The organism is Catenulispora sp. EB89 (assembly GCF_041261445.1).
Lineage (GTDB): Bacteria > Actinomycetota > Actinomycetes > Streptomycetales > Catenulisporaceae > Catenulispora.
In genome coordinates this window covers 1-115343 of record NZ_JBGCCU010000007.1, presented here as the reverse complement: position 1 = coordinate 115343, position 115343 = coordinate 1, and the positions used below count along the sequence as shown (strand labels likewise).

99 protein-coding genes and 1 pseudogene (1 of these 100 running past the window's edge) are annotated in these 115343 nt (G+C 71.2%); 51 read left to right on the top strand and 49 right to left on the bottom strand.

All coding sequences use genetic code 11. The features are described from left to right. The 3 genes from ABH920_RS17110 to ABH920_RS17100 all read right to left on the bottom strand — a co-directional run. Nucleotides 1–1575, bottom strand: the start of a protein-coding gene (locus tag ABH920_RS17110; protein ID WP_370349987.1) for an error-prone DNA polymerase. 1788 nt of this gene lie to the left of the window's left edge; the window shows 1575 of its 3363 coding nt (coding positions 1–1575); its start codon is at nt 1573–1575; the stop codon falls past the left edge of the window. Between the two features lie 33 nt (nt 1576–1608). Beyond that, a complete protein-coding gene (locus ABH920_RS17105) occupies nt 1609–3201 on the bottom strand; it encodes a DNA polymerase Y family protein (RefSeq protein ID WP_370349986.1) in 1593 nt (530 codons plus the stop codon). A 204-nt stretch (nt 3202–3405) separates the two neighbouring features. Continuing rightward, nucleotides 3406–4257: a hypothetical protein gene (locus ABH920_RS17100; RefSeq protein WP_370349985.1), complete on the bottom strand. Its 852-nt coding sequence runs from the start codon at nt 4255–4257 to the stop codon at nt 3406–3408. A 235-nt stretch (nt 4258–4492) separates the two neighbouring features. Between ABH920_RS17100 and ABH920_RS17095 the strand changes: the two genes are divergently transcribed. The 3 genes from ABH920_RS17095 to ABH920_RS17085 are packed head-to-tail and all read left to right on the top strand — an operon-like array spanning nt 4493 to nt 5372. Then, nucleotides 4493–4792, top strand: coding sequence for a hypothetical protein (locus tag ABH920_RS17095; RefSeq protein WP_370349984.1), 300 nt, complete (start codon nt 4493–4495; stop codon nt 4790–4792). Between the two features lie 5 nt (nt 4793–4797). After that, nucleotides 4798–5130 carry a DUF4259 domain-containing protein gene (locus ABH920_RS17090; protein ID WP_370349983.1) on the top strand — a complete coding sequence of 111 codons (333 nt, stop codon included), beginning with the start codon at nt 4798–4800 and terminating at the stop codon, nt 5128–5130. Between the two features lie 14 nt (nt 5131–5144). Next, a complete protein-coding gene (locus tag ABH920_RS17085; RefSeq protein WP_370349982.1) occupies nt 5145–5372 on the top strand; it encodes an Imm1 family immunity protein in 228 nt (75 codons plus the stop codon). A gap of 16 nt (nt 5373–5388) precedes the next feature. On the opposite strand, the gene ABH920_RS17080 is transcribed toward ABH920_RS17085, so the two are convergent. After that, nucleotides 5389–6726 (bottom strand): PE-PGRS family protein, encoded by a 1338-nt coding sequence (locus ABH920_RS17080; RefSeq protein WP_370349981.1) that lies wholly within the window; start codon nt 6724–6726, stop codon nt 5389–5391. 283 nt (nt 6727–7009) lie between these two features. Here ABH920_RS17080 and ABH920_RS17075 point away from each other — a divergent pair, with 283 nt between their 5' ends. The 4 genes from ABH920_RS17075 to ABH920_RS17060 all read left to right on the top strand — a co-directional run bounded on the left by ABH920_RS17075 (nt 7010) and on the right by ABH920_RS17060 (nt 10745). Beyond that, nucleotides 7010–7720: a fibronectin type III domain-containing protein gene (locus tag ABH920_RS17075; protein ID WP_370349980.1), complete on the top strand. Its 711-nt coding sequence runs from the start codon at nt 7010–7012 to the stop codon at nt 7718–7720. Continuing rightward, the gene (locus ABH920_RS17070) at nt 7720–8586 is read left to right on the top strand and encodes a metallophosphoesterase (protein WP_370349979.1); all 867 of its coding nucleotides are present in this window, start codon (nt 7720–7722) and stop codon (nt 8584–8586) included. Before ABH920_RS17075 ends, ABH920_RS17070 begins: the two co-directional genes overlap by 1 nt. Nucleotides 8587–8668: 82 nt before the next feature. Beyond that, a complete protein-coding gene (locus ABH920_RS17065) occupies nt 8669–9625 on the top strand; it encodes an NADPH:quinone oxidoreductase family protein (protein ID WP_370350283.1) in 957 nt (318 codons plus the stop codon). A 109-nt stretch (nt 9626–9734) separates the two neighbouring features. Continuing rightward, nucleotides 9735–10745, top strand: a complete 1011-nt coding sequence (locus ABH920_RS17060) for a GNAT family N-acetyltransferase (RefSeq protein ID WP_370349978.1) — start codon at nt 9735–9737, stop codon at nt 10743–10745. 24 nt (nt 10746–10769) lie between these two features. Here the strand turns inward: ABH920_RS17060 and ABH920_RS17055 are convergent, their stop codons facing one another. Further along, the gene (locus ABH920_RS17055; protein ID WP_370349977.1) at nt 10770–11795 is read right to left on the bottom strand and encodes a Ku protein; all 1026 of its coding nucleotides are present in this window, start codon (nt 11793–11795) and stop codon (nt 10770–10772) included. A gap of 64 nt (nt 11796–11859) precedes the next feature. On the opposite strand from ABH920_RS17055, the gene ligD (ABH920_RS17050) reads away from it, so the two are divergent. Genes ligD (ABH920_RS17050) through ABH920_RS17040 form a run of 3 tightly spaced genes read left to right on the top strand, consistent with a single transcriptional unit; the run spans nt 11860 to nt 14898 of the window. Next, nucleotides 11860–13326 (top strand): non-homologous end-joining DNA ligase, encoded by a 1467-nt coding sequence (ligD, locus tag ABH920_RS17050; RefSeq protein WP_370349976.1) that lies wholly within the window; start codon nt 11860–11862, stop codon nt 13324–13326. Next, nucleotides 13316–14194 (top strand): non-homologous end-joining DNA ligase, encoded by an 879-nt coding sequence (ligD, locus tag ABH920_RS17045; RefSeq protein WP_370349975.1) that lies wholly within the window; start codon nt 13316–13318, stop codon nt 14192–14194. Before ligD (ABH920_RS17050) ends, ligD (ABH920_RS17045) begins: the two co-directional genes overlap by 11 nt. Then, nucleotides 14191–14898, top strand: coding sequence for an HAD family hydrolase (locus ABH920_RS17040; RefSeq protein ID WP_370349974.1), 708 nt, complete (start codon nt 14191–14193; stop codon nt 14896–14898). The genes ligD (ABH920_RS17045) and ABH920_RS17040 overlap by 4 nt, the downstream gene beginning before the upstream one ends. Before the next feature lie 145 nt (nt 14899–15043). Here ABH920_RS17040 and ABH920_RS17035 read toward each other — a convergent pair whose 3' ends face one another. Both ABH920_RS17035 and ABH920_RS17030 read right to left on the bottom strand, forming a co-directional pair. Further along, nucleotides 15044–15508, bottom strand: a complete 465-nt coding sequence (locus ABH920_RS17035) for a DUF2690 domain-containing protein (protein ID WP_370349973.1) — start codon at nt 15506–15508, stop codon at nt 15044–15046. Nucleotides 15509–16559: 1051 nt separating this feature from the next. After that, entirely contained in the window at nt 16560–17774 is a 1215-nt protein-coding gene (locus ABH920_RS17030; protein WP_370349972.1) for an NADH:flavin oxidoreductase, read from the bottom strand. Nucleotides 17775–17850: 76 nt separating this feature from the next. Between ABH920_RS17030 and ABH920_RS17025 the strand changes: the two genes are divergently transcribed. The 6 genes from ABH920_RS17025 to ABH920_RS17000 all read left to right on the top strand — a co-directional run bounded on the left by ABH920_RS17025 (nt 17851) and on the right by ABH920_RS17000 (nt 24260). Then, nucleotides 17851–18657, top strand: coding sequence for an SDR family oxidoreductase (locus tag ABH920_RS17025; RefSeq protein WP_370349971.1), 807 nt, complete (start codon nt 17851–17853; stop codon nt 18655–18657). Nucleotides 18658–18699: 42 nt separating this feature from the next. Next, nucleotides 18700–19560 carry a hypothetical protein gene (locus tag ABH920_RS17020; RefSeq protein ID WP_370349970.1) on the top strand — a complete coding sequence of 287 codons (861 nt, stop codon included), beginning with the start codon at nt 18700–18702 and terminating at the stop codon, nt 19558–19560. Nucleotides 19561–19638: 78 nt separating this feature from the next. Continuing rightward, entirely contained in the window at nt 19639–20796 is a 1158-nt protein-coding gene (locus ABH920_RS17015; protein WP_370349969.1) for a hypothetical protein, read from the top strand. A gap of 9 nt (nt 20797–20805) precedes the next feature. Further along, nucleotides 20806–22155, top strand: coding sequence for a KamA family radical SAM protein (locus ABH920_RS17010; RefSeq protein ID WP_370349968.1), 1350 nt, complete (start codon nt 20806–20808; stop codon nt 22153–22155). Nucleotides 22156–22200: 45 nt separating this feature from the next. Beyond that, entirely contained in the window at nt 22201–23403 is a 1203-nt protein-coding gene (locus ABH920_RS17005; protein ID WP_370349967.1) for an ROK family protein, read from the top strand. A 428-nt stretch (nt 23404–23831) separates the two neighbouring features. Continuing rightward, nucleotides 23832–24260: a GtrA family protein gene (locus tag ABH920_RS17000; protein WP_370350282.1), complete on the top strand. Its 429-nt coding sequence runs from the start codon at nt 23832–23834 to the stop codon at nt 24258–24260. 40 nt (nt 24261–24300) lie between these two features. On the opposite strand, the gene ABH920_RS16995 is transcribed toward ABH920_RS17000, so the two are convergent. Next, nucleotides 24301–26280, bottom strand: a complete 1980-nt coding sequence (locus ABH920_RS16995) for a glycoside hydrolase family 9 protein (protein WP_370349966.1) — start codon at nt 26278–26280, stop codon at nt 24301–24303. A gap of 157 nt (nt 26281–26437) precedes the next feature. Between ABH920_RS16995 and ABH920_RS16990 the strand changes: the two genes are divergently transcribed. The 3 genes from ABH920_RS16990 to ABH920_RS16980 all read left to right on the top strand — a co-directional run bounded on the left by ABH920_RS16990 (nt 26438) and on the right by ABH920_RS16980 (nt 28695). Further along, the gene (locus ABH920_RS16990; RefSeq protein WP_370349965.1) at nt 26438–26932 is read left to right on the top strand and encodes a hypothetical protein; all 495 of its coding nucleotides are present in this window, start codon (nt 26438–26440) and stop codon (nt 26930–26932) included. A 2-nt stretch (nt 26933–26934) separates the two neighbouring features. Beyond that, nucleotides 26935–28098, top strand: coding sequence for an epoxide hydrolase family protein (locus tag ABH920_RS16985; protein WP_370349964.1), 1164 nt, complete (start codon nt 26935–26937; stop codon nt 28096–28098). Nucleotides 28099–28161: 63 nt separating this feature from the next. Next, nucleotides 28162–28695, top strand: a complete 534-nt coding sequence (locus tag ABH920_RS16980) for a hypothetical protein (protein WP_370349963.1) — start codon at nt 28162–28164, stop codon at nt 28693–28695. A gap of 45 nt (nt 28696–28740) precedes the next feature. Here the strand turns inward: ABH920_RS16980 and ABH920_RS16975 are convergent, their stop codons facing one another. The 15 genes from ABH920_RS16975 to ABH920_RS16905 all read right to left on the bottom strand — a co-directional run bounded on the left by ABH920_RS16975 (nt 28741) and on the right by ABH920_RS16905 (nt 44970). Further along, complete coding sequence (locus ABH920_RS16975) at nt 28741–29628, bottom strand: DsbA family protein (RefSeq protein ID WP_370349962.1); 888 nt, start codon at nt 29626–29628, stop codon at nt 28741–28743. 75 nt (nt 29629–29703) lie between these two features. Continuing rightward, nucleotides 29704–30225: a Clp protease N-terminal domain-containing protein gene (locus tag ABH920_RS16970; RefSeq protein ID WP_370349961.1), complete on the bottom strand. Its 522-nt coding sequence runs from the start codon at nt 30223–30225 to the stop codon at nt 29704–29706. Nucleotides 30226–30351: 126 nt separating this feature from the next. Further along, a complete protein-coding gene (locus ABH920_RS16965) occupies nt 30352–32505 on the bottom strand; it encodes a 3-hydroxyacyl-CoA dehydrogenase NAD-binding domain-containing protein (protein ID WP_370349960.1) in 2154 nt (717 codons plus the stop codon). Nucleotides 32506–32522: 17 nt separating this feature from the next. Continuing rightward, on the bottom strand, nt 32523–33743 hold the full coding sequence (locus tag ABH920_RS16960) for an acetyl-CoA C-acetyltransferase (protein WP_370349959.1): 1221 nt from the start codon (nt 33741–33743) through the stop codon (nt 32523–32525). Between the two features lie 39 nt (nt 33744–33782). Continuing rightward, nucleotides 33783–34937 (bottom strand): acyl-CoA dehydrogenase family protein, encoded by a 1155-nt coding sequence (locus tag ABH920_RS16955; RefSeq protein WP_370349958.1) that lies wholly within the window; start codon nt 34935–34937, stop codon nt 33783–33785. A 31-nt stretch (nt 34938–34968) separates the two neighbouring features. Beyond that, on the bottom strand, nt 34969–36267 hold the full coding sequence (locus ABH920_RS16950) for a TetR/AcrR family transcriptional regulator (RefSeq protein ID WP_370349957.1): 1299 nt from the start codon (nt 36265–36267) through the stop codon (nt 34969–34971). A 106-nt stretch (nt 36268–36373) separates the two neighbouring features. Next, nucleotides 36374–38017: an APC family permease gene (locus ABH920_RS16945; protein ID WP_370349956.1), complete on the bottom strand. Its 1644-nt coding sequence runs from the start codon at nt 38015–38017 to the stop codon at nt 36374–36376. Between the two features lie 87 nt (nt 38018–38104). Beyond that, nucleotides 38105–39859: a phosphoenolpyruvate--protein phosphotransferase gene (gene ptsP / locus ABH920_RS16940; RefSeq protein WP_370349955.1), complete on the bottom strand. Its 1755-nt coding sequence runs from the start codon at nt 39857–39859 to the stop codon at nt 38105–38107. Beyond that, entirely contained in the window at nt 39852–40139 is a 288-nt protein-coding gene (locus ABH920_RS16935) for an HPr family phosphocarrier protein (RefSeq protein WP_370349954.1), read from the bottom strand. The genes ptsP and ABH920_RS16935 overlap by 8 nt, the downstream gene beginning before the upstream one ends. A gap of 32 nt (nt 40140–40171) precedes the next feature. Continuing rightward, the gene (locus ABH920_RS16930; protein WP_370349953.1) at nt 40172–41212 is read right to left on the bottom strand and encodes a zinc-dependent dehydrogenase; all 1041 of its coding nucleotides are present in this window, start codon (nt 41210–41212) and stop codon (nt 40172–40174) included. After that, nucleotides 41209–41670 carry a PTS sugar transporter subunit IIA gene (locus tag ABH920_RS16925; RefSeq protein ID WP_370349952.1) on the bottom strand — a complete coding sequence of 154 codons (462 nt, stop codon included), beginning with the start codon at nt 41668–41670 and terminating at the stop codon, nt 41209–41211. The genes ABH920_RS16930 and ABH920_RS16925 overlap by 4 nt, the downstream gene beginning before the upstream one ends. Then, nucleotides 41663–41971 carry a PTS lactose transporter subunit IIB gene (locus tag ABH920_RS16920; protein ID WP_370349951.1) on the bottom strand — a complete coding sequence of 103 codons (309 nt, stop codon included), beginning with the start codon at nt 41969–41971 and terminating at the stop codon, nt 41663–41665. Before ABH920_RS16920 ends, ABH920_RS16925 begins: the two co-directional genes overlap by 8 nt. Next, entirely contained in the window at nt 41968–43131 is a 1164-nt protein-coding gene (gene mtlA / locus ABH920_RS16915; protein WP_370349950.1) for a mannitol-specific PTS transporter subunit IIC, read from the bottom strand. Before mtlA ends, ABH920_RS16920 begins: the two co-directional genes overlap by 4 nt. 103 nt (nt 43132–43234) lie before the next feature. After that, entirely contained in the window at nt 43235–44212 is a 978-nt protein-coding gene (pfkB, locus tag ABH920_RS16910) for a 1-phosphofructokinase (RefSeq protein ID WP_370349949.1), read from the bottom strand. Then, the gene (locus ABH920_RS16905) at nt 44209–44970 is read right to left on the bottom strand and encodes a DeoR/GlpR family DNA-binding transcription regulator (protein ID WP_370349948.1); all 762 of its coding nucleotides are present in this window, start codon (nt 44968–44970) and stop codon (nt 44209–44211) included. The genes pfkB and ABH920_RS16905 overlap by 4 nt, the downstream gene beginning before the upstream one ends. 271 nt (nt 44971–45241) lie before the next feature. On the opposite strand from ABH920_RS16905, the gene ABH920_RS16900 reads away from it, so the two are divergent. The 6 genes from ABH920_RS16900 (at nt 45242) to ABH920_RS16875 (ending at nt 54302) form a co-directional block, all read left to right on the top strand. After that, entirely contained in the window at nt 45242–47977 is a 2736-nt protein-coding gene (locus tag ABH920_RS16900; RefSeq protein WP_370349947.1) for a trehalase family glycosidase, read from the top strand. A 341-nt stretch (nt 47978–48318) separates the two neighbouring features. Next, nucleotides 48319–49857, top strand: coding sequence for a sugar ABC transporter ATP-binding protein (locus ABH920_RS16895; RefSeq protein WP_370349946.1), 1539 nt, complete (start codon nt 48319–48321; stop codon nt 49855–49857). Beyond that, complete coding sequence (locus tag ABH920_RS16890; protein WP_370349945.1) at nt 49854–50906, top strand: ABC transporter permease; 1053 nt, start codon at nt 49854–49856, stop codon at nt 50904–50906. The genes ABH920_RS16895 and ABH920_RS16890 overlap by 4 nt, the downstream gene beginning before the upstream one ends. Next, nucleotides 50899–51942, top strand: a complete 1044-nt coding sequence (locus ABH920_RS16885; protein WP_370349944.1) for an ABC transporter permease — start codon at nt 50899–50901, stop codon at nt 51940–51942. Before ABH920_RS16890 ends, ABH920_RS16885 begins: the two co-directional genes overlap by 8 nt. Beyond that, nucleotides 51939–53060, top strand: coding sequence for a rhamnose ABC transporter substrate-binding protein (gene rhaS / locus ABH920_RS16880; RefSeq protein WP_370349943.1), 1122 nt, complete (start codon nt 51939–51941; stop codon nt 53058–53060). The genes ABH920_RS16885 and rhaS overlap by 4 nt, the downstream gene beginning before the upstream one ends. Nucleotides 53061–53147: 87 nt before the next feature. After that, entirely contained in the window at nt 53148–54302 is a 1155-nt protein-coding gene (locus ABH920_RS16875) for a LacI family DNA-binding transcriptional regulator (protein ID WP_370349942.1), read from the top strand. Nucleotides 54303–54315: 13 nt separating this feature from the next. Here the strand turns inward: ABH920_RS16875 and ABH920_RS16870 are convergent, their stop codons facing one another. Then, entirely contained in the window at nt 54316–56343 is a 2028-nt protein-coding gene (locus ABH920_RS16870) for a BTAD domain-containing putative transcriptional regulator (RefSeq protein WP_370349941.1), read from the bottom strand. 571 nt (nt 56344–56914) lie between these two features. On the opposite strand from ABH920_RS16870, the gene ABH920_RS16865 reads away from it, so the two are divergent. Then, a complete protein-coding gene (locus tag ABH920_RS16865) occupies nt 56915–59830 on the top strand; it encodes a cell wall-binding repeat-containing protein (RefSeq protein ID WP_370349940.1) in 2916 nt (971 codons plus the stop codon). Between the two features lie 165 nt (nt 59831–59995). Continuing rightward, a complete protein-coding gene (locus tag ABH920_RS16860) occupies nt 59996–61309 on the top strand; it encodes a cytochrome P450 (RefSeq protein ID WP_370349939.1) in 1314 nt (437 codons plus the stop codon). 169 nt (nt 61310–61478) lie between these two features. On the opposite strand, the pseudogene ABH920_RS16855 reads toward ABH920_RS16860, so the two are convergent. The 3 genes and pseudogenes from ABH920_RS16855 to ABH920_RS16845 all read right to left on the bottom strand — a co-directional run. Next, nucleotides 61479–61568: pseudogene (locus tag ABH920_RS16855) on the bottom strand (IS5/IS1182 family transposase); the annotation flags it as partial. A 29-nt stretch (nt 61569–61597) separates the two neighbouring features. Next, entirely contained in the window at nt 61598–62581 is a 984-nt protein-coding gene (locus ABH920_RS16850) for a LacI family DNA-binding transcriptional regulator (RefSeq protein WP_370349938.1), read from the bottom strand. Between the two features lie 105 nt (nt 62582–62686). Further along, complete coding sequence (locus ABH920_RS16845) at nt 62687–62947, bottom strand: hypothetical protein (RefSeq protein WP_370349937.1); 261 nt, start codon at nt 62945–62947, stop codon at nt 62687–62689. 65 nt (nt 62948–63012) lie between these two features. Between ABH920_RS16845 and ABH920_RS16840 the strand changes: the two genes are divergently transcribed. Continuing rightward, nucleotides 63013–63636, top strand: coding sequence for an Ig-like domain repeat protein (locus ABH920_RS16840; RefSeq protein ID WP_370349936.1), 624 nt, complete (start codon nt 63013–63015; stop codon nt 63634–63636). A 1-nt stretch (nt 63637) separates the two neighbouring features. Here ABH920_RS16840 and ABH920_RS16835 read toward each other — a convergent pair whose 3' ends face one another. Both ABH920_RS16835 and ABH920_RS16830 read right to left on the bottom strand, forming a co-directional pair. Beyond that, nucleotides 63638–64888 (bottom strand): NAD(P)-binding domain-containing protein, encoded by a 1251-nt coding sequence (locus ABH920_RS16835; RefSeq protein WP_370350281.1) that lies wholly within the window; start codon nt 64886–64888, stop codon nt 63638–63640. Between the two features lie 30 nt (nt 64889–64918). Then, nucleotides 64919–65467 (bottom strand): OsmC family protein, encoded by a 549-nt coding sequence (locus tag ABH920_RS16830; RefSeq protein WP_370349935.1) that lies wholly within the window; start codon nt 65465–65467, stop codon nt 64919–64921. A gap of 95 nt (nt 65468–65562) precedes the next feature. Between ABH920_RS16830 and ABH920_RS16825 the strand changes: the two genes are divergently transcribed. From ABH920_RS16825 to ABH920_RS16810, 4 genes are all read left to right on the top strand, one after another. Further along, nucleotides 65563–66837 carry a homoserine O-acetyltransferase gene (locus ABH920_RS16825; protein ID WP_370349934.1) on the top strand — a complete coding sequence of 425 codons (1275 nt, stop codon included), beginning with the start codon at nt 65563–65565 and terminating at the stop codon, nt 66835–66837. Then, nucleotides 66834–68186: an O-acetylhomoserine aminocarboxypropyltransferase/cysteine synthase family protein gene (locus tag ABH920_RS16820; protein WP_370349933.1), complete on the top strand. Its 1353-nt coding sequence runs from the start codon at nt 66834–66836 to the stop codon at nt 68184–68186. Before ABH920_RS16825 ends, ABH920_RS16820 begins: the two co-directional genes overlap by 4 nt. Then, on the top strand, nt 68183–68665 hold the full coding sequence (locus tag ABH920_RS16815) for a CoA-binding protein (protein WP_370349932.1): 483 nt from the start codon (nt 68183–68185) through the stop codon (nt 68663–68665). Before ABH920_RS16820 ends, ABH920_RS16815 begins: the two co-directional genes overlap by 4 nt. A 631-nt stretch (nt 68666–69296) precedes the next feature. Further along, on the top strand, nt 69297–69890 hold the full coding sequence (locus tag ABH920_RS16810; protein WP_370349931.1) for an STAS domain-containing protein: 594 nt from the start codon (nt 69297–69299) through the stop codon (nt 69888–69890). On the opposite strand, the gene ABH920_RS16805 is transcribed toward ABH920_RS16810, so the two are convergent. After that, nucleotides 69865–70518, bottom strand: a complete 654-nt coding sequence (locus ABH920_RS16805; RefSeq protein ID WP_370349930.1) for a polysaccharide lyase family 7 protein — start codon at nt 70516–70518, stop codon at nt 69865–69867. The genes ABH920_RS16810 and ABH920_RS16805 overlap by 26 nt on opposite strands. A gap of 905 nt (nt 70519–71423) precedes the next feature. On the opposite strand from ABH920_RS16805, the gene ABH920_RS16800 reads away from it, so the two are divergent. Then, nucleotides 71424–71870 carry a hemerythrin domain-containing protein gene (locus ABH920_RS16800; protein ID WP_370349929.1) on the top strand — a complete coding sequence of 149 codons (447 nt, stop codon included), beginning with the start codon at nt 71424–71426 and terminating at the stop codon, nt 71868–71870. Between the two features lie 277 nt (nt 71871–72147). Here ABH920_RS16800 and ABH920_RS16795 read toward each other — a convergent pair whose 3' ends face one another. Continuing rightward, nucleotides 72148–72702 carry a TetR/AcrR family transcriptional regulator gene (locus ABH920_RS16795; protein WP_370349928.1) on the bottom strand — a complete coding sequence of 185 codons (555 nt, stop codon included), beginning with the start codon at nt 72700–72702 and terminating at the stop codon, nt 72148–72150. 134 nt (nt 72703–72836) lie between these two features. Here ABH920_RS16795 and ABH920_RS16790 point away from each other — a divergent pair, with 134 nt between their 5' ends. Then, complete coding sequence (locus tag ABH920_RS16790) at nt 72837–73259, top strand: hypothetical protein (RefSeq protein WP_370349927.1); 423 nt, start codon at nt 72837–72839, stop codon at nt 73257–73259. 93 nt (nt 73260–73352) lie between these two features. Here the strand turns inward: ABH920_RS16790 and ABH920_RS16785 are convergent, their stop codons facing one another. The 5 genes from ABH920_RS16785 to ABH920_RS16765 form a co-directional block, all read right to left on the bottom strand. Further along, on the bottom strand, nt 73353–74702 hold the full coding sequence (locus ABH920_RS16785) for an endonuclease (protein ID WP_370349926.1): 1350 nt from the start codon (nt 74700–74702) through the stop codon (nt 73353–73355). Nucleotides 74703–74722: 20 nt separating this feature from the next. Further along, nucleotides 74723–76585 carry a phosphatase PAP2 family protein gene (locus ABH920_RS16780; RefSeq protein WP_370349925.1) on the bottom strand — a complete coding sequence of 621 codons (1863 nt, stop codon included), beginning with the start codon at nt 76583–76585 and terminating at the stop codon, nt 74723–74725. 197 nt (nt 76586–76782) lie between these two features. Then, the gene (locus tag ABH920_RS16775; RefSeq protein ID WP_370349924.1) at nt 76783–79833 is read right to left on the bottom strand and encodes a hypothetical protein; all 3051 of its coding nucleotides are present in this window, start codon (nt 79831–79833) and stop codon (nt 76783–76785) included. Nucleotides 79834–79948: 115 nt separating this feature from the next. Next, nucleotides 79949–81112, bottom strand: a complete 1164-nt coding sequence (locus tag ABH920_RS16770; protein ID WP_370349923.1) for an acyl-CoA dehydrogenase family protein — start codon at nt 81110–81112, stop codon at nt 79949–79951. A gap of 49 nt (nt 81113–81161) precedes the next feature. After that, nucleotides 81162–82238, bottom strand: coding sequence for an aldehyde dehydrogenase family protein (locus tag ABH920_RS16765; protein WP_370349922.1), 1077 nt, complete (start codon nt 82236–82238; stop codon nt 81162–81164). Nucleotides 82239–82446: 208 nt separating this feature from the next. On the opposite strand from ABH920_RS16765, the gene ABH920_RS16760 reads away from it, so the two are divergent. Next, a complete protein-coding gene (locus ABH920_RS16760; RefSeq protein WP_370349921.1) occupies nt 82447–83658 on the top strand; it encodes an oxygenase MpaB family protein in 1212 nt (403 codons plus the stop codon). Between the two features lie 13 nt (nt 83659–83671). On the opposite strand, the gene ABH920_RS16755 is transcribed toward ABH920_RS16760, so the two are convergent. Together ABH920_RS16755 and ABH920_RS16750 are read right to left on the bottom strand one after the other, a co-directional pair. Further along, nucleotides 83672–84859, bottom strand: a complete 1188-nt coding sequence (locus ABH920_RS16755) for a TetR/AcrR family transcriptional regulator (RefSeq protein WP_370349920.1) — start codon at nt 84857–84859, stop codon at nt 83672–83674. 46 nt (nt 84860–84905) lie between these two features. Further along, entirely contained in the window at nt 84906–86276 is a 1371-nt protein-coding gene (locus tag ABH920_RS16750) for a TetR/AcrR family transcriptional regulator (RefSeq protein WP_370349919.1), read from the bottom strand. A 152-nt stretch (nt 86277–86428) separates the two neighbouring features. Here ABH920_RS16750 and ABH920_RS16745 point away from each other — a divergent pair, with 152 nt between their 5' ends. The 4 genes from ABH920_RS16745 to ABH920_RS16730 all read left to right on the top strand — a co-directional run bounded on the left by ABH920_RS16745 (nt 86429) and on the right by ABH920_RS16730 (nt 90749). Continuing rightward, nucleotides 86429–88210 carry a long-chain fatty acid--CoA ligase gene (locus ABH920_RS16745; protein ID WP_370349918.1) on the top strand — a complete coding sequence of 594 codons (1782 nt, stop codon included), beginning with the start codon at nt 86429–86431 and terminating at the stop codon, nt 88208–88210. Nucleotides 88211–88213: 3 nt separating this feature from the next. After that, a complete protein-coding gene (locus ABH920_RS16740; protein ID WP_370349917.1) occupies nt 88214–89050 on the top strand; it encodes an SDR family oxidoreductase in 837 nt (278 codons plus the stop codon). Nucleotides 89051–89141: 91 nt separating this feature from the next. Then, nucleotides 89142–89738: a TetR/AcrR family transcriptional regulator gene (locus ABH920_RS16735; protein ID WP_370350280.1), complete on the top strand. Its 597-nt coding sequence runs from the start codon at nt 89142–89144 to the stop codon at nt 89736–89738. 555 nt (nt 89739–90293) lie between these two features. Next, complete coding sequence (locus ABH920_RS16730) at nt 90294–90749, top strand: enoyl-CoA hydratase-related protein (RefSeq protein WP_370349916.1); 456 nt, start codon at nt 90294–90296, stop codon at nt 90747–90749. 168 nt (nt 90750–90917) lie between these two features. Here the strand turns inward: ABH920_RS16730 and ABH920_RS16725 are convergent, their stop codons facing one another. The 7 genes from ABH920_RS16725 to ABH920_RS16695 form a co-directional block, all read right to left on the bottom strand. Then, nucleotides 90918–91616, bottom strand: coding sequence for an alpha/beta hydrolase (locus tag ABH920_RS16725; protein WP_370349915.1), 699 nt, complete (start codon nt 91614–91616; stop codon nt 90918–90920). Nucleotides 91617–91707: 91 nt separating this feature from the next. Then, nucleotides 91708–92649, bottom strand: a complete 942-nt coding sequence (locus ABH920_RS16720; RefSeq protein ID WP_370350279.1) for a D-2-hydroxyacid dehydrogenase family protein — start codon at nt 92647–92649, stop codon at nt 91708–91710. Between the two features lie 59 nt (nt 92650–92708). Then, nucleotides 92709–92840 carry a hypothetical protein gene (locus ABH920_RS16715; RefSeq protein ID WP_370349914.1) on the bottom strand — a complete coding sequence of 44 codons (132 nt, stop codon included), beginning with the start codon at nt 92838–92840 and terminating at the stop codon, nt 92709–92711. A 93-nt stretch (nt 92841–92933) separates the two neighbouring features. Beyond that, nucleotides 92934–93608 (bottom strand): response regulator, encoded by a 675-nt coding sequence (locus ABH920_RS16710; protein ID WP_370349913.1) that lies wholly within the window; start codon nt 93606–93608, stop codon nt 92934–92936. Beyond that, nucleotides 93605–94651 carry a sensor histidine kinase gene (locus tag ABH920_RS16705; RefSeq protein WP_370349912.1) on the bottom strand — a complete coding sequence of 349 codons (1047 nt, stop codon included), beginning with the start codon at nt 94649–94651 and terminating at the stop codon, nt 93605–93607. The genes ABH920_RS16710 and ABH920_RS16705 overlap by 4 nt, the downstream gene beginning before the upstream one ends. 401 nt (nt 94652–95052) lie before the next feature. Further along, nucleotides 95053–95883: an ABC transporter permease gene (locus ABH920_RS16700; protein ID WP_370349911.1), complete on the bottom strand. Its 831-nt coding sequence runs from the start codon at nt 95881–95883 to the stop codon at nt 95053–95055. Beyond that, nucleotides 95883–96881: an ABC transporter ATP-binding protein gene (locus ABH920_RS16695; RefSeq protein ID WP_370350278.1), complete on the bottom strand. Its 999-nt coding sequence runs from the start codon at nt 96879–96881 to the stop codon at nt 95883–95885. The genes ABH920_RS16700 and ABH920_RS16695 overlap by 1 nt, the downstream gene beginning before the upstream one ends. 156 nt (nt 96882–97037) lie before the next feature. On the opposite strand from ABH920_RS16695, the gene ABH920_RS16690 reads away from it, so the two are divergent. From ABH920_RS16690 to ABH920_RS16665, 6 genes are all read left to right on the top strand, one after another. Further along, nucleotides 97038–97211 (top strand): hypothetical protein, encoded by a 174-nt coding sequence (locus ABH920_RS16690; protein WP_370349910.1) that lies wholly within the window; start codon nt 97038–97040, stop codon nt 97209–97211. 122 nt (nt 97212–97333) lie between these two features. After that, a complete protein-coding gene (locus ABH920_RS16685; protein ID WP_370349909.1) occupies nt 97334–97735 on the top strand; it encodes an SHOCT domain-containing protein in 402 nt (133 codons plus the stop codon). A gap of 32 nt (nt 97736–97767) precedes the next feature. Continuing rightward, the gene (locus ABH920_RS16680) at nt 97768–97929 is read left to right on the top strand and encodes a hypothetical protein (protein ID WP_370349908.1); all 162 of its coding nucleotides are present in this window, start codon (nt 97768–97770) and stop codon (nt 97927–97929) included. An 11-nt stretch (nt 97930–97940) separates the two neighbouring features. Continuing rightward, on the top strand, nt 97941–98876 hold the full coding sequence (locus ABH920_RS16675; RefSeq protein WP_370349907.1) for a YhjD/YihY/BrkB family envelope integrity protein: 936 nt from the start codon (nt 97941–97943) through the stop codon (nt 98874–98876). Nucleotides 98877–98941: 65 nt separating this feature from the next. Continuing rightward, nucleotides 98942–99319, top strand: a complete 378-nt coding sequence (locus ABH920_RS16670) for a phage holin family protein (RefSeq protein WP_370349906.1) — start codon at nt 98942–98944, stop codon at nt 99317–99319. Between the two features lie 73 nt (nt 99320–99392). Continuing rightward, entirely contained in the window at nt 99393–100553 is a 1161-nt protein-coding gene (locus ABH920_RS16665) for an AI-2E family transporter (RefSeq protein WP_370349905.1), read from the top strand. A gap of 30 nt (nt 100554–100583) precedes the next feature. On the opposite strand, the gene ABH920_RS16660 is transcribed toward ABH920_RS16665, so the two are convergent. Beyond that, nucleotides 100584–101468 (bottom strand): NAD-dependent epimerase/dehydratase family protein, encoded by an 885-nt coding sequence (locus ABH920_RS16660; protein ID WP_370349904.1) that lies wholly within the window; start codon nt 101466–101468, stop codon nt 100584–100586. 270 nt (nt 101469–101738) lie between these two features. On the opposite strand from ABH920_RS16660, the gene ABH920_RS16655 reads away from it, so the two are divergent. Continuing rightward, entirely contained in the window at nt 101739–102464 is a 726-nt protein-coding gene (locus ABH920_RS16655) for a helix-turn-helix transcriptional regulator (protein WP_370350277.1), read from the top strand. A gap of 81 nt (nt 102465–102545) precedes the next feature. Here ABH920_RS16655 and ABH920_RS16650 read toward each other — a convergent pair whose 3' ends face one another. From ABH920_RS16650 to ABH920_RS16640, 3 genes are all read right to left on the bottom strand, one after another. Continuing rightward, nucleotides 102546–103022: a peroxiredoxin family protein gene (locus ABH920_RS16650; protein ID WP_370349903.1), complete on the bottom strand. Its 477-nt coding sequence runs from the start codon at nt 103020–103022 to the stop codon at nt 102546–102548. 88 nt (nt 103023–103110) lie between these two features. Then, on the bottom strand, nt 103111–103347 hold the full coding sequence (locus ABH920_RS16645) for a hypothetical protein (RefSeq protein WP_370349902.1): 237 nt from the start codon (nt 103345–103347) through the stop codon (nt 103111–103113). Next, a complete protein-coding gene (locus ABH920_RS16640) occupies nt 103344–104006 on the bottom strand; it encodes a sigma-70 family RNA polymerase sigma factor (protein ID WP_370349901.1) in 663 nt (220 codons plus the stop codon). The genes ABH920_RS16645 and ABH920_RS16640 overlap by 4 nt, the downstream gene beginning before the upstream one ends. 188 nt (nt 104007–104194) lie before the next feature. Between ABH920_RS16640 and ABH920_RS16635 the strand changes: the two genes are divergently transcribed. The 5 genes from ABH920_RS16635 to ABH920_RS16615 all read left to right on the top strand — a co-directional run bounded on the left by ABH920_RS16635 (nt 104195) and on the right by ABH920_RS16615 (nt 115174). After that, on the top strand, nt 104195–104809 hold the full coding sequence (locus ABH920_RS16635; RefSeq protein ID WP_370349900.1) for a hypothetical protein: 615 nt from the start codon (nt 104195–104197) through the stop codon (nt 104807–104809). A 1-nt stretch (nt 104810) separates the two neighbouring features. After that, on the top strand, nt 104811–107783 hold the full coding sequence (locus tag ABH920_RS16630) for a CHAT domain-containing protein (protein WP_370349899.1): 2973 nt from the start codon (nt 104811–104813) through the stop codon (nt 107781–107783). 388 nt (nt 107784–108171) lie between these two features. Further along, entirely contained in the window at nt 108172–110304 is a 2133-nt protein-coding gene (locus ABH920_RS16625) for a tetratricopeptide repeat protein (protein WP_370349898.1), read from the top strand. Between the two features lie 211 nt (nt 110305–110515). Further along, nucleotides 110516–111016, top strand: a complete 501-nt coding sequence (locus tag ABH920_RS16620; RefSeq protein WP_370349897.1) for a MarR family transcriptional regulator — start codon at nt 110516–110518, stop codon at nt 111014–111016. Nucleotides 111017–111148: 132 nt separating this feature from the next. Continuing rightward, the gene (locus ABH920_RS16615; RefSeq protein ID WP_370349896.1) at nt 111149–115174 is read left to right on the top strand and encodes an ABC transporter ATP-binding protein; all 4026 of its coding nucleotides are present in this window, start codon (nt 111149–111151) and stop codon (nt 115172–115174) included. Nucleotides 115175–115343: the final 169 nt, after the last annotated feature.

Below are 115343 nucleotides of genomic sequence, written 5' to 3'. Positions count from 1 at the left end.
GCCGTCCGGGACGCCCTCGTGCGGCCCGATGCTGCCGGCCCAGGCGTCGACGGTGCCCGGCGAGTAGCCCAGGACGCGCGCCGAGTCGCGCAGCGCCAGCCGGGCGCGGTAGGTGATGACGTTGCAGACCATGGCCGCGCGGTCGCGTCCGTACTTGGCGTAGACGTGCTGGATCACGTCCTCCCGCCGCCCGGCCTCGATGTCGACGTCGATGTCCGGCGGCCCGTCGCGCACCGGGGACAGGAAGCGCTCGAAGACCAGGCCGTGCCGGACGGAGTCGACGCTGGTGATGCCCAGGGCGAAGCAGACCGCGCTGTTGGCGGCCGAGCCGCGGCCCTGGGCCAGGATGCCGTGGGTGCGGCAGAACTCTGCGATGTCGTAGACGATGAGGAAGTAGCCGGGGAACTTCAGCTCCTCGATGACGTCGAGCTCGTAGGCGATCTGCTGATAGGCCTTGGGATTCCCGCTCTCCGGGCCGTAGCGCTCGGTCGCGCCGAGGTATGTCAGGTGCCTGAGCCAGCTGGCCTCGGTGTGGCCGTCGGGGACCGGGTAGTCGGGCAGCTGCGGCTCGATGGTCTTGAAGTCGAAGGCGTGGTCGGCGGCCAGCTCGGCGCTGCGGACCACGGCCTGGCCGAACTCGTGCACGGGGAATCGCGCGAGCATTTCGACGCCGCTGCGCAGGTAGGCAGTGGGCGCTCCGGGCAGCCAGCCGTCCATCTCGGCCAGGGTGCGGCGGGCGCGGAGTGCGGACATCGCGGTGTGCAGGCGATAGTCGGCGGGGCGGGCGTAGTGGACGTTGCCGGTGGCCACGGTCGGCAGCGCGTGGCGAGCGGCCAGGCGGGCCAGCAGGCGGTTGCGGGCGTCGTCCAGGGGCTGGTCATGGTCGGTAAGCTCGACCACGACGCGGTCGGAGCCGAACAAGTCCATCAGCTTCCTGAGTTGCGCATCGGCCGCCTCGAAGCCGGCCTCGTTCAAGCCGTGGCGCTCCAGAGCCTGGCGGACAGTGCCCTTGCGGCAGCCGGTCAGGATGGTCCAGTCCCCCTCACCCGCCGCCTCGGCCAGATCGTCGACGACGTAGACCGGCTTGCCCTTCTCCTTCCCCGCCAACTGCGCCTTGCCGATGGCCGCCGACAACCGCCGGTAGCCCTCAGCCCCACGCGCCAGCACCAGCAGATGGCTGCCCGCCGGATCCGTGACGCCGGTGCGCGCCGCGGTCAGCTCCAGCGACAGCTCGGCGCCGAAGACCGTGGCCAGGTCGGCGTCCTCGGCGGCCTGTTTGTACTGCATGGCGCCGGCGAAGCCGTCGTGGTCGGTGACGGCCAGGCCGTGCAGGCCCAGCCGGGCGGCCTCGGCGACCAGTTCGGCGGGGCTGGAGGCGCCGTCGAGGAAGGAGAAGTGGGAGTGTGCGTGGAGTTCGGCGTAGGGCGGGTCGAGCTTGGCGGTGCGGCGGGGCCCCGGGGCCGTCGCGGCGTCCGCTTCCGGCTCCGAAGCCGCCGGCACGGCCTCGCCGTAGCGGCCCCAGGCCAGGCGCTTCTCCAGCTCGCGCCAGGTGATGACCGGGTTGAAGGTGCCCATCAGTCGTACACCGCCATCAGTCGTCCACTGCCATCAGTCGTACACCGCCTCGACGAACCAGCGGCCGTCCTGCACGATCAGCAGCCAGGCGCGGCCGTCGGCGGTGACGGCCTGGAACCGGGCCCGCCGCACCGCCGCGTCCGGCTCCCACCACCGCTCGGCCAGCGGCCAGGGCCCGGCCCACGACAGGATCCTGAGACGCTCGCCGGTCCCGGACAGCGTCAGCAGCACCGGCCGGGCGGAGATCCGCAGGCGTCCGGAGACGCCGACCGGGCCGCCGGCGGCGTCGGCGACCTCGGCCGGACGCGGCTCGCGCGGGACGTCGGCGGGCGCCGGCGCCGGGAGCGCGGCCGGCCAGGGCGCGGGCTCCGGGCCCGGATCGGGCGGCGGCAGGTCCCCGTAGGGGGTGCGGACGCCCTGGTCGGACGGGCTGCGGCCACCGCCGTCGGCGGGCAGGGTGACGGCGTTCGGGCCGTACATGGCCTGCAGGCGCTCGGCGGCGCGGGCGATGCGGTCCGGGGCCTCGTCCGCGCCCCACAGGCCGGGCTGGACGCCGCGGGCCGGGACGAGGTGGTCGGGGATGAGGCGCAGGCGGGTGATGCCCTGGTCGGCGGCAAACGTATGAGAGACCTGATCGTCTGCCTGGAGCTTCGTCTGCCATCCGGACAGCTGCCAGCGCACCCGCTCGGCGACCGCCGTGCTCGACAGCAGCCCTTCGTGCCGCCACAACCGGTAGGAGACCTCCGGCTCGGCACCGGGACCGGCGCTGCCGTGGATCTCCACCGCCACCCGCACCCCCGCCACCCCGGCCTGCGCGAGCACCGCGTGCAGCTCGTCGGCGAGCGCCTTGGCGGCGAACACGATCCGCTCCGAGCCGTCGGCCGGCGGGTCGAAGACCGCCTCCACGGACAGGTCAGGGCCCTGACGCAGCGGCGCAGGCGGCCGCGCGTCCAGCCCGCGGGCCAGCCGGTGCGCCGCCACGCCGTCCGCGCCGAAGCGGCCGGCCATCGCGTCCGCCGACAGCTCGGCCAGCCGGCCCAGGGTCTGCACGCCGAGCCGGTGCAGCGGGTCGACCAGCTCTGGCAGGTCCAGCACGGTGGTCGGGAACGACGCCAGGAACTCCGCGGTGCGCCCCGGCACCACGCGGGTGTCGGTACGCGCGGCCAGCGCCGCGGCGAACACCCCGTCGGCGACCCCCACCCCGGCCCCGATCCCCGCCTCCCCGACCCGGTCCCGGATCGCCCGCACCACCAGGTCCTCACCCCCGAAGTAGCGCGCCGGACCGTCCAACGGCAGCGCCGCCAAACCCGGCCGGACCACCTCGAAGCGCGGGGTGAAGTCGGCCAGCACGGCCAGCACCGGCTCGAAGGCCCGGGCCTCGGCGGCCTCGTCGCGCGGGTGGAGAATCAGCGCCGGCGCCAGGCGCTGCGCGTCCCGCGTACGCTGCCCGCGCCGGACCCCCTCGGCGCGCGCCGCCGAGGAGCTGGCCACGATCAGGCCCTTGACGACGACGGCCGCCGCGGTGTCGGGGTCGGCGCCGACCGCCACCACCGGCCAGTCCGGGCACCACACCGCCAGGGCGCGGTCGGGGACGGCGGGGTGGGCGTAGGCGGGGTAGGCGGACACGGGTGGCTCCTTTCTTGGACGGTGGGTGGGTTCGGGTCTGGTTCGGTTCGGATTCGGGCCTGGTCAGATATACCTCGACGCCGAGGTATATCGACCGCGAGGTATATCGATGGCGAGACATATCGGTTCGAGCCGGGTTCGGCCTGGATACGGGTTCGGTTCGGATTCGATTTCAGATTCGGGCTCGGATGCGCAGGTCGGCCCCTACGCGCTCCACAGCCGCACGACCTCACCCCCGTCCCGGATCTCCGCCGACACCCCGAACCGCTGCTCGGCCCGGTCCCCCGGCGCCCCCGGCGCCCCTGGCAAGCCCGGCGCGTCCGCCCCCGCCACCCACTCGCGCACCGCCCCGTCGGCCGCCGGCAGCCACAGCCGCGCCGTGCGCTCCCGCCCGGCGGCACCGCGTCCGGCGGCGGTGACCGTGACCCGGCGCCCGGTCAGGTGCCCGGTCCCGTCGCCGAGCCCGGACCACGCCGACTCCGTCAGCCGCAGCCGCAGATCCGCGCCGGGCCACTCGCCGGCCACCACCAGCGCCGCGCCGCGCTGGCGCACCGTACGCCGCAGACGCGCGCCGATGCGCCGCACCTGCTCACCGCCGGGCCGGCGCGGCGGCCGCACCAGCACCAGGTCCACGGCGCCGGCCAGCACCGCCACCGCCTCAGCCCAGCGCTCCCCGGGCTCGTCCAGCATCAGGAAGCGCCGCAGGTCGGCGCCCATCCCGGAAGCCGCCGCGATCCCAAACGCCGGCAACCCCACCACCCCGCACCACGCCCCGCCGGCCGAAGCCCCGGCCGCCAGCGCCAACGCCAGATAGCTCGGCGCGTCACCCCACGGCCGCACCCGGTCCTCCACCGCCAGCACCCCGCCGCGCCGCAATGCCCCGCCGGGCACCAGCGCACGCAGCGCCGCCAACACCGGCACATCCGCAACACCGGCCCCCTGGACCCCTCCAGCCCCACCCGTCCCCGCCGCGCCCCCGCCGACCAGCACCCGCAACCGCGCCACGGCCGCGGCGTGCTCCGCGTCGCCCTCGAACGTATGCGCGATCAGTGCCACCCGGCCATATTCGAAGTTCTGTTCGAGAGTGTCAACTGGTGAGCGCTTTAGTGCCGGATCGCAGCGCTTGTGACTACCAGCAGTAGTTGGCGAGCCCCAGTTTTAGTTGGTCCGGTTACGACCAGGGCTGTGGGTCCACAACGGATCCCTTCAGGAGCTGATGACCATCCTGATCGACTACTCGGTGGCGTTGGTGCCGAAGCTGTCGAGCCACCATGCCGGATAGGTTGCGCGGATGAGCGAGATGGATCCCTTGGTGCCAGTGCTTGCCGGGCTGGTCGTGGACATTGTGTGGTGGCTCGACAGCTGCGGCGACGAGGAGGTCGCCCCGGACTCCGCGGTGAAGATGATGGAGAACGTCGCCTGGATCATGGGTGAGCTTCCGGCAGATCAGCAGCAGCGCCTGACCGAGGCCCTGGGCGAGTTGGCTGACGCCGAGCAGGACCCCGCACGGACCACGCAACTGCGGTCGTTCCCCTTCGCCTGCGGACTCGTCGAGGACGATCCGAGCACGAACGATGTCGAGGAACGGTAGTCGCCATGGGAACTTGGGACATCGGGCACTTCGACAACGACACCGCTGCCGACTTCGCAATCGATCTGGACAAGGCCGCCAGTGGCGAACGCGAGGCCCTGATCCGCGGCATGCTGCTGCGGACCGCGGATGCCACCGGCTATCTGTCCGAGGCGCAGCAGGCCGTCGCAGCCGCCGCGCTGATCGCGGCGCAGTGCCCCGGCGGCAAGGCGATCGAAGACGGCGAGGGGCCCGAGGAACCCATGTCCGTCTTCTCCGAAGATCTTCGCGCCTTGGCGGTCGAGGCGCTGGACCGCGTCATCAGCGATGAGTTCGGCCTGCTGGAGAACTGCTGGTAGGTGTCGACCCGGCGTTGAACGTCGGTGCGCTGGAGTTCTATGACCACCGGGGGAACCTGGTGACGGTCGGCCCGCCCGACAGCCGGGCCGAGGTCGGATACTGCATCATCGGCCACTTGACGGAGTTCCCGCCGCACTGCGAGGTCTCCGTCAATCTTGTCCGCGCAGCGGTCAAGGAATTCTGCTCATCCGGCGGGATGCTTCCCACCTGCGTCGCCTGGGAGGCGCCGGAAATCTGGTGAGCATCCCGGCACAATGTTACGAATCAGCCGGTAGACGGCCGATACGCCGGACCATCTTGCGCATGAGTTCTGCGGACAGCGCTGGGTTCCGGGCGGCGTTGCGGGCCGTTTGTTCATTGTGCAGCAGCGTCATGAGAAGGTGCGGAGGCAGGCCTGGATTCGCTGCGACGGTGTCGCGCCGCTCGGGCTCGCTGAGCAGCCGTTCCGCGGTTCGGGCTGAGATGCGTGGATCGGAGGTTGCGCGATACCGGACGTTCTCGTCGGGATCGTCGATGAAGCGTTCCACGAGATCGGCGGTGGAGTCCGGATCGTCCAGGGCGAGGCGGCGCAGATTCGGGTTCGGATCGTCGGCGAAGCGCAGGAGGCCACGTTTTGGGAAGTTCGGGTGGCGGCGCGGGACATCGGGCGCGGACAGGCTCCCGGTCCACCACTCCGCGACGCGCAGGAGCATGTCCGCCGGCGCGTCGTCACAGGACTCGGCTAGGAACAACTGCACGACGCGGTCCGGATCGTTCGCCAAGCGTTCGATGACGTCCGGCGGCAGGTGCTTGGCGCGGGCAACACTGCGGCGGATGAGGAACACCTTCGATGCGGCGAGCCGGCGCATCGCGACGGGATCGTCGTGCAGGGCGGTGATCCATGCGAGGTCGGGCCAGTGCAGGCCCGGGTCGACGTCGATGTCGATCGCCTCGCGCTGCTCGTCGGTGAGCTCGGGTCGGCAGGCGGTACCGAACCGAACCTGGGGATCCGGATCGGCCGCCAACCGGGCGAGCTGCGACGGGGCGCGGCTCTGAGCCTGGGCCCGCGCCTCGAGATCGGCACGCTCGGCTTCGGTGCGAACCGTGTCGTCGAGGTCGGCCATCAGGTGGGCGCGTTGACTGTCGGTCAACGATGACCAGCTGGTCGCGCAGACACAGCCGCGGACACGCGGATCCATGTCTTCGGTCAGAGATGCCAGGCATTCATCGGGGATGGGATGCCACAGGGTGTCCGCTCTGATCCGGGGATCGGGGTCTCGGACCAACAGGCCCCAGTCAGCGGCCTTCAGGTCGAGGCGGACAAAGGCTCGCAGCAGTCGGGAGCGGCGATCAGGATCGGCCTCGCCGAAGATGATGGCGCGCCACTGGCTCGGGGTGAAGTCACGGTACTCCGCCCAACTCCCGAGAAGGCGCCGTTCGAGTGCTGCGTCCACGACTGACGACGGCAGGTCGGGACGCCACAAGAACGAAGCTCCGCGGTGAAGCAGCGCGATGAGCACGTCGTCCGGAGCGGCAGGGTTCATGCCGAGGCCATCACGCCACGCGGTAAGCAAATCCTTGGACGGCTCCAGAGCCTCGAACAGTTCATCCCCCATGTCTCCGGCAACCTACTGGGCCCCCGGATCGATCCGCCACCAGATGCACCGGGTTTGGCGAACAGCGGTTGGCACTGGCGGGCCCGGGGCGATTCACGATGGCATCTCCCGGTGGCTCCGAACGCCCCGGAGCCCATCACGACCGAAGGATCGTCGAGGTTCAGCTCTGTCAGCCTGCTCGTCCCCGAGCCCGCCCCAAACCCCGGCCCGCCGCCGGAAGTCTTCCGAGAGTGTTCGCCGAGGGTCCCCGGCCCATTAACAGGGCTCTGCCATGCTGACCGCCATGACCGATCCGGCTGTCCAGGACTGCTGTGGCTTCACCCGTCGCGACCTCGTCCGGCTCGCCGCCGCCGGGGCCGGGGCGGGGTTGGTTCTGCCGGGGCTGCTGCCCGCGCCGGCTGCCGCCGCGGCCGGGCAGGGTGTGTTCCCGCAGGATCTGGAGCTGGTGACGGTCACCGACACCGGTTTCGTGCTGACCTGGTACACCGCCGCCGGGCCGACGCCGGCGATTCCGTACCAGCCCGGGCAGGAGCCGGCGCCGGTGGCGTGCGACGGGGTCGTGCGGTACGGCACGCGGCCGGACCGGCTGGACCGGGTCGCGGTGCAGCGGCACGGGGACAGCGCGTACCACCAGGTGGAGGTTGAGGGGCTGCGGCCTGGGACGACCTACTACTACCAGGCGCTGTCCGCGAGGGTGCCTGCGACGGCGCGGATGCTGCCGCAGCTGACGTTCCCGGCGGGCGGGCTGGTCATCCCGCCCGATCCCACCAACGGCCAGCTGCTGGCGATCCTCGCGCAGCTGCTGTCCTCCGGGATCGTGCACTCCGCGGCGCCGGGGCAGGTCACGACCCTGGTGCCGCCGCGCGGACGGCACCTGTTCTCGCTCGCGCTGGCCAACGACCTGCACGTCGGGGAGACGGTGAGCGGGCTGGCCACGGCGAGCTTCCCGCCCGGGTTCAGCCAGGTGCCGGGCCTGCGCCGTATCCGGAGGTGATGGCGGAGTCGATGATCGCCGACGCCGGCCGGCACGGCGCCGACGTGCTGCTCGTCGCCGGCGACCTGAGCTCCGCCGCGCTGCCGGCCGAGCTGGCGGGTTCCAAGCGGCTGCTGGACCGGTTCGGGCGCCTGACGCTGGACGGCCGGCTGGACGCCGGCCGGTACGTCGTGGCCCGCGGCAACCACGACCAGCCGAAGACCGGCGCCGGGTACCAGATGTGCCCGGCGGTCGGCGACACCGGCTACAACGACTGCGTGCCGACCGTCTACGACCTGCCGCAGGGCCGGCTCACCAGCACGCGCCTGGCGGGCCTGCGCATCATCGGCCTGGACACCACGACGCTGAACACCCCCGGCGGCGCGCTCGACGACGCGCAGTTCGCGGAGCTGGCCGGGATCCTGGCCGACGACCCGCACCGCCCCACGCTGGTGTTCGGCCACCACCCCGTCACCGACGCCTCGGCGGTGTCCACGATCGCCGGCCCGGCCTTCGATCTGGCGCGCCCCGACGCGGCCCGGCTGGAGGCGCTCTACGCCAGGACGCCCGGGGTGTTCCTGCACCACGCCGGGCACACGCACCGCAACCTGCGCACCACCTCCCCGGTGGCCTCCGGCGTGGACTTCCTGGAGGTCGCCGCGACCAAGGAGTACCCGGGCGGGTTCGCCCTGCTGAAGGTGTACGAGGGCGGATACATGGCCAACTTCCACAAGTCCTCCAGCGCCCTGGCCCGGCAGTGGAGCCAGACCACGAGCGGTGAGTACCTGGGCCTGTACCCGGCCTACACGCTGGGCTCGGCCGCCGACCGGAACCACGTCGCGAGCCGCGACTTCGGGCAGCTGTCGGCGGTGCACCGGCACTGGTGATCGTCCGCGTGGAGTGAGAGCATCGGCCGAAGTGACCGGGCGCGCAGCGGCGCGCCCGAGGACGGTCGAGGAGGCCACCGCGTTGAGAGCCTGGCAGGTCAGCACCCACGGCGAACCCGGCGACGTGCTGCGGGCGGCCGAGATCCCGACGCCCGAGCCCGGCCCCGGCCAGGTGCTGGTACGGGTCCGGGCCGCGGCGCTGAACTTCCCCGACGTCCTGATGTGCCGCGGCCAGTACCAGGTGCAGCCGCCGCTGCCCTACACCCCGGGCGTGGAGCTGTGCGGCGAGGTGGTGGGCACCGGGGCGCGGGTCGTGGGCACGCCGGTGCTGCCGACCGGGGCGCTGGCCGAGTACGCCGTCATGGAATCAGACTCCGCATATCCGGCCCCTGAATCCCTCGACGACGCCGAGGCCTCCGGCTTCCTGCTCGCCTACCAGACCGGCTGGTTCGGCCTGCACCGCCGCGCCAAACTGCAGCCCGGCGAGACGCTGCTGGTGCACGCCGCGGCCGGCGGTGTCGGCAGCGCCGCGGTCCAGCTCGGCAAGGCGGCCGGGGCCACGGTGATCGCCGTGACCGGCGGCGCGGCCAAGGCCGAGGCGGCCCGCGCGCTCGGCGCCGACGTCGTGGTGGACCGGCTGGAGCGCAACTTCGTCGCGGCGGTCAAGGAGGCCACCGACGGCCGCGGCGCGGACGTGGTCTACGACCCGGTCGGCGGCGACGCCTATCAGGGCTCGATCAAATGCGTCGCCTTCGAGGGCCGCATCGTCGTGGTCGGATTCGCCGGCGGCACCATCCCGGCCCCGCCGCTGAACCACGCCCTGGTCAAGAACTACTCGATCCTCGGCCTGCACTGGGGCCTGTACCGCACCAAGGACCCCGAGGCCGTGGCCGCCTGCCACCGCGAGCTGACCCGCCTGGCCGACGCCGGCACCATCAGGACCCTGATCGGCGCGCGCCTGCCCTTCGACGACGCCCCGGCCGGCCTGACCCGGCTGGCGGCCGGGGAGAACCTCGGGCGGTTGGTGGTCGTGCCGTAGCGCACTGCCGGCCACCGCACGGGAGTGCGCGAGATAATCGCTGGACACCCCCGGCAGCCCGAATAGCATCCTGGTCAAGATCCCTTTCTTCGACCAGTGAGGCAACGGCGTGCAGTTCACCCCCTTCGATCCGAGCACGGCCTCCGGCGCGGACTACGAGGCCATCACCGAGATGCGGGCCCGCATCCAGGCCTTCGACCGGCCTGGAACTCCGCCCTTCCCGCTGGCGGCGACCATCGAGCTGCTGAGCGGGCAGGACGCCGTGTCCTTCGGCCCCCGGACCTTCTGGACCGCGCGCGACGCCGAGGGCCTGACCGGGTTCGCGGTGGTGTCGCTGCCGGACCGCGAGAACACGGACATGGCGCTGGTGTTCATCGAAGTCGACGTCGACCGGCGCCGTCAGGGCATCGGTACCGCGTTCCTGCGTGCGCTGCTGCCGTCGGTGCAGGCCTCGGGACGGCCGCGGGTGCTGGCGCTGAACGTCGTCGGCGGGTCGGCCGGCGAGCCGTTCGCCGAGGCGATGGGGCTGGCCTGCACGATCCGCGGGGTGTCGCAGACCTTGGAGACGACGTCGGTCGATCGGACGTTGTGGGACGTCCCCACGCCGGACGGCTATCGCCTGCACGCCTGGGACGAGGCCGCCCCCGAAGAGCTCATCGCCTCCTACGCCGAGGCCCGCAAAGCCATCGACGACTCCCCCACCCAGGACCTGGTCTGGGAGGGGACGGCCTGGACGCCGCAGCGCATCCGCGACGACGAAGCCGCCGTCATCGCGGCCGGGCAGTACGTGCCGGTCGTCGTCGCCGTCCACGAGGCCACCAGCGAGGTCGCCGGAATCACCGAGCTCATCATCCGGCCCGGCGATCTCGACCAGGCGCGCCAGATGGACACCGCGGTACGCGAGGAACACCGGGGCCACGGGCTCGGGCGGGCGATCAAGGCCGAGATGATGCGCCGGCTGATGGCGTCCCGGCCCGAGGTGGCGCGGGTGACGACGCAGACCGCGTCGGACAACACGTACATGATCGGCGTCAACCACTCGCTCGGGTACACCGATGTTCGAACCCTGGCGCACTATGAGATCGCGACCGAGGCCCTGGCGGCGCGGCTCGGCGGCTGAGCGACCCCAAGCGCCTCAAGCGCCTCAGGCGCTGCGGCGCGTGGAAGTCGACTTCGTCGCCGGCTTCTTCCGCGCGGGCTTGTGCAGGTCCGTGGCCTTCGCCGCGCCCCGTGCGCCCTTCGCCGCCCGTGCGGGCGTAGCAGTACTCTTCGATGCCGACGCCGCCGTCTTCTTCGCCGCCGCGGTCTTCTTGGCCGCGGCCTTCTTCGCCGGCGCCGCAGACTCCTGCGAAGCCTTCGAGCTCCCCGACGACGCCGGGGCACCCGCGCCCCCGCGCGTCTTCTTCGCCGCCTCCACGCTCGCCTTCAGTGCCGCCATCAGGTCGATCACCTGCGCTCCGCCCTCGGCCGGGGCGGGCGGGGTGACGACCTCGCGGCCGGCCACCTTGTTCTCGATGACCTCCTCCAGCGCCTCGCGGTAGTTGTCGTGGTAGTCCGCGGGGTCGAAGTCGGTGCTCAGCGAGTCGATCAGGAGTTCGGCCATCTTCAGCTCGGCGGCCTTGGGCTCGACCTTGGACTCCAGGAAGTCGAAGTCGGGCTTGCGGACCTCATCGGCCCACAGCATGGTCTCCAGCGTGAGCACGTCGTCGCGTACCCGCAGCGCGGCCAGGCTCTCCCGCTCGCGCATCGCGAACCGCACCACCGCCACCCGGCCCGAGGCGGCCATGGCGTCGCGCAGCAGCGCGTAGGGCCGGACGCCCAGCTTGTCCGGCGCCAGGTAGTACGACTTCGAATACATGATCGGGTCGATCTGCTCCTCCGGGACGAACGCCTCGACCGAGATGGTCTTCGCGATCGCCTCCGGCAGCCCGTCGAAGTCCTTCGTGGTGAGCACCACGACGTCGCCGTCGGGCAGCTGGTACCCCTTGGCCACGTCGGACAGCGCCACCTCCTCGCCGTCGAGCTCGCAGACCCGCTTCTGCCGCACCCGGCCGCCGTCGGCGACGTGCACCTGATGGAACGCGACCCGCTTCTCCTCGGTCGCGCCGAACATCTTCACCGGCACCGTCACCATGCCGAAGGAGATGACGCCGCTCCAGATCGCCCGCATGCCCCGACGCTAATTCGGATCATCCGGACTCGCACCCCGGCCGGGCCCGGGATGTCATGGAGCGGTGGAACCCGACCGGCTGCACGAGTACCGCGCCAAGCGGGACGCCGCGCGCACGCCGGAGCCGGTTCCCGGGACGCCGCCGAGGAAGCGGCGGGGCAGGCAGCCGATCTTCGTGGTGCAGGAACACCACGCCAGCGCGCTGCACTGGGACTTCCGCCTGGAACACGACGGCGTCCTGGTCTCCTGGGCCCTGCCGAAAGGCGTCCCCACCGATCCCAGAGGCAACCACCGTGCCGTGCGCACCGAGGACCATCCGGTGGAGTACGCCGACTTCACCGGCCGCATCCCGGCCGGCGAGTACGGCGCGGGCACCGTCGCCACCTACGACCGAGGCACCTACCTGCCGGAGAAATGGACCGAGGACGAGATCAAAGTCGAACTGACTGGCGAACGCCTTTCGGGCCACTACACCCTGTTCCGCACCGGCGGCGCCGACAGCTCCGACTGGATGATCCACCGCGAGAAGGGTCAGGACCCTGACCTCGCCGCGCCGCCGGACGACCTGCGCCCGATGCTCGCGATCCCCGGCACCGCCCCGGCCGGCACCGGCTGGGCCGCCGAGTTCAAGTGGGACGGCATCAGGGCCCTGTGCCGCATCGAGGGCGGCCGGGCCCGGCTGCGCTCCCGCAACGGCAACGACCTCACCGACACCTACCCGGAGCTCAAGGCCCTGGCCAAGACCGTCAGCAGCGCCCAGCTCCTGCTCGACGGCGAGATCATCGCCCTGGACGACGACGGCAAGGTCAGCTTCGGCGCCCTGCAGCCCCGCTTCGGCACCAGCGGATCGGAAGCGACGCGGCTGTCCCGGACGAATCCGGCCTCTTACTTGATCTTCGACCTGCTGCACCTGGACGGCCGCTCCACCCTGGAACTCCCCTACAAGGACCGCCGCGGACTGCTGGAGTCCCTGGAGCTGTCCGGACCACACTGGCAGACGTCGCCTTCGTTCCCTGACACACCGGTCGCCGACGTGCTGAAAGCGGCGCGTCAGGCCGGCCTGGAAGGCATCGTGGCCAAGCGCCTGGACTCGACCTACCAACCGGGGACGCGGTCTCCGGCGTGGCGCAAGGTCAAGCTGACCGCCACCCAGGACGCGGTCATCGGCGGCTTCACCCCGCTGAAGGGCCACGGCGCCGTCCCCGGACGCCCGCCTCGCGAAGTCGGCGCGCTGCTGCTCGGCATCCCGGACGACGCCGGACGCCTGCGCTACGCCGGCAAGGTCGGCAGCGGCTTCACCGAGCACGATCGCAGAGTCCTGCTGGAGGCGCTGTCGGAGCTGGCGACGCCCGAAAGCCCGTTCGCCACCGCCGTGGACGCCGTCGACGCCCGCGTGGCCACCTGGGTCGAGCCGGTCGTGGTCGCCGAGGTGACGTTCGGCGAGTGGACCACGAAGGGCCGCCTGCGCCATCCCGTCTTCAAGGGCATCCGCCCCGACAAGGACGCCACGGAGGTGGTCCGTGAGTCCTGACGCCCAGGCCTCCCAGAGCGTCGAGATCGACGGCCGAACGGTGAAGCTCACCAACCTCGACAAAGTCCTGTATCCCGAAGACGGCTTCACCAAAGGCGAGATCCTCGACTACTACGCGCGCGTCGCCCCGGTGATGCTGCCGCACCTGACCGACCGGCCGGTGACCTTCATCCGCTACCCCGACGGCGTGGACACCTCAGGGTTCTTCGCCAAGCACGCGCCGGCGCACCGGCCGTCCTGGGTCCGCACCGCCGACATCGCGGCGACCAGCTCCGGCAAGGAGGTCGAGTACGTCCTCATCGACGACCTGTCCTCGCTGATGTGGGCGGCGAACCTGGCGGCGATCGAGTTCCACGTCCCGCAGTGGCGGGTCTCCGACCAGGACCACCACGACCTGCTGGTGCTGGACCTGGATCCGGGCGCGCCAGCCACGGTGGTGGACTGCGTACGGGTCGCGCTCGCGGCCCGGGATCTGCTGTCCACGCACGGCCTGGAGCTGTCAGCGAAGACCTCCGGCGCCAAGGGCCTGCACCTGTACGCGCCGCTGGAAGGCGTCACCGGCGAGCAGGCCCGAGAACTCGCGCACACCATCGCCCGAGCCCTGGAGGGCACACACCGCGACCTGGTCGTCTCCAGCATGTCCAAGGCCGAGCGGCCCGGGAAGGTGTTCGTGGACTGGTCGCAGAACACGCACGCCAAGACCACCATCGCGCCCTACTCGCTGCGCGCCACACCGCATCCGGCGGTGTCGACGCCGGTGACCTGGGAGCAGTTGGCGGCGGCGAAAAGCCCCGAGGATCTGCGCTTCCCGCCGGCGCGCGCATTGGATCAAGTCGCGCGGTACGGCGATCTACTATCAGGACTGTGACGCAGACTCCTCAGGTTCCCCAGGCACCCCGAGTTCCGAAGGCACTTCTGCTCGACTCCGGCGGCGTCCTGATGCAGCCCATCGGCGGCCGGTGGAATCCCCGCGCCGACTTCGAGGCGACGGTGAAGGCGCACGCTCCGCACGTCACCGACGAAGAGCTGGCCGAAGCTGTCCGCGAAGGCGACCGCTTCATGGCCGCCGCCGCTTCCACCCCGGAGCACGACGACTACCATCGCACGATGCTGACACACATCGGCGTACAGGCGTCCCCGGAGCTGTTGGCGGCGCTGGTGCGGGACGTCCCGCCGGAAACCCTCCTGGAGACCTTCCCCGAGGTCATCGGGACCCTGACGGAACTGCGCGAGCGCGGCGTCCCGCTGGCCGTGGTGTCCGACGCCTGGCCGAACCTGCCCGAGCTGCACGCCGCCATCGGCCTCGGCGGCTTCTTCGACGCCTACGCGATCTCGAAAGTCCTCGGCTGCAACAAGCCGGATCCGCGGATGTACCACCACGCCAGCGAGGCCCTGGGCCTGGCGCCGGCCGACTGCCTGTTCGTCGACGACGATCCGGAGCTGGTCGCGGCCGCCATCGCGCTGGGGTATCAGGGCCGCGCGATGATCCGGCCGGAGGATGCGCGGACGAGGCCGGAAGACGTGGACGTACCGGTCATCAGCTCTCTGACAGAGCTGCTGTCCCTGGTCTGAGCACCCGCGACTACAAAGGTGCGGGCGGGCCGCCAATGTCGTGCGGCCCGCCCGCTTCTGGGGGGAAACGTCCTCCGGACCGGTCACGCGATGCCCGACCGCGCAGCCGTCGCTGTCTCCACTATGCGCCTGGTTGTGCCCGCCGTCATCCGCACGACGTGGTGGCAGTGGCCCCGTTGATCGTGCCGGTCGCGGAGACGCACAGGTCCCGGCCGAAGATCATCGGGGTCCAGACCACGGTGCCCTTGCCGCTGGCGGACATCTTGGCGCCGTCGGAGCGGGTGGCGGTGGCGGCCAGGTTGGCCGTCCCGACCGCGGAGACCACGCGGGCCCAGTTGTTGCCGCAGTACGGAGACCACCGTAGTTCGACCCAGCCGACCTTCTTGCCGTTGCTCATGATGTTCGCGGTCCGGATGTCCCGGGCCTGGTAGGTCTGCGAACAGCCGGTGGCCTGCGGGTCCTTGCCGTTGCAACCCTGGTTGCTGCACGTGGCCGGGGCCTTGGCCGGCACGTGGGTCCCGGTGGCCGCGGAGGCCGCCAGCGGGGCGCTCGCGAGGGCGAGCGTGCCGAGTCCCACACCGATCCGGGAAGCGATTCGACGAGAGAACATGATTCCCCCTCGGGGGATTCAGAAAGCGCCGTCGCGGCGGAAGGAGCTCCCGCCGACCCGAGGCGACGCCTGGTGTCGAACACCTCCGCCATCCTTGCTCCGCGCCGCGCAGGGGTGGCGAGCCGCCATGCGCCGTTCGGGGGACGCTGAGCGTGCGGATGAGCGTGCTGTGCGGCACGGCGCCGCCGCAGGTTGAAACGTCAATCTCAGGTGCTGGTGGCTGGGGTGTGGTGGGCGCGACGGGTGCGGTTTGTTGGTGGGTTTTAAGAGCTTTTACGGCTTCGCAGGGCTTTAAGAAGGATCCGCTGGGTGGCGCAGTTCGGTGGTATGCCTGGGGGACGCGTTGGCGGCCGGCGATCGTTTCTTGCGGTCGCCTTTGTCCCTGGTTCCCCGGACACCCCGCCTGTGGGAACGGGTCCCCGCAACCCCCACACGACAACTCACCGCCGCCCGTGCCCCCGAGTGGACCCCGTCCACACCACAGGCGGGGTTGTCCCGGATCCCTCGTCGCTGTCGGCGGTGCTTGCACAACCAGCCCGGACTGGCGGGGTCAAGCCGAACGCGACCCGACCACAGCAGCCTGCGATCCGGCTTTACCCCGCCAGGCCGGGATGGTTCCCTTTAGGGCGACGTCAGCGACGAGGGATCCGGGACTCGGCGACCAACACTCGGACCGCCGCCGAGGCGGGGGGTTGGGGATCCCTCAGAGTCTCGAGTGCCCCCGCCGGAGGCGCCTGCCCTTGACTTCAGGCACCCACCACGCCCGACGATCGCCGCCTACGTAACGCATGCGCAGTGACTCGGACCTGTGCGCGGTCGTGTCCAGCAAGACCGCCGGCCGCCAGCGCAACCAGCGCGGCACCACCGAACTGCGCCACCCAGCGAGGTCACCAAACCTTAGGCGAAGCCGTAAAAAGCTCTTAAAACCAACAAACAAACCGCACCCGTCGCGCCCGCCACACCCACCGCACCCCAGCCCCACCCACCCACCCACCCACTCACTCACCCATCAAGCAGGAGCGCCCAATCTCACAGGTCTTCGGCGCGCGGGTCACCCGACCTCAGTGCACTTCGTCCCGGTGTAGATCGTCGGCATGCACCTGTTGCAGTGGATGCACAGCGACGGCGTGGAGGCGTCGGCGGCGATGCGGTTCACCAGATCCGGCTCGCGCAACAGGGCCCGCGCCATCGCCACGTACTGGAAACCGGCGGCCATCGCACGGTCCATCGTGGCGCGCGTGGTGACCCCGCCGAGCAGGATCAGCGGGAGCGTGAGCTCGGCACGGAAACGCAGCGCGCGTTCCATCAGATACGTGTCCTGATACGGATAGGCGCGCAGGAACTTCTTGCCGAACAAGCGGATTCCGAGCCGCGGCAACGGCGGGAACTGCGCGGCGAACTCCCGCAGCGGCACGTCGCCGGTGAACAGGTACATCGGGTTCATCAGGGAGCTGCCGGCGGTCAGCTCCAGGGCGTCCAGCGTGCCGTCTTCTTGCAGCCATTGCGCGACCTGCAAGCTGTCCTCGATGCGCAGGCCGCCGGGGTAGCCGTCCTCCATGTTCAGCTTCGCGGTGACGGCGATCCGGTCGCCGACCTCGTCCCGGACGGCGCGCGCCAGGCCCAGCGCGACCTTGGCGCGGTTGGCGAGCGGGCCGCCGTACTCGTCGTCGCGCTTGTTCAGGCGCGGGGACAGGAAGGCGCTGGCGAAGTAGTTGTGGCCGAGGTGGATCTCGACGGCGTCGAACCCTGATTCGATCGCCAGCCGCGCGGCCCGGGCGTGGTCGGCGGTGATCCGCTCGATGTCGGCGGCGCTGGCGGCGCGGGTGCGGCGGAAGCTGATCGGGTTCAGCATCGGCGAGCAGGACAGGGCCGTGGCACGGTTCGAGCGCGCGTCGGCCACCGGTCCGGCGTGCCCGATCTGCGCCGAGACCGCCGCGCCCTCGGCGTGAACGGCGTCGGTGAGCTCGCGCAGGCCCGGCACGGCCTCGGGCCGCCAGTGGATCTGCCGGCGCTCAGTACGGCCCTCCGGGGAGACGGCCAGGTAGGCGACGGTGGTCATGCCGACGCCACCGGCGGCTGGGCGGCGGTGGTAGGCGATCAGGTCGTCGGTCACCAGGGCGTGCGGGGTGGCGCCTTCGAAGGTGGCGGATTTGATCACGCGGTTGCGGAGCCGGACCGGTCCGAGGGTCGCCGGGGCCAGGACGTCGGGCGCTTCAAAGGCATCGGGGACGTCGGACGTATCAGGAGTGGTCACGGCGCGGACCATAGAACGACGCCCGCGAACATGCCAGAGACAGTGAGCGCTCTTACATTACATACCGATTCGGCATACGCTCCGCGCCATGTCCACCATCGCCGTCACCGGCGCCGCCTCCGGCATCGGCGCGACGCTCGCCGCCTGGCTGGCCGACGACGGCCACCGCGTCATCGGCGTGGACCTGGCCGGCACCGAGGTCGAAGCCGATCTGGGCACCGAGGAGGGCCGCGCCGCCGCGATTGCCGCCATCACAGAACGCTGCGACGGCCGCCTGGACGGCCTGCTCCCCTTCGCCGGCCTGGCGCCGGCCACCGGACGTCCCGGCTCACTGCTGGTCTCGGTGAACTACTTCGGCGCCATCGCCCTGCTCGAAGGCCTGCGTCCGGCGCTGAAAGCGGCCGGGCGCGGCGCGGTCGTCCTGCCGTCGTCGAACTCCGCCACCTGCCAGCCGGGCTGGCCGGTCGAGATCGCAGAAGCCTGCCTGGCCGGCGACGAGCCGCGGGCCCGGGAGCTGGCCGACGCGCACGGCGACCGCGCCGCGCTGCAGACCTACCCCGCCACCAAAGCCGCGCTGGCCTGGTACGCACGCACCCGCGCCGCCGACTGGATCACCGACGGCATCCGGCTCAACGCCGTCGCCCCGGGCATGATCGACACCCCGATGACCCGCGCCAACCGCACCGACGACCTCACCGCCGAGGGCATCGCGGCCTTCGAGAAAGCCATCCCGGCCGGCCGCCCCGGACGTCCCGAGGAGGTCGCCGCCGCCGTGGCCTTCCTGCTGTCGGATCAGGCCTCTTTCATCGTCGGCTCAGTCCTGTTCTGCGACGGCGGAACCGACGCGATGCTGCGCGGAAAGGACTGGCCGGCGCCCTGGCACCCAGCGCGGTAGGCGCGTGGGTGCCGTACCGTGTGGGCGGTGAGCAGCCCGTCCTTGACCGACTGGAGCAGACTCCATCACGCCTACGGTCCGGCGACGGACGTGCCCGGGCAGTTGGCCGCGCTGACCAGCGAAGATCCGGCTGTGCGGGAAACGGCCGTGTCAGCGCTGATGGGCAGCGTCTCCCACCAGGGCACCCGCTGGCCAGCCAGCGCGTATGTGGTGGAGCCGCTGATGCGGCTTGTCGACAACGCCACGACTCCCGATCGGACCACCGTGCTGGACCTGCTGCATGCCGTCGCGATCGGTGACCGGCTCGAAGACGGGGTCCCCTTCGACAGAGTCCGGGAGTTCGCCGCGGGCGACCAGGTGGGGTCGGCACAGACCGATGCGGTGATCCGGGTGCTTTTCCAGAACGCCGGGGATGTCGACGACATCGCCGATGTGGGCGACGCCGTGGCGGTGCGCTGGGCCGCTGACGCCTATCGTGCGACCGAACGGCATCTGGCCGTCGCGCTCGGGTGGTTGCAGGATCCGGATTCGGCGATCGCAGCCCGGGCGGCGGCGCTGGTGGCCTGGTTCCCCCAGAATCCTGCCCTCGCGGACGCGCTCGCGGCCGTGACCATCGACACCTGCGACGCCCGGGCTTCGGCGAACCTGGCCGCGGCGCACCTGCCGGGTCCGGTCTCCGTTCAGGAACGCAGCGTATTGATTACGTCCTTGAGATCAGCCGAGGAGACCGTCCGGGTCACCGCCGCCGTCGCGCTGGCCTACCGCGAGAGTGCGACCCTTCCGGATGAAGCGCTGTCGGTGCTCGCCTCCTGCGAAGGCCGGGACACTGTCGGCAGCGTGCCGGGGTGGAAGCGCAGCCTCAAGGGCCACGTCGCGCTCGCCCTGCGGCGCATCGGCTTCTGACGACCTCGGCCTCTGACAACCTCGGCTCGGCCCGCAAGATCTGGCAGAGATGGATCATCACCAGTAGCCTTCGGCACCATGACTTTCGCCGGATCCAGAGGCGCAGATGACGACGACCGACGCCGCCGCCGCGCGCTCGCACGCCGGGAGGCGTCCCGGTGGCGTCGCATACCCCTGATCCGGTGGCTGCGGCCGCTGCCGCGGCTGCGCCGGCACGCGCCGGACCCGCGCTGGATCACCGGGCTGGTCGTGGGTCTGGCCGCGATCCTCACGCTGGGCTGGATCGGCCGCGCCGTCGCGCCGTACTGGCCGAACTTCGCGCTGAACACCGCCGCCGACCTCATCGGCGCGGTGTTCACCATCTACGTGATCACCCCGATCATCGAGCGCGCCGGGCAGGGCGGCGTCCGGGAGCACGCCGAGCTGGACTACTCGCAGTTCCTGGATCACGCCGGCCGCGCGACCAGCGTGATACGGATCCTGGACACGTACTCCAACCTGCTGGCCGAGCCGTACGCGCAGCGCTTCGAGGCGATGGTGCGGGCGGCCGTGGCGCGCGGGGTGTCCATCAGGGTCCTGTTGATCAACCCGACCACCATGGCCGCCGAGCAGCGCGACCTGGAGCTGGGCCGGGCCGACGAGCTGGGCCCGATGCTGGAGCGCAATCTGGAGACGGTGGCCCGGCTGCACCGCGCCTTCGAACAGGCCGGCGGCCCGCGCGGCCTGGGCATGGCCGCCGACTTCCAGGTGCGGCTGTACTCCTCCGGTCCGGACATCACGATGTACCGCTGGGACGACCGCGCGCTGGTGTCGTTCTACCCGGTCGGCAAGCTCTCCGGACGCGCCGAACAGCTGGAGGTCACCGTCGACAGCGCGCTGGGGTCCTTCGTCAACAACCGCTTCCAGGCGGTCTGGCACGCTGCGGCCCCGCACCAGGCGCTGACCCCGGTCACCGTCACCGACGACAACATCGAGCGCACCTACCTGGTCCGCTTCGTCGACCTCGACGACGGGCGCCGCTTCGTGGCCTCGCGCCGCGTCGAGCGCTTCATGCGGCGCTCGGTCGGCGAGGTCGCCGCCGCCAACCGCGGCCAGGACTACCGGCTGGAGGCCGCCGACCGGCACGAGGTCGGGGCGGTGCTGGACGCGGCGTTCCGCCGGATCTACGGGGAGATCCCCGACACGGCCTATCTCCTGCTGCGGACCTCGGATCCATCGGTCGGCGGCGTCGGGTAGCGTCAGGTTGTGCAGCACACCGCCGCCGGCCGCTCGGCCGGCAACCGGTTCCAGGCCCTGGGCCCGAACCGGCTGGACGACATCGCCGCGAAGTACGGATTGGATCCGCAGCTCCGTGAGAGCGTCCGCCTGTTCTCCCTGGTCCTGCCCTTCCGGGTCAACGAATACGTTCTCAGTGAACTGATCGACTGGTCGCAACCGGACGCCGACCCGATCTTCCATTTGTTCTTCCCCCAGCCCGGCATGCTCTCCCCCGCCGACGAGGCGCTGCTCACCCGGGCTCGCGACGGCGGCGACCCCGGGGAGCTGGCGCGGGCGATCGCGGGCATCCGGGCCGGGATGAACCCGCATCCGGAGCACCAGCAGGACCTGAACGTGCCCAGCGACCCCGACGGCCCGATCCCCGGCGTCCAGCACAAGTACGAGCAGACGCTGCTGTACTTCCCCTCGGCCGGGCAGACCTGCCACGCCTACTGCACGTACTGCTTCCGCTGGGCGCAGTTCGTCGGCGAGCCGGAGCTGCGGTTCGCCGCGCCCGAGCCGACCCGGACCGTCGAGTACCTGCGGCGGCACCCGGAGATCACCGACGTGCTGGTCACCGGCGGGGATCCGATGGTGATGACCGCCGAACGGCTGCGGCAGCACCTGGCGCCGTTCCTGGAAGTGGAGTCGCTGCAGACGGTGCGGATCGGCACCAAGTCGGTGGCCAGCTGGCCGCACCGGTACGTCACCGACCACGACGCCGACGCCACGCTGCGGCTGTTCGAGCAGATCGCCGAGGCCGGCAAGACCCCGGCGGTGATGGCGCACCTGAGCCACCCGGTGGAGCTGGAGCCGGCCATCGCGCGCACCGCGCTGGCGCGGATCCGCGACACCGGCGCCGTGGTCTACTGCCAGGCCCCGGTGATCGGCCGGGTCAACGACGACGCCGCGGCCTGGGCCCGGCTGTGGCGGGCCGAGCAGCGCGCCGGGGCCGTGCCGTACTACATGTTCGTGGCCCGCGACACCGGGCCGCGCGACTACTTCAAGGTGCCGCTGGCGCGCGCCGCGGAGCTGTTCCGCGACGCCTACAGCACCCTGCCGGGGCTGGCCCGGACGGTACGCGGGCCGGTGATGTCCACGACCGGCGGGAAGGTCGTGGTGGACGGGGTCGCCGAGGAGCCCGGCGGGGGGAAGTTCTTCGAACTGCGCTACCTGCAAGCGAGAGATCCCCGGCTGGTCGGCAGGCCGTTCCGTGCTGTTTACTCAGCAGATGCCGCTTGGATCGACGACCTCGAACTCGTCCCCGGGACACCCGCGGACATCCGCAGCGCGGTCCTGGCCGGGGACGGCGGGGCCGGCACCGACGGCGAGGACTGAGACCCCATGATCGACCAGCCCGAGCCGGTTGCCTATCCTGGGACGATGAACACATCCGGCGCGCGGCCGACCCCGGCCCCGGCCACCTCGGCCACGGTCCGCGAGCTGAACCTGCGCACGGTGTGGCGCGTGATCGGCGAGAACGCGCCGATCTCGCGCGCCGAGATCTCGCGCGCCACCGGGATCTCCAAGCCCACGGTCTCGGCGGTCCTGGAGGACCTGCTGCAGATCGGGCTGGTGGTGGAGACCGCCGACGCCTCGCGCGGCTTCACGTACGGCGCGGTGTTCTTCAAGCCGCGCCCGGAGGCGGCACACGCCGTGGCCTTCGACGTCGGCGCCCGCCACCTGCGCGCGGCCCTGGTCGGCCTGGACGGTGCCGAGGTACTGCGGCGCGACGCCGAGGTCGACGGCCTGGACGCCGACGCCATGGTCGGCGCGGCGGTCCAGCTGGCGAAGGAGCTGGTCAAGGCCGCCGGCGTGGACCCGGCGTCGGTGAAGCACGCGGTGATCGGCGTCCCCGGCGTGGTGGACCGCCGCGACGGGCGCGTGTCGCAGGCCGCGAACGTCAGCGGCATGGAAGGCTTCGCCGCGCGCGAGAAGTTCAGCGCGGCCCTGCAGACCCCGGTCACGGTCGAGAACGACATCAACCTGGCCGCGCACGGCGAGTACGCACGCGGCAGCGGCGGCAGCGCCGACAGCTTCCTGTTCCTGTCGATCGGCACCGGCGTCGGCGCCGGTCTCGTCCTCGGCGGCAACCTGGTGCGCGGCTTCAAAGGCGCGGCCGGCGAGCTCGACAGCGCCTTCGAACCCGACTTCGTCGAGGGACCGGACGGCCTGGAGCCGGAGGTGCCGACGTCGATGGACCCGTGCGCCATGGCGATCCTGCAATACGCGGCGGACAAGCTCCCCGCCGAACAGGACCTGGCCATGGAGCGCGTCTTCGAGCTGGCGCGCGCCGACGACGCCGGAGCGGTCGACGTGGTCCGCGAGGAGGCACGCCGGATCGCGAACTACGTCGCGGTGGCGGCGGCGGTGGTCGACGTGGAGCTGGTGGTGCTCGGCGGCGGCATCGGCCTGAACGGCGACCTGCTGCTGGCCCCGGTGGCCGAGCGCCTGGCGGTGCGCCTGCCGTACCCGCCCCGGCTGGAGACCTCGGCGCTGGGCAGCGGCGCGGTGCTGGCGGGGGCGGCGGCGCTGGCGGCTTCGCTGACGGTGGAGCAGTTGATTCGGGACTACTTCCGGGGGTAGGCGGCGGGCTGGGCTGACCGGAAAACCGGTCGGCGGTACTGCGGCGCACGGGCGGCGAGGCTCGGCGCGGCACCAGCAGCACGCTCGGCGGCAGCACCTGCAAATTGCCTCAGCCTGCGATGCTGAGGCACGGCGAGGCGCGGGGCTGGCGGCCGGTTCGGTTAGTGCTGCCGAACTGCGGCAGCGCGCGCGAGGGCAGGTGCCAGCCTGGCGGCGACCCCAGCCAGCGCCACCGGCGAGCCGTAGCGAGACCTGGCGCGCGCCGCCGAAAGCCCAGCTCAGCGCTGCGGCCGCACAGCCTGTTGCCGAATGTTCGCGAAGAAGACCGCTCGGCCCACTACCCTGCCCGGGTGGTTCAGGAGAACGTCGCCGTCGAGTCCCCGTCGGCCGGGCGCGCGGCGCGCCGGGGTCGGCGCTTTCATGCGCTGATGGTCGCGGTCGTCGCCAGGCTGCCCTTTGGGCTTTCGCGCGTCGTCGCGCCGAGCTTGCTGGGGTTCGCCGTCATCAACGGGTTCACCTTCTCAGTGGACCTCGTGTTGCTGACGCTGGCGCATCGCGTGCTGCACTGGCCGTACCCGGCGGCGGTGACCGTCTCCTACCTCGCTGCGTTCGCGCTGAGCTTCGTGCTGAATCGGGCGTTCAACTTCCGGTCGCATGGCGCGCTCGGGGCGCAGACCACGCGGTACGCGGTGGCCGTCGGGGTCAACTACCTGGTCTTCGTGCTCGGCGTCGGCAGTGGGCTGACGTCGATCGGGGTCGGGTTCGCGGTGGCGCGCGTCGTTTCGGGGCTTGCTGAGGGTGTCTACATGTACTGCGTGATGCGCTGGGTGGTGTTCCGGAACGCCGACGGCCCCTGATCCGCCAGCATCAGGGGCCGCGCTCGCACGCCGCGCGGGCTCAGCCGCCCAGCGTCTCCTGCATCGCCGCGCCGAGGACCGCCGAGCCGGTCATGTCCAGCGCCGGCTCGTTGGTCTGCCAGGACCGGACGTCGTCGGAGAAGCGGCTGCTGTGGCCGGTGAACTTGTTGTACGCGTCCGTCCCGCCGGCCGGGCACTGCTTCATCCCCGTCTGGTACGACCCCAGCCCGCCGGCGAAGTTGCTCGTGTTGTTCGGCCCGTTCATCACCGCGCCGGTGGCGATCGCGCCGGTGCCGGTCAGGCTCCCCGACAGGTTCGCCACCTGGTGCTGCATGCACTTCGGGAAGTTGCTCCCCTCACCGACCATGAAGGCCAGCCCCCAGGCGTTGGCGCCCAGCAGCCAGTCCCGCTGCTCGGTGGCGAACGCCGCGAACGACGTGTCGCCGCTGGCCTGCCGGTACAGCGCTTCCTCGGTCAGGAACCCGAACGTGTGCGCGTCGACGTCGAAGTCGGCGTAGTTGCCGCCGGCGTGGAAGACGTCCGAGGCCGCCTTGCTCGCCGCCGACTGCACCTGACGCTTCAAGTCCGCCGTCAGCGCGGCCCGTGTGACCGCCAGACCCGAGGGGTTCCCCGCGGCGGCGATCGCCTTGATCAGGTCGGCGTGCGCCAGAGCGCTGTTGTCGTAGAGGTTGAACGTGTCGCCGGTGTCCGACGCCAAGTAGTCCTTCGCGTAGGTAGCCGCCTGCGACAGGTACGACGACGAGCTGTGCCCCAGCTTCTGCGCGGCCAGCGCAAGCTCCGCGCCGCCCAACTCCATCGCGTCGTGCCAGATCGGCTCCGGGTAGTACGCGTTCGGCAGCGCCGTGGTCAGCGGGTTCGGCGGCGCGCTGGTGTCGGCCTGGGCGTAGACGGAGGCGGCGGCCTGGTACTCGGCGGCGGCCTGCGTCGGGTTCCCGGCGGCGTCCACCTGCGCGGCCAGGGCGAACGCACCGGCCACCCGCCCGGCGATGTTGGGGCTGATCTTCCCACCTGGGCTCGCCGCCAGGAACGCCGGGCGGTGCGCGGCCGCGTACCGGTCGGCGGTGGCGGTGTCGCCGTCGTCCTTCTGCGGCAGCCGCCACAGGTCGTGGTCGCCGAAGAACGTGCCGGCGGAGTTCCCGGTGCCGATGCCGACCTGCAGCACCAGCGTCTTCGTGCTCTGGTTCCAGGCCTTGTTCAGCCAGGTCTCGCCGTAGTGCGCCTCGGCGGACAGCGTGGCCGGGGCCGCCGAGCCCAGGGCGCGCTGCGCGGCCAGGAGCGTGATGTCGCCGAAGGCCTCGTTGTTGGAGAACTTCAGGTAGTCCCCGGCGTCGAACCAGCCCCCTGAGACGTCGACCGTGCCGCTGAGCTTGGTCAGGTCCGAGCTGGTGATGGTGTCCGAGCCGCCGGCGGCGAACGTCGGCCAGGCGTAGATGCTCGCCGCGGCGTCGTGCAGGTGCGAGGGCTGCCGGTTCAGGGCGCCGGCGATGACGTCCGAGCCGTCGCGCTGGGTCTGGAAGAAGGTGACGCCGTCGGTGACGAGCTTGCCGTACAGCGAGCCGGCGCTGGTCACGGTGAACGACGGCGAGGTTCCCGCGGCGCTGCCGGCGACCTTGATGTGGTACGTGCCCGGGGTCTTCAGACCGCTGAAGACGATCGGGTACACGTCCGGGTAGGCGGTGTTCCACTTGCCGAGGCTGGTCCCGCCGACCTTGCCGGTGAGCACCGTCGCGCCGGCCGCGTTCAGCACCGAGAACGACGCCCCGGACACCACCGCGCCGGTCATCAGGTACGCCTGCTTCACGTCGCCGGCCAGGAACCCGGCCTGGTCCACCCGGACCAGCCCGGTGGTGGCGGCCTGCGCGGGCTGCGACAGGACGGTCGCGGTGCCGACGGTCAGACCGGCCAGGCCGACGGCGGTGAGCGCGGCGACGGCCCTGCGGTGCCGCGCGACGCGTCCGGGCGTGCCGCGGCGGATACGTGGTCGTGCCCTGGAAACCATGGGGTGCCCCCTCATTGGTTAGGAAAGGTTCCTAACGAGACGTGCGGTGAACCTACCCAGGGCACCGCACGCCGTCAAGGGTCTGAATCGGCCCGGAACAGACGGCGCCGCCACGCTAATGTGGACGAAGGCCTGTAAATGAACGATGGGGGTGGACATGGCCGATCACAAGAGTGCCCGGACCAGGGGTGGCCTGGCACTGATCCTGACGCTGCTGATGGTGTTCGCGGCGGCCTGCAAGTCGACCGCCGATTCGAGCTCCGGCTCGGGCTCCTCGGGCGGCTCGGGCGGCTCCTCCGGCGGCACGACCGTGGTCGCCTCTTCGGCGCCGGCCAGTGGTGACGCGCAGAAGATCTGCGGGGCCCCGCCCTGCGTCCGCTTCCTGTCCCGCGGCGACACCAGCACCCTGTCGAACACGGTCTCCGACCACCCGATCCTGAGCACGGTGGCGCTGCACGCCGCGGTGATGGTGCTGTGCGGCGGGATCCTGTGCCTGCTCGGCGAGGGCATCAGCCTGGACTACGTGGCGCACGCGGCCAAGGACGCGGCGAACCAGCACGCGTGCCTGAAGGTGAGCATCCTGCCCGACAATGACAAGTGGAAGCTGATGAGCCTGAGCACGTCGAACCAGAGCCCCTACTGTACGGACTGAGCATGCGCGTTGATCCGTTCGCCATCGCGGTACCCGAAGCCGTCCTGACCGATCTGCGCGAGCGGATCGCCAGGACCCGGTGGCCGGACCCGGCGCCGGGCGATGCCTGGAGTCAGGGCATCGAGCTGGGATATCTGCGGGAACTGCTGGCGTACTGGGCCGACGGGTTCGACTGGCGCGAGGCGGAGCGTGAGCTCAACCGGTATCAGCACCGGGTCGCCACGGTCTACGGGACTCCGATCCACTTCGTGCATCACCGTGGTGGCGGCGCAGGCGGCGCAGGCGGCAACGCGGGCGGCGAAAGCGCCGGCGACCGGATCCCGCTGATCCTCACCCACGGCTGGCCCAGCACCTTCGCCGAGCTGCTGGGCCTGGTCGACCGCCTCGGCGACCGATTCGACCTGGTGGTGCCCTCGCTGCCGGGCTACGTCTTCTCGCAGCGGCCGGCGCGGGCCGGCGTGGACCGGCGGTACGTGGCGGGCCTGTGGCACGAGCTCATGCAAGGGCTCGGATACCAGCGGTACGGCGCGTGCGGCGGCGACTTCGGCGCCGGCGTGGCCACCCAGATGGCGCTGTCGGCGCCCGAGCGCATGATCGGGATCCACCTGAGCACCCCGGAGCTGGCGCCCTACACCGGCCCCGGCTCCGCGCCGCTGACGCCGCAGGAGCAGGCGTACGTCGAGCACGTGGAGCGCTGGGAGCAGACCGAGCGCGGCTACAGCGCCGTGCAGTCGACACGCCCGCAGACCCTCGGCTACGCCCTGAACGACTCCCCCGCCGGCCTGGCCGCGTGGCTCCTGGACAAATGGCGCTCCTGGTCCGACAGCGGCGGCGACCTGGACGCCACCTTCGGCCGCGACGCCCTGCTGACCATGCTGACCCTGTACTGGGTGACGGACTCCATCACCACCTCGATGCGCGACTACTACGACAACCGCTGGCACGGCCTTCCGATCGGCCCCGACGACCACGTGAGCGTGCCGACCGCGATGGCGGTGTTCGCGAACGAGTACGTGCCCGAAGGCGAAGTCCCGCGCTCGTGGTACGAGCGGCTGTACCAGATCCAGCGCTGGACGGTGTTCCCGCGTGGCGGGCACTTCGCGGCGATGGAGGTGCCGGACGTGCTGGCCGCCGATATCGGCGAGTTCTTCGACGGGCTGCGGTAGGCAGGTTCGCAGGACCTGAGCATCAAGTTGTTCAAAACCGGCCGGTCGATCATGCTGTACGGCGTGCTCACGGTACGGATGAACGATGCGGCGGCGCGATCGCTGGGCCCTGACTTCCCACTGGGCGAGGCGCCACCGGCCAAGGCGCCCCGGCTGCACCAGCTGCTGGCCGAGGGCGTCGTGCGGCGCGACGAGGTGGTCGTACTCGCCAGACACCGCGATCAGGCCGGCGGCGCACCCGGCGGCTTCGACGACCTGACCGGCTGGGAGTGCGGCACCAACAGCTTTCACCTCGACGACGTCATCCCGGTCGAGCGCCGCTTCCGCGCGGACGGCGAACCCGTGATCGGCGAAGCGGATCAGACGCTGCTGCTACGACACGGGCTCTGGTTCGCCGTGCGCGTGGCCCACCTGGCGGCCGCGTTGGAAGCCCCGGTGCCGGTGTGCTGCATCGTCGGTACGAACAGCACCGGCGGCACGTTCCGCCTGCACCGCGCGCGGCCCGGCCAGAACTGGCTGGCCGCAGATCTCGACGGCTACGCCACCGAGAAGATCATCGCGGTCGACTTCTCCCCCGCCGAGCACCATCCATCCTGAAGCCGGGGCCGGATCCGGCGGGGGAACCGGCCCCGACGGCTGGGATCAGGCCCCCGCGGCAGCCAGGGCCTGAGTAAACGACGCCGCGACGTCGCCCGAGGTCGGCACATTCCACTGCGTACCGTTGATGAACACCGACGGGACGCCGACGAGCTTGCCGGAGCCGTACTCGGCGGCATACGTGCTGTCGATCGAAGCGCCGTACGGCTGCGTCCGCACGCAGTCCTCGAACGTCGGGCTGTCCAGCCCCGAGATGGTCTTGGCGATGCTGATCAGCTCGTTGGGATCGGCGAAGGCATCGGTGCTCTCGCTCGGCTGCGCCGCGAACAGCGCCTCGCGGTACGGCTGGAACTTGAACGCCTGCAACGCGCAGCTGGCGGCGTTGCCGGCGGCCAGCGAACCCTTGCCGCCGGTGTTGTGGTCGATCAGGTCGACCGCGTGGAACTCGACCTTGATGCTGCCGGATCCGAGCTTGGACGAGATCACCGGCTGGATCTGGTCGTACACCTGCTTGCACACCGGGCAGCGGTAGTCCTCATAGATGACGACCCGCACTTTGCCGACGCCGACGATCACGGTCGCGTCCTTGCCGGCAACCGACCCCGGTCCGGACGCCGATGCCGACGCAGGCGCCGACGCACCGGAGGACGGCGCGGCGGACGTGTGGCCGACAGCAGCGGAACTGGCAGTACCGGTGGCACCGGTGGCACCGGTGGCACCGGAATGCGCACCGCTCGGCGCCGCGCCGGACGCCCCGCCGATCCCCGAACCCGCCCCGGAACTCACCGCGACCCCGGCACCCGGCCCGGTCGCGGGATCGGTTCCCACGCCGGTGTCGGACCCGCTTCGGGATCCGGTGGCCGAGCCCGCTTCGGTGCCGGACCCGGCGCCCGCGCCGTTATTGGTCGTGCCCTGCGACGCGCAACCCGCCATCAGGACACCGGAAAGTATCAACACAGCTAGTCTCCCCCTCATGGCAGGCCATGTTAGAGGGCAGACAGCCAATTATCACAGCACAGCGCGAATTTCGCGGACGCGATCCAGGGAACCGGCGACGTCGCTCAACAAACGCTGCGCGCAGTCGTAGAACCCAGGGTCCTGCGAGCGCTGCTTGCGGCGGAGGAATCCCGCCGCGGATACGGACGCATCCGGGGCCATGGGGAGCGCCAGGGCCAAAAGCAGATGTCCGGTGCAGATGTGGTCGTCCTGCCGGACCCGAGCGATGGTGGCCGCCGCTATAAGAGTCTTATAGCTGCCGAAGGTGTACGGAATGTGCCCCTCGGGCATGGGCACCCCGCTACCGAGCCGACGCACGGCCTTTGCGTGAACCCGCTCGACATCGATCTCGATCGGCGGCGTCGCCCGCTGTCCGTGGTGTTCATGACGGAGCACCCCGACCAACAGGTGCGCCGTTCCCATGTACGGATGCCCCAGGTCCCTGGCCATCTGTTTGGCGTCGAAAAGCGCCCGCTTGGCGGCCGTCTCGTACAAGCCGTAGCTCTTCAGTACTTCTTCTTTCACATCGGACATCGCACTGAACCCTCGACCGTGACCAGGACGCCGGACGGCGCCAGGCGATCATGCCATGCCGCTCGCCCGGCGCCGTCATCGGCCCTGTTCAGAGCCGTCCAGAGCCCTCTCCAGAGCTCCCCGGACCTACTCGATCCGCTCCCCGCGCTCCGCCTTCACGATCAGTGACTGCGGCACCGCGAACCGCTCCCCGTACTTCTCGTGCAGTTCCTTGGCGCGCGCCACGAAGCCGGTGACGCCGCCGTCATAGCCGTTGATGTACTGGATCACGCCGCCGGTCCAGGCCGGGAAGCCGATCCCGAGGATCGAGCCGACGTTCGCCTCGGCGACCGAGCGCAGCACGCCCTCGTCCAGGCAGCGCACGCTGTCCAGCGCCTCGGCGAACAGCATCCGCTCCTGCATGTCCTGGAACGGGATCCCCACGTGCGGCGGGAACGCCTCGCGCAGGCCCGGCCACAGCCCGGTGCGCTTGCCGTCCGCGTAGTCGTAGAACCCGGCGCCCGCCGAACGTCCGCCACGGCCGAACTCGTCGACCATGCGGTTGATCACGCTTTCCGAGCCGTGCTCGACCCAGTCCTGCCCGGCGGCGGCGCGCGCCTCGTTGCGGATCTTCTGCGGCAGCGTGAGCGTCAGCTCGTCCATCAGCTGCAGCGGCGGCGCCGGGTAGCCGGCCTGGGAGCCGGCCTGCTCGATGGAGTTGGGCCGCAGGCCCTCGTTCACCATCGCCATCGCCTCGTCCAGGAAGCGGCCGATCACCCGGGAGGTGAAGAAGCCGCGGCTGTCGTTGACGATGATCGGCGTCTTCTTGATCTGCCGGGCCAGGTCGAAGGCCTTGGCGATGGCCGCGTCGGAGGTCTGCTCGCCGACGATGATCTCCAGCAGCGGCATCTTGTCCACCGGGGAGAAGAAGTGCAGCCCGATGAAGTCCGCCGGCCGATTGACGGCCTGCGCCAGGCCGGTGATCGGCAGCGTGGAGGTGTTGGAGCCCAGCAGTGCGTCGGGGGCGACGACGTCCTGGATCTCGCCGAAGACCTTGCCCTTGAGCTCCGGGGACTCGAAGACGGCCTCGATCACCAGGTCGGCACCGGCGGCGTCGGCCGCGGTGGCGGTCGGGTGGATCCGGGCCAGGACCGCGTCGGCCGCCTCGCGGGTCATCTTGCCGCGCGCGACCGCCTTGTCCAGGATCCCGGCCGAGTACGCCTTGCCCTTCTCGGCGGCCTCGACGCTGACGTCCTTCAGCACGACCTCGATCCCGGCCCGCGCGCAGACATAGGCGATGCCGGCGCCCATCATGCCCGCGCCGAGCACCGCGACCTTGGTGGCCTGCCACGGCTCGTACCCCTCGGGCCGCGAGGCGCCGTTGGTCACCTTCTGCATGTCGAAGAAAAACGCCTGCGTCATGTTCTTCGCCACCTGGCCGGTGACCAGCTCGACGAAATACCGCGCCTCCACGGTCAGCGCGTTGTCGAAGTCCAGGCGCGCGCCCTCGACGGCGGCGGCCAGGATGTTGCGCGGCGCCGGGTAGTTCGCGCCCTTGAGCTGCTTGCGCAGGTTCGCCGGGAAGGCCGGCAGGTTCGCCGCGAACTTCGGGTTCTTCGGGTCGCCGCCGGGGATCTTGTAGCCGGGGACGTCCCAGGTCTGCTTGGCCTCGGGGTTGGCCAGCACCCAGGCCTTCGCGGCGGCCAGCATCTCCTCGGGGGTGGCCGCGACCTCGTGGACCAGGCCGTGCTCGAGCGCGGCGTTCGGCTTGTAGCGCTGGCCCTGAAGCAGGACCTTGAGAAGCGCGTCGGTGATGCCGAGGAGTCGCACCGAGCGCACGACGCCGCCGGCGCCGGGCAGCAGCCCGAGGGTGACCTCGGGGAAGCCGATCTCAGAGCCCTTGGCGTCCAGCGCGACGCGGTGGTGGCAGGACAGCGCGATCTCCAGGCCGCCGCCGAGCGCCGCCCCATTGATCGCCGCGGCCACCGGCTTGCCCAGGGTCTCCAGGCGCCGCAGCAGGGCCTTGATCTGCAGGTTGCGCGCCATGATGTCGGCGGCGTCCTCGGGCCGGGCCTGGATCAGCTCATTGAGATCGCCGCCGGCGAAGAAGGTCTTCTTGGCGCTGGTGACGATGACACCGGCGATCTGGTCCTGCTCGGCCTCCAACCGGTCCAGGACCGGTCCCAGGGCCTCGATGAACGCCCGGTTCATGGTGTTCGCCGACTGGCCGGGCGCGTCCATGGTCAGGGTGACCACGTTGTCGGCGTCCCGCTCCCAGCGGATGTGGTTCTGCTCGCTCATGTTCCTCGTCCCCGCCCTCAGACCCGCTCGACAATGGTGGCGATGCCCATACCGCCGCCGACACACAAGGTGACCAGACCACGGCGCAGGTCCCGGCGTTCCAGCTCGTCCACGATCGTGCCGATCAGCATCGCGCCGGTGGCGCCCAGCGGATGGCCCATCGCGATCGCGCCGCCGTTGACGTTGACCTTCTCCAGCGGCAGACCGGCGCCCATGTCGCGCACGTAGCGCAGCACCACGCCCGCGAACGCCTCGTTGATCTCCACCAGGTCGATGTCCTCGATGCCCAGACCCGCCTTGGCCAGCGCCTTCTTCGAGGCCGGCGCCGGACCGGTGAGCATGATGGTGGAGTCCGCGCCGGAGACCGCGGTGGCCAGGATGCGGGCCCGCGGCGTCAGGCCCGCGGCCTGCCCGGCGTGCTCGTTGCCGACCAGGACCAGCGCGGCACCGTCGACGATGCCGGAGGAGTTGCCGGCGTGGTGGACGTGGTCGATCTTCTCGACCCAGTGGTACTTCTGCAGCGCCACGGCGTCGAAGCCGCCGAGGTCGCCGATCGCCTCGAAGGAGGGCTTCAGGCCGGCCAGGGTGTCCACGGTGGTGCCGGGGCGGATGAACTCGTCCTCGTCCAGGATGGTCAGGCCGTTGCGGTCCCGGACCGGGACGACCGACTTCTTGAAGTGGCCGGCGGCGCGAGCCGCGGCGGCCAGTTCCTGGGAGCGGACGGCGAACTCGTCGACGTCGGTGCGCGAGAAGCCCTCGATCGTGGCGATCAGGTCGGCGCCGATGCCCTGCGGGATGAAGGAGATGTCGTAGGCGGTCTCGGGGTCCTCGAACCAGGCGCCGCCGTCGGAGGCCATCGGCACGCGGGACATCGACTCGACGCCGCCGGCCAGGATCAGGTCCTCGCCCAGGCCCGAGGCGACCTTCTGCGCGGCGGTGTTCACGGCCTCCAGGCCCGAGGCGCAGAACCGGTTGAGCTGCACTCCGGCGGTGGTGTCCGGGAGCCCGGCGACCAGCGCCGAGACCTTGGCTATGTCCGAGCCCTGCTCGCCGATCGGGGAGACCACACCGAGGATGACGTCCTCGATCAGCGCGGGGTCCAGGTTCGGGTGGCGGGCCTGGATCTCCTCGATGAGGCCGACCATCAGGGAGATCGGCTTGACGGTGTGCAGCGAGCCGTTCTGCTTGCCCCGGCCGCGCGGTGTCCGGATCGCGTCGTAGACGTACGCGTTCGACATCGCTGTTCCTTTCTTTTCGTCTGTCCTGGGCCCGGTCCGCTACAGCGAGCGGGCGATCAGTTCCTTCATGATTTCGTTGGCGCCGCCGTAGATGCGTTGCACGCGGCCGTCGGCGAAGAGCCGCGCGATGGGGTACTCGAGCATGTAGCCGTAGCCGCCGTGCAGCTGCACGCAGCGGTCGATGACCTCGGTCTGGCGGTCGGTGATCCAGTACTTGGCCATGGAGGCGGTGGTGGCGTCCAGGCCGCCGTCGAGGTGCTTCTCGACGCAGTCGTCGAAGAACACCCGGGCCACGCGCGCGATCGTGGCGCACTCGGCGAGCTCGAAGCGGGTGTTCTGGAGCTTGAACAGCGGGCGGCCGAAGGCTTCGCGCTGCTTGGTGTAGGCCACGGTGTGGTCGACGGCGGCTTCCAGCATCGCCATGCCGGCGGCGGCGACCAGCAGCCGTTCCTGCGGGAGTTGGACCATGAGCTGGATGAAGCCCTGGCCCTCGACGCCGCCGAGGAGGTTCTCCGCCGGGACGCGCAGGCCGTCGAAGAAGAGCTCGGCGGTGTCGGTGCTGTGCTGGCCGACCTTCTTCAGGACGCGGCCGCGCTGGAAGCCGGGGACTTCGTGGCCGAGGTCGCCTACCTCGGCGACCAGCAGAGAGACGCCGTGCGCGCCCTGGGCCGTGTCGGTCTTGGCGACGATGACGATCAGGCCGGCGGTGTGGCCGTTGGTGATGAAGGTCTTGGCGCCGCTGATGACGTACTCGTCGCCGTCGCGGACCGCTTTGGTGGCGACGTTCTGCAGGTCCGAGCCGGTCCCGGGCTCGGTCATGGCGACCGCGCCGACCAGGTCGCCGGCGGCCATGCGCGGCAGCCACCGGCGCTTCTGCTCCTCGGTGGCGTAGGCGTTGATGTAGTGCGCGACGATGCCGGCGTGCACGATGATCGCCATCGCGCCGGCGCCGGTCCGGATCTGCGCCTCGATGATCGCGACCTCGTGCGCGAAAGTGCCGCCCCCGCCGCCGTACTCCTCGGGGATCGACGCGCACAACAACCCGATCTTGCCGGCCGCCTGCCACATGTCCTTGCTGGGGAAGCCCTGCGCCGCGAACTCCTCCTCCCGCGGCAAGGCCTCGTTGGTGAAGAAGGACGTCGCCAGCTCCCGCAACGCCTCCACGTCATCGCTCGCCCAGGACGACCTGCTCATCTGCGGCTCCATATCTGCCGAGGCCCACCGCCTAACGGCGATTAACATCGCGCGCCCGGCCCACCGGTGTCAAGAGCACCGCGAGCATCAGTCCCCGCAACCGGGCGGCGAGCCCGGGGCGCTCCAGCAGTCGGCGGGTCCGCGCGGTGTCGTTGACTACGGCGAACGCCGCGAGGACGCGGATCCGGATCTCCTCGGCCGACGCCGCGGGATCGGTTGAGGCCAGGAGCGCGGCCCAGTGCGCGGCATAGGCACGCTGGAAGCGGCGGGTCTCGGCGCGGTCGCGGTCGGGGAGGTTGTGGCCTTCGGTGAAGTAGGCGGCGACGAGGTCCCGGGAGGTGAGGACGGTGGTGACGTAGCGGGTGGCCAGGTCGGTGAGGGCGGTTAGGGCGGCGAGGGCGGCGGTGTCGTGCGCGGCGGCTGGTTCGGCGGCGGCGGCTGATTGGTGAGGCTCGGCGGCCGAAGCCACGACCGATTCACGCGCGGCGCCGGCGGCCATCGCAGCCGCACTGTCGGCGAGATCCCGCCGCAACCGCTCCCCGATCCGCTCCGTGATCGTCCGCAGCAGCTCAGCCTTCCCCGCGAAGTGGCTGTAGACGCTCGGCCCGGCGATCCCCGCCGCCGCCCCGATCTCGTCGAGCGTCACCTCGTGATACCCGCGATCCCAGAACAGCCGCGCCGCCGCCGCGAGGATCAGCTCCTTCCGGTCTCCCGTCGCCGGCTCGTCGGGCCTGTCATCCTCCTCCACCTCGCCGAACTCCACCGCCGCCACATCCATCGCGATCCCCGCCAGCAGCTCCTCGAACGCCGCGCGCGGCAGCCGCACGCGGTGGTCCGAGATGCTGCCCATCACGCTCATCGCCGCCCACGACACCAGCTCCGCGTCCGCCGGTTCCAGCTCCGGTCGCAGCAGCCGCAGCTCCGCGACCGCGGCGTCCGAGGCCTGGCCCATCCGCTTGGCCAGTTCGGCGGCGTCGTCGGGGGCCAGGTGGCGGTACTCGCGGCGCCACATCACGCCGAACTCCGGGCGCCGGATCACGAACGCCGCCAGGTCCCGGTAGGTGCGGCGCAGCCGCTCGGCCGGGTCCGAGGTGCCGGCCAGGTCGGCGGCCACGACCCGGGCCATCTCGTCGAAGCCCGAGCGCACCACCTCGGCGAGGATCGCCTGCTTGCCCGGGAAGTGGCGGTAGATCGCCGGCCCCGACAGGCCCGCGGCCGCGGCGATGTCGCCGACGGTCACGTTGTGGTAGCCGTCGCGGGCGAACAGGCCGGCGGCGATCGCCGTCAGCTGGTCGCGGCGTGCGCTGGTCCGCGGGGTCCGGGTCGTCATGCCGCCAGCTTGATCCCGGGCTGCCGCCGCTGACAAGGCCGCGCCCCTCGGGCTTCGGCGCACGCCGGGCTTCAGTGCCCGCCGGCTTTCAGTGCCCGCCGGGCTTTCAGTGCCCGCCGGCGTCGATCACGGCGACGTCGGCCAGGTGCGCCCGGATCCGCTCCACCGGCAGCGCCACCGCCTTGGCCCAGTAGTAGATCACCAGGCTCAGCACCGCGACCACGACCAGCGACCACCACTCGTTGAACCACGGGTGCTTCATCGGCCCGAACGCGCTGGTCCAGACGATGATCCCCATGGCCAGCAGGTACGGCAGCAGCCACTGCGCCGCGCGCAGCTCCAGCGGCGGGTGCGCGGGGTTCAGGTGGAAGATCCGGGAGATCGCCAGCAGCACGTAGCCGATCACGATCGCGACCCCGAGCCGCCAGTCCGTGGACCAGCCGGCCCACAGGATGATGTAGTTCGCCACGATGAACGCGAACGGCGCCAGCACCTCGCCGGCGCGCAGCCGGTAGGGACGCTCGACGTCCGGCAGCTTCTCCCGGAACACGCCGAAGGCCAGCGGCGCGCCGGCGTACATCAGCACGCTGGCGGAGGTGATGAACGACACCAGCTGCTGCCAGCTGGGGAACGGCAGGAAGCAGATGCAGCCGACGACGAAGGCGGTGAGCATCCCCAGCCACGGCACGCCGCGCTTGGTGACGTACTCGTACTGCACCGGGACGTAGCCGTTCTTGCTCAGGCCGTAGGTGATGCGCGAGGTCGACGTCGTGTAGATCAGGCCGGTGCCGCCGGGCGAGATGATCGCGTCGATGTACAGGATGGTCGCCAGCCAGCCCAGGCCGACCAGCGTCGCCAGCCCCGCGAACGGCCCGCTGATGTTCTTGTAGTCCAGGTGCGCCCACCCGGCGGCGAAGCTCGCGGCCGGCAGCGCGGCGATGTAGACCACCTGCAGCAGGATGTAGATCGCGGCGCCGATCAGGATGGACAGGATCGTCGCGCGCGGGATGTCGCGCTTGGGGTTGCGCGACTCGCCGGCCAGCTGGATCGCCTGCTCGAAGCCGAGCAGCGCGAAGATGATGCCGGAGGTCGACACCGCCGTCATGATGCCGTGCGCGCCGAAGGGCATGAAACCGCCGCCGGACTTGGCGGTGAAGTTCGAGCCGTGGAAGTGCGTGAACGCCAGCACGAAGATCGTGAACAGCGGCACGCCGACCTTCCACCACGTCGCGGCGTTGTTCACGGCGGCCAGCTTCTGGATCCCGAGGAAGTTCACGGCCGTGAAGACCGCCATCAGGAAGATCGCGACCAGCTCGCCGTAGCCGGTGAGCGTGCCGTCCTTGTGCTGCCAGCTGTCGGCCCACGTGTAGTGCTGCGCGTAGCCGATCATCGCCTGCACCTCGATCGGCGGCACGGTCACCGCCTGCAGCCAGGTGAACCACCCGAACGAGGCCCCGGCGGCGCCGCCGAAGGCGTAGTGCGGGTAGCGCGCGGTGCCGCCGGCGACCGGGAACATGCCGCCGAGCTCGGCGTGCACGAACGCCAGCGCGATGATCGCCACCGCGGCGATGCCCCAGCTGATCAGCGCGGCCGGGCCGGCCGCGACCAGCGCCTTCTGCGCGCTGTACAGCCAGCCCGAGCCGATGATCGAGCCTTCGGAGGCCCACAGGAGGCCGATCAGGCCGATGTCGCGCCGCAGGTGGGTCGAGTGGTTTCCGGACGCCCCGGGGGCCGCGTCTTGTACCGCCATAGTCGGGGTGTGGTCCGAAAGGGTGCTTTTGTAACCTTTCTGCGCCCGAACGGGTCACCCCGGGCTACCCCGGGCGTCCTTAGCTTGTCAGGACGGTGGCGCCAGCGCCGCGTACTCCTTGGCTTCGGCGGGATCGTCGACGTCGCGGGCTCGCAGCGCGAGGTCCCGGCATTCGGGCAGGGTGCGTGCGCTCAGCGAGGCGTGCACGGCGGGGACGGCGGCAGCCGTCATCGACAGCGACGTCACCCCCAGCCCGACGAGCACCGCGGCCAGCCCCGGATCAGCCGCCGCCTCGCCGCAGACGCCCACCGGCTTGCCCGCCGCGCGCCCGGCCTCCGCAGCCAGCGCTATGAGCTCCAACAACGCGGGCTGCCAGGGGTCGAGCAGGTCGGGCAGGCGGCCGTCCTGGCGGTCGGTGGCCATCGTGTACTGGCCGAGGTCGTTGGTGCCGATGGAGAGGAAGTCGAGGTGCTGGAGGAGGCGGGAGGCGCGCAGTGCCGCGGCGGGGATCTCGATCATGGCGCCGACGTGCTCGAGGCCGTGCGCGCGGGCCTTCGCGGCGAACTCCGCGGCCTCGGCCGGCGTGGCGACCATCGGGGCCATGACCCAGACCTCGCAGGTGGCTTCCGCTGCGGCCGCGGCGATCGCAGCGAGCTGGTCGTCCAGGACCTCGGGACGCAGTCGCGCGGTCCGCAGGCCTCTGACGCCGAGCGCCGGGTTCTCCTCGTCGGGCAGGCCGAGGAACGGGAGGGGTTTGTCGGCGCCGGCGTCCAGGGTGCGGATGACCACGCGGGTGCCGGGGCCGGGGAAGGCGTTGAAGAGCTCCAGGTAGGCGGCGTGCTGTTCGGCGATGGAGGGGGCGTCCTTGCGTCCGAGGAACAGGAACTCGGTGCGCAGCAGGCCGACGCCTTGGGCGCCGGGGCGGACGTCTTTGAGGGAGCCGATGTTGAGGTAGAGGGATACGGGGTGGCCGTCCTTGGTGTGGCAGGGGCCGAGGTCGGCGAGGTTCGTTTGGGTTCGGGTACGGACGCGCGGCGCGGTGTCTGCCAGCGGCTCCACGCCGACGGTGACGGTGCCGGAGGTGCCGTCGACCGCGACGACGGTCCCATCGGCGATCTCGGTGACGCCGGCTGCGGCGACGATCGCCGGAATCCCGAGGCCACGCGCGAGAATCGCGGTGTGGCTGGTCGGCCCGCCGCGCTCGGTGACGATGGCGAGGACCTGCTCAGGGTTCAGGTTCGCGGTGTCGGCGGGTGCGAGATCGGCGGCCACCAGCACGAACGGATGGCCGGGATCAGGGATGCCGGGGATCGGGCGGCCGAGAACGGTCGCCACGGCCCGGTCACGCAGGTCTTCGAGATCGGCGGCACGCTCGGCGAGGTAGCCGCCGGCTTCACGCAGCAGCTCGGCCTGCGCATCAAAGGCACCGGTGAGGGCATGCGCGGCATCGGTGCCGGAGGCGATGCGCTGCTCGAGATCGGCGCCGAGCGTGGGATCGACGGCCATCATCGCCAGCGCCTCAAGGATCTCCTTCGCCTCGCCGGCCACGCGCCCGGCCCGGACGGTGAGGTCGGCGGCAACGGCGCGCACGGCCTGCCGCGCCGAGGCCAGTTCCGCGGCCGGGTCGGCGACCAGGTGCGGCGGGGGGAGAGGGGCCGGGGCGGTCATGCGCACGACCGGACCAGTTACCGTGCCCGCGCTCACGCCGACACCGGTGAGTCGCCGCGCATCGCCGACCTGCCCCGCACCGGCACCATCGAGCGCCGCCCGCCCGGCGGCGCGGGCCGCCGCAGCCGCGGTCGCGCTCGTGCCGGCCACGCCGCCGGCCAGCCGCTCAGCCATCCTGCCTCTCCCCCTCCTCGTCGAGGTTGCGGGCTATCAGCTCCGCGAGGGCTGCGACCGAGGCTTCGGCGCCTTCGCCTTCGGCCTCGAGGGTGACCTCGGTGCCCTGCTTCACCCGTTGGGCCAGGACCGCGAGGATGCTGCGGGTGTCGATCGGCGGGCGGTCGCCGACGCGCAGGCGCACCGTCGCCGGCTGTTCGGTGGCCGCCTGTACCAGCAGTTTCGCCGGGCGGGCGTGGAGTCCGCTGGTGGATCCGACGACGACGGTGCGCTCGACCATGTTTGCCTCTCCTTCGGTTCGGCGGGACTTTCTCAGGGTTCGATGGTGACCTTGATCGCCTCGCCCTTGGCCACGATCTGCAGTCCGTCCAGCACCCGGTCCAGTGGCAGCCGGACCGAGATCAGGTCCTTCACTGGGACTTCGCCGGTGGCGATCAGTTCCAGCGCGCGGGCGTTGTGCGCGGGTGAGGATCCGTTGGCGCCGACGATTGTCAGCTCGCGGTAGTGCACCAGGTTCGAGTCCAGCGTGATGGTCGGCTTGTCCTTCGGCAGGCCGCCGAAGAAGCTGATGCGGGCGCGCGGGGCGGCGATCTGCAGTGCCTGCTCCTGGGCCGCTCCGGCGGCGGTGGCCGTGATCACCACGTCCGCGCCGCGGCCGTCGGTGAGCTTGCGGACCTGCTCGATGATGTCGCCGTCCTCGGCGCACACCGTGTCGTCGGGGTGGACGAGGTCCGCCGCCAGCTGCAGGCGTTCGCGGTTGACCTCGATCATGATGATCCGCGCCGCGCCGCGCGAGCGTGCCAGCCGGACATGCAGGCAGCCGATCGGTCCGGCGCCGAACACCGCCACCACGTCACCCGGACCGACTCCGGCCAGCTCCTGGCCGTTGAGGACGCAGGCCAGCGGCTCGGTCACCGACGCCTCGTCGGCGCCGACCCCGTCCGGGATGCGGTTCATCCCGTCCACCGCCAGCACGCTCGGGGGCACGACCATGAACTCCGCGAAGCCGCCCTCGTACTGGTAGCCCATCGACTCCTGGTTCAGGCACACGGTCTGGTGCCCGCGCGCGCACTCCTCGCAGGTGCCGTCCGGGATCGCGGCGATCACCTGCACCCGGTCGCCGGCCGCCCAGCCGGTGACGCCGGCGCCGATCTCGACGATCTCGCCGGCGATCTCGTGCCCCATCACGCGGGGCGGGCTGATGCGGAAGTGTCCGGAGCGGAAGATCTTCAGGTCCGTTCCGCACATCGAGCAGGCCAGGACCCTGATCTTCACCTCCCCGGCGCCGGCGGTGGGCTCGGGGACCTCCTCGATCCGGACGTCCCCGGGTCCGTGGAACACAGCGGCCTTCATACGTTCTCTGCCTCTCCTGCCGGCTGGAGCAGCCGGATCACTTCGTGAGCGGTTGTTGCCCGGTGCAGTTGTTCGGCCCGCTCCGGGTCCATCAGGACCTCGGCGAGCTCGGCGAGGATGTCCAGGTGCCGGTCGCCGAGGGCGGCGATCGCCACGCACGTCGACACCTCCTGGCCCTCGCCCCAGTCGACGGGTTCGGCCAGCCGCAGCACGGCCAGCGCGTCGCGCCGGACGTACTTCTTGCCGGCGGCCGTGGAGTGCGGGATCGCCACCCCGGCGCCGATGTAGGTGGAGATCTCGTCTTCGCGCTCGCGCATCGCCGGGACGTAGTCCTCGGTGACGGCGCCGATCGCGACCAGCAGCTCCCCGCACTGCCGCACCGCGTCGTAGCGGTCGGCGGCCCGCGCCCCGAACCGGACGGCCCGCTCGGCGAGCAGGCCGTCAGCGGTGTCAGACATCGATGGTGCCGCCTTCCTTCACGGCTTTGACGACCTTGTTCACGGCCGGGTCGCCGAGGAAGATCTGGAACGTCACCACCGGCTTGCCCGGCGCCGAGGCCCGGGCCCGCTCGGCCAGGCTCTGCTGGGTCAGGATCAGGTCGGCGTCGGCCGGGATGGCCGAGACCTGCGCGTGCTCCACGGTCACGCCGGTGTTCTTCAGCTGCCGCTTCAACGTGCCGGCCAGCATCACCGAGGACCCCATCCCGGCGTCGCAGGCCACGATGATCTTCTTGATGTCCGAGGCGGACAGAGTGCTCATGCCGTCGCTCCTTCAGGTGAGGACTGCGCGGGGACGGCATCGGACACGCCGGACGCGCCGCCCGCTTCTTCGGCCGATTCGGCCGATTCAGCCGCTTCGTCTTCCGGCTTCTCACCACGTCCGAACCCGAGCAGGACCGAGCCCACGACGAACGACACCGCCGCCGCGACCACGACCCCGGCCAGCACTCCGAAGTAGCTCCCGCGAGGGGTCTCGGTGAGGTAGGCGAAGATCGAGCCCGGCGAGGGCGAGGCGACCAGGCCGGCACCGGTGACGGAGAACACTGAGATACCCGCGAACCCGCCGGCGATCGCGGCCAGGATCAGCCGCGGCTTCATCAGGATGTACGGGAAGTAGATCTCGTGGATGCCGCCGAGGAACTGGATGACGATCGCGCCGGGGACCGTCGGGCGCAGCGCACGCGGGCCGAACAGCAGGTACGCGCACAGGATGCCCAGGCCCGGACCGGGGTTGGACTCCAGCATGAACAGGATCGACTTGTGGTGCACCGCGGACTGCGCCACCGCCAGCGGGTCCAGCACGCCGTGGTTGATGGCGTTGTTCAGGAACAGCACCTTCGCCGGCTCGATCAGGATGCTGACGAAGGGCAGCAGGTGGTGGTTCAGCACCCAGTTCACACCGGAGCCGGCCCAGTTCGTCACATGGTTCACCGCCGGGCCGATCGCCCACTTGCCCAGCACCGCGAACCCGCCGCCGATGATGCCCAGGGAGAAGTTGTCGACCAGCATCTCGAACCCGGCGCGCAGCCGGTCCGCGGTCAGCTTGTCGAACTGCTTCAGCACCCACGCCGAGGCGGGACCGGCGATCATCGCGCCGAGAAACATCGGCACCGAGGACCCGACCACCACGCCGACGGTGGCGATGGCGCCGATCACCGCGCCGCGCTGGCCGTGCACGAGCCGGCCGCCGGTGTAGCCGATCAGGATCGGCAGCAGGTAGGTGATCATCGGCGTGACCAGCTCGCCGAGCGACTTGTTCGGGGTCCAGCCGGTCGGGATGAACAGCGCCGTGATCAGGCCCCAGGCGATGAACGCGCCGATGTTCGGCATCACCATCGAGGCCAGGAACGAGCCGAACTTCTGGACTGTGGCCTTCAATCCGGTGCCGGTCGGAGCCGGCGTATAAGCCATCGAAGACATCGCGTCCTCCTAGGGACGTCAAGCGAATCGTTGGGGGTTGGTTCCTCACTTGTCGTGCGGTGGTGCGGGCAAAGATGCCCTCGTGATGGCGCCGGTGGCAGCGTCAGCCGTCGTCGGCCAGGCGGACCGCCCCGGCCGGTTTACCTCCCGGGTCGCGCACGACCCGGATCCCTTCCCGGCTGACGTCGGCCGGGCCGGGCATCTGGCTGCCCGGCAGGCCGACGGCGGCCCGAGCCCACGCCATGCCCTCGATCAGGGCCTTCTCGCCCCGCGCGCCGGCGGCCAGGAAGCCGGCCAGCATCGCGTCGCCGGCGCCGACGGTGCTCACCGGATCGATCGGATCGGCGGTGCCGAGGACCGCGCCGGAGGAGTCGACGAGTACGGCGCCGTCGGCACCGAGGCTCGCCAGTACTGCTTTGACGCCCCGGGACAACAGCTTCTCCGCCGCGGCGACGACATCGGCGATGCTGTTCAGCGGGGTCCCGACCGCCGCGGCCAACTCCTGCCGGTTCGGCTTGACCAGATCGGGACCGGCGTCGAGCGCGGCCACGAGCGCCGCACCGCTGGTGTCGACCGCGACCCTGACCCCGTGCTCGGCGAACACTGACGTCAGGTTCGCGTAGACACCGTCCGGCACGCCCGGCGGCAGGCTGCCGGACAGCACGGCCCAGGAAGCAGGAGCGTTCTCAATGCCCTGTGACACGCACCGGTCCACGACGGTGTCGGCGAGCAGCTCCACCTCCTCGTCGGTCAGCGCCCCGCCGGGGGCGTTGACCTTCGTGGACCGGCCGTCGGCCTCGACCAGCGTGATGTTCGACCTGGTCCAGCCGGCGACCGGGACCTCGGTCACCGGGACGCCCGCCTTCTGCAGCAGCCGCACCAGTTCCTCGCCGTCCGGACCGGCACACGGGATCACCGCGTGCGAGTCGACGTCGAAGGCGCGCAGCACCCGGGTCACATTGACGCCCTTGCCGCCGGGGTCGATGCGCGCGGAGGTGGCGCGCAGCACCTCGCCGCGGCGCAGCGACTGCAGGCCCAGCGTGCGGTCCAGGCTGGGGTTGAGGGTGAGGGTCACGATCATGCCCGGACCACCCGCACCCCGGCGCCGCCGAAGTCGGCGGCGGTCTCCTCGTCCAGACCGGCGTCGGTGATGAACAGATCGACGTCGTCCAGGCCGCCGAAGCGGGCCATGCAGTCGTTGCCGACCTTGGTGTGGTCGGCCAGCAGGACGGTGCGCCGGGCCGCGCCGATCATCGCGCGCTTCACCGCGGCCTCGGCCAGGTCCGGGGTGGTCAGGCCGCGTGCGACGGAGACTCCGTTGGTGGCCATGAAGGCCACGTCCACACACAGCTGGGACAGCGGGGCCAGAGCCCATTCGTCCACCGCGGCCAGCGTGCGGCCGCGGATCCGGCCGCCGAGCATCAGGACCGTGAGATTCGGCCGCGCGACCAGTTGCGCGGCCAGCGCCGGGGCGTTCACCACGACGGTCAGCTCCCGGTCGGCCGGCAGCACCGAAGCCAGCCGGCCGGTGGTGGTGCCGGCGTCGATGATGATCGAGCCCTCCTCCGGGAGCTGGTCCAGGGCCGCCTTGACGATCCGCTCCTTCTCCGCGGTCATGCTCTGGTCGCGCACGGCCAGCGCCGGCTCGAATCCGAGCCGCTCGACCGGGATCGCCCCGCCGTGCACCCGGCGTACGAAGCCGGCCCGCTCCAGCGCCGTCAGGTCCCGGCGGATCGTCTCGGTGGTCACCGTCAGGTCCTCGGCCAGGACCACGACGTCCACCCGGCCGTCGACGCGCGCCTTGTGCAGGATCGCCTGCTGTCGTTCCTCTGCGTACATGGGCCACCCCGGGTGTGCTTGGTTTCCGCGCCGTTTCCCTTTGTTCGTGTTGGTTTTACAGCCGGTTCGGGGGGCTGTCAAGGCTCCGACCTCGGCGGTCGCAGGCCTCTGATTCTTCGGACGGCAGGCTCTGGCCGTCCGGCCCGGGCGGGAGTAGCATCCCGGGTGAATTCGTGGATTGAATCGATTTAATCCGTAAGACCAGTACTCCCATCGCTTTTTCGAAGGCGCGATCCCCCGTGCTCGAAAACGTTTCAGGAGGCGTGGATCCATGAAGCACATCCCCATCGCCGTGCTCGCTTTCGGCCTGACGATCGGCGGTGTCGGCACCGCCGTCGGCGATCCGGTACCAGCCCTCGCGAACGCGGCCCCACATGCCGCGTCGCAATCCGCATCGCAATCCGCACTGCTTGCCGCACCACATTCCGCACCGCGATCGGCGACCTTGCACACCGCCGCGACCAACCCCTGCGCCGCCGACAACCTGTCCCCCACCTCTCGGACGGTCGCCCCGGTCGCGATCTACGGAACCAGCGGCACCGTCAGCAACTCCTCGGCACTGCTGAGCGGGCAAAGCACTCGACTGACCGGAAACGATTCCGCCGTGACGGTCGACTTCGGCAAGGACGTCGGCGGCGTGGTGACGCTGAACTTCGCCGGTGCCAGCGACTCCTCGCAAAGCGTCGGGCTGGCCTTCTCGGAGTCCAGCCAGTTCGTCGGCACCGGCAGTGACGCCTCCAGCGGCGGCGGCGCGGACGGCGCGCTGTTCGCGGCGGTTCCGGCCGGCGGCGGCAGCTACACCATGCCGAAGGACAAGCTGCGCGGCGGATTCAGGTACCTGACACTCTTCCTGAACTCCGGCGGTTACGCCGACATCAACGGCGTTTCGCTGGCGTTCAGCGCGGCTCCCAACGCCTCGGACCCGGCCGCGTACCCGGACTACTTCTGCTCCAACGACGACACCCTGAACCGCCTCTGGTACGCCGGCGCCTACACCACGCAGCTGGACACCATCGATCCGACCGAGGGCCGGGCCTGGCCGCCGCCCTCGTCGGGATGGGAGAACAACGCCGTCATCGGCACCGGCACCGAGGTGCTCACCGACGGCGCGAAGCGGGACCGCACGGTGTGGCCCGGCGACATGGGCGTCTCGGCGGTCACCGCGTACGTGAGCACCGACGACATGCTCGGCGTCCGCAACTCCTTGACCACGATGTACCAGGGCCAGAAGTCGACCGGCGAGCTGCCGTTCAGCGGCCCGGCGTTCAACCTCTACGGCTCGGACACATACCACATGTGGACCCTGATAGGGACGTACACGTACTACCTCGACACCTCCGACAAGGCCTGGCTGGACAGCATCTGGAGCAAGTACCAGCTCGGGATGAGCTTCATGACGGCCAAGATCGACGGCAACAACCTGCTGAACGTCACCAACACCAACGACTGGGCGCGCGGCGACCAGGGCGGGGAGAACATCGAGGCCAACGCCATGCTGTACGAGGCGCTGACCACCGGCGCCCGGCTGGCCACGGCCGAGGGCAACGGCTCGCTGGCCGCGACGTACACGAATCAGGCTGCGAACATCAAGAACGCCGTCAACGCCACGCTGTGGGACGGATCGGTCGGCGCCTACAAGGACAATCCGACCAGCACGCTGTACCCGCAGGACGGAAACTCCCTCGCCGTCTGGTACGGCCTGACCACGCCGTCGCAGGCCACTGCGGTCGCCGCGCACCTGCGCGGGAACTGGAACAGCCTGGGAGCTCAGGCCCCTGAGTTCAACGACAATCTCTCGCCGTTCTCCGGCTCGATGGAGCTCTTCGCGCACTTCGCGGCCGGCGACGACGTCAACGCGCTCAACCTGATGCGCGACGAGTGGGGCTACCAGCTCGCCTCACCGATCGGCACCGCCAGCACCTTCTGGGAGGGCTTCGCCAACAACGGCACGCTCAACGCGTATTCGAGCTCGTTCACCAGCCTCGCGCACGGCTGGTCGACCGGGCCCACCGGCGCGCTGACCACCGACGTGCTGGGCGTCTCCCCCACCGCGCCGTCCGGGACCGCGTACCAGGTCGTGCCGCATCCCGGTGACCTGACGCACGTCGAGGGCCTGCTCACGGTGGCCGCCGGCAAGCAGATCCAGGCCGGCTACGACCACGACACGGCCGGCGACTTCAGCCTGACGGTGAACTCCTCGACCAACAGCGGGTCCACCGGCGTGATCGCCGTACCGACCTGGGGCCAGAGCCGGACGGTCACGGTCAACGGGCAGACCGCGTGGAACGGCAGCGCGTTCGTCGGAGCGCCCGGGATCGCCAGTGCCGACACCGACGGCCAGTACGTGTACTTCCGCGGCGTGGCACCCGGCGCGTACACGCTCGCGTACAGCGCTTCGGCGACCGCCCCGCCGATCGGCTACCGCGCGCTGCCGGGGACGTGGACGCGCTGCGCCGCCGAGAACGGCACCTGCGCCGTGAACGGCACGTCGGTGATCGCCTTCGGCGCCGACGCGCGCTTCAACTACCTGCAGACCGGCAGCGCCACCAGCTGCTCCGACTCGGTCTTCGGCGACCCGAACAACGGTGTCGCGAAGTGGTGCTACGTGCAGACGACGCAGCCTCCGCCGCCGGGGTGGCAGCAGTGCTCGACCGAGAACCAGAACTGCTCCTACAGCGGCCTGATGACGATCGCGTTCGGCGCGAACGGCACGTACAAGTTCGCCACCCTCGGCGGCAACGGCACGGCCTGCGACGACGCGGTCTTCGGCGACCCGACCCCCGGCGTGGCCAAGGCCTGCTACCTGCTGGGCCCGCCGCCGAGCTTCGCGACGTGGACGGCCTGCGCGGCCGAGAACGGCAGTTGCACGTTCTCCGGCAGCCACGAGGTCGCCTTCGGTGTGAACGGCCGGTACTACTTCGGCAGCTTCAGCGGCGGCACCCCGTGCACGAACACCGTGTTCGGCGACCCGGCGTTCGGCTCGGCGAAGGCGTGCTACGTGCAGTAGCGCGCATGGCGAGGGCCGTCGGCCGGCGTGGTGTCACCGCGTCGGCCGGCGGCCCTTGCACGGCCATCCGTCTGAATCGATTCATCAACGATCAACGGAGAACCCCGCGAGGCCTTGAGTTTTTCATCAAACTGCTTACATTCGTCCATTGCCGATGATCGCTGCTGATGAGCAGGTACTTTCGGCGCACCACCAAGGCCGGAATCCACCCCCTGACTCGCCGCCCCCGCTCCACTACCCTTGACGCACCCCACCCCCGGAGCTAACCTCGCGGCAATTTCATTGAAACAATTCACTCGTCGTCCGGCGGCAGCGCCGGGCAGACCCAGGAGTGTCGTCTCATGAAGAAACCCGACCCGGACCCCGACGTTCCGGTCCTCGCGCTCGAGGGGGTGAGCAAGTCCTTCGGCGCTGTGCGTGCGCTGCGTTCGGTGTCCCTCTCGCTCTTCGCCGGCGAGGCGCACGCGCTGGCCGGCGAGAACGGAGCCGGCAAGTCGACGCTGATCAAGGTGCTGGCCGGGGTGCACCGGCCGGATGAGGGCCGCGTGCTGCTGGGCGGCGTGCCGGTGGAGTTCGGCGGGCCCGCCGCGGCGCGCGACGCCGGGGTGGCCGTCATCTACCAGGAACCGACGTTGTTCCCCGACCTGAGCGTGGCGGAGAACATCTTCATGGGGCGCCAGCCCAAGCGCTCGTTCGGCCGCGTCGACCACCGCGCGGTGCACCAGGCCGTGGCGGGCCTGTTCGCCCGGCTCGGCGTCGCGATGGATCCGGAGCGGCCCGCGCGCGGACTGTCCATCGCCGACCAGCAGCTGGTCGAGATCGCCAAGGCGCTGTCCTTCGACGCGCGGGTGCTCATCATGGACGAGCCGACCGCGGCGCTCACCGGCAGCGAGGTGGCGCGGCTGTTCACCGTGGTGCGGGCGCTGCGGGAGCAGGGCGCCGCGGTGCTGTTCATCTCGCACCGGCTCTCGGAGGTGTTCGAACTCTGCCAAAGGGTCACGACGCTGCGCGACGGGGCGCTGGTGGCCGCCGAGCCGCTGGCCGGACTGACCGAGGCCGACCTGGTACGGCGGATGGTCGGCCGCACCCTCGACGAGCTCTACCCCAAGCAGCCGGCCGAGGTCGGCGAGGTCGCCCTGGATGTCAGCAGGCTGACACGCGAGGGCGTCTTCACCGACGTCTCCTTCCAGGTGCGCTCCGGGGAGATCGTGGGCCTGGCGGGGCTGGTCGGCGCCGGACGCAGCGAGGTCGCGCGCGCCGTGTTCGGCATCGACCGGTTCGACGCCGGGCAGGTCGCGGTGGCGGGGCGCAAGCTCAAGGGGGGTTCGCCGAGCCTGGCGATGGCCGCGGGCCTGGCCCTGGTCCCGGAGGACCGGCGGGCGCAGGGCCTGATCATGCAGATGAGCGTCGAGCGCAACATCGGCCTGGCCGATCTGCCCGCGCACCACCCCGCCGGGCTGGTCAGCCGGCGCGCCGAACGCGATCGCGCGGTGGACTGGGCCGCCAAGCTCCAGGTGAAGTACACGCGCCTGTCCGATCTGGTCGGCACGCTGTCCGGGGGCAACCAGCAGAAGGTCGTGCTGGCCAAGTGGCTGGCCACCGGGCCGCGGGTGCTGATCGTGGACGAGCCCACGCGCGGCATCGACGTCGGCACCAAGGCCGAGGTGCACCGGCTGCTCTCGCAGCTGGCGGCGGACGGCGTCGCGGTGCTGATGATCTCCTCGGACCTGCCGGAGATCCTGGGCATGGCCGACCGGGTCCTGGTGATGCGCGAGGGCCGGATCAGCGCCGAGATCCCCCGCGCGGGCGCGACCGAGCAGACCGTGATGGCGGCGGCCACCGGCGCGGCGGTCGGGGACGCGGCAGGGGGTGCGATATGACGGCCTCCACGACGGCGGCCGAGCAGCCGCTGCTCGCCGCCGAGGCGCCGCGGGCCCTGCTGGACCGGGTGCTGCGGATGCGCGAGTTGGCCATCCTGGTGGTGCTGGCCGTGATGCTGGTCGCCACGCAGATCGACAACACCTCGTTCCTGTCCCAGCAGGGAATCAAGGACCTGCTTCTCAACGGCACGATCCTGGTGCTGGTGGCGGTCGGCGAGGCGGTCGTGGTGATCACCGGCAACGTCGACCTGTCGGTCGGCTCGGTGCTGGGCGTCACGGCCTTCGCCGCCGGCGATCTGTTGCGACACGGCGGGAATCCGGTCCTGGCGATCGGCTTGGCGGTGGTCCTCGGGGCCGGATTCGGCGCCTTCAACGGGATCCTCGTGGGCCTGGGCCAGGTGCCCTCGCTGGTGGTCACGCTGGGGACGCTCTACATCATCCGCGCCCTGGACTCGATCTGGGTCGGCTCCCGCGAGGTCACCGCGAGCCTGTTGCCGAGCGGCTACAAAAGCTTCGGCCACAACGGAATCTGGGCGATCCCGTATCTGGCGCTGCTGGCCGTCGTCGTGCTGGTCGCGGTCGGGTACTTCCTGCGCAACTACCGCAGCGGCCGGGAGTGCTACGCGCTCGGCTCGCACGCGCAGGCCGCGGCGCTGGCCGGCGTTCCGGTTCGGCGACGCGTGCTGGGTGCCTTCATATTGTGCGGCGCGCTGGCAGGCCTGGCCGGGGCGCTGTATCTGGCCCGGTTCAGTTACGCCGACGCCGGGACCGGCACCGGCTACGAACTCACCGTCGTCTCGGCCGTGGTGGTCGGCGGCGTCGGCTTCACCGGGGGCTCGGGCAGCGTCTACGGCGCGGCGCTCGGCGCGCTGCTGCTCACCTCCATCAACAGCGTCCTGCCCGCGATCGGCGTCAGCTCGGTGTGGATCGAGGCGATCGACGGAGTCCTGCTGCTGCTGGCGATCTCGGTGGACCGGGTGGTGGCGCTGCGGATCGCCGGGCTGTTGCGCAGCCGGGCCCGACAGGTGAGGAGCGGCACCGATGGCTGAGGCCCCGGAAACCCTGAGCACACAAGGCCTGAGCGCACAAGGGATCGGACGCCGGCCGGCGCTGATCGGCGCCGTCCGGTGGGACACCGTCGTCGGGGCGCTGCTGGTGATCCTGATCGGCGTCTCCTTCAGCACCGTCGGCGGTTTCGGCAACGCGTTGAACATCAGCTTCCTGATCGGCAACACGCTGCCGGTCGCGGCGATCGCGCTGCCGATGACGATGCTGGTGGCGGCCGGCGAGATCGACCTGTCGGTGGGCTCCACGGTGGGCCTGTCGGGGGCGGTGATGGGCGCGCTGTGGAACCACGGCGTGAACATCAACGCGATCATCGTGATCTGCGCCCTGCTCGGCGTGGTCTGCGGCCTGGCCAACGCGCTGCTGGTGACCCGGCTCGGGCTGCCCTCGCTGGCCGTCACGATCGGCACGATGGCGCTGTACCGCGGCGTCGCGCAGATCGTGCTCGGCTCGAACTCGGTCACCGACTTCCCGCAGAACTACCTGGACTTCGGCTCGGGCCGGCTGGGCGGCTCGTTCCTGCCGACGGCCGTGCTGCCCTGGCTGGTGCTGGCGGCGCTGGCGGTCGTGGTGCTGCACGCCACCGGCTTCGGCCGCTCGGTGTTCGCCGTCGGCGCCTCGCCGGAGGCCGCCTGGTACGCCGGGGTCCGCGTCAAGCGGGTCAAGCTGTCGCTGTTCGTGGCCACCGGCTTGATCTCCTCGCTCACCGGCGTGTTCTGGGTGCTGCACTACGCCAGCGCCACGTACAGCAACGCCACCGGACTGGAGCTGTCGGTGGTGGCCGCGGTGCTGCTCGGCGGCGTGGACTTCGACGGCGGCCGGGGCACGCTCGGCGGCGCGATCGCGGGGGTGTTCCTGCTCGGCACGCTGCAGAACGTGATGAGCCTGGCCGACGTCTCCGCGCAGTCCCAGACGGTCGTCACCGGCGTGCTGCTGACCGTTTCCGTGCTCGGGCCGCGGGTGGCCCGGCAGGTGTTCGCCAGGCAAGCCCGACTCCAACCAATGAGGGGAAAGTCATGAGCACAGTCCTGATACGCACCACTCCGCGCCTGCGGCGCAAAGCCCCGCGCGCCGTCGCGGCGCTCGCCGCGAGCGGGCTGATCGCGCTGAGCCTGAGCGCGTGCGGCGGCGCCACCAAGAGCTCGACGGACAAGGCCGCCTCGACCGCGCCGGCCGTGACGCAGAGCGGATCGGCCGATCCGAACGCCGCGACCAAGAAGGGCCTGACCGTCGCGTTCCTGCCCAAGCAGGTCAACAACCCGTACTTCAACATCTCCGACGCCGGCGGCAACACCGCGCTGACCGCACTCGGCGAGAGTTACAAGGAGGTCGGCACCACCAGCGCCACCGACACCGCCGGACAGGTGTCCTACGTCAATACCCTGACGCAGCAGCACGTGTCGGCCATCGCGGTGTCCGCGCAGGACCCCGGCGCGCTGTGCACGGCGCTCAAGCAGGCGATGAGCGCGGGGATCAAGGTGGTCACGTACGACTCGGACACCGATCCGGGCTGCCGGCAGGTGTTCGTGTCGCAGGCCAGCTCCGAGGCGCTGGGCCGCAGCGAGGTCGACCTGCTGGGCAAGGAGCTGAACTACAGCGGGCAGATCGCGATCCTGTCGGCGGCGCAGACCGCGACGAATCAGAACGCGTGGATCGGCTTCATGCAGGACGAGTTGAAGAAGCCGCAGTTCGCGAACATGAAGCTGGTGAAGATCGCGTACGGGAATGACGACGCGCAGATGTCGTTCCAGCAGACGCAAGGCCTGTTGCAGCAGTACCCGGGATTGAAGGGGGTCATCTCGCCGACCACGGTCGGGATCAAGGCCGCCGCGCAGTACCTGGACGGGTCGCAGTACAAGGGGAAGGTACTTCTCACGGGGCTGGGGACGCCGAACGACATGCGGTCGTACGTGCAGGACGGGACCGTGAAGGCGTTCGAGCTGTGGGACCCGGGCAAACTCGGACAGCTCGCCGCGTACACCGCGGTCGCGCTGGCTTCCGGGCAGATCTCCGGCGGGCAGGGGCAGACGTTCACCGCCGGGGCGCTGGGGAGCTTCACGATCGGTGCGCAGGGGGTGGTCACGCTCGGTGCGCCGACGGTGTTCGACTCCTCGAACATCGGTCAGTTCAACTTCTAGCCGGACTTGCGGGCCGCGCGGTGTGGTTCACCGCGCCGCGCGGCCGCGCGGCGTGATGGTGGGCGTGAGCATGATCGCGAGCCGAACATGACCGTCATCAAGGACGTGGCACGGCGCGCGGGCGTGTCCGTGGGCACCGTGTCCAACGTCATCAACAACCCCGACCGGGTCGGCGCGGAAACGCGCCGCCGGGTCGAGGCGGCCATCGACGAGCTGGGGTACGTGCGCAACGTGCACGCCCGCCAGCTGCGAGTAGGCCACAGCCGCATCATCGGGCTGCTGGTGCTGGATCTGGGGAACCCGTTCTTCGTCGACGTGGCGCGTGCGGCCGAGCGGGCGGCGCACCGCGCGGGGCTGGGCGTGATGGTGTGCACGAGCAACCAGAGCGCGGCCGAGGAGGCGGAGTACCTGGCGCTGTTCGCCGAGCAGCGGGTCCGCGGCGTCCTGCTGACCCCGGCGGACGGCACCGGCCGCAGCGTCGAGGCGTTCGGCCGGCACGGGATACCGTTCGTGCTCGTGGACCGGGTCGGCGCCGGCGGCGCGGGCTGCTCGGTCTCGGTGGACGACGTCGCCGGCGGCACCCTGGCGGTCCGGCACCTGACGGCCGCCGGCCACCGGCACATCGCCTACGTCAGCGGCCCCCCGCACCTCCAGCAGATCCGCGACCGCCGCACCGGCGCCCACGCCGCACTGGCCGAGGCGGGCCTCGGCCCGGAGGCGCTGACCGAGCTGCCGACGCAGACCCTGGACGTGGCAGCCGGCCGCGACGCCGCGAGCCGCCTGCTGGGCCTGCCGCAGCGTCCGACAGCGGTGTTCTGCGCGAACGACCTGATCGCCCTCGGCGTGCTGCAGACGCTGTTCGCGGCCGGCGTGGACGTCCCGCACGACCTGGCGATCGTCGGCTACGACGACATCGAGTTCGCCGCCGCGGCCGCCGTTCCGCTGACCTCGGTACGCCAGCCCGGCGCGGCGATGGGGAGCTTGGCTGCGGAGCTGCTGTTGGAGGAGCTGGCTGAGGACGGCGGGCGGGGCGGGGGCGGCGGGCCCGGCGGGGGCGGGAGCGGCGGTCCCGGCGGCGAGGGCGGGGGCGGTGGGCCCGGCGAGCGGGGCGAGGGCGAGGGCGGCGCGCCCGGCGAGCGGGGCGAGGGCGAGAGCGGCGGGCCCAGCGGGCATGCGCACCGGCAGGTGGTTCTGCAGCCGGAGTTGGTGGTGCGACGGTCTTCGTTGCGGCGGGCGCCTTAGAAACACTGAGTAGTTACGAGGGTTGGGACAAGCCGTCGTCCCGTAGCGCCGGGCTGTCCGCCGAGCTGTCCGCCGAGCGGGCGTGGGGCAGGCGCCAGAGGTCGGCGGCCTGTTGGCGCTGGTCGGCGGTGAGCAGGCTGTCGGCCTTCACGGCGGCGAACTCGCGGATCAGGGCGTGGAGCTGGTATCGGCCGTGGCGGGGGGATTGGAGCAGGTTCAGGTCGACCAGGCGCTCCAGGATCTGTTCGGCGGCGGCGGGTGGCTGTCCGAGCAGGGCGGCGGCGACTGGGAGACCCAGTTCCGTACCGTTCCATAAACCCAGGAGGCACAACGAGTTCACCAGCGTGTTGCCGGGGTCCGTGGCCGCGAGCGCTGTGAATCCGGTCTCGAAGGTCGCGCGGACGTCGTGGTCGCCGAACCGGAGCTCGTCGAAGAAGCACACAGCGTCGGCAGCGTTCGGGCGCGTGAGGCGGCCGGCCAGGTCGGCGAGATGCCAGGTGGGGCGGGCGGCGATGCGGCTGCCGGCGGCGCGCAGGGCCAGTGGGAGTCCGGCGCAGGCGGCCAGGATCTGGGCGGTGGCCTCGGGTTCGGCGGCGGTGCGGTCGGCGCCGGCGATGCGGGTCAGCAGTGCGTGCGACGCGGGCGGTGTCAGGGGGCTGAGTGCGACGCGCAGTGCGCCGGCTATGCCGACGCGGCGGTCCCGCGTGGTCGCCAGCAGGGCCGATCCCGGGGCGGAGGGGATGAGCGGGGCCAGCTGCGCGGTGTCGTGGACGTCGTCGAGCAGGACCAGTACCTGGCGCTCGGCCAGCAGGCTGCGGTAGAGCGCGGCGCGTTCCAGGTCGGAGGTCGGCAGGTCGTCCGGGGAGATGCCGAGCAGGCGCAGGAAGGAGGTGAGGACGTCGCGCGGATCAGCTGGTGACGGTGAGCTGCCGAGCAGGTCGGCGTAGAGCTGGCCGTCGGGGAAGCGGTCGGTGAGCAGGTGGGACGCGTGGATCGCGAGGGCGCTCTTGCCGACGCCGGGCATGCCGTCGATGACCGCGGCGAAGGCGGCACACTGCTCCAAGGATTGCGTGACCGCGTCGATGACGCAGTGAAGCTCGGCCTCGCGGCCGGTGAAATCAGCCGTGTCCCAAGGCAGCGCGCGCGGCGTGGGCCAGGCGACGAAAGCGGCGTTCGGCTCGTCGTCGCCCTCCGGCTCGGCCGACACGATCTCGGCGGACACAGTCTCGGCGGACACAATCTGGGCAGTCGCGGCGTCGCCGGCCCCGTCGGCGACCGCCACCTTCCTCCCGGCGTCCATCGCCAATATCCCCTGATGCAGCGCCCGCAACTCAGGGCTCGGCTCCATGCCCAGGTCCCGGACCAGCACCGAGCGCAGCAGCCGGTACACCTGCAGCGCCTCGGCCCGGCGGTCGGCGGCGGCCAGCGCGGACATCAGCAGCGCGTAGGCGGGTTCGCGGTGCGGGTGGTCGGCGGCCAGGCGGCGCAGCGCGGCCACGGCGTCGGCGGCGCGGCCCAGCGCGATGTCCGCGCGGGCCCGCAGCTCGATCGCCTCCACCCGCAGCTCGGCCCAGGCCGCGGCCTCCTCCAGGTGCAGGAGTTCGGAGGGGACGTCGGCCAGCGGCTCACCGCGCCACAGTGCCAACGCCTCGGCGGCGAGGCGGGCCGCCGTGGGCCAGTCGCCGGCCGCGGCCGCGGCGTGGCCGGCCTGGCAGCGCGCCACGAAGATCCTGGTGTCCAGCTCGGTGCCGGGGTCGAGCAGGATGCGGTAGCCGGGGGCGACGGTCTCCAGGCGGCCGGCCTCCGGGCCCAGGCAGCGGCGCAGGCGCATCACGTGGCTGCGCAGCGTCGTCACCGCGCCGTCCGGCGGGTCGGCGCCCCAAACCGCGTCCACGAGCCCGTCCACGCTCACCACGCGGTTGGCCTGGCACAGCAGCGCGGCCAGCAAAGCCCTGGTCCGGGCCGACGGCAGGGGCGAGGGGACACCGTCCAGCCGGATGTCCACCGGACCCAACAGCCCGAACCAAACGGTAGAGCTCACCCCCGTGCCCCTTCCCCAAACCCTTGTTCAACAGGTATTCAACACCAAACCTGGAAACTGGCGCGGTCATATGTCGACGCAAGCGTCCTGACGCTCGCTGTCCGCGACACTCGGGGGAGGTGAGAGCGACGAAGACGATCTTGGTGCGCGCACGCCACGCGGCCACACCGGCGGTCCGCCGGTCGTCGGCACGGGCTGCCGTCACACCGGGCGTCGTGGACTCGCTCCTTCACATCCAGCGCCGCGAAGACCCGTTCCGCGACCGCCCGGCCGGAACGGCGACAGTGCAGCCCATCCTTGCGGCGGCGGCAGCATGACGGGAACGGCGACCGGGTTCGTCAGTACCTTGACCAACCCCGCCCCGCCGGTCCCGCCGACCGCGTGCCGGTGGTCCGGACATCCCAGGAATCCCTTGTCCGGCCACGTTTCCACCTCCTACAGCGTCGGCGGGTGGACCCAGGACTGAACGTCACCCACTCGTCGTACGCACATCACATCTCTCGGGGAGTTTCTCAACACCATGTCAACGGCAAAGAAGCGTTCGAAGATACTGTCCGTCGGGTCCATCCCGATGGCCACGGCCGTCATCGCGGCCCTGGGCATGTCGACCGCCCACGCACAGGGCAACGACACCAACAACGGCCAGACCGACTCGCTGGGCCGGGTCGCGATCGGCGGCACCCAGCCGGCCTGGGCCACCCCGGCCACCGAGAAGGCCGCGGTCCCGGCGACCCAGACCATCAGCACCCGGATCTTCCTGGCCGGCCAGAACGCCGACCAGCTGTCCGCGCTGGCGCAGTCGGTCTCCGAGCCGGGCAGCGCGAACTACCACAAGTACCTGACGCCCGCGCAGGTCCAGTCCGAGTTCGGCGCGACCGCCGACCAGGTCAAGACGGTCACCGACTGGGCGACCGGGGCCGGCCTGAAGGTCACCTCGATCGGCGACGGCTGGGTGGACACCTCGGGCCCGGCCTCGACGGTGCAGGCCGCCTTCGGCACCACGATCGCGAACTACGCCGCGCCCGACGGGCAGAGCCACTACGCGCCGTCCTCGGCCGCGATGCTGCCGGCACATGTGGCCAGCGTGATCTCGGGTATCTCCGGACTTTCTGACACGCCGACGGTGAACAAGCCGGCGTTGGCCACCTCCGCGGCCGCGGCCCAGGGTGCGGCCGCGGGCACCGCCGCGGGTACCGCCAAGGGCGGCCCGGCCGCCTCGGCGCACCCGGCGAGCTCGACGTTCGTGACCAACTGGTGCTCCCAGTACTGGGGCCAGAAGAGCTACGCCGGCATCCCCGCTCCGATCTGCGGCTACGACAGCGCGCAGCTGCGCAGCGGCTACGGGCTGGCCAACTCGGGCCTGACCGGCAAGGGCGCGACGGTCGCGATCATCGACGCGTACCTGAACCCGAACATCGTCTCCGACGAGCAGGTCTACAACGACCAGTTCCACCAGCAGCAGCTCCGCGCGGGCCAGTACAGCGTCTCGGCGAACCCGGGGGCGTTCAACAACCAGGCGGCCTGCGGCGCCGACAAGTGGAACCAGGAGCAGGCGCTCGACGTCGAGGCCGTGCACAACATGGCCCCGGACGCGAACATCGTCTACGTCGCCGCGAACTCCTGCAACGACAACGACCTGATGGCCGCGTACTCCTCCGTGGTCAACAACCACTCCGCGGACATCGTCTCGGGCTCGATCGACGGCCTGATGCACACCAACGGCTGGAACCAGGACGCCGCCACCCGCGCCGCGTACGACCGCATCTTCATGCGGGGCGCCCTGGAGGGCATCAGCTTCAACTTCGCCACCGGCGACTGCGGCGACAACGACCCGGCGAACGCGGCCACCGGCGGCAACTGCCAGTCCGACTCGACCGGCAAGCAGACCGCCTGGCCGGCCAGCTCGCAGTGGGTCACCGCGGTCGGTGGCACCTCGCTGAAGGTCGACCAGAACGGCAACTACGGCGGCGAGGAGCCCTGGGGCGACTACCTGACCCCGGCCGGCAACCCGGCGAACCTGCAGCCCGGCCGGTTCGACGGCGGCGCCGGCGGCGGCACCTCCACCGACGTGCCGCAGCCGTTCTACCAGACCGGCTCGGTCCCGACCTCGATCTCGCAGACCGCCCCGAACGGCACGCACCTGAGCCACCCCATGCGGGTCACCCCGGACGTGTCCATGGACGCCGCGCCCGAGACCGGCATGGCGGTCTACGACGCCCCCGGTGGGAACCCCGACTGGGCGCCGATCGGCGGCACCTCGCTGGCCACCCCGCTGTTCGCCGGCGTCGAAGCACTGCAGATGCAGGCGCACGGCGGCGTCGCGCCGGGCTTCGAGAACGCGACGATCTACTCGAACGCGAGCAAGTTCCGCGACGTCACCGCCAACGGCGGCCTGAAGACGATCTACCCGCAGGCCTACGACAACAGCGGCAACGTCACCTCGGCGCAGGTCGAGTACATGGGCCAGGACACCTCGCTGAAGGCCGGCCCCGGCTTCGACACCGCCACCGGCCTCGGCTCGCCGACGCTGGGCTTCGTGCAGGGCAACTACGACGCCGACCGCGTGAGCCGCATCGCCGGCGCGGACCGCTACCAGACCGGCATCCAGATCTCGCAGCAGCAGTACGCGACGGGGTCGGCCAACGCCGTGGTCCTGGCGATCGGCTCGAACTACCCCGACGCGCTCGCGGGTGTGCCGCTGGCCAAGAAGGTGGGCGGCCCGCTGCTGCTCACCCCGGGCAACGTGGAAGACCCGCAGGTGGTCGCCGAGATCCACCGGGTGCTCAAGCCCGGCGGCAAGGTGTACGTGCTCGGCGGCACGGCCGCGATCACCCCGAAGGTGGTCAACGGCCTGGGCCTGCCGGCCGCGCAGATCACCCGGATCGGCGGCGCGGACCGCTACGACACCGCGCTGAAGATCGCCGGCGCCCTGGGCAACCCGAGCCACGTGGTCCTGGCCACCGGCAACGGCTTCGCCGACGCGCTGGCCTCCGGCCCGTACGCGTCCACGGTGTTCGCCGACAACGGCAACCCGGCGGCGATCCTGCTGACGAACGACAAGACCATGAACCCGGCGGTCGCGGCCTACGCGCACAACGCCAAGGCCGTCACCGCCGTCGGCGGCCAGGCCGTGGCCGCGGCGGCCGGCGCCCACCTGGCCAACGTCACCAAGTTCGCCGGCATCGACCGCTACGACACCGCGGCGCAGGTCGCCGGCACGTTCCACGGCGAGCACATCGCGGGCGTGGCGACCGGCCTGTCCTTCGCCGACGCCCTCACCGGCGCGGCCCAGCTGGCCCAGGCCGGCGGTCCGCTGGTGCTGACGAACGTGACGAACCTGCCGTCGTACACGGCGAACGCGCTGCACGGGATCAACGCCTCGCTGGGCGGCTCCGGCCTCATCGAGATCTTCGGTGGCCCGGTCGCGATCAACATGCCGACCGAGTACGCGATCGCCGCTGCCGCCGGCGCTATCGTCGAGGGCTGATTCATCGGGGTTCTTCAGGTGATGGTTTGACAGGCTCCCCGGCCTGAGTCCGCGCTCCGCCTTCGTGGCGGGGCGCGGACTTTTTGCATGAACCCCGGGGAGAGTGAGCACGTACCGTTCAGACAACTGATTCAGGACCCTCACACCTCGACCAAGGAGCCGCGCATGGAGCCGGACGCCACCGCCCAGGACGCTCGTGACGCTCATGACGCTCATGACGCCCGGGAAGGTCATGACGCTCAGACCACCTGCCCCAGACACCGTCTGGACCCCCTCGGCGGCAGCCCCCACACGAACAACGCCCGCTGGCTGACCGACGGCGCCGCCGCCAACGTCCTGATGCCCGGTGACGTCCCCGGCGCGCTGGTGCTCGGGCACGCCGCGCTGAAGGAGTTCCTGGCTTCCCCCGACGTCTCGAAAGATCCGGCCAACTTCGCCGAGTACCAGCAGGGACGCGTGCCGGACGGCTGGCCGTTGTCGGGGTTCACGCTCAATCGCAGCATGCTGACGGCCGACGGCACCGAGCATCGCCGCCTGCGGTCGGCGATCGGGAACACGTTTACGCGCGGGCGCATCAAGGCCCTGCGGCCGACGGTCGAGCAGCTGGTCGACCGCCTGCTGGACCAGATGGAGCACGCCGCCGCCGCATCCGCCGACGGCGTCGTCGACCTGCGGACCCAGTTCGCGCTGCCGTTGCCGCTGGAGGTGATCTGCGAGCTCCTGGGCGTCCCGGAGGCGGCCCGTGCGCGCCTGCACAAGATCAGCTCGGTGCTGGTGAACACCGACGTCCCCCCGGCCCAGGTGATCGCCGCCACCCAGGAGATGCTGGCCGTACTGAGCGGCATCGTGGCCGACCGGACGGAGCAGCCGCAGCAGGACCTCATCAGTGACCTGACCGCCCGCGCCGCCGACCCGGCCCTGCTGAGCCCGGAAGAGGTCACCGGCTCGCTGCGCAGCCTGTTCATAGCCGGCCACGAAACCACCATGGCCCTGCTGATGAACGCCGTCCGCGCACTGTCCGCGCACCCGGAGGCCCTGGACCTGGTCCGACACGGCAAGGCCACCTGGGCCGCGGTCGTGGAGGAGACCCTGCGCTGGGACGGCCCGGTCAGCTACTTCCCGCTCCGCTACCCGACGAAGGACCTCGACGTCGCGGGACTCCGCATCGAAGCCGGCACCGCGGTCCTGGCCGGCTACTCCGCAGCCGGCCGGGATCCGGCGGCCTACGGCCCCGACGCCGACCGCTTCGACGTCACCCGCGACGAGCGCGTCGAGCTCCTGGCGTTCGGCTACGGCCCGCACTACTGCCCCGGCGCGCCTTTGGCCAGGCTGGAGGCCGAGGTGGCGTTGGAGCGGCTGTACGCGCGGTTCCCCGAGCTGGACCTGGCGGTCGGGGAGGACCAGTTGGAGTATTCGCACACGTTTGTCGGCAATCTTGTGGTCGAGTTGCCGGTGCGGCTCGGGGCCGCGCGCCGCTGACCGGCCTCAGACTCCGATGACAGAGCCCAGATCTCCCAGACCTCGGTGAATCTCGGCCCTGCGATCCGGAAGCCGACCCACAACCCGCCCCCACGACCCACCGCCGAACCGACTATCCGGTCGCGAGGCTTCCGGTCGGCATCGATCGCACCCACGCGGCCTGCGACACCGGGCGGCCGGTGGCGATCACCAGCCTGGTGTCGGCGTCGATGACGACCTGCACGTTCGCCGAGAATCGGTGGTTCCGCGAGGACGCGGCCACGTTCCGGCCCCGCATCGGGATAGGCTTTAGCGGCTCCCGGGCGGCCCCGTGGATCCCCGCACCACCAGCGTCGGCTCGGTGGGGATCACCACGTCGGCCGGCGCCGTCCCCTCCAGCTGGTCGATGATTGCGTCGGCGCCGTATCGGCCGAGTTCCCACAGCGGCATGGCGATCGTCGTCAGCGGGGGCGTGAGGTAGGCCGCGATCGGGAAGTCGTCGTTGCCGATGACCGACAGGGCGTCGGGGACGGCCAGGCCGGCTTCGTGCGCGGCGTGGACGGCGCCGATCGCCTGGGCCAGGGAGCTCGCGTAGACGGCGGTCGCGCGGCCCGCCCCGATGATCGCGGCGGCGGCCTCGGCGCCGCCGGCCTCGGTGGGTTCGGCGTGCTCGACGTGGCAGACGGTCAGGCCGTGGGCGAGGGCTGATTCGGTGAAGGCGCGGGCGCGGTCGTCGCTGGGGGTGATGCCGGGCGGGCCGGCGATGTGGGCGACGTCGCGGTGGCCGAGGCCGGCGAGGTGGCGCAGCGCCAGGCGGCTGGACCCGGCGACGTCCAGCACCACGTTGCGGCCGGTGCCGGGGACCGCGCGGTCGAGGAACACGTGCGGGATGGTGGATTCGGCGAGCACGGCGATCAGCTTGTGCTCGGGACGGGAGGAGGCGACGATCAGGCCGTCGACGCGGCCGCCGTGCACCAGGTCGCGGAACGCCGACATGGCCGAGTGCTCGTCGAAGTCCTCTGACATCACCAGCACGTATCCGCGTTCCGCCGCGCGCTCGAAGGCGCCGCGCGCGATGGTCACGGCGGCCAGGTCGGTCAGCTTCGGCACGAGCAGGGCGACGGTGCGGCCGTTGGACGTCGCCAGCGCGCGGGCCGCGACGTGCGGGCGATACCCCAGGGCCTCGGCGGCCTCCATGATGCGCAGCCGGGTCTCGGGACGCGCCGAGAAGTCCTGGACGCCGTTGAGGACCTTGGAGGCGGCGGCTTTGGACACCCCCGCGCGCTGCGCCACGTCGGCCAGCCGAGCACGACCCCCGCGAAGGCCGTTCTGCGAACCTTGATCGGGTTCTGATACCACCGCCACCGCCCTCGCCGTCGCCTGGCTGCCGTGACTTTATCAGGGCCCGATCTGGAACCGCAGCCGCACCTTGGCCGCCACGCCCCCGGTTGGCTGGAATTCGTGGCGGGAGACCGGTCCGGCCGCGACGGTGCCGACCAGCTTCGGCCAGAACCTCGACGCCGGCCCGTTCGCGGGCAGGTAGCTGAGCGTCCAGGGCCCCGGGTGCCGCCGGAACAGCAGCCGGGCCGCCTGCCCGGCGACGCCACGGCCCCGGTGCCCGCGCACGACGAAGAACTCGCCGACGTGCCACGGGCCCACGTCGCCGGCGACGTCGCAGCGCGCGAGCGCGAACCCGGCCGGGCGCCCGGCGACGGTGATCAGGTATGGCGACCGTCACGCTGCCTGTCAGCAGCAACCCGATGGACATCGTCGTCAACCCGGCCGGAACCACCGCATACGTCGACACCAGCCCGGTGACCCGGGTCTACGCGATCGACCTCGCCACCGACACCGTCGCCACCAGCTTCCAGTCCTACGGCAGCGTCGCCGAGGCCATAGACCCGACCGGCAGCCGTCTCTACGGGGCCGACGACAGAACCATGGACGACGGCGCCTTCGCGGTGCTCGACACCGGGATCGGCGCGTACCTCGGGGCGGTCAAGGTGGCGGGCGAGCCCAGCGCCGTCGCCCTCGGCCCCGTGGCGTCCGGTACGACCACCGCGCTCGCCGTCTCCCCGTCCGGAATCACGACGCACGGCACCACCGTGACGCTGACCGCGACGGTCGCGGGCGCGGCGTCGGGAACCGTCCAGTTCTACGACTCCCCGACCGAGGGCGTCAGCCCCACGCCGCTAGGAGCACCGGTTCCCGTCTCCGGCGGCACCGCCGCCATCACCACCAGCACGCTCACCGTCGACACGCACGCCCTGAGCGCCGCGTTCACGCCGTCGACGGCAGGACTGCTGCGCTCAGCCTCGGCGCAGGTCTCCCCGGTGGTGAACCCCTAAGTCAGTTCCGAGCGGCCAGATAGCCCGAGAGGTGGTCGACCACCTCTCGGGCGTCGTCCTCGGCACCGTGGATGAACGTTGATTTGCGCCGTCGCAGTACCGGCAGCCCCAGCACGTACAGCCCCGGGCTGTCCTGCACGACGCCGCCGTCGTGCCGCAGACGTCCCTTGCCGTCGAGCACCGGCACGTCGAGCCAGTGGTAGTCGGGCCGGAACCCCGTGGCCCACACGACGGTCCGGATCTCGCCGCCGCGAAGATCGAGCTGGAGACGCGGAGAGGCCGGCACGCGCGTGGGTTCCGACGCCTCGGGTTTGTCGTCGATGTCGGGACCATCGCCGGCACTGGACATCGCGCCCGCCGCATCGGTCAGCGCCCAGCTGTCGAACGTGGCCAACAGCCGGTTCATCTTCAGATCCGCGAGCGAGCAGACGTTCCGCAGGCCTCCGGAGAACAGCGCACGGCCGTCGCGCACGGCCGCGAACCGTCCCACCGGCTCGACGCCCTGATCGATCAGAGTATTGAGATCCACGGCGACCCGGCCGGACGTCCCGGCCAGCTGCGGCGACGGCAGCCCCCGGGCCCGTTCCAGGTCGTCGACCTCGTCGTGCCGCTGGTCCCACACGCCGGAGGCGTCCATCCACCACAGGACGTCGCGCCCCCGATACACGCGCGGCAGCCGCACGTGCTCCCCCACCGACAGCACCACCGGCCGTCCGCTGCGCCGGATCTCCCCGGCCAGCTGCACGCCGGTGGCCGAGGCGCCGACGACGAGCACGCCGCCGTCGGGAAGGTCGTCCGGACCGGTGTAGTCGAAGGGAGTCAGCTGCCTGATGGAGTCCGGCAGCGCGCTGCCGACCGCCGGCACCGTCGGGACGTTGCAGGCACCGCTGGCGACGACCACCGTCCGGGCCTGTATCTCGCCCTGGTCCGTCCGCACGCGGTATCCGGTGCCCGCACGCCGTACCGAGGTGACCGTGACGCCGGTCCGCACCGGAGCCCGCGAGGCCGCGGCGAAGGCGCCGATGAAGTCGGCCACCTCGGCGGCCGTCATGTAGCCGTCCGGATCAGGGCCCTGGTACCGGTGGCCGGGCAGCCGGCTGAGCCAGTTCGGCGTCAGCAGCCGCAGCGAGTCCCAGCGCTCGCGGCGCCAGGAGTTGCCCACCTCGCCGCGTTCCAGGACCAGGTGGTCGATCCCCCGGGTCGCCAGGAAGTGGCCGGCGGCCAGGCCGGCGTGTCCGGCGCCGACCACCAGCGCGTCGGTGTGCTCGATGGCCGGGGCCCCTCAGGCGACTTCGACGGTGACGTCCGTCGGGTTGGTCAGCGCGTCGAACACCGCCGAGCGCTTCTGGGACTGGGCCACCAGCGCCTCGATCTCCTCACGGGAGGCGTCGGCGTCGATGGTGAAGGACACCTTGATGTCGTTGAAGCCGTTGCGGACGTCGCTGTCGGCGCCGAGGATGCCCCGGATGTCGTGCCGGCCCTCGACCGTCGAGGACACCGAGCGCAGCTGGATCCCGCGGTTCTGCGCGACCGACGCGACCCCGGCGGTCAGGCAGGCGGCCAGGCCCACCAGCAGGTACTCGATCGGCGTGATGCCGTTGTCCTCGGCGGCGAACACCGCGGGGTGGTCGGCCTCGAAGACCGACTCGGCCTTGTGGCTGTGCTCCTCGCCGAGGCCGAAGAAGTCCTTGACGGTCGTGGTGCTGTGCACGCCGTCGCGCCAGGTGGAGGTGGCCCGCCAGGTGAACTGCGCCGCTTCGGGGGCGCCCTTGAGGACCTCCCGCGCGTCGAGCAGTGCCTGCACGTTGACTCCGTTGGTGACCGTGGTCATGGGTCGAGCCCGCCTTCCGCCGATGACGTGAGGTGTCTTCAATTCCTACCTGGTTACTCGACAATACACTGGTGGCGGGGCGTACCATAGCCCCCATGCACAAATCCGCCGCGGCTCCGACCGGCTCGGTCGGCTCCGTCGGCTCGGTCGGCTCCGTCGGCTCGGTCGGCACCGTCGAGACGCGGTTCCTGGACCTGCCCGAGCCGATCGCGCTGGAGTCCGGCCGGGAGCTCGCCGGAGTGCGGGTGGCGTACGAGACGTACGGCCGGCTGTCCCCGGCGCGCGACAACGTCATCCTGGTCTGCCACGCCCTGAGCGGCGACGCGCACGCCGCCGGCGTCGCCGCGAGCGCACCGTCGGCCGGGACCCGCGACGGGTTCGCCGCCGAGGACCGCGACGGCGACGCCGGTGCGGGCCTGGGGTGGTGGGACGGGATGATCGGGCCGGGCAAGGCCTTCGACACCGAGCGATACTTCATCATCTCTACCAACTTGCTGGGTGGGTGTCGCGGGACCACGGGTCCGTCGTCGACGAACCCTGAGACCGGACGGCCCTACGGCCCGGACTTCCCGGTGATCACGGTCGCGGACATGGTGCGGACCCAGCGTGCGTTCCTGGACCAGCTCGGCATCTCGCGGCTGGCCGCGGTGGCCGGCGGTTCGCTGGGCGGGATGCAGGCCCTGGAGTGGGCGATCCTGTTCCCCGACCAGGTCGACGCGGTGGTGGCCATCGCCTCGACGCATGCGCTGCATCCGCAGGGCGTGGCGTGGAACGCGATCGCGCGGCAGGCCATCATGGGCGATCCGGCGTGGCAGGGCGGTCGGTACTACGGGACCGGGCAGGCGCCCGACGCCGGGATGGGGGTGGCGCGCATGGTCGGGCACGTCACCTACCTGTCGGGGGCCGCGCTGGAGGCGAAGTTCGCCCGGCGGCTCCAGGACGGCGACGACATCCGCCACACGTTGCGCGAGCCGGAGTTCGCGGTCGAGAGCTATCTGAGCCATCAGGCCGCCTCGTTCGTGAAGCGGTTCGATGCGAACACGTATCTGTATCTGTCGCGTGCGTTGACGTACTTCGATCTGGCGCGGCAGCATGGCGGCGGGTCGCTGGAACGCGCGTTGGAGGGCATAAAGGCCCGGACCTTGCTAATCGCGTTCAGCTCGGACTGGCTGTATCCGCCGGCCGCGTCGGCCGAGATCGCCGACGCGCTGGGGGCGCTCGGCAAGCCGGTGGACCACCACCTCATCGAGGCGCCCTACGGCCACGACAGTTTCCTGCTTGAGGAAGCACGCCAGATCCCCATCGTCCGCCGGTTTCTGGAGCATCGGTTCGCGGCGGACGGGACCGAGACGACGACGAGGACTTCATGACCGGCGAACCCCGCCCCCGTACCGAGCAGCCGCACGAGTTCGGATTCGAGACGCGCCAACTGCACGCCGGGCAGCGTCCGGATCCGAACACCGGGGCGCGGGCGGTGCCGATCTACCAGACGGCCAGCTACGTGTTCGAGGACCCGGAGTCGGCGGCGGCGTACTTCAACCTGCAGGAGTACGGGAACACGTACTCGCGGATCATGAACCCGACCGTCGCGGCGTTCGAAGAACGGGTGGCGAACCTGGAGGGCGGGAGCGGGGCGGTCGCCTTCGCGAGCGGGATCGCGGCGCAGGCGGCGGCGTTGTTCACGCTGCTGGAGCCGGGCGACCACGTGGTGTCGTCGTCGGCGCTGTACGGCGGGACGGTGAACCAGTTCAAGCACCTGTTCCGAAAGATGAACGTGGAGCTGAGCTGGGCCGATCCCGACGACCCGGACGCCTGGGCGGCGGCGGTGCGGCCGAACACGAAGGCGTTCTTCGGGGAGACGATCGGGAACCCGGCGGGGAACGTGCTGGACATCGAGGCGCTGGCCGGGATCGCGCACGCGCACGGGCTGCCGCTGGTCGTGGACAACACATTCGCGACGCCGTACCTGTGCCGGCCGATCGAGTGGGGCGCCGACATCGTGGTGCACTCGGCGACGAAGTTCCTCGGCGGGCACGGGACGAGCATCGGCGGCGTGGTGGTCGAGGCCGGGACGTTCGACTGGTCGAACGGGCGGTTCCCGGTGGTGGCCGATCCGTCGCCGGCGTACCACGGGCTGCGGTTCCACGAGACGTTCGGGGCGTACGGGTACCTGATGAAGCTGCGGGCCGAGACGCTGCGCGATCTCGGCGCGGCGCTGTCGCCGTTCAACGCTTTCCTCTTCCTGCAGGGGCTGGAGACGCTGTCGCTGCGCATGGAGCGGCACGTGACCAACGCGGGGCTGGTCGCGGCGTTCCTCGACGAGCACCGGCTGGCGGCGAACGTGACGTATCCGGGGCTGCCGGGGAGCAAGTACCAGCCGCTGGTGGAGAAGTACCTGCCGCGCGGCGCCGGGGCGGTGTTCTCGTTCGACTGCGCCGGCGGCCGGGCCGGCGGCCAGGGGCTGATCGGCGGCGTGACCCTGTGGTCGCACCTGGCGAACGTCGGCGACGCGAAGAGCCTGATCATCCACCCGGCCAGCACCACCCACCGGCAGCTCTCCGACGACGAGCTGCGCGCCGCCGGCGTCGGCCCGGGGACGGTGCGCCTTTCGGTCGGACTGGAGTCGGTCGAGGATCTGGTGTGGGACCTGGAGCAGGCTTTCGGGCAGGTCGGCGAGGCGGTCGGACTCGGCTTTCCAACGAAGGGTGACGCGGCATGAGCGAGCTGGAGCGGTATCAGGACCCGCTGACCATTCAGCGCGTGCTCAACTCCGCGCGCACGATCGCGGTGGTCGGGCTGTCGAACAACGAGCTGCGCGCGAGCTACTTCGTCGGGTACTACCTCAAGCGGCACGGGTACCGGGTGATCCCGGTGAACCCGCGCGAGACCGAGATCCTCGGCGAGCGTTGCTTCGCGAGCCTGCGCGAGATCCCGGAGCCGGTGGACGTGGTGAACGTGTTCCGGGCGCCGGACGCCGTGCCGGGCATCGCGCGCGAGGCGGTGGAGATCGGGGCGGGGGCGCTGTGGTGCCAGTTCGGGGTGGTGAGCGAGGAGGGCTCGCGGATCGCCGAGGAGGGCGGGCTGAGCGTGGTGGTGGACCGGTGCATCAAGATCGAGCACGCGCGGTATGCGGGGCGGATGCACTGGCTGGGGTTCAATACGCAGCGGATCACTTCGGTGCGGACTGGGTTGCAGTAGGTCGCGCAGTCCTGACTTGTGACGACTCGAAGGCCGGGACCTGAGGCCCGGCCTTCGAGCGTGTTCGGGGTGCGGCTTCGCGCCGCCCCCCGCCGGTGCCGGACTCGCCGGCCGCCCGCTTGAGACGAGCCGGCACCGCACTGAACCGCCAGAGGCCCCCCGGCACCCAGCGTGCTCAGCTCAGGGGTGTTACAGGGTGTCGACCTGGAACAGGGCCCTGCGCAATTCGGCATTGGTCGTCTTCATGCCCCACCAGGGCATGAAGACGTGGTGAACGCAGGGGATCACAGGCTGCGGGAAGACGGACCGCTGCAGCGGTCAGAATTTCGGGCGGGCCAGTCCTGGGGAAGGTCTTCACCGTCGGGCGGGGGCCGGGCCCGGACAGCGCCGGAGTACGCACGATAACAGCTTGCGACTGTATACGTACCCTGCGTTGCGCCCTCAGTCTGCTCCGATCTACAGCGTTCCGCAAGAGCCCGCGCCGGGTGCGGGCCGCCGTCCGCAGATCAGACCTCGATGACGGTTGCGACCAAGGTTCCAGACCGGCCCGGTGTGGCTTGCGGGCGCGGGCCGTTAAGGGTGGCGTTTCCCCGCCAACCGCCGATCGCGTGTTCGCACCGTTAGTCTGGCGATGAGCCCGGTGGATCCGGGCCGGTTTCCCTGGACCCCGGAGACGCAAGGCCGCCGCCAGCCTCTGGAGCCTGCCGTGCCCGCATCCGGAACGTCCACCCCTGAGTATCAGCCCCCGTACTTAACCGGCCCCGGCGGCGCGCCGCTGGAAGCGCTGCGGGTCGACGTCCACGGGCACGCCGCCGGGCGGGTCGTCGTCCTCGTCGGCGAGTTGGACATCGCGACGGTTCCGACGCTGACCGACCGCCTGGCTCGGTCGGACGACGCGGCCGGGTCGACCGGCGCGGCCCGCCCGCGCCTGGCCGCCGATCTGTCCGGACTCGGGTTCTGCGACTGTGCGGGCCTGGGGGCACTGGTCGGGATCCACCGTCACGCCATGGAACAGGGCGGGTGGCTACGGCTGTGCGCGCCGCCGGCCAGGATACGCACGATACTTCGGATAACCGGGCTGTCACGGGTGCTGCTGTGCTATCCGACTGTCGCGGAGGCGTTCGCCACATCCTCAGACCCGGAACGAGCGACTCGCGCAGGAAGCCACGTCGCGGGTGACGATTCCGCTCCCGGACCGGTCAGTGCCACAACTCGATGTTCTTGAAGTGGGTCTCCGACTTGGCGCCGGAGAGGTTGTAGACCCCGTTCTTGAAGTAGAACTGCGTACCGGCCGGCTTGGTGTAGTGAGTGCTCAGCGCCAGGCGGTTGTTCACCCAGATCTGGACGAGATGGGTGCTCGGGTTGTACGCGGCGTCCAGATGGAACCAGCTCCCGACGATGTTGGTCGCCAACAGCGTCCCGACGCTGTTGTACAGGTTGCCGTTCTTGGTCTGGATGTAGATCGCCTCGCCCTGCCCGTTGACGTGCACCTGCATGATGCACGTCCCGGTGGTGCCCGGGTCGATCTCGACGTCCGAGGACCACAGGTGCTCGCCGCTCGACCAGTTGCTGCCCCAGCGCATCTCGGTGCGCGCGCCGGTCTTGGTGCCCGACGAGTAGCCCTTGTCACCCTTGAGGATGAAGAGGTTGTAGACGCCGCCGGTGATCGAGAACCGGGCGGACTCCGGCAGGTTGTACGGGTGCTGGACCTTGTAGGTGTCCGTGTACTGAGTCAGTCCGGACGTGGGATCCGTGGAGCTCCTGGGCACCGGCGCGGCCTGCGCGGTACTCGCGAAGAAGCCCGCGGTGGCGGCGGCACAGGCGGCCGCGGTGACGATCGTCGAACGCTTCATCGTGTCCTGACTCCTGTTCCTCGTGCGGTCGAACCATCGAGGGTCATGGTAGGCGCGAGAAACCAGATCTCATATATGAGATGCCAAAGATTTTAAGATCTTTTGCCCCAGACATCCGATGAATGATCGCCGAGGGTCGGCCTCAGCCCCCTTGATCAGGAATTTTGCCATGCGTAAAGGTTCTTTACCTTGCTGGCTCATCCGATGTGATGCTCACTCAGTGGCGTGGCATCATATATTCTCGTCCTGCGGAGCAGGGGCACACCACGCCGTACTTCCGGTCTCGCGGTCGCGCTGGCCACGGCGGCCGCCGCAGTCACCGCGGCGGTCTTCAACGTCAAGAACTACGGGGCCACCGGGCGTGGATTCGGTGGCGGGACACGCGATCGGGGAGATCACCAGCAGCGGCGTGTCGGGGTGGCCGTCGCGGATCGAGGAGAGGCCCCGCTGAGGCAGGAGCGACTTCGTCGAGAAAAACAGCGGCTCGCAGGCTGTTCCGATCGGGCATATCCACCGCGCGGTGCACCACGCCGTGGACCGCCTGACCGGACACCGGGGACGACCGGTGAGCCTGCGAGCCGGGTGACTGTTGGAGATTAGCCCGCCGCCCCGGACCTGCCGGGCGAGGCGCTGTTGGCCTCGTTCGCGGGCGGGGCGGCTAGCTGACAGCCACCTCACGCGTCCTGGTACTACTCAAGTCAGGATCACCTCCTTTCATGTGTGCGATCACGATAGGCATGCCGGCCTCGACTGCGCAATGGATTTGCGGGCGCTTCCGATCCGGTGCACGTCGGCGGGCGCCGGTTGCCGTGCGGAAGCCCGACGTGATCTGGTGGAGGCAGCATCGCGTGCCGGTGGCGGACTGCGTCAGGCATGGAGGTGGAGGATCGAAGGGACCGCCATCCGTGGCTTCCCCAGCAGGCGACCGCGCGGTCGCCTTGAGCTTGCAGCTCGCCCAGGCACATCAGCGGCTTCGCGACCAGATCCGCGAGGTCAGAGCGGGTGTCGGACACCGTCGGCGGGGCCAGGACACTCTCGTGACGCACTGCCTGGCCTTCTGTCACGCGCTGACCTCGCACCATCGTGGCGAGGACGAGGAGCTGTTCTCGGACTTGCTGCGCGAACGACCGGACCTCGCGCCGACGGTCGCGAAACTGGTCGAGGATCACGCGATGATCGCCGGAATCCTCGTTCGGACCCGCGAGCTCGCGGAAAAGGCAGCTGTACCGGGCGGAGGCGAGAGCACTGAGGCGATCGGTCGTGAGCTCGACGGACTCGCGGCGATCATGGAGTCCCACTTCCGCTACGAAGAGCGGACCGTCCGCCAGGTGTTCAGCCAGTACAGCCAGTAGATCGAAGTCGGGCCGTACAGCGGACAGGGGAGCCCGCTGCACGGCCCGCGACCGCCGGGACGCACCGCATGGGGGATCGGGTACGCCGCGGGGGCCGTGCCGAGCGGTCCGGCGGATCGGACGCGTCCGGCAGCTCAGGTGGCCTGAGGGGATCGGAAGCGTGGTCGGCGGGATGTGGGGAGGCCACACGGTCCTGCTCACATCCCGCCGACCCCAGAGTCGCAGCGCCCCCTAACACCGGCCTAACACCGGCATCGCAGAGGCCTGTCAGGCCCGATCAGGGGGCCAGCAGCGCACGCGCCGCGCGTGCCGCGGCGTCGAAGGGTTCGATGTCGCCGACGGCTCGGCAGATCACCTGCGCGCCCTCCAACATGCTGATCAGCAGTGCCGCGGTGTCCGCGGCCTTCTTCTCCGGCAGGCCGGCCGCGGCGAACCGGTCCGTCAGCTCCCGCAGCCACGCCGTGAACGCTCCCCCGGCGGTGCGGCGCAGCTCGTCGTCGTCGCTGGAACCGACGCTGGCCGCGGCGACCGCGCAGCTGTAGCCGGTGATCGACGCCTGCACGACGGGACGCACCGAGGCCACGAAGGCCTCGGCGACGGCCTGCGGGTCGGCGCCGTCCAGGTCGCCCAGGGCGCCGCGGACCCGGTCGCCGAAGCGCTCGGCGGCCTCGGCGACGAGCTGGTTCTTGCCCTGCGGGAAGTGGTGGTAGATCGCGCCGCGGGCGGCGCCGCTGGTCTGCAGGATCTCGGTGAACGACATGCCCGCCACGCCGTGCCGGCTCAGGGCGTCGACGGTGGCGTCGATCATGCGGTCGCGGGTGTCCGAGGCCATCGTCCCGTCGTCTCCCTCACTGCTGCGCCGCGCTGCTGCGCGCTTGACTAGTACGCACATCCTAGTCGAGACTTGCGGTCCGGAGCTAGTACGCACGTACTAGCTAGTCAAAGCCCTCCGAGAGGGGAACCCCCATGCCCATCACCGTGACCGCACCGCGCGGCGTCCTGACGCCGGCCGGCGAGCGCGAGATCCTCCCGCGCCTGACCGAGGCGCTGATCGAGGTCTCCGGCCTGACCGGCAACGAGTTCTTCACCAGCGTGGTCGGTGGGACCGTGCACGTCCTGGACCCGCACGACGTCTACGCCGGCGGCGTCAACCGGCCGGTCGTCATGGTCGAGCTGAAGCTGCCGAACATCGGCCTGGCCGACCAGCCGGCGCGCGCCGCGTTCATCGCGGCCGCGACGGACGTCGTCGCCGACCTCGCGGGGCCGGAGCACCGGCGCGAGGACACGTGGGTCAACATCCTGAACGCCCCGGACGGCGCCTGGGGGCTCGGCGGGAAGGCCTACACCGGTGAGGCGCTGATCGCTGCCATCACCGGGACCGCCGGGTAGTCGGAGTCGGAGTTCGGGAAGTATGCCGCACGCGGGTTCGGACGCCGTATTGCACGGCGTCCGAACCCGCGAAGGTCAGGCCGGTAGGAAGCCTCAGCTCTGGCGCGTGTAGATCAGGCCGAGCTTGTCGACCTCGGTGGCGGAGCGGCCGTAGAAGCCGGCGAGCTGCCAGCCGGTCGGGGGGGTGTAGGCGGTGCAGTCGGAGGTGACTGTCCCGCCGGCCAGCACCCGGCCGGCATCCGTCGTGTACTTCGCGTAGAACAGCCGCTCACCGCCGTTGTACTGGCCTTCGCACAGCTCGACCGAGGCGATGTGCTCGCCGCTGTTCAGCGTCAGCGACGCCGGGGTACCGCCGGTGCCGCCGTGGGTGAACGACGTGCCGTTCGCCAGCGTCAGGCCGACCTGGTCGACGCGGTTGCCGGCGCTGAGCGCGACCGTGGTCGCGGCGGTGCCGGCCGGGATGGCGGCGCCGTCGGTGAACGACGTGCCGCCGTCGCCGCCGAACAGGTCGCTCTGCTGGTAGTCAGGGTTCTGCGACCAGCTGAAGTCGGTCAGGATCGGGTCCATGTCCGACAGCATCGCGCCGGCGGAGTCCAGGAACTTGGCGTGCTCGTTGTTGTACGCGGTGGCGCTGAGGGTGATCTGCTTGCTGCTGCGGTAGAAGGTCTTGTTCGTGACCTCGCAGGTGTTCGTGATCGCCGCCTCGTCGCACATCAGCGGCGGCGCGCCGGCCGGCGGGGCGACGCCGCCCTGTTCCAGCTGCACCCAGGAGTCGGTGAGGCCGTTGGCCGCGACGAAGTCCGCCAGCTGGTCGTCGCCGCGCGTGTAGCGGCTGTTGGTGTCGCCGGCCACGATCACGGCGTCGCCGGCGGAGTTGGCTTGCAGGAACGCGGTCAGCTGCTGCCACTCGTTCTGCCGAGCGGTCTCGTCGCTGCTGCTCGTGCCGGCGTTCAGGTGCAGGTTGTAGTAGTCCACGTACACCCCCGGCGCCAGCCGCAGCCGCATCACCGAGAAGCCCTTGGGCGTGAAGCAGTCGCCGTTGTCGGGGTAGCAGCTGGACCACTTCGTCCGGCTGAACTCGCTGAACTGGTCGTCGGACACCGTGTTCAGCCCGTCGCCGAACCCGGCCGGACCGCTGGTCGCGGTGCGGTTGGCGTGGTTGTCACCGGCGTAGATGTACGCGTGGTAGTTGAAGTCCTCCTGCATGTTGACCACGTCATAGGGCTGAATCCGCTGCCCGATCTGGGTGGCGGCGTCCTCCATCGACAGCTTCGTCGGCGGCTCGTGCACCACCGGCAGCCCGGCCACGTTGTAGTTCAGCAGCGAGAACGTGCCGGAGGCCGCGGCGGCGGAGTGCGCGGCCGGGGCACTGGCGGCCACCGTGACGCCGAGCGGGACGACACCGGCGATCAACACGGCGGCGACGGTGCGGATCTTCCTCATGATGGTCCTGTCTCCTTGCATCAGTGGTTGGAGCGGATACGGACGGTCAGGCCGGAAGCGGAGTAGTGCGGCTCGGCGCGGAAGCCGGGGGTGGAGACGGTGATCGAACGGAACGCGCCCCGCAGGTCGCAGGCCTCGATCACGCGGAAAGTGCGGTCGGCACGCCGCAGGTCGCAAGACGTCACATCGAGGACCAGAGAGCTTCGGTCCTCCACTCGTGCCAAGCCTTCGATGCGCAGCGCCGGACCGCCGTCGACGAGCTTCACGCCGAGCGTGCCACCGGCGACGTGCAGGTCTCCGGTGCCGAAAGCGGTGCGGGACGCCGCGACGAGAACACCGCCGTTGATCGTCGTACCGCCGCGGTACTCGTTGTCGCCGGACAGCGTGAGCGCCCCGGTCCCCGACTTGGTCAGGCCGCCGTCGCCGTCGATGTCGTTGCGCCAGGCATCGGAGGCGTGGAATCCGCCGGCGGAAGCGTTCATGACGAGGCGCACGTCCTGCGCGAACGAGCCGTACCCGTCGGCAGCGGCGAACAGGCTCAGCCGACCCCACAGCTCAGGACCGTCCAGCACCGGATGCCCCGACGGCAGCGCCGTCGTCCGCAGCACCTCACGACGCTGCGCCGCGTCGAGGTACGGAAGCCGGGTCTCCAGCAAGACCTCAGCGCCCTGAGGCACGGTCATGGGCTGACGGCTTGAGCTCTCGCCACGGCCAGCAGGCAGGCCGTACGTAAAGAAGCCCTTGATGGCGGCGGCGTTGGCTGCGCGGTCGGCATACGGGTCGGCCGAACGCGCGGCAGAGTGTGCGTACGCGAACAAGGTGTCGGGAGTCGTGCCGGTGCGAGACGTGAAATAGGCGAGAGCCTGAGCGCGCGCCGCGCTCTTCGCCGCGGCGTTGGCCGGGTCGGCGAGGATGGCGGCGGCCAGCGCGGTGCCCAGGATGCGGCCGCCGATGACGTCGACCGCCGAGTGCATACCGGCGACGATCCGCGAGTCGGCGAGCTCAAAAGCCCTGGTGACCAGCTCCTGGAACCGCTCAGGGACCGCATAGGCGTAGGCCAGCCCGGCCAGGAAGAACGCGTTGGTGTGCCCGCTGGGGAACCCGCCGTCAGAGGCCGGAGTCGCGCTGCGCTGCCGCAGCAGCTGCGGAGCGACGATGACGTCCGACTTGTAGACGGGATAGCCGAACGCGTCAGTGGCGCCGGTGTCGACGACAGTACTGTCCTCGGTCATACGCCACGGCCGCGGATAGTTGTAGGACGCCTTCGACGGATTGCCCGAGGAGTAGTTGCCGCGCAGCGTCTGCTCCAACGCGACCACGACACCGAGGGCGGACGCGGTCGAGCCGGGCCCGGTCGCCGAACCAGCCGGCGCGCCGGGCGGCACGACATCGTTGACCGTGGTCGGCGGAGTCCCGTCCGGAGCCGACGTAATGCTGGTGACCGCCATGGCACCGGTCTTGTAGAACGACGCGAGCGGGCCCAGGCCGTCGATCATGCCGTAGCTCTGGTCCTGCCGGTCGTGGATGAACGCCTGCTTCGCCTGCTCAGTGGTGCGGTGCTTGGTGATACGTGCGCTGTGCCGCATGTTCGCGCGCAGGACATGCGCGTCCAGCACGTGGCCGGTGTTCCACGCGGTACCCGGCGCCCACAGCCGCGCCATGCCCGCCAGGATGCGCACCGCGGCGTTGTCGTCGGCGGTCACGTTGGTCGAGACGTTGGTGGTGTAGTGCTCGACGAAAGGCGACAGCGCACTGGTGTCGGCTGCGGCTGCCCGCCCCGCGAAGACCAGGGACTCGATCGTCGGCGCGGCGATCAGAGCCGCCGCGGTGCCGGCCGAACCGGTCAGAAACCGTCGTCGGCCCAGGGTGCTGGCTGTTCTCATGGCGTCCATTCCGTAGCGGGGCGCGGCTTCGGGGTGAGCCGGTGGCACGGAATGTAGAGAACGAAGACGGCACTGCTGGGCACGGTCGGCTGAATAGTACTCGTCGGTAGTGTTAACGGTCACACCGTACTGCGGACGGGGATTCGCGGATACCGCGAATCCCCACGCCGCTTACTGCACGGCCAACCGCACCGCGCCTACAACCCGCCGAGCCCGTTCGGCGTGCCGACACCCGTCGGCGCGTCGTACCCGGGCCCCGCGACGCACAGGTAGTCGCCGCCGCAGTCCCAGTCGGCGTTCGTGCCGCTGGTGACGTCGAAGAAGTCCGCGGCGTGCGAGTAGACGTACTGCGCACTCGGCAGCGCCGAGGAGTTCCCCGCGAGCGCGATCATCCCGGCGATGATCGGCGACGAGGCGCTGGTACCGCCGAACACGCCCCAGCCGCCCTCGACGTACACCGCGACGCCGGTGTTCGGGTCGGCGACCGCCGACAGGTCGGCGACGGTGCGGTTCGGGCAGTGCGCGTCGTGCTGCCACGCCGGCTTCGCGATGTAAGCCGAGCAGCCGGATCCGCCCCCCTTCCACGCTGTTTCACTCCAGCCGCGCGCCGACGAGGTCGTCTTCGTCAGGCTGGTCCCGCCGACCGCGATCACGGTGCTCAACGACGCCGGCCAGGCTCCCTCGATGAAGCCGTGGTCGCCGCTGGAGACCGTCACCGCGACGCCCGGATGCTGGAACGCGGAGTTCAGATCCTGGTCCGGCGTGCTCTCGTCGCCGCCCCAGCTGTTCGACACCGCCACGGCGCCGGAGCCGGTCGCGGTCCGCTCGGCGGTGGCCATGGAAGTCGAATCGGTGTTGTCCGACTCGACGAGCTTGATGTGGCAGGCCGGGCAGATCGCGGAGACCATGTCCAGGTCGAGCGAGACCTCGGGGCTCCAGTCGTCGTCGGGGTTGTGCACGGGCAGCGGCGAGGCCTGGCCGTGCTCGTTGACCTTCGTGAAGCAGCCGTTGGCGGTCGTGCACGCCGGCAGGCCGTAGGTGCTGCGGTAGACGGCGAGATCGGACTCGGCCTGCGGATCGTCGTAGGCGTCGACGATCGCGACGGTCCGCCCCGCGCCGCCGGTGGTCGGCAGCTTGTAGGCGGACAGGAGGTCGGCGCGGGCGAAGCCGTCGGGCTTGGCGCCCTTGGCCAGGCTGCTCGCCGGGCTCTTCGCGCCGGAGAGCAGCGCGAAGCAGCGGACGTGGCCGGTCGCGGCGGTCGGGCAGACGGCGTGGACGTCGGCGCCGCCGCCCGAACCGGATCCCCCCGAACCTCCGGACCCGCTCACCGCGATCCCGCCGGGCGCGTTGACCAGCGCGGCGTGGTGCACGGTCTCGTCCAGCGTGGCTCCGGCGGCGTCGGTCGCGCTCATCTTCAGCGCCAGGTAGCCGGCCTTGGTGCCGGCCGGGACCGACCAGGTCGCCGAGACGTGACGGCCGTCGCCGAGGGCGACTGTCGTCGGCTGCCAGGTGGCGCCGTCGTCGTAGGAGACAGAGACACTCGCCTTCTTCACCACGCTGCTCGCGACGCCGGCCTGGTGCTGGAACGTGACGTCGAGGGTGCCCGTTCCGGTTGGGACGGAGTCGTGGCCGTCGGTGACGAACCGGGCCTGCGCGTAGAGGATCGGGACGGGGGTCGAGGCGGCGGTCTTCGCCGAGTCGAAGCCCCATGAGATCTGCGTGTGCGTGGACAGCGCGGTGGTGCCGGTGTCGTGGGTGGTGTCCAGGGAGTAGACGTAGTGGTGCTTCGCGGCCGGGAGCGTCTGCGTGAACAGCTGTCCTTCGGTGCCGCCGCTGTAGATCTGCTTGCCGTCCTCGGTGATCGTCGTTGGTCCGTCGCTCCACTGGCCGACGTCGCCGGAGCCGTCGGTGTCCATCTCGTCGACGCCGTTGAGGGTGTTCCCGCTGCGGCAGAGGAAGCAGGGTCCGTCGTAGGTCGAGGGCGCCGGGGTGATGACCGTTCCGCGCCAGGCCAGCGTCAGGTGCTCGCCGGGGGTCGGCACGAAGTCCCGCTCGAGTTCGCCGTCGAGGGAGCCGCTGTTGGTGACCGGGAGCATGAGGCCTTCGTAGGAGGCACCGGCGACTGCCGATATGTACTGGCGGCCTGTGGACGGGGCGTGGACGGTGACCGCGGGCAGCTCGGGGAGCGCCGGGCCGGAGGAGCCGACGCGGTTCCACAGGTCGGACAGGGTCAGGTCCTGCTGCGGCTCGTCGGTGGCGTAGGTCGAGTCGACGGTGGCCAGCGGTCCGGCGTCATAGGTCTGCGAGGCGGGGACCTGGTCGTAGTTCGGGAACGCCAGAAGGTAGCTCGCCGATGCCGTGGTCTGCCGGCCGAACATCGAGAAGTTCAGGGTGCCGTAGGTCGCCTTCGCGGCGCTGCCGACGTAGAAGCGGGTACCGGCCAGCGCGCCGATGTCGAGGAAGTCCATGTGCGCCGCGGTACCGCGGTCCCAGCCCACGACGGCGGCGGCGAAGGTGCTCGGCTGCGGGGTCGTGAACGCGACCTGCTGCGCGGTCCGCCCGTCGAGGGCGACGGCGGTGCCGGCGGCCGGGACGGTCACGTCGGTGACCGTGAGCACATCCGTTTCGGTGGAGTTGCCGGCGGCGTCGGTCTCGAAGGCGGCTACCGCGACGCTGTAGTGGCCGGCCGGGACTTCGACGCGGGCGTCGCCGGCGGTCATGATGCCGTCCCAGTTGGCCTTGGTCGGGTCGTCGGTGTTCACGGCGATGACCTCGGCGGCTTGGACCGGGTTGCCGGCGTGGTCGAGGGCTGTGATGTGCAGGGAGGTCATCGGGTAGAAGGGCGTCGCGGCGCCGGCGGTCTTGGCCGGGTCGGCGGTCGGGGCTGCCGACCCGACCTGGAAGGCGTCCAGGGACGAGATCTTCCCGATCTGCGACACCGGGACGACGGTGATCCGGCCGTCGACGTTCGAGGTCACGGCGGCCGCGGAATGCCCTGCTGCCGGAAGGAAATCGGCTCGCGCGCTCTGGCCGGATCCGGTGACGCGCACGTGGTCGCCGGTAGGGAGTTGGTAGATGTGCTCTGTGGTGGAGGCCGCGGAGGCGGCAGGGGCGGCGGACGTGGCGGGCGGCGTGGCGGGCGCCGGGGCGGGGGTGGCCGCGACCACGGCCGGTGTCGCGGCGACCGCAGCACCGACCAGGGCAGCGGCTGCCGCGAGGCAGACCCGCCGTTGTATCAGACGTCGCACTTCGGAATCCTCCAGACACCGACGGGAATCAGGCATCGAAGAATCTAGGAGTGGATCGCGAATCGAGTCAAGCTACTTAACCAGATTTCGTCTGATGGCCGGCGGCCGGTCCTGCCTACAGCCCCAGATCGCGGCCGACGATCTCCTTCATGATCTCGGTGGTGCCGCCATAGATGGTGGAGACGCGCGAGTCGAGGTAGTCGTGGGCGATGCGGTATTCGAGCATGTAGCCGTAGGCGCCGTGCAGCTGCAGGCAGCGGCCGACGATGTCGACGTAGTGCTCGGTGGCCCAGAACTTCGCCGCGGCGGCGTCGACGGCGCTGAGTTCGCCGCGCGACTGCCGGGCCAGGAGGTCGTCGATGTAGGCGCGGCCGACGCGGGCGGTGGTGACCATCTCGGCGAGCTGGAAACGGGTGTTCTGGAACGTGCCGATCGGTTGGCCGAAGGCCTTGCGTTCCTTGACGTAGTCCAGGGTGCGCTCCAGGACGCCTTCCAGAGAGGCCAGGGCGTTGGCGGCGATCGAGATCCGCTCCTGGGGCAGGTTGCGCATCAGGGCTTTGAATCCGGAGCCCTCCTCGCCGAGGAGGTTGGCGGCCGGGACGCGCAGGTCGGCGAAGAACAGCTCGCTGGTGTCCTGGGCGTGCAGGCCGATCTTCTCCAGGTTGCGGCCGCGGGAGAAGCCGGGGCGGTCGGCCTCGATGACCAGCAGGCTGATGCCGTCGTGGCGGCCGGGGCCGGTGCGGACGGCGGTGACGACGAGGTCGGCGTTCTGGCCGTTGGAGATGAACACCTTGCTGCCTTTGACGATGTAGTCGTCGCCGTCGCGGACCGCGGTGGTGCTGATGCCGGCCAGGTCGCTGCCGGTGCCGGGCTCGGTCATCGCGACGGCGACGATGAGGTCGCCGGCGGCGATGCCGGGGAGCCAGCGGGCCTTCTGCTCCGGGTCGGTCAGGTCGGTGAAGTAGGGCACGACGATGTCGCTGGACAGCGACACGCCGGCCAGGCCGTCGGAGACCGGGTGGCGGGAGAACTCCTCGCCGATCACGGCGTTGAAGCGGAAGTCGGTGACCCCTCCCCCGCCGTACTCCTCGGGGATGTTGAAGCCGAGGATCCCGGCCTTGGCTGCCTCCTGGAACAGCCAGCGGTCGACTCTGCCCGCGGCGCGCCAGCGGTCGGCGTGCGGGACGGCGTGCTTGTCGACGAAGGCGCGGACGGTTTCGCGCAGCAGTTCGTGCTCCTCGTCGTAGAGCGAGCGCTGGGTGGAGATCACGTCGGACATCACATACTCCGTTCGGGGACGAGCACCGGCGACGGTCGGGGGCCGCCGCTCATCGCATGCGCAGTGTGCGCAGCAGGGCGAGCTGGCGGTTGGTCTTGGCGACGAAGCGTGCCGCGGGTTTGCCCGGCGGCGGGCCCAGCGGCAGGAGCCGCTGTTCGGCGACGGTCTGGCTCTCGGTGTACTTGCGGATGCCCTCGGCGCCGTGCCGTCTGCCGCTCTTAGCACAGCGGGCCGAGGTCGGGACGGGCTCGTCCGCCGGTGAGGACGCTCGCGCCTTTGGCGACGGCGTCGTCGACGTGTGCTGAGACGGCGGCGAGTTGGGCCGGCGAGACAAGGGGCCGAGGTCCGCGGCGTAGTCGTAGGACTGGCCCAGTCGCAGGGCCTTGGTGCTCCGGACGAGCTCGGATCGGAAGGCGTCGTAGGCGAGGTCGGCGTCCGCGCGCACGATGAGCGGGTTCTTGCCGCCAAGTTCGAGCGAGGCCCCGACCAGGCGCCGGGCGGCGCGTTCGGCGACGGTGCGGCCGGTGGCGGTGGAGCCGGTGAAGCAGACGAAGTCGACGGCGTCGACCAGGGCGGTGCCGACCACGGCCCCGGAGCCGGCGACGATCTGCCACAGGTCGGCCGGCAGGCCCGCGTCGGCCATCAGGGCCCGGCTCCACAGCAGGGTCAGCGCGGTCTGGGAGTCGGCCTTCGACACGACGGCGTTGCCGGCGAGCAGGGCCGGCAGGACGTCGCCGACGCCGAGGTAGAGCGGGTAGTTCCAGGGGGAGACGATGCCGACGACGCCTTTGGGGACGCGGACTTCGCGGACCTTCGTCAGGCCGGGGATCATGCCGCGGACGCGGTTCGGGGCGAGGTAGTGGCGGGCTCGGCGGGCGTGGCGTGGAAGCGTGCTTTGCCGGTTTCCCACTGGATCAGGTCGAGCACCTGGTCTTGGCGCTCCAGCAGGAGGTCGTGGCGGGGACAGGTCGAAGGGGGCGATGGCGGTGAAGGTGTCGACGGCGCGCGGACTCTGGCGGGTTTGGCCACGGCTCTCGTCGCGGCTCACCCAGGCGCACCACTGCGCGATCAACGCGTCGGTCACCCACGCAGGTCGCGCGCTCGCCGCGGTCGTGGTCACACTCACGCGGGCTCCTCAGGGGTACCGGACTGGTTCGGGGGGCGCTGCGCGACGACCGGCGGAATCCGGGCGGTGTCAGGGCCCTTGCCGACCTCGACGCGCCTCGCTATGTTAATCGGAAATCACAGCATCGGACAACCTTGAAACCTCCCGTTAGCCACGCTGAGACGGTGATCAAGGGCGATGTATGACCTACCAGGAAGTAGGTAAGTGAATGAAAAATCTCAGCAGAAGACGCGCGCTGTCACTGGGTGGCGCGGTGGGGCTGGCGAGCGTGGCCCTGGACGTGCCGAAGGCCTGGTCGTGGTCGTCGGCGGGGTCGATCGCCGGGACGGACACGGTCACCGATCCGTTCTCGGTGTGGGACCCGGTCCCGGACCAGGTGGCGGCGCAGATCCTGGCCGACGGCGCGACGGCGTCGGTGAACAGCGCGTGGCAGGCGTGGATCCGGAACTCCGCGCCGCTGCCGTCGGGGATGCCCGGGTATCTGACGTCGTACTTGCAGGGCGTCAACCAGCTGCCGTCGTGGGCCGACACCGCGAAGCTGGCCGCCGCCGGGCAGGCGTACCAGCAGTGGATGCCGTACATGGAGGTGGCGATCGTCTTCGGCAGCGGGATCCTGAGCACGGTGATCCCGCGGGAGGCGCGCGCCGTCTACTACTCGGCCGGCGGTGCAAACATGAAGGCGCGCGCGGCGAAGACCTTCACGCTGGCGTTCGACATGATGGCCGCCGACTCGTGGGCGCCGACGGGGCACGCGATCGTCAGCGCGAACAAGACGCGGCTGGTGCATTCCACGGTGCGCAACCTGCTGCCGACGTCGGCGAAGTTCGAGGCGACGGCGGATGAGCCGAAGCCGATCAGCAACGGCGACATCCTGCGGACGTTCCACTCGGTCGGCACGGCCAACCACCTGACCATGGCCAAGTGGGGGGTGTCGATGTCGGCCGACCAGCAGGCCGCCGACCTGCACGCGTGGCAGGTGGCGCTGCACATGCTGGGCGTACAGGACCAGTTCATCCCGGCGAGCTGGGCCGACGCGGTCGCGCAGGCGCAGCAGATGCTGTGGCCGAACCTGGTGGCGACGCAGGAGGGCGTCAGCCTGGCGCAGACGCTGCTGGGGTACATCGAGCAACCGACGTTCGGACTGGACACGGGGTTCGTGAACGAGTTCGTGCGGTACACGCTCGGCGACACCTACGCCGACTGGCTGGGCCTGGGGCACGATCTGATCTCGCGCGGCGTCATCGAGGTCGGGTGGCCGGCGTTCGTCGCCTTCAGCCAGGGGCTGACGTGGATCGCACCGGGGAGTTACGGGTTGATCGACGCGTTCGTGCAGGGCGTTTCGAACCTGTTCCTGAGCAATGCGACGTCGGTGAACAACACGCCGATCACGCTGCCGAGCGCGAACCGGCCCGGCGCCTGAGCCGATTCTTGCCCTACGCCAGTCCCAGGGCGCTCACGACCAGGGCCGTGACGGCGTCGCGGTGCTCGGGCGCGTCCTGCCAGCGCAGGCGGCGGCCGGCTTCGACGACGACGCCGAAACCGGCGTGGATCAGGACCCTGGCCTGGCGCGGGTCCAGGTCGGGGCGGGCGGAGCGGAGCTGCTGCTCCCAGACGGCGATGTGCTCGTGCTGGGCCAGGATCAGGGGCTGCTTCAGCTCGGCCGGCAGGCCGGGGATCTCGGCTTCGGCGATGCTGGTGAGCGCGGTGTACTCGAAGCTGTAGGCGACGTAGGTCGCGGCGAGGGCGACGACGGCGGCGTGCGGGTCGGTGACGTCCTGGAGGTTCTGGTCCACGGCCTGCGCGAGGAGCGCCGCGGCCTGGAGGCAGGCCGCCACCAGGATGTCGACCTTGCCGGGGTAGTGGCGGTAGAGGGCTGAGGGCGCCAGGCCCACGGCTTCGGCGATCTGGCCGTTGGTGACGGTGGCGAAGCCGTCGCGGGCGAACAGCGGGATGGCGGCGGCGAGGATCTCGGCGCGGCGGGTGCGCGGGACGGGTTGCGCGGGCATTTCGACGTCGTGCGCGGCCGCCGGTACAGCGCCGGGCGCCAGGTCGGTGGCGACCACGCGCAGGGCGGCGGCCAGCAGCAGCTCTTCGAGGCGGCGCTGGGCGATGGCGGTGTGGTGCATGGTGATGGAGCCGATCCCGCCGAGGGCGGCCGCCGCGCGCAGGTCTTCGTTCGGGAGCTGATACTCGCGCTTCACGGCCTCGGTGACGCGCCCGACCAGGCGCGCGAACGTGGCCCCGAGCCGCCGCCGATCCTCGCGGTTGAGGTAGCGCGCCTCCCAGCGGTAGACGCCGCCGGAGGCGCGGTGGGCGACGGTCACCTGGATGAGGGGGCGCAGCACGTCGGCCAGGGCGGCGTCGGACGGGACCTCGTCGAGGGCTGCGACGAGGCCGTCGACCATGAGCTCGGCGCACTCGGCGAACAGCGCGTACTTGTTCGGGAAGTGCCGGTAGAGCGCGGCGGCGGTGATGCCGACGCCGGCGGCGATCTCCTCCATGGAGGCCGCGTGGTAGCCGCGTGCGCTGAAGACCGCGCCGGCCGCCTCGACGATGAGCTGCTTGCGGTTGCGGGGCCGGGTCGCGGCGGCCGGCGCCGACGCGGTGGGCTCGGCTGTCACCGGCGGGCTCGGGGGGCGGCGGGCGAGGGCTGGGCCATGGGGAAAGTCAATCACAGGGTGGTGGGGGCGGTTGGGGCGGCGCGGGGTGGGGTGGGCGCGGGGCGGTGGTCGAGGCGGGGGCGGGAGCTGGGGCGGCACGGTGGCCGGGGCGCGGAACTGGCACGGCGGTCGAGGCGGGGGCGGGGCGTTCTGGTCGCAGGATCGCCAGGGTCAGTGCGCGCAGGCGGCCGGCCACGTCCGGCTGCTCGGCGAGCCGCCGGGTGCGCACCGAGTCGTTCACGACGGCGAAGGCCGCGTAGATCCGGATCCTGATCTCGGCGTCGGTGCGGTCGGGGAGCGCGGCGGCGAGGCCCGCGGCCCAGCGCTGGACGTAGCAGCTGACCAGGCGGCGGACCTCGACGCGGTCGCGGTCCGGGAGGTTGTGCGCCTCGGCGTGGAAGGTCACGACCAGGCCCCGGTTGGCCACGACGGTCTCGACGTAGCGCCGGACCAGCTCCTCGACCCACGCCGTGGCCAGCTCGGGATCGGCGGGGATCGGGGCGAGACCGTCGAGGGTGGCCTCGAGCCGGTCGCCGAGGCGCCGGACGACGGCGCGCAGCAGGTCGGCTTTGCCCGCGAAGTGCTTGTAGACGCTGGGGCCGGCGATGCCGGCGGCAGTGCCGACGTCCTCCATCGTGACGCCGTGGTAGCCGGATGCCCAGAACAGGCGCGCCGCCTCGGTGACCAGTTGCTCGCGGCGGTTCGCAGGCTCCTGAGCCGATGGGATCGGCGAGATCGGCGGGATCGCTGAGGACTCCGCCGAGGATGTGGGCAGTTCGACACGCAGGACGTCGGCGGCGATTCCAGCCAGCAGACCTTCGAGGTCCGGCAGCGCGGGCCGGATCCGGTGGTCCGACACGCTGCCGAGCACGCTCAGGGCGGACCAGGCGAGGAGGTTCGCGTCGGCGGCAGCCAGCTCGGGGCGCATCCGCCGCAGTTCCGCGACCGGCACTGCGGGTCCGGAGCGCATGCGCTCGGCCATCTCGGCGGCGTCGTCGGGGGCCAGGTGCCGGAATTCGCGCCGCCAGAGGACGCCGAACTCGGGGTGGCGCACGACGTAAGCGGCGAACGCGTGGACAAGTGCATCGATTCGCTCGGCCGCCGAAACCTGCTCGCCCGCCTTCGCCGGCGTCTCGACCCCGATCGTCGTGACCCCGACCGTCGTGACCCCGATCGCCTCGATCTCGTCGAAGCCGGCGCGCATCAGCTCGGCCATGATCGCCTGCTTGCCCGGGAAGTGCCGGTAGATCGCGGGGCCGGACACCCCGGCCGCGGCGGCCAGCTCCCCGACCGAGACGTTGTGGTAACCGTCACGGGCGAACAGCTCGCCGGCCACCGTCAGCAGCTGCCGGCGCCGCGTGGCGCCCCGCGTGGTCACCACGGGCCTCCCTGCCGCCGCCGATCATGCGCGGCCCGATCGTAGCAAGCCGACAGAGCGTTGACGTGTGATACAGAGTTACATAATCTGTCACATCGCTGCCCACCAACACGTCGTCACCACGAGACGAGCACTCTGAGACGAGGACTGTGTTGACCGCCACGCTGCGACTCCCCGCCGACCCGGCCGAGGTCACGCTTCCCGCGCTGCTGCACCGCAACGCCGCGGACCACCCGGACCTGCCCGCCTTGTCCTGGCACGCCGACGGCGCGCCGGAGTGGACCACGCTGACCTGGGGCGAGGTCCGTGCCCGGGTGCTGAACCTGGCCGCGGCGCTGGCCGGGACAGGCGTCCAGCACGGTGACCGGGTCCTGCTGATGATGCCGAACATCGCAGAACACTGGCTCTGCGACCTCGCGCTGGTCCACCTCGGCGCGGTTCCGGTAAGCGTCTACGGCACCGCCGCGCCCGACCAGATACGCCACATCGCGCGGCACAGCGGCGCCGAGATCGCGATCCTGCACAGCCCGGCCGAGGCCGAGCGCTGGGAGCCGGCGCTGGCCGACACCGGGTCCCGGGTGAGCCGGCTGTTCCTGGTCCAGCCGGGCACGCCGGATCCGCGCGTGGCCGATCTGGAGCGGACCGGCGGGGACGTCGCCGCGGTGGAGGCGGCCTGGCGCGCCTGCTCGGCGCAGGACCTGCTCACCGTCGTCTACACCTCCGGCACCACCGGCGACCCCAAAGGCGTCGCGGTCACGCACCGCGCGATCGTCACCAACGCGCTGGCCCTGGACGGCGCGACCGACCTGCCGGCGCATGTCGAGCACGTCTGCTACCTGCCCTTCGCGCACATCGCCGAGCGCATGCTGGGCATCTACCTGCTCGTCCACCGAGCAGCACACGTATATCTGTGCCCTGATGCGGCGGAGTTGGGCACGGTGATCCGCGACGTGCATCCCGTGCAGTTCTTCGGCGTCCCGCGCATCTGGGAGAAGCTGGCCGCCGCCGTCCAGGGCGCCTTGGAGCGGCTTCCCGCTGAACAGCAGCAGGCCGTGGCCGAGGCCAACGAGGTCGCGCTGAAGTACCTGGACGCGCTGGAACGCGGCCAGACGCCGTCGGAACCGGTGGCCGCCGCCTACGCCGCGGCCTCCGAGCGGGTGCTCAAGCCGATCCTGGCGTTCGGCGGCCTGGACCGGATCACGAGCGCGACCAGCGCCTCGGCGCCGATGCCGCCGGCCGTCCTGCGGTTCTGGGCCGGGTTCGGGATCCAGATCATGGACGCCTGGGGCCTGACCGAGACGATGGGCGTCGCGACCGCCAACTCCCCCGGCGCCTTCCGGACCGGCTCGGTCGGCACCCCGACCGAGGGCGTGGAGATCCGGCTGGCCGCCGACGGCGAGATCGAGGTCCGCAGCGGCTTCGTCACCACCGGCTACCTGCGCGCCGACGGCAGCGTGGAGCCGGTCACCGACGCCGACGGCTGGTTCGCCACCGGCGACGTCGGGCGGCTGGACGCCGACGGCTTCCTGTGGCTGACCGACCGCAAGAAGGAACTCATCATCACCTCGCAGGGCAAGAACATCTCCCCCGCGCTGGTCGAGAACGCGCTGAAGGCGCATCCGCTGATCGGCCAGGCGATGGCCTACGGCGACGGCCGCCCCTACCTGGTGGCGCTGCTCGTCCTGGACCCCGAGGCCGCCGCACGGACCCCCGGGCCGCTCGACGCCGAAGTGGCCGCGGCGGTCCAGGCCGCGAACGCCACGCTGAACCGCGCCGAGCAGGTGAAGCGGTACGCGGTCCTGGACCGCGAGTGGGGCCCGGAGACCGGCGAGCTGACGCCGTCGCTGAAGCTCAAGCGGCGGGTCGTCGTCCAGCGGTACGGCCGGGACATCGAAGAGCTGTATCAAGACCGAGACACCGAGAAAGGCCCCTGATCCATGACGAGCACCCCCACCACCCTGGCCGGCCGCACCCTGCTGATCTCCGGCGGCAGCCGCGGCATCGGCCTGGCCATCGCCGTGCGCGCGGCCCGCGACGGCGCGAACGTGGCGCTGCTGGCCAAGACCGCCGAGCCGCACCCGCGGCTGCCCGGCACGATCCACACCGCCGCCGCCGACATCGAGGCGGCCGGCGGGGCCGCGCTGCCGATCGTCGGCGACGTCCGCGACGACGCCACCGTCGAGGCCGCCGTGGCCGCGACCGTGGAGCGGTTCGGCGGCATCGACATCGTGGTCAACAACGCCTCGGCGATCAACCTGTCGAAGACCCCTGATCTGAGCATGAAGCAGTACGACCTGATGCAGGACATCAACTGCCGCGGCTCGTTCCTGCTGACCAAGACCGCGCTTCCGCATCTGCTGGCGTCGCAGAACCCGCATGTGCTCACGCTCTCCCCGCCGCTGAGCCTGAAGCCGCACTGGGTCGGCGAGCACGTCGGCTACACCATCGCCAAGTACGGGATGAGCCTGACCACGCTCGGGTTCGCGCACGAGTTCGCCGCGCACGGCGTCGCCGTGAACTCGCTGTGGCCGCGCACGCTCATCGCCACCGCGGCGGTGCGCAACCTGCTGGGAGACGGGGTCCTGCACTCGCGGACCGCGGAGATCATGAGCGACGCCGCGCACGCGGTCCTCACCCGGCCGTCCCGGGAGTGCACGGGCAACTTTTTCATCGACGAGGATGTCCTGCGCGAGGCCGGAGTGACGGACTTCGCGAAGTACCTGTCCGAGGGAGCCACCGAGGAATCGCTTCAAGAGGACTTCTACCTTGATTGAGGACACTGAGATCACGGACACCGAAATCACGGACACCGAAATCACGGACACTGAGATCACGGACACCGACCAAGCGGTCGCGGTCGCGGCGTTGTTCGGGGACGCCGGCACGCCGCCGGAGGACGCGACCACCGAACGGATCCTGGACGCGGCGCTGGCGCAGTTCGTCGACTTCGGCCTGCGCCGCACCTCGGTCGACGACGTCGCCAAGCGCGCCGGCGTGTCGCGGGTGACGGTGTACCGGCGGTTCCAGAACCGCGACGTACTCGTCGGGGCCACGCTGGCACGCGAGTACCAGCGGTTCCTGGCCGTGCTGGACCCCGTTGTCAGGGTTCTGCCGACGATGCAGGAGCGCATCGTCGAGGGGTTCCTGGCGACGCTGCGCCACGTGCAGTCGCATCCGCTGCTCGGCGGGCTGCTGCGGTCCGAGCCGGAGACGGTGCTGCCGGCGCTGACCGTGGACGGCGGCCCGGCGCTCGTCGCCATGCGCGACTACCTGACCCGGGCCTTCGAGCACTTCCAGCGCGAAGCAGGGGTCGAAGACCCGGATCCGGCGCCGGCCGCCGAGATCATGGTGCGCATCGTGATGTCGTTCCTGCTGAACCCGACGAGTTGCGTCGACCTCGCCGACGACGAGGCGGCGAGGTCGTTCGCGCGGCGGTATCTGGCGCCGATGGTCGGTCGCTGAGGGCACTTATATCTTCGGCTTGCGCTTCAGGTAGGCCAGGGGAGGTCTGCGTCGTCGGGTCGTAGTACCGGTAGGCGTGGTGTGCGCTCGGCCCCACCGGCCAGCCGATCGGGATGCCGGAGGCCGGGTCGGCGGTCTTGCCGGCCGGGGGCGGTCCGGCCTGGACCGTCGTGCGGTCGACGGCGTAGAGGTGGTCGTCGGGCATCGAGGGCAGGCCGGTGATGGTTAGGGTCTGGTCGTCGGCGACGAGCGCGGTGTTGCCGGACGTGAAGACGACGTGGATGTGCCGGTCGAGGGTCAGCGGCACGCCGCTCTTCATCGCGCCGGCCAGATCGCCCATGGGGCTCCTTGGGATTCCTGGGACTTGTTCGGTCTTCTTCGGACTTCAGCCGGGGACGCGCACGGACTCAGGGGTCGGACCCGCCGGTGACCGGATCAGGGAAAGAAAGTTAACGCTGCCTAGCCGTTTCAGCAGTGCTGTTGCAATCTGCGATCGCCAGCGGTCCGCATCGCCCGGCGCCGTTCGCGCGCCCGGGCCCGACTCGGGAGTGGGCATTGGCCGACTACGCCACGATCCGTTACGCCGACGCCTCGCACATCGCGACGGTGACCCTCAACCGCCCCGAAGCGCGCAACGGCTACACCTTGCAGATGGCCGACGAACTCGCCTCCGCGCTGCGGCGTGCCGACGCGGACGACGACGTGCGCGTGGTCGTCCTCAACGGCGCCGGCCCCACGTTCTGCGTCGACGCCGACCTGTCGCCGGCCGACGACGGCGACCGGTCCTTCGGCGCGAGCGGCGACCCCGGCGCCGCGGCGGCCGTCGCCGCCGGGACGTATCAGGAGCCTGCCGGGCAGGTCACGTCGGTGATGTACGCGATGGCCAAGCCGGTCGTGGCGGCGGTGCACGGGGCGGCGGCCGGCGTCGGGGCGACGATGCTGCTGCCGGCGGACTTCCGGCTGGCCGCCGAGGGGGACGACGTTCCAGCTGGCGTGGGCCGCCAGCCCTGAGCCGATGCACCGCGCCGATTCGCGGCTGGTGTACGAGACGGTGCGGGGGCCGGACGCGGCCGAGGGGTGCTGTCGTACTTCGAGAAGCGGGCGCCGGAGTTCCCGACGAGCGTTCCCGGTGGGTTGCCGGACTACGCGGGGCGGCTGCTCAAGTAGGGCAGCGCTGACTTATGCGAGAGGTGGTTGTCGGCGCACGGATCGCAGCTGCTCGTGAACGACGTCGGCGACGGCAGAGGTCTGACTCAGGAACGGCGAGTGGCTGCACTCCCAGGTCTGCGAGCTGTCGCAGCGTGCTGCGAACCGGGCTGAGAGCGAGGCTGGGATCGCGCGGTCTTCGCTTCCGGCGATGTACAGCGACGGGACGTCACGCCAGCTCACGCGGGTCGGAGTCGCCGCGAAGACGGACGCGGGCTCGGGACGCAGGAGCTCGACGGCGCGCGCCGCTGCTTTGTCGTCCACGTCGCCGTAGAGGTTGGCGCGGGCGTCGTCGGGGTCCACGGCCAGGCGGCCGGTGGCGTCGGGGGCCAGGGCCAGGCCGGTCGGCGGGGCGCCGTCGTGCTGCTCGACCTCGGCGAGGAGCCGGGCCGGTGATTCGCCGGCGTCCAGGAGCCAGGCGGTGAGGAAGACGATGCCGGCGGTGCCGCGGACCGTGGCGGCCGTGACTCCGCCGAAGGAGTGGCCGAGTACCAGCGGGGGCTGGTCCGCGCCGGCGACGATGTCCTCGACGAGGGCGGTGCTGTCGTCGAGGGACAGTTCGTAGAGATCGGGGACCGCCAGTTGCAGACCGCGGGAGCGCAGCTCGTTGGCAAGGTCGTCGTAGTGCGCGGGCTGGTGCCAGGCGCCGTGGAGAATGATCACGTCCGTCACGACGGCAGCCTATGCGCGGCGGAAAGTGGCTGCGTGGCGTGCATTGAGCATTGGAGATGAAGCGGCCACAGGGTGTGGCTGCTGGAGGCTCTCAGCCCATCACGCGCACCGGGTTGCCGTCGCGGAACGCGGCGATGTCCGCCACGGCGTCTCCGTAGAACGTCTCGTAGAGGTCGCGGGAGACGTAGCCGATGTGCGGGGTGGCAAGTGCGTTCGGCAGTGTCCTGAGCGGGTGGTCGGCCGGGAGCGGTTCGATGTCGTAGACGTCGATCGCGGCTTTGCCGATCTGGCCGGTGCGCAGGGCCTCGATCAGGGCGGCCTCGTCGATGATCGGGCCGCGGGAGGTGTTGACCAGGATCGCCGTGCTCTTCATCGCGGCGAGTTCGGGGGCGCCGACCAGGCCTCGGCTGCGGCCGCTGAGGACGAGGTGGATGGTCAGGACGTCGCTGGCCGCGAACAGCTCCTCCTTCGCGACGGCCTGGACGCCGTGCTCGGCGGCCTTCTCGGCGGTGAGGTTCTGGCTCCAGGCGATCGTCGTCATGCCGAAGGCCTGGCCGATGCGCGCCACCTCGGAGCCGATGCGCCCGAGGCCCAGCAGGCCGAGGGTCTTGCCGTGCAGGCCGGTGCCGAGGCCCAGCTGCCAGCCGCCGGCGCGCAGCGAGGCCGCCTCCTCGGGCAGGTTGCGGGCGGCGGCCAGGATCAGGGCCCAGGTGAGCTCGATGGTGGGTGTCGCGGAGTAGCCGGTCCCGCAGACCGTGACGCCCAGGCGCCGGGCCGCGTCCAGGTCGATGGCGGCGTTGCGCGGCCCGGTGCTGACCAGCAGGCGCAGGTCGCCCAGCTGCTCCAGGACCTCGGCCGGGAAGCGGGTGCGCTCGCGCATCGCGACGATCACGTCGTAGCCGGCCAGGGCGCGGACGGCCTGGTCGGCGTCAGCGAAGGGCTCGCCGAACACGGTGGTGTCGGCGTCCAGGCTCGCCCAGTCGGCCAGGCTCAGGGCCACGCCCTGGTAGTCGTCGAGGATCGCGATCTTCATGCGGGTAGCCACGTCTGAAGCTTCTCACGCAGCGGGAGGCCGTGCCCCAGGCGGCTCGGTCAGCGGAACGGGCCGCCTCGGATGCGTCCCATGATCAGGCAGAACGCCACCGCCGCCAGGATCCAGCCGAGGTTCTTGATGTGCGCTATGTGTGGCAGGTGCTGCTGCCATGTTTTCAGGCTCGTCGCCACTGGTCCTCCTGGGCGTCGTGGCGGTACCGAGGTACCAGTCATCAGGGTGCGGACTAGTCGTGCTTAGTCGTGCTTAGTCGTACTTAGCCGTGTTTAGTCGTGCTTGGTGCGGACGAGCCCGGTGTCGTAGGCGAGGATCACGGCCTGGACGCGGTCGCGCGCGCCGACTTTGGCGAGGATGTGGCCGACGTGCTTCTTGACCGTCGACTCGGACAGCACGAAGCGCTCGGCGATCTCGGTGTTGGTCCATCCGTTGCCGACGGCGACCAGGACCTCGCGTTCGCGGTCGCTGAGGTCCTTCAGGCGGGGGTCCTGGGCCGCCGCGGCGTCGGAGGGGGCGAGGACGCCGTGGGCGTAGGCGTCCAGCAGGCGGCGGGTCAGGCTCGGGGCCACGACGGCGTCGCCGGTGGCCACCGCCTGGATGCCGGCCAGGAGTTCCTCGGGGCGGGCGTTCTTGAGCAGGAAACCGCTGGCTCCGGCTCGCAGGCCCTGGTAGGCGTACTCGTCGAGGTCGAAGGTGGTGACGATCAGGACCCTGGTGCGGCCGCCGGCGGCGACGATGCCGCGGGTGGCCTCCAGGCCGTCCATGCCGGGCATCCGGATGTCCATGAGGACGACGTCGGGATGCAGGTCGGCGGCCATGCGCACGGCCTCGGCGCCGTGGCCGGCCTCGCCGACCGGGGTCACGCCGTCGGTGCCCTCCAGGAGCATGCGCAGGCCGAGGCGTTGCAGGGGCTGGTCGTCGACGATCAACACGGTGGTGGTCATGGGCGGGGGCCTTCGCTGGTGGGGTCGTCGGTGAGGTCGCTGGTGAGGTCGTTGGCGGGGTCGATCGTGGCGTCGAGGCGGACGTCGACGGTCCAGCCGAGGTGGTCGTGGCGGGGGCCGATGCCGACGGTGCCGTTGTAGAGGGCTGCGCGTTCGCGGATCCCGATGAGGCCGTGGCCGCCGTCGGTCGCGGGCATCGGTGCTGCCCGGGCATCGGCGGGTGCGCCGGTGTCGGTGATGCGGACGTCCACCGAGCCTGCCGCGGCTGTCACGGAGACCTCTGCGGTGGCCGCTGTTCCGGCGTGTTTGAGGGTGTTGGTCAGCGCTTCCTGGACGATGCGGTAGACGGTGAGTTGCAGACCGCTGCCGAGTCCGGTGAGGTCGCCGGCGGTGCGGTAGGTCACCGGCAGGCCGGCCGCGCGGACCCGGGTCAGCAGCGCGTCCAGGTCGCCGATGCCGGGTTGGGGGCTCAGGTCGGGTTGTGAGCCGGCGTCGGGGTTCGCGTCGTCATGGTCCTCGCGCAGGGCGCCGAGCACGCGGCGCAGCTCGTTCATGGCCTGGCGGCCGGTGTCGGCGAGCAGGTGCAGGGTCGGCGCCGAGGGCTCGGCGTCGCGGTCGGCGAGGGTGGCGGCGCCGTCGGCGAGCGTGACCATGACCGACAGGGTGTGGCCGACGATGTCGTGCATCTCGCGGGCCACGCGGGTGCGTTCGGCCGCGGCGGTGAGGCGGGTGCGCTGGTCGCGTTCGACCTCCAGGCGGCGGGCCCGGTCCTCCAGCGCGGTCAGGTACATGCGGCGGGTCCGCAGGGTCAGGCCGGTGGCGGCGGTGGCGGTCACCATCCCGAGCAGGAAGAGCAGGACGCCCAGCCAGTCATGGCCGGACACCAGGTTGGTCGCGACGACGACGTTCTGGCCGGCGGCCAGCGCGACCGCCGGACCGAGCAGCCGCAGCCGGCCGTTCCGGGCCACGGCGAACAGCGCGACGAGGGAGGCGATGAAGGTGGCCGTCAGCCCGATGCCGAGCGCCGCCGCGACGAAGCTCACGACCGTGACCAGGACGAACACCGTGGCCGGGGCGCGGCGGCGCCACCACAGCGGGACGACGCCCGCGCCGGCCAGGAGGTACGCGAGGACGGTCGGGAAGCGGTGCCGGGCGTCGGCGTGCCCGGAGGCGGCGTGCGCACCGCCGGAGAGCAGGTCGGAGATGCTGAGGCCGACGACGATCAGGACGACCGTGGTGTCCAGCAGCCAGGGGTGGCGGTGGTCCAGCGCGCGCAGCCGCTGGCCGCGGCGGAGCAGGCCGGCCAGGACCGGATGCGCCCAGGCGGCCTCGGGCTCCCCGGGCGGCAGGGCCGTCCGGGGAGCTGCGTCGTGTCGCCTGGCCTGCGTGGCCTGCGTGGCCTGCCTGGTCTGCGTGGCCTGCCTGGTCAGCCTCGCCCGCCTGGTCAGACGTCGGCCCGCTTCAGGCGGACGGCCGCGGCGGCGAGCACGACGGCCGTCCAGGTGGCGAAGACCGCGAGGCCGGCGCCCGGCGACAGGGAGTGCGTCCCGCGGTGCAGGGCGAAGATGGCTTCGCCGGCGTTGCTGGGGAGGTAGGGCTTGACGTTGTCCTGCATCGAGCCGGGCAGCACCGCGGCCAGTCCGGGCAGGAGCATCAGGAACCCGACGAGCGCGGCGATGCTGCCGGACATGGAGCGGACCAGCGATCCGAGCGCCACGCCGAACACCGCGAACAGGCCGAGGTAGACGCCGGCGCCGGCCAGGCTGCGCAGGACCCCGTGGTCGCCGAGGGTGAGGGCGATGGCGTCGCCGTGCAGGCTCACGGCGCCGATGCCGAAGGCGAGCAGGGCGCCGAAGGTGGTCAGGACCAGGGTCAGCGCGCCGATCACGGCGCTCTTGGCCGCCAGGACCGGCCAGCGGCGGGGTACGGCGACGAACGTGGAGCGGACCATGCCGGTGCCGTACTCCCCCGCCGACATCAGGACGCCGAGGACGCCGACGATCAGGCCGGACAGCGAGGCGCCGACCAGAGCCAGGCTCACGGGGTCCTCGGAGGTGCCGGAGTGCTTGGCGCTGTGGGCGTAGACGGCGGCGGCGATCACGCCGAAGGCGATCAGGACGACGACGGAGGCCACGAGGGTGATCCAGCTGGAGCGGAGCGACCAGAACTTGCTCCACTCCGAGCGGAGGACGCGGCGGAGGGTGACCTTTCGGACGGTCAGGGTGGTGGGGGCGGTGGCGGAAGCCGTCCCGGGGACGAGCGTGGCGGCGGCCATCAGGCGACCTTCCCTTCGATGCCGGCGGTGGTGTGGTTGGCGGTGTGGCCGGCGGTGTGGTCGGCGGCGGTTCCTGTGGCCTGGCCGGCACCGCCACCGGCGCTGTGGTACTCCACAGCGTCGTGGGTGAGCTGCATGAACGCCGTCTCCAGTGACACGGACTGCGGCGTCAGTTCGAACAGCGGGATGCCGTAGTACGCGGCGGTGACCCCGATCTCGCGGGCGGTCAGACCGTGCACCAGCAGCTCCTGGTTCGCCGCCGAGGCGACGCTGACCCCGGGCGCGGCCAGCAGGCCGCGGAGCTTGGCCGTGTCGTCGGTGACCACCCGCACGCCGCCGCCTCCCGCCTGCTGCTTGAACTCGGTGAGCGAGGTGTCGGCGAGCAGCCGGCCGCGCCCGATGATCACCAGGTGGTCGGCGATCAGTTCCATTTCACTCATCAAGTGCGAGGACAGCATCACGGCGCGCCCTTCCGCGGCCAGCCCGGACAGCAGATTGCGCACCCAGAGCACCCCCTCGGGGTCGAGCCCGTTGACCGGCTCGTCGAGCAGCACCACCGCCGGATCACCGAGCAGCGCCGCGGCGATGCCCAGGCGCTGGCCCATGCCGAGCGAGAACGCCCCGACCCGCTTGCGCGCCACGCTGCCGAGCCCGGCGAGCTCGATGACCTCCTCGACACGCCGGCGCGCGATGCCGTGGGTGTAGGCGAGCGCCATCAGATGGCCGAACGCGCTGCGCCCGGGATGAACGGCCTTGGCGTCGAGCAGGACGCCGATCTCGCGCAAGGGGGTGGCTTGCTGCGCGTAAAGGCGTCCGTTCACCTTGACCGAGCCCTTGGACGGGGCGTCCAGGCCGACAATCATGCGCATCGTCGTGGACTTGCCGGCGCCGTTGGGGCCGAGAAAGCCGGTCACCTCACCGGGGCGGACGGTGAAGGAGAGACGGTCGACGACCGTCTTGTCCCCGTACCGTTTGGTCAACCCGCGCGCTTCGATCACTGCCATACTCCGTTTCGCGTTCCGTGTCCGTCGCGAACCCGCCGCGACCTGCACCTATGACGCTAGGGGCGGTTAGCGGCGGGAGGCTGGTGCCGTGGGAGACACCTCGGGGGTGGGGCTGGTACTGAGGTACCAGTCGGGTGTCAGCCTGAGGTCGTGGTGCCGAGGGGCGGGGGCGGCGGATCGGCGGCCGCCACGATGTTGTGGAGCGCGGTGCGCCGGCTGCCGGATCTGAGGCTCGCGGTGCGCCAGCGCGACCTGGTCTGGAAGGCCGATCACCGCCAGCACGCGCTGAGCGCGCTGCCCGTCACCTTCGCTGTGCAGCGCTGAGCTCAGAGAAGGCATCGCACGCCACGCGTCCCGTGCGGCTGCGTCCACCGAATGACGCCGCCGCCGCGTAGCCCGCGGTGATCGCTCCTAGCGTTCAGAGCACGACGCGGAAGGAGCGCCCGATGTCCCATCCCCTGCTGAACGCCTTCTGGATGATCTTCTGGTTCTTCCTGTGGATCATGTGGTTCATGCTGCTGTTCCGCGTGATCGCGGACGTCTTCAGCGACAAGGGGCTCAGCGGCTGGGCCAAGGCGGGCTGGCTGGTGTTCGTCTGCGTGCTGCCGTTCCTCGGCGTCTTCATCTACCTCATCACCCGCGGGCAGAGCATGGCCGATCGGGCCGAGGCGCAGGCTCGGCAGAGCCAGGAGGCCTTCGACGACTACGTCCGCAAGACGGCGGGCGACTCCGGGGCGGGCGCGGCCTCCAGTCCCGTGGAGGAGCTGTCGAAGCTCGCTGATCTGAAGTCCTCCGGTGCGATCACCGATGCGGAGTTCGACCAGGCCAAGCAGAAGATCCTGGCCTGATCCGGCGGCCCCCGACCGACAAGGACCCCGCGATGGGCTCGACCCCGGACACGGCGAATCCGAGCCTGTGGCGGCAGGCCCGGCTGGTCACCGAGCGCGGGCTGTCCGCCGATGGCGAGCCCGGCGACGTCCCGATCCTGGCGCCGGCCGGACTGGCGGCGCCCGGCTCCGGCTTCGACATCGTCACGCCCTGACCTGGCCGGCGATGGCGGCTGAGGAGGAACGTCCCGACCCGAGCGGAACGGCCGCGCAACGCCTGCGGGAGCGCTCGGCGCGGCTGGCGGCCGTGGTGCGGGCGCGTGGCAACGAGCTGAGGACGCGGCATCCGAAGCTGGCCGAGATCATCCGGGTGGCCCTGGCGCCGGAGACCATCGACCGTTGTTTCGCGGTGGCGGCGCAGATCTTCATCACCGCGGTTCCGATGACGTTGGCGGTCCTGGCGTTCCTGCCGCGGGCGCTGAGGGACCGGGTGCGGGAGAGCTTGAGCTCGCAGCTGGGGATCGAGGGCTCGGCGGCGCAGGCCGTGCACGCGTTCTTCGACGGCCAGGACAGTCTGCGCGACGCGATCGGGGTGGTCGGGCTGGTGCTGGCGCTGGCCTCGGCGACCAGCCTGACCCGGCGGCTGCAACGGCTCTACGAGCGCACCTGGTCGCTGCCGCCTGGACGGATGCGGTCCTCGGCGCTGCGCTGGGTCGCGTGGATCCTGGTGTGGGTCGTGGTGCTGTCCGCTCAGGGTCCGCTGCGGGCCGGCGTGGGCTGGTGGCGGTTCCTCGGATGGAGCGCGTCGGCGGCGATGAGCGTGGGCCTGTGGTGGTGGACGCCGCGGCTTCTGCTGCTGCGGCGGGTCGGCTGGCGGGCGCTGCTGCCGACCGCGGTGCTGACCGGGCTCGCGCAGACCGCGATCGGCGTCGGGTCCCGGTTCGTCATGCCGCGGGTGACCGGGCGCAGCGTGTCCGAGTACGGGCCGTTCGGGATCGTGCTCAGCCTCATGAGCTGGCTGTTGGTGGTCGCCGGGGCGATCGTCATCGGCGCCGGGATCGGGCGGGTGCTGGCACGTCCGGCGGCAGACCCGGCGGACACCGCAGACGCCGGCCACCCGGCGGATCCAACCCGACGGGCTGGTTCCGGTTCGGGCGATTAGCGTGGTTCGCACGTGGTGCCCCCGAAAGTAGCAGTGCCCCCGAAGGTAGAGGAGCAGAACCGGCGATGGTGAAGCGGCTGCTCGCCTACTGGGTCATCCTGGCGCTCGCGTTCGCGCTGGCAGCCTGGGTCGCGCCCGGGATGCACATCCACGGCGGACCGGTCGCCTGGCTGTGGCTCGCGGCCGCGTTCGCGCTGCTGAACCTGCTGCTCGGCACGCTCCTGCGCCTGGTCACGGCGCCGTTGATGCTGCTGACCCTGGGGTTGTTCGGCATCGTCATCAACGCGGTGCTGATCCGGCTGGTCGCGGCCTGGACCGACCGGCTGGAGCTGGACGGGATCGGGTCGGCGATCTGGGGCGCGGTGCTGGTCACGATCTTCACCTGGCTGCTCGGGCGCACCCCGCTCGGCCGGCCCAAGCGCGCGCATAAGAAGCAGCACTGAGGCCGCGGTGTCAGTGTCCGGATGCGATGCGGTGGGCACGCGGGGTGCGCGGAACGTTCGAGTGGGCTGAGGCATGCCGACTGACGGGCGCCGGGGTGGCGCGGACGGCGCGGACGGCCAAAACGGCCAGGACCAACAGGGCAGCCACGCCCCCCACGACCTCCGACCAGACCCGAACCCCCTCCTGCCGCGCTGGGCAATCCGCGCCACCGCGTGGAACCTCGCGCTCATCGTCGCCGTGGTGGTGGCGGCCGGGCTGGTCTGGGTCTGCGTCGAGCTGCGCGCCGCCGTCGTGCCGCTGCTGCTGGCGCTGCTGGCCACCTCGCTGTTGGAGCCGGCCGGGCGGCGCCTGACCGGCCGGATCCGCAGCCGGTCGCTGGCCGCCGGGGTGGCGTGCGCGCTGCTGGTGGGCGTGGTCGGCGGGACCGCGTGGCTGGTGGCGCGCGCCATCGCCGACGCCGCCCCGGGCATCGGGCGGGCGCTGGGCCGGATCGGGCAGCGAATCGGCGTCGGGTCCGGCGAGGAGCTGGTGCAGTCCGCGGCCGACGGGCTGCGGTCGATGGGTTCGCAGGCAGGTTCGGCGCTGGTGGCCGGGGTCGTGCACGGGGTGTCCACGGCGGTGCAGATCCTGGCCGGGTCGGTGCTGAGCGTGGTGCTGATCTACTTCCTGATCCGGGACGGGGACCGGTTCCCGGCGTTCGTCGCGCGGTCGCTGCCCCGGGGTACGGCGCCGGTCGCGGTGCGGATGGCGCGGCGCGCGTGGGAGGCGTTGTCCGGGTTCATGCGCGGCACCACGTTCATCGCGCTCATCGACGCGGGGCTGATCCTGATCGGGCTGCTGATCCTGCGGGTGCCGGGCGCCGGCGGCCTGGCCGCGCTGGTGTTCGTGGGCGCCTACATCCCGTTCATCGGCGCCTTCCTGTCCGGGACGGTCGCGGTGCTCGTGGCGCTCGGCGACGGCGGCGTCGGCAAGGCGCTGTGGGTGCTCGGCGTGGTGGTCGCCGTGCAGGTGATCGAGGGCAACCTCCTGCAGCCGATGATCCAGTCCCGCACGGTGTCGCTGCATCCGGCCGTGGTGATGCTGGCGGTCACCGGCGGCACCGCGGTCGCCGGGATCCTGGGCGCGCTGCTGGCGGTTCCGCTGACGGCGGCCGCCTCGGGCGTCGTCGCGGAATGGCGGGAGACCGCGGGCCAATCGGGGACGTCGCAGGATGCTGACGTCCCCGGATCGTAAGGTCTCGAGGTTTCGCCTTGTCGCTGCGCGCTACATCCGGGTGTAAGAACCCTTACGCAGTTCCGCCGGGAGACCGGCCTCGACCGGTGTCCAGCCCAGCATCCGCCCGGCGCGCGCCGAGTTCAGCGGCGCGGAACGGGTCAGCACGTCCGCGTAGGGCCCCATCGCCTCCCGGGCCTGCTCCAGCGTGATCGACATCGCCTGGGCACCGGTGAGTTCCGCGACGGCTTCGGCGATGTCACGCATGCTGGTCGGGGTACCCGCGGAGGCGTTCACCACGAGCCGGGGCTCAGCGGCCACGAGCGCCGAGGCGTGGAGCCGGGCCAGATCGTCGACGTGCACGGAGCTCCAGGCGTTCGCGCCGGTGCCGATGTACGTCGCGACCCCGTGCTCGCGGGCGCCGGCGATCATGCCCCGCAGCAGCCCGGAGCCGCCCCGGCCGTAGATCAGCGAGGCACGGACCACGGTCACCGCGGGCCCCTCGGCGGCCAGCACCCGGCGCTCCCCGAGCACCTTGAACGGCTGCGGCGACTGCTCGGGGGCGACCGGGCTGTCCTCGTCGACCTGTGCGCCGTGTGTGTCGGGGTAGACCAGGCCGGTGCTGGTGTACACGAAGGGCCGCCCCGGCTTCGTCGCGTCGAGCATCGCAGCCAGCGCCGGCTGCTCGATCTCGTGCATGGCGGGGTCGGCGAAGTCCACGGCGGCGTGCACGACCCCGTCGGCTTCCGCCGCCGCCGCGCGCAGCACCTCCAGGTCGGCGAGGCTTCCGGGCACGGGCTCGGCGCCCAGTCGCGCCACCTTCTCGCGCGCCGCGTCCGAGCGCACCAGCGCGCTCACCCGATGGCCGCCGCGGATCAAGTGCTCGGTGAGGACGGCGCCGAAGTAGCCGCTCGCGCCGGTCAGGAAAACGCGCATCGTCTGAGTCCTTGCCTTTCCAAAGGTGTCTTTTCCAGAAGTGTCTTTCGGCCCAGCGTCCACGCAGTCCAGACGGCTATCCAGGGACCACCGGTCCGTGGCTGCGGAGCTCCCGGCCGAGCGTCGCCGCCGTACTGTGGGCCCATGGACAAGCACGCTTTGGCGGAGTTCCTGCGGAACAGGCGGGAACACGTCGAACCGGAGGACGTGGGGCTGCCCCGCGGGCCGCGCCGCCGGACGCCGGGGCTGCGTCGCTAGGAGGTCGCGCAGCTGGCCCACATCTCCACGGACCACTACAGCCGGCTGGAGCAGGCCCGCGGACGGCATCCGTCGCGCGCCGTGCTGCAGGCCGTCGCCCGGGCGTTGCGGCTGTCCGACCAGGAGCGCGCGCACTTGTTCTCGCTCGCCGGGCAGGCCGAGGACGACCGCGGCCGCCTGCCGTCGCGCCGCGTCGACGAGGCCACCGCCGCGCTGCTGAACCGCCTCACCGACACCCCGGCGCTGGTCATGGACAACACCTGCCAGGTCATCGCGTGGAATCCGCTGGCCGCCGCGCTGTTCGAGGACTTCGCGCTGCTGCGGAGCGCGGACCGCAACGTCCTGCGCCGCATCTTCCTGCATCCGGACCAGGGCCGCGGTACGTACGGCATCACGGACCAGGAGCAGTTCGTCCTCACCACCGTGAGCTACCTGCGCATGGCCACCACGCGGTATCCCGACGACGCGGACCTTCGGGCGCTGATCGCCGATCTCCTGGCCGGCAGCGAGGTTTTCCGACGCCTGTGGACCTCGCTGGACATCCGCGTCGACCACCACGCGCGCCAGGTGTTCCAGCACCCGCAGGTCGGGCCGATCGAGCTCGACTACGACATCCTCAGCATCCCGGACCGCGACCAGCAGGTGGTGCTGTTCACCGCCGAGCCCGATTCGCGCGCGTTCCGCGATCTGCAGCTGCTCAAAGTCATCGGCGCGCGGCCGATGGTCCCTTCCGGCTGACGGCGACGATGATGGCCGGGGTTTGCGCCCCGGCCACCATCGCGCCGGTCTCCATCGCGCCAGTCTCCCGGCTCCCGCGTCTCAGGCGTGGTCGCGCAGGTAGCGCACCAGCCCGGTGACGTCCTCGGGGACCAGCCGGCCGATGGCGCCGCTGGAGTAGACGCTCACGACGACCTTGCCGTGCCGGTCCAGGACGAAGCCGGTGGACTGCAGATACAGCGGGTCCGGGTTCACGAAGGCGCCGGTCGACTCCGCGACGGCGTGGGCGTCGGCGCCGAACCCGACCGGGTACTCCAGGCCGTGCTCGGCGATCAGGGCGGCGGTGGTGGTCTCGTCGTCGACCGACAGTGCGGCGACCTTGATGCCCGCGTCGGCGAGGGAGTCCTTCGCGCGCTGGAAGGCCCGCAGCTGGGCGTTGCAGTAGGGGCACCACGATCCGCGGTAGAAGAGCACCACGCCGTACGCGCCGTCGAAGATCTCGGGCACCCGCACCACCTCCCCGCCGGGGACGGTGAGCGCCAGCTCGGGGAAGGGGTCGCCGGGGTGCAGCAGCGTCATGGTCGTGTTCCTCGCGGTGATCGGTCGACGTGTCGACGTGGTCGGCATGGTCGACGCGGTCGCCTCGGGGCGGCGACCGTCTCACCTGTTAGTGGCGGCCGCGAGGGGTGTTCTTACCGATGGCCGCGAGCAAACCTTCGAGGTCCTCGGCGCACGGACCACAGCTGCGCAGGTGGGCGGCGATTTCCGGGTACCGCTGCCGGGCCGCGGACGGATCGGCGATCGCGACCTCGGCGTAGACGTGGAGCAGTTCCATCGCCTTGTCGCATCCCGCGTCGCGGGGATCCGTCTGCAGGAAGGCGTCCAGGGCGGACCAGCCGTTCATGAGCGCCTCGCAGAGTTCTCAGGCAGGTACCCGTCGGCCACCAGCCTGGTCCGCAGCTTCCGTCGGGCGTCGAACATCGTCTTGTACAGCGCGTTCCGGTTGGTTCCCAGCCTCGCGGCCAGCACGTCCAACGGTACGCCGTCGACCACCAGGGCGGTGAAGACCTGCCGCTGACGGTCCGTGAGGTCGGTCTGGACCGCCTGCCGCAGGGCCCGGGCCAGATCGCGCCACTCGGCCTCGCGCGCCGGGTCGAACCCGAACCTCTCGGCGAGCCGGTCCTCCTGCTCCACGGCGTCCAGCGGGGCCGCCGGATCGCGCCAGAAGTGCCGTCCGACCTTCGCGGACACCTCGAAGACGACGAACTTGTAGGCCCAGGTGGTGAACCGGCTCTCGCCTCGGAAGCCGCCGACCTTGGCCAGGACGCCGAGCAGCGCGTCGGCGGCGGCCTGGTGCGCCAGGTCGTCCAGCTCGGGCCCGGAGATCCCGTGCCGTGCGCCGCGGCGGTTGGTCTCCGCTCGCGCGACGCGCAGCAGCATCTCGTGCAGCCTGGCCACGGCATGTTCCCGCTCGACGCCGGTCGCGCTCAGGGCCTGAACCCACGCGTCCGGGACCGGCGCCGGATCGGCGGCCCGCCTCGGTGACAGACCGGGAGCGCTCACTCCGATCACGCTACTTCCTTCGCCGTGCCGCCGAGGCGCGGGCCGGGGCCCGCGGCCGGCACGTCATCGATTCGTAAGCAGCGTGCCGAGCCGACCGCGCCCGGCCTGTCAGGCCGGGCACCATCCTGGTCTTGTCTGCCGGCTGTCCGTCAGTGACGCTGTGAGGACACGATGATCAGGAGGCGGCTATGGCAGGCATCTGCGATTGCTGTGGAAGTCAGGCCGAGTGGACACAGAGCTATCTGCTCGCGACGCGGACGGTGGTGCTCTCCGAAGGGTTCTGGCGCAGGCATTTCGAACTGCTCAAATCGGTGGTGGCGCCGATGGCCTTCGACGAGAGCCAACAGTTGACGCTCTTCGATTCGTCGCTGCGCAAGAACGCCGGCAGCGCCACCCCGTGGTTCATCTGCGACCACTGCATCGATCTGTTCATCTGCGACCGCGCCGAGGCCCGATCCCACGCTCTCGACCGCAGCGAGCCGGCCCGGGGCGGCGCGGTGGATCCGGGCGGCTGCGTCCAGGTCGCGGCCATCGCCTGGGAGGGTGTCTTCGGCCGCTGGCCGTCGAACGCGCAACGCCCGACGGTCCGCGACTCCTGCGACTTCTGCGCGCGCAAGATCTACGCGGGCGAGTACTGCAGCAACGTCAGGCAGGAAGCCATCGACGAGCTGCGCGCCGCGGGAGCGCTCGACGCTCCCCCGCTGAACCCCATCCGCTCCGACGGCAGCGGCTGGCTCGCCTGCCAGCGATGCATGGTGGCCATGGTCGCGAAGACGATGCGCCTCCGGGAGCGGGGCCGCTGAGGTGGGTGGCACTCTGGAGGAGGCCGAGCAGCTTTTCGAGCGTGGCAAGGCGCTGGTCTTCCAGGACCGGTTCCGCGAAGCGGCCGAGATCCTGGAAGCCGTCGTCGCCCTGGCGCCGGGGGACGGTGCGACCCGGATCCTGCTGGCCGTGAGCCGCTTCAACTCCGGCGACTACGTCGGCTCGCTGGCTCCGGCGGCGTTCGGCGCATACATGGAGCCGTCGCACGCCGTCGCCCACACGATCCTCGGGGAGGCGCTTCGTCAGGTCGGCCGGCCCGAGGACGCGGCACGCCACCTCGCGCGGGCCGCCTGGCTCGGGAATCCGCAGGCGGCGTCGTTGCTGGCCGAAATGGACCAGGAGTCCTGCGGCAGGTGCGGCGGCGCCGTCGACCCGGCGGCCCGGTGCCGACGCTGCGCGGGCGAGCCGCCGCCGACGGGCGATCCCCGGCACCGGAGTTGGGCCTGGTCCGCACTGCCCGAAAGCGACTACCGGTCGGGCCTGAGCCTGCCCAGCGGGGAACTCGCCGACCTCGGGGGCGCGTACGTGACGCGGTACCGGGAGCAGGGCGACGCCGAGGCGATCGAGGAGGCGATCCTGTACCTGGAGCTCGCGGCCGCCGCCGGCGCCGACGCCGAGCGCGCGACGCCGTTGACGGAGCTCGGCGTCACCTTCCGCCTCCGCTTCCTGTGCTACGGGATCCCGGTGGATCTGGACTACGCGATCGACTGCCACGAGCAGGCCCTGTCGCTCACCGAGCCGCGCAGCCAGACCCAGGCCCAGGTCCTCGGCAACATCAGCGTGGCCTACGCGGAGCGCTACAAACTCGGGGGGCTGCGCGCCGACCTGGACCGGGGAATCGCGCTGGTCGAACGCGGGCTCGAGTTCTCGACGCCGGACTGGGAGATCCACACCGCGCTGCTGGCCAACGCCGGCGAACTGTCCGCGGTCCGTTTCGCGCGCGACGGTGCGCCCGCCGACCTCGATCGCGCCATCGAGCTGCAGGAACAGGTGGCGGCGGGCACCCCGGCAGACCACCCGAGGCTGGCGGGAAGGCTGTCGAACCTCGCCGCGGCGCTCGTGGAGCGCTACCGAACCGTCGGGGCCCGCTCCGACCTGCGGCGGTCCATCGGGTTCGCCGAGCGCGCGGTTGACGAGACCCCGGTCGGGCACCCGGCCCGCGCGATCCGGCTGGGCAACCTGGGCAACGCCCTGCTCTACTCGTGCGACCGGACGCCGAACGACGCGGAGCTCTCCCGGGCGATCAGCGCTCTGAGACAGGCCTATGAGACGACCCCGGAAGGGAGCCCGGCCTCGATCCGGATGCTCTCCCAACTCCTCGACACCTACCTTCGGCCGGACGCCGCGCTGCACCACGTCGACCGGGCACAGCTGCGGGCCCACGCCGCAAGGCTGGCCTCTGCGGTGAACGCCCCGGTGCTCGACCGGGTGCGCGGCGGCCGGGTGGTCGGTGCGTTGGCGAACGCGGTCGGCGACTTCGAGACCGCCACGGAAGTCCTCGACGCCACGATCGGGCTGCTCCCGTCGATCGCCGCGCGCGGGGCGGACTGGGCGGACCGGGATCGCCGCGCGGGTGAGTATCTCGGGTTGGTCGGTCATGCCGTGACCGCGCACTGCGCCCGGGGCGATCTCGTCGGTGCCGTGCAGATCGCCGAGCTGGGTCGCGGCCTGCAGTTGGCCGAACAGCTCGACGCGCGCAGCGATCTGAGCGACCTCGAGCAGCAGCTGCCCGAGTACGCGCAGGCCCTGGGACGGGTTCGGACCCTGCTGGGCGAGCACGACGGAGCGCCGGGAGAGAGTCAGGCGCCGCTCTGGACGCGGTATGAGGACCTGCTCGCGCAGATCCGCGGCCATCACGACTTCGAACGCTTCCTGCTGCCTCCGGACCTGTCCGAGCTACGACGCGCCACCGGCTCCGGCACGGTCGTCATGATCAACGCCGGGCGCGAGCGCTCCGACGCCGTCCTGGTCCTCGCCGGCGGCGAACTCGTCCACGTTCCGCTGCCCGACCTCAGATCGCGCCACGTCGTCGACTTTCAGACGCCGCTGCTCACCTTGGCGCGCGGAGCCCGCGACCTGCCCCCGGAGAAGGCACGAAGCCCGCAGGCCACGCTTTCCGATGTCCTCGCCTGGCTCTGGGAGACCGCCGTCGGCCCGATCCACAAGGCGCTGCTCGACAACACCGGCGCCGAAGCGCGCGCCGACGGCGCACCGCGGCGCGTGTGGTGGCTGCCGATCGGCGCCATCGGCGCCTTTCCGCTGCACGCTGCGGGATACCCCGGGCAGCCGGGAGCGCTCGACGCCCTCGTCTCCTCCTACACCCCGACTCTGCGCGTACTCGCCCACGCGCACGGCCGCCGACCGGCGGCGACCCGGCGCCAGCTGACCGTCGCGCTCGCCGAGGTGCCCGGACTGCCCACCATCCCCGGCACGATCGCCGAGGCCCGCACCCTGCACCGCGACCACCCCGAGATCCCGCCGCTGCTCGACGGGCACGCCACGGTCGGCCGGGTGAAGTCCGCGCTGCCGGAGGCGACCTGGGCGCACTTCGCGTGCCACGCCTCGGCGGACCGCGCCGTCCCGTCCCGCAGCGGGCTGCACCTGGCCGACGGCGTGCTGACCGTCCCCGAGGTGAGCCGGCTCCAGCTCGCCGACGCGGAACTCGCCTACCTGTCCGCCTGCTCCACCGCGCACCGCAGCGACACCAGCATCGACGAGTCCGTCAACCTCGCCTCCGCGTTCCACCTGGCCGGGTTCCGGCACGTCGTGGCGAGTCTGTGGCCGCTGGACGACGCCATCGCCGCACAGACCGCCAACAGCTTCTACGCGCGGCTGGCCGATACCCCCGACGGCTCGGGAGCGGCCGCCGCGCTGCGCGCCGTCACCCTCGAACTCCAAGGGTTGTACCCGGATCGCCAGGACTTCTGGGCGGCGTTGATTCACAGCGGGCCGTGAGAAGCGGACCGCGAGAACCGCCGTTCCGTCGCAGGGCTCTGCCTTACGGTGGAAATCGACGGGCCCGATCGGCCTGGGCCCGCCAACCGGACCTGTGCGCGAGGGGGAGGGCGCACAGCGCGCCTCGGTCTCAGGCTCCTGGCACGGCTGCGCCGCGGGGAGGGACAGGCGCAGACGGCGGTGGAGACGGCGACGGTCGACTTCGCGGAGAACCCCGGGGACGAGGACTTCCGGGCGGCGTTGCGGGCCCAGGTGAGGAAGGCGCTGAGCCGGGATCCGGACCTGGCGCAGCTGGTGAGCGAGGACTCGGCCACGGTGACGGCCACCGGCGAGCGGGCCGTGGCCGTCGCGCACAACACCGGGATCTGCCGCGCCCAGGGAGCGGTCGGTGGCCGTCGGCGTCAACCGCGGCATCATCTCCACCGGGGACAACACGCAGAACGTGCAGGTGACGCTGCTGGCCGGGCTGCCCGACCACGTGCGGATCGCGGCTCCGCCCGGGACCGTGCTGCTGGGCGGCAGCAGCGGGGCCGGGGTGTTCGTCGGGCGCGAGGCCGAGCTCGGGATGCTCGCCGCGGCGGACGGCGGCGCCCAGGTCCTGGTCGGGCTCGGCGGCGCGGGCCAGACCACGCTCGCGCGCCGCTTCGCCGAGCAGCGCCGGGACCGCGACAACCCGGTCTGGTGGATCGACGGCCGTACCGCGGAATCGATCGAGGCGGGGCTGGCCGAGCTCGCCGTGCGGCTCGACCCGCTGTTCGACGGGCTGCGGGCGCTGGCCGCGGACTGGACGCGCGCGTGGCTCGCCGCGCACCGCGACTGGCTGCTGGTGCTGGACGACGTGCCGGGCCCGGAGCAGGTCAGGAGGCTGATCGAAGGACTCCCGGACGGCAGGTTCCTGCTCACCAGCCGTCAGCGGGACGGCTGGCTGGGCCTGGCCCGGGCCCTGGGGATCGGCGTCCTGGGCGCGGAACACGCCGTCGAACTGCTCGGCCGCGTGGTGCGGGAAAGCCTTCCGCGGTCCGCCGAAGCCGCGGGCGAACCCGATCTGACCGGTGCCGCCGAGCTGTGCGAACGGCTCCGCCGGCTACCGCTGGCGATCGATCAGGCCGGGGCGTTCATCGCGCAGAGCGCGATCTCGCCGGCGGCGTATCTCAGGCTGCTGACCAGCCGCGGGGCCGAGGCGCTGGGGCAGGCCGCGCCCCGTGGCGGCCCGGAGCGCACCGTCGCCCGGATCTGGAGCGTCACCTTCGAGCGGCTGGCCGAGGACCCCTTATCGGCGCAGTCCCTGCGCGTGTTCGCCTGGTTCGCCCCGAACGACATCCCCCGGCACCTCGACCCGGACGCGGACGAGCCGCCGGCCCTGCTCGTAGCGCTCAAGCTGCTGGCCGCCCACCACATGGTGACGCTGACCCCGGACGCGGTCGCGGTGCACCCGCTGGTCCAGGAGATCGCGCGCACGCCGAGCGAGGAGGACCCGTACCGCTCGGCCGAACTGATCGCCAGGGCGCGGGAGCAGGCGACGATGCTGCTGGTCATCGCGGCCGGAAAGCTGTCCCGCCGGGGCGGGACGGAGACCTGGCCGAAGCGCCGCAGGCTCTTCCCGCACATCGAGGCCCTGGCCGCGCTGACGGACCCGGAGCAGGACGGCGAGCACGCGGTGACGCTCTACGGCTGGGCCGGCGAGTCCCTGCAGGCCCAGGGCGACTTCCGGAACGCGATCCGCCATCTGGAGCGCGCGGACGAGGGGTCCCGGCGCGTGCGCGGCGTGCGCGACGAGCGGTCGCTGCGGCTGCGGATCAGCCTCGCGCAGTCGTACACCGCCGTCGGCGAGGCTGAGCGCGGCGCGGCCGTATACGAGCAGATGCTTCCGGACTGCGTGGACGTGTTCGGCGAGGCACACGACCTCACCGCGCTCGTCCGCATATCGCTGGCCACGGTGTACTCGGCCGCGGGCGCGCACGAGCGGGCCGTCGGCCAGCTGAACGCCCTGGTCGGCCACTGCGACGCGGCCTTCGGCCGGGACGCCCGGATCTCGCGCGTGGCCCGGTTCAATCTCGGCTCGGCGCTGATCGGCGCGGGCGACCACCGGGCGGCCGCCGAGGTCTACGAGGACTACCACGCGACGGAGCTCGCCGCGCTCGGAGCCGACGACCCCTCGACGCTGAAAGCCGCCACCAACCTCGCGACGTGCCTGTACCGGCTCGGCGAGCTCGCGCGGGCCCGGCAGCTGCAGGAGGACGTGGCCGAGCGCCGGGCGCGGGTTCTGGGCGAGCTGCACCCGGACACGCTGCTGGCGCGCGCGAACCTCGCCAACACGCTGTCGGCGAGCGGGGAGCACGAGCGCGCTCGCGAGCTCGCGGCGAGCGTGCTCGCCGACCGGGAGCAGGTGCTCGGGAGCGATCATCCCGGCACCGTTGCCTCGCGCGCGGACCTGGCGGTGATCGAGAGGGCTTCCGAGGAGCGGCAGCCCGCGGCTTCGGGGCGGCGGGGGCTGCTGCGGCGGCTCGGGCGGCGCGGCTGAGCGGCCGGCTCGGGGCACTTCGGAACCTTTTCGCAGCTTCGGTGGCCAGCCGGCCGGAGCGGCGGCGGCCGGCCGGACCGGGGCCGGCCAGCAGGTCCGCGACCTGCTGTGGGCACCGTGACCTGGGCCGGCATTGGCGCGTGCGGCGCCTCCTACCTGTCGTTAGCCGAACGAACTTGCAAAATCCCCAAAGAAGTTCGACACTCTAACCATGAGTGAGTCGAACCAACTGTCCGGGCTGCCCGCCGAGCGGGTGGTCGACGCCGTGCAGGTGCTGGTGCGGTTGCGGCGGTCGCTGGAGCGGGTGGAGACCGGCTTGAGCCTGCCGCAGTACCAGTTGCTGTCGATGGTGCGCGGAGGCGGGGAGCGGTCGGCACGGTTGGCCGACAAGCTCGCGGTGCGCAAGCCCACGCTGACCGCCGCCGCCGATGCGCTGGTGGCCGCCGGGCTGCTGGAGCGGGAGGCCGATCCCGGGGATCGGCGGGTGGTCCGGGTGCGGATTACCGAGGCCGGTTTGGCTGCTGTACGCAGTGCCGAGGAACAGCTGGCCGCCGCTTTGGCGCCGCTGTTCGGGGACGCGGCCGCGCACTTGGACGGTGGCGGTGAGGCGTTGCTGGACTGCTTCGACGCGCTGGACGGGGCTTTGAACCGGCGGTTCGCCGAGCATCGGGCCCGGCATCTGGCCGAGGCCGAGGCGACGCGCGCCGAGTGACGAGATCGAGGACAAGGGGGCAAGAACATCAAGAGCGCTGACAACACCACAAGCAATGCAGACACGATAAGCAACACGAACACCAAGAACACCAAGAACATAACGAACATAACGAACGCCACCGAAACCCTCGTGACCGGCGGCAAGGACGACAACGCGTCCAGCACCTGGATCCGCCGGCTGGCCTCGGTCAGCTGGGTCTACCGCCGCAGTGTCCTGATCGCGTTCGGCGGCTCTCTGGTGGCCATGCTCGCCAACGCCGCCATGCCGCTGATCCAGCGGCACATCATCGACGACGTCGTCATCTCGCGCCGCTCGTCGCTGGCCCCGTGGGCCGCGATGGCGCTGGTGCTGGCGCTGGCCAACTTCGCCGGGACGCGCCTGCGCCGCTACGTCGGCGGCAAGCTCTCCCTGGACGTGCAGTACGACCTGCGCAACCGGATCTTCGGCGCGCTGTCCCGGCTGGACGGCGCGCGCCAGGACGAGTTGGCGACCGGGCAGCTGATCTCGCGCGCCACCTCCGACGTCACCATGGTGCAGGGCCTGTTGGGCATGCTGCCGATGCTGACCGGGAACCTGCTGCTGTTCTTCGTCGCGCTCGGCGTGATGGCGTTCCTGTCGCCGCTGCTGACGCTGGTCGCGGTGGCGACCGGGCCGTTGCTGTGGCTGGTGGCGGTGGCCGCGCGCAAGCGGCTGTATCCGGCCACGTGGGAGGCGCAGCAGCAGGCTTCGGCGCTGGCCGGCGTGGTGGACGCCGCGGTCGGCGGCGTGCGGGTGGTGAAGGGCTTCGGGCAGGAGGAGCAGGAGCTCGGCAAGCTGGAGGCGGCCGGCGAGCGGCTGTTCGCCTCGCGGCTGCGCGCGGTGCGGTTCTCGGCCCGCTACAACCCGGCGATCATGGCGATCCCGGCGCTCGGGCAGGTCGGGGTGTTGTTCCTCGGCGGCTGGCTGGCGCTGCGGGGCACGATCACGCTGGGCACGTTCCTGGCGTTCTCCACCTATCTGGCGCAGATGCTCGGTCCGGTGCGGATGCTGTCCTCGCTGGTGACGATCGGGCAGCAGGCGCGGGCCAGTGTGGAGCGGATCTTCGAGATCATCGACTCGCAGCCGAAGGTGACCGAGAAGCCGGACGCGGCGCTGCTGCCGCGCCAGGCCTCGGGCGTGGAGTTCGACGGCGCCGTGTTCGGCTACGTCGCCTCCCGGCCGGTGCTGCGCGGCCTGGACCTGAAAGTGGGACCCGAGGAGACGGTGGCGCTGGTCGGGACCTCCGGGTCCGGCAAGTCCACGGTGTCGATGCTGCTCCCCCGCTTCTACGACGTGCAGGGCGGCGCGGTGCGGGTCGGCGGCGCCGACGTGCGCGACGTGACCCTGGACTCGCTGCGCGAGGCGATCGGGCTGGTGATGGAGGACAGCTTCCTGTTCTCCGACTCGGTCCGCGCCAACATCGCCTACGGCCGCCCGGACGCCACCGACGAGCAGGTGCGGGCCGCGGCGCGGATGGCCGAGGCCGACGAGTTCGTCGAGCAGCTGCCCGACGGCTACGACACCGTGGTCGGCGAGCAGGGCCTGACCCTGTCCGGCGGCCAGCGCCAGCGCATAGCCCTGGCGCGGGCGCTGATCACCGATCCCCGGGTGCTGATCCTGGACGACGCCACCTCCGCGGTGGACGCCCGCGTGGAGGCGGAGATCCACGACACGCTGCGCCGGGTGATGGCGGGCCGCACGACGCTGCTGATCGCGCACCGCCGCTCCACGCTGGCGCTGGCGGACCGGATCGCGGTGCTGGACCACGGCCGGGTCGTCGACATCGGCACGCACGAGGAGCTGACCGAGCGCTGCCCGCTGTACCGGCTGTTGTTGTCCGGGCCGGGAGACGACGCGGAGGGTATCGACGCCGGGGATCTGACGCGGGCTGTGCAGCCCGTGGCGGTTCAGGGCTCGAACGGCTTCGCGGTCAACGGCCAGGCCAACGGCCAGATCAGCGGCCAGATCAAGGGCCAGGCCAACGGCATAAGCAATGGCATAACCAACGGCCACAGCAACGGCGCCGCTGCCAACGGCACTAGTGCCGGTATCAGCACCGGCACCGGAACCGCCACCGAGGCCCAGGTCGACGGCATCACCCCGAGCCTGTGGCCCGAAACCGACGACGCCGGCAACCCGCTGGCCGCCGCCAAGGGCTCGGGCTCCGGCGCGCTGCCCGGCATGGGCGGCGGAGGCGGCGGCGGGCGCGGTGTCGGCGGCGGGGGCGGCGGCGGCTTCGGCGGCTTCCTGGCCTCGATGCCCCCGACCCCCGAGCTGCTGGCGAAGGTCGCGGCGCTGCCGCCGGCCACCGACGCCCCGCACGTGTCGCAGGCCGAGGCGCGCGCCGCGGACCCGACGTTCTCGCTGCGCAGGCTGCTGCGTCCGTTCCGGCTGGCGCTGCTGCTCGGCCTGGCGCTGGTGGCCGCGGACACCGCGGCCGGCCTGGCGCTGCCGGCGCTGATCCGCGGCGGCGTGGACAAGGGCATCCTGGCGCACTCGCTGTCGGCGATCGTCGCGGTGTCGGTGGCGGCGCTGGGGGTGACGCTCGCGGACACCGTGATCAACGTCTGCCAGTACCGAGTCACCGGCCGCACCGGCGAGCGCCTGCTGTACGCGCTGCGGGTGAAGGTGTTCGCGCAGTTGCAGCGCCTGGGGCTGGACTACTACGAGCGCGAGCTGTCCGGGCGCATCATGACCCGGATGACCACCGACGTGGACGCGCTGTCCACGTTCCTGCAGACCGGTCTGCAACAGGCGGTCGTCAGCGTGCTGTCGTTCGTCGGCATCGTGGTGGCGCTGGTGGTGATCGACTGGAAGATGGCGCTGATCGCGCTGAGCGTCCTGCCGCCGCTGCTGATCGCGACCGCGGTGTTCCGGTCGAAGTCGAGCAAGGCGTACACCGAGGCGCGGGAGAAGGTCTCGGCGGTCAACGCCGACCTACAGGAGAACGTCGCCGGCATGCGGGTGACGCAGGCCTTCCGGCGTGAGGGCACGAACGCGGTCCGGTTCGCCGGGCTGTCGGACGAGTTCCGCGTCTCACGGCTGCGGGCGCAGAAGTACATCGCGACGTACTTCCCGTTCGTGCAGCTGCTGGCGGACGTCGCCGGGCTGCTGGTGCTGGCCGCGGGTGCCTCGCGGGTGCACTCCGGGGAGCTGACCGCCGGTGCGCTGATCGCGTACCTGCTCTACATCGACATGGTGTTCTCGCCGGTGCAGCAGCTCTCGCAGGTGTTCGACGGCTACCAGCAGGCCGCGGTGGGCCTGCGCCGGATCGGGGATCTGCTGCGGACCAAGCCGTCCACACCGGAGCCGGAGCATCCGGTACCGGTGCCGGCGGCGCTCGGCGAGATCGTGTTCGACGACGTCACCTTCGCCTACGGCCCGGACACCCGGCCGGCGCTGGAGGGCGTGAGCGTGCGCATCCCGGCGGGGCAGACGGTGGCGCTGGTCGGGCAGACCGGGGCGGGCAAGTCCACCTTCGTGAAGATGGTCGCCCGCTTCTACGACCCGACCGGCGGCGCGGTCACGGCCGGCCGGCACGACCTGCGCGAGTTCGAGCTGACCGACTGGCGGCACCGGCTGGGCGTGGTCCCGCAGGAGGCATACCTGTTCGACGGGACCGTCGCCGAGGCCATCGCCTACGCCCGCCCCGACGCACCGCGCCGGGACATCGAGGCGGCGGCCCGCGCGGTCGGCGCCGAGGAGATGATCGCGGCGCTGCCCGACGGCTTCCACTCCCAGGTCGCCGAGCGCGGCCGGAACCTGTCGGCCGGGCAGCGGCAGCTGCTGGCGCTGGCCCGGGCCGAGCTGGCCGATCCGGACGTGCTGATCCTGGACGAGGCCACCTCCTCGCTGGACCTGGCCACCGAGGCCGCGGTCACCCGCGCCGAGCTGTCCCGCTCGGCCGACCACGGCGCCGACGGCCGCAGCCGCACCACGCTGGTGGTGGCGCACCGGCTGACCACGGCGGCGCGCGCCGACCGGATCCTGGTGCTGGACGGCGGCCGCATCGTCGAGGACGGCACGCACGCGGAGCTGGTCGACGGCGGCGGGACGTACGCGGCGCTGTGGGAGGCGTTCGTCGCCGGGCACGAGGACGGCGAGCGGGAGGCGGAGCCTGCGGGAGCGGCTTTGTAGAGCCGCACATAAAGAGTCGGGGGGGGGGGGGGGCCCCCCCCCCCCCCCCCAAAAAAAAAAAAAAAAAAAAAAAAAAAAAAAAAAAAAAAAAAATAAAAAAAAAAAAAAAAAAATAAAAAAAAAAAAAAAAAAAAAAAAAAAAAAAAATAAAAAAAAAAAAAAAAAAAAA

Coding starts and splice junctions, on each gene's coding strand:
- ABH920_RS17005 (WP_370349967.1), top strand. CDS start 22,201: ATGAACACATCCGGCGCGCGGCCGACCCCGGCCCCGGCCACCTCGGCC.
- ABH920_RS16780 (WP_370349925.1), bottom strand. CDS start 76,585: ATGAGAACAGCCAGCACCCTGGGCCGACGACGGTTTCTGACCGGTTCG.
- ABH920_RS16635 (WP_370349900.1), top strand. CDS start 104,195: ATGGCAGGCATCTGCGATTGCTGTGGAAGTCAGGCCGAGTGGACACAG.
- ABH920_RS16975 (WP_370349962.1), bottom strand. CDS start 29,628: ATGGCGGGTTGCGCGTCGCAGGGCACGACCAATAACGGCGCGGGCGCC.
- ABH920_RS16885 (WP_370349944.1), top strand. CDS start 50,899: ATGGCTGAGGCCCCGGAAACCCTGAGCACACAAGGCCTGAGCGCACAA.
- ABH920_RS16740 (WP_370349917.1), top strand. CDS start 88,214: ATGACGAGCACCCCCACCACCCTGGCCGGCCGCACCCTGCTGATCTCC.
- ABH920_RS16875 (WP_370349942.1), top strand. CDS start 53,148: ATGACCGTCATCAAGGACGTGGCACGGCGCGCGGGCGTGTCCGTGGGC.
- ABH920_RS17055 (WP_370349977.1), bottom strand. CDS start 11,795: ATGCGGGCGATCTGGAGCGGCGTCATCTCCTTCGGCATGGTGACGGTG.
- ABH920_RS16935 (WP_370349954.1), bottom strand. CDS start 40,139: ATGGTCGAGCGCACCGTCGTCGTCGGATCCACCAGCGGACTCCACGCC.
- ABH920_RS17035 (WP_370349973.1), bottom strand. CDS start 15,508: ATGTTCTCTCGTCGAATCGCTTCCCGGATCGGTGTGGGACTCGGCACG.
- ABH920_RS16985 (WP_370349964.1), top strand. CDS start 26,935: ATGCGCGTTGATCCGTTCGCCATCGCGGTACCCGAAGCCGTCCTGACC.
- ABH920_RS16950 (WP_370349957.1), bottom strand. CDS start 36,267: ATGACGACCCGGACCCCGCGGACCAGCGCACGCCGCGACCAGCTGACG.
- ABH920_RS16795 (WP_370349928.1), bottom strand. CDS start 72,702: ATGGCCTCGGACACCCGCGACCGCATGATCGACGCCACCGTCGACGCC.
- ABH920_RS16895 (WP_370349946.1), top strand. CDS start 48,319: ATGAAGAAACCCGACCCGGACCCCGACGTTCCGGTCCTCGCGCTCGAG.
- ABH920_RS16865 (WP_370349940.1), top strand. CDS start 56,915: ATGGCCACGGCCGTCATCGCGGCCCTGGGCATGTCGACCGCCCACGCA.
- ABH920_RS16815 (WP_370349932.1), top strand. CDS start 68,183: ATGAGCGAGCTGGAGCGGTATCAGGACCCGCTGACCATTCAGCGCGTG.
- ABH920_RS16720 (WP_370350279.1), bottom strand. CDS start 92,649: ATGAAGATCGCGATCCTCGACGACTACCAGGGCGTGGCCCTGAGCCTG.
- ABH920_RS16955 (WP_370349958.1), bottom strand. CDS start 34,937: ATGAGCAGGTCGTCCTGGGCGAGCGATGACGTGGAGGCGTTGCGGGAG.
- ABH920_RS16825 (WP_370349934.1), top strand. CDS start 65,563: ATGCACAAATCCGCCGCGGCTCCGACCGGCTCGGTCGGCTCCGTCGGC.
- ABH920_RS17095 (WP_370349984.1), top strand. CDS start 4,493: ATGAGCGAGATGGATCCCTTGGTGCCAGTGCTTGCCGGGCTGGTCGTG.
- ABH920_RS16670 (WP_370349906.1), top strand. CDS start 98,942: ATGGTGAAGCGGCTGCTCGCCTACTGGGTCATCCTGGCGCTCGCGTTC.
- ABH920_RS16840 (WP_370349936.1), top strand. CDS start 63,013: ATGGCGACCGTCACGCTGCCTGTCAGCAGCAACCCGATGGACATCGTC.
- ABH920_RS16860 (WP_370349939.1), top strand. CDS start 59,996: ATGGAGCCGGACGCCACCGCCCAGGACGCTCGTGACGCTCATGACGCT.
- ABH920_RS16665 (WP_370349905.1), top strand. CDS start 99,393: ATGCCGACTGACGGGCGCCGGGGTGGCGCGGACGGCGCGGACGGCCAA.
- ABH920_RS16675 (WP_370349907.1), top strand. CDS start 97,941: ATGGCGGCTGAGGAGGAACGTCCCGACCCGAGCGGAACGGCCGCGCAA.
- ABH920_RS16960 (WP_370349959.1), bottom strand. CDS start 33,743: ATGTCGAACGCGTACGTCTACGACGCGATCCGGACACCGCGCGGCCGG.
- ABH920_RS16945 (WP_370349956.1), bottom strand. CDS start 38,017: ATGGCGGTACAAGACGCGGCCCCCGGGGCGTCCGGAAACCACTCGACC.
- ABH920_RS16990 (WP_370349965.1), top strand. CDS start 26,438: ATGGCCGATCACAAGAGTGCCCGGACCAGGGGTGGCCTGGCACTGATC.
- ABH920_RS16645 (WP_370349902.1), bottom strand. CDS start 103,347: ATGAACGGCTGGTCCGCCCTGGACGCCTTCCTGCAGACGGATCCCCGC.
- ABH920_RS16900 (WP_370349947.1), top strand. CDS start 45,242: ATGAAGCACATCCCCATCGCCGTGCTCGCTTTCGGCCTGACGATCGGC.
- rhaS (WP_370349943.1), top strand. CDS start 51,939: ATGAGCACAGTCCTGATACGCACCACTCCGCGCCTGCGGCGCAAAGCC.
- ABH920_RS17070 (WP_370349979.1), top strand. CDS start 7,720: ATGGCGGAGTCGATGATCGCCGACGCCGGCCGGCACGGCGCCGACGTG.
- ABH920_RS17080 (WP_370349981.1), bottom strand. CDS start 6,726: ATGGGGGATGAACTGTTCGAGGCTCTGGAGCCGTCCAAGGATTTGCTT.
- ABH920_RS16890 (WP_370349945.1), top strand. CDS start 49,854: ATGACGGCCTCCACGACGGCGGCCGAGCAGCCGCTGCTCGCCGCCGAG.
- ABH920_RS16650 (WP_370349903.1), bottom strand. CDS start 103,022: ATGACGCTGCTGCACCCCGGCGACCCCTTCCCCGAGCTGGCGCTCACC.
- ABH920_RS16970 (WP_370349961.1), bottom strand. CDS start 30,225: ATGTCCGATGTGAAAGAAGAAGTACTGAAGAGCTACGGCTTGTACGAG.
- ABH920_RS16790 (WP_370349927.1), top strand. CDS start 72,837: ATGCCCATCACCGTGACCGCACCGCGCGGCGTCCTGACGCCGGCCGGC.
- ABH920_RS16660 (WP_370349904.1), bottom strand. CDS start 101,468: ATGCGCGTTTTCCTGACCGGCGCGAGCGGCTACTTCGGCGCCGTCCTC.
- ABH920_RS17025 (WP_370349971.1), top strand. CDS start 17,851: ATGTCCACCATCGCCGTCACCGGCGCCGCCTCCGGCATCGGCGCGACG.
- ABH920_RS17090 (WP_370349983.1), top strand. CDS start 4,798: ATGGGAACTTGGGACATCGGGCACTTCGACAACGACACCGCTGCCGAC.
- ABH920_RS16685 (WP_370349909.1), top strand. CDS start 97,334: ATGTCCCATCCCCTGCTGAACGCCTTCTGGATGATCTTCTGGTTCTTC.
- mtlA (WP_370349950.1), bottom strand. CDS start 43,131: ATGTCTTCGATGGCTTATACGCCGGCTCCGACCGGCACCGGATTGAAG.
- ABH920_RS16680 (WP_370349908.1), top strand. CDS start 97,768: ATGGGCTCGACCCCGGACACGGCGAATCCGAGCCTGTGGCGGCAGGCC.
- ABH920_RS16930 (WP_370349953.1), bottom strand. CDS start 41,212: ATGAAGGCCGCTGTGTTCCACGGACCCGGGGACGTCCGGATCGAGGAG.
- ABH920_RS16785 (WP_370349926.1), bottom strand. CDS start 74,702: ATGAGGAAGATCCGCACCGTCGCCGCCGTGTTGATCGCCGGTGTCGTC.
- ptsP (WP_370349955.1), bottom strand. CDS start 39,859: ATGGCTGAGCGGCTGGCCGGCGGCGTGGCCGGCACGAGCGCGACCGCG.
- ABH920_RS16820 (WP_370349933.1), top strand. CDS start 66,834: ATGACCGGCGAACCCCGCCCCCGTACCGAGCAGCCGCACGAGTTCGGA.
- ABH920_RS16965 (WP_370349960.1), bottom strand. CDS start 32,505: ATGAGCGAGCAGAACCACATCCGCTGGGAGCGGGACGCCGACAACGTG.
- ABH920_RS16830 (WP_370349935.1), bottom strand. CDS start 65,467: ATGACCACGGTCACCAACGGAGTCAACGTGCAGGCACTGCTCGACGCG.
- ABH920_RS16620 (WP_370349897.1), top strand. CDS start 110,516: ATGAGTGAGTCGAACCAACTGTCCGGGCTGCCCGCCGAGCGGGTGGTC.
- ABH920_RS17015 (WP_370349969.1), top strand. CDS start 19,639: ATGACTTTCGCCGGATCCAGAGGCGCAGATGACGACGACCGACGCCGC.
- ABH920_RS16920 (WP_370349951.1), bottom strand. CDS start 41,971: ATGAGCACTCTGTCCGCCTCGGACATCAAGAAGATCATCGTGGCCTGC.
- ABH920_RS17030 (WP_370349972.1), bottom strand. CDS start 17,774: ATGGTCCGCGCCGTGACCACTCCTGATACGTCCGACGTCCCCGATGCC.
- ABH920_RS17000 (WP_370350282.1), top strand. CDS start 23,832: ATGGTCGCGGTCGTCGCCAGGCTGCCCTTTGGGCTTTCGCGCGTCGTC.
- ABH920_RS16770 (WP_370349923.1), bottom strand. CDS start 81,112: ATGTCCGACGTGATCTCCACCCAGCGCTCGCTCTACGACGAGGAGCAC.
- ABH920_RS16805 (WP_370349930.1), bottom strand. CDS start 70,518: ATGAAGCGTTCGACGATCGTCACCGCGGCCGCCTGTGCCGCCGCCACC.
- ABH920_RS16700 (WP_370349911.1), bottom strand. CDS start 95,883: ATGGCCGCCGCCACGCTCGTCCCCGGGACGGCTTCCGCCACCGCCCCC.
- ABH920_RS16905 (WP_370349948.1), bottom strand. CDS start 44,970: ATGTACGCAGAGGAACGACAGCAGGCGATCCTGCACAAGGCGCGCGTC.
- ABH920_RS16710 (WP_370349913.1), bottom strand. CDS start 93,608: ATGACCACCACCGTGTTGATCGTCGACGACCAGCCCCTGCAACGCCTC.
- ABH920_RS17075 (WP_370349980.1), top strand. CDS start 7,010: ATGACCGATCCGGCTGTCCAGGACTGCTGTGGCTTCACCCGTCGCGAC.
- pfkB (WP_370349949.1), bottom strand. CDS start 44,212: ATGATCGTGACCCTCACCCTCAACCCCAGCCTGGACCGCACGCTGGGC.
- ABH920_RS16760 (WP_370349921.1), top strand. CDS start 82,447: ATGAAAAATCTCAGCAGAAGACGCGCGCTGTCACTGGGTGGCGCGGTG.
- ABH920_RS16810 (WP_370349931.1), top strand. CDS start 69,297: ATGAGCCCGGTGGATCCGGGCCGGTTTCCCTGGACCCCGGAGACGCAA.
- ABH920_RS16925 (WP_370349952.1), bottom strand. CDS start 41,670: ATGTCTGACACCGCTGACGGCCTGCTCGCCGAGCGGGCCGTCCGGTTC.
- ABH920_RS16995 (WP_370349966.1), bottom strand. CDS start 26,280: ATGGTTTCCAGGGCACGACCACGTATCCGCCGCGGCACGCCCGGACGC.